Genomic DNA, 89,724 nt, shown 5'->3' with positions numbered 1-89,724 from the left:
CCAGTCGCCACCCGCGTATTCGTAGATACGGCGGAAGCTGACGTCCGGGGTTAAGTTCTTGTAATCTTTACAGGCCAGTTCACAGGTTTTACAACCGGTGCAGCGGGCGGAATCGATGAAAAATCCGTATTGCGTGCTCATGGGTTAGTCCTTATACCTTCGCGATCTCGACCAAGTTGGTGTGCTGTGGATTGCCTTTTGCCAGCGGCGATGGGCGATGAGTGGTCAGCGTGTTGATACAAGAACCGTGGTCAATGCGGTCTCCGTCCATTTTGGCGTCGTGCCATGCGCCTTGGCCCATTGCGGAGACACCCGGCATAATGCGTGGTGTCACCTTCGCGGCAATACGCAGTTCGCCGCGTTCGTTGAACACGCGCACCATATCGCCGTTTTTGATGCCGCGTTTTTGCGCATCGATAGGATTCAGCCACACTTCTTGGCGGCAGGCAGCTTGCAGGACGTCGATGTTGCCATAGCTGGAATGGGTGCGCGCTTTGTAGTGGAAACCGAACAGTTGCAGCGGGAATTTCTCGCTTAATGGGTCGTCCCAACCCTCAAAGGTTGAGGCATAAACCGGCAGCGGGCTGATCGTTTCGTCTTTCTCAAGCTGCCAGTTGGCGGCAATATCAGCCAGACGTGCGGAGTAGATTTCAATCTTGCCTGACGGGGTTTTCAGCGGATTGGTTTCGGGATCGTTGCGGAAATCGCGGTAGGCCACAAAGTGCCCGTTCGGATCTTTACGCTTATAAATCCCCATTTTCTTCAGCGCATCGTAGCTTGGCAGGGCTGCGTCTTTGGCCTGCATTTTGGCGTACAAATACTGCAACCACTGCTCCTGCGTACGGCCTTCGGTAAACTTCTGGTGAACATCGTCGCCCAGTCGTTTCGCTATCTCACTTAAGATCCAGTAAATCGGCTTACGCTCAAATTTTGGTGCAGTGACGGGCTGGATAAAGATCAAATAGCCCATATTGCCAGCGTAATCGTTGGGGATGATATCTTCTTGCTCAACGGTCATCAGGTCGGGCAGCAGAATATCGGCGTACTTTGCCGAGGCGGTCATAAAGTTTTCAATCACCACGATCATTTCGCATTTGCTTTCATCCTGCAAAATTTCGTGGGTTTTGTTGATGTCCGAGTGCTGATTAATGATGGTGTTGCCGGCGTAGTTCCAAAAGAACTTGATAGGCACATCGAGCTTATCTTTGCCGCGCACGCCGTCACGGGTGGCGGTCATTTCCGCACCGTGGTCAATGGCGTCGGTCCAGGTAAAGCAGGAGATAGCGGTTTTTACCGGGTTAGTCAGCACCGGGAAGCGCTCGATGGTAATGGTATACGTCGACTCACGCGCGCCGCTGTTGCCGCCGTTAATGCCGACGTTGCCGGTGAGGATCGGCAGCATAGCGATAGCGCGGGCCGCCAGTTCACCGTTAGCTTGGCGCTGTGGCCCCCAGCCTTGGCAGATATAAGCCGGTTTAGCGCTACCAATCTCGCGGGCCAGCTTGATAATGCGGTCGGCAGGAATACCGGTGATGCGAGAAGCCCACTGTGGGGTTTTGGCAATTCCATCGTCGCCCTGACCTTGAATATAGGCCTTGTAGTGGCCGTTCGCCGGCGCGCCCTCGGGCAGAGTTTTCTCGTCATAACCGACGCAGTATTTGTCGAGGAACGGTTGGTCGACCATATTCTCGTCAATCAATACCCAAGCGATACCGGCGACCAGCGCCGCGTCGGTGCCGGGACGAATAGGGATCCATTCATCCTCACGCCCGGCGGCGGTATCGGTATAGCGCGGATCAATAACGATCATGCGCGCATTTGAGCGTTCGCGAGCCTGTTCAAGAAAATAGGTGATTCCGCCGCCGCTCATCCGCGTTTCCGCAGGGTTGTTGCCAAACATCACCACCAGTTTGCTATTTTCAATATCGGAGGTGCTGTTTCCGTCGTTGGTGCCGTAGGTATAAGGCATGGCGCAGGCGATTTGCGCGGTACTATAGGTGCCGTATTGGTTGAGTGAACCGCCATAACAGTTCATCAGGCGCATCAGCGCAGACGCGGAAGGTGAGGAGCGGGTGATGTTACCGCCGACAATGCCGGAGGCGTAGTTGATATATACCGCTTCGTTACCGTAATCCTTCACCACCCGTTGCAGGTTGCCAGCGATGGTGTCCAGCGCCTCTTGCCAACTGATACGTTCAAACTTGCCTTCACCGCGCTTGCCGACGCGTTTCATCGGGTAGTTCAAACGGTCAGGATGGTTGATACGACGGCGAATGGAGCGGCCGCGTAGACAGGCGCGAACCTGATGATCGCCATAGACATCGTGTCCGGTATTGTCGGTTTCTACCCAATAAACTTCATCATCCTTCACGTGCAGACGTAGGGCGCAGCGGCTGCCGCAGTTCACGGAGCACGCACCCCATACCACTTTATCATCCGGGCGCCCGGCCTGCTTAACGGCAGCAGCGGTGGCTCGTAAAGAGAAGGGCAGTGATAACCCGCCCGCCGCTAATGCTAAAGAACCGATGGCTGATGATTTAATCAGGCTGCGCCGGCTCAGCCCTCCAGGCTTTTCCAGATAGGACATTACTCACTCCATTATTGTATTAATGATTGCGGATAGGGACTCAAAAAAGACGAATAATGGAAAGATCATACCCGCTAAGTGGTATACAAGTATTATTCTTGGTCAAAGATAAACTTTGCTAATGTAGGAATTTTCTGAAGGGGATTTGCTAGGTTGTTAACTGCTGTGCATAATTGTTTTACAACAAAAAAATATTATTTCACGGTTGATGTTTTTCTCTGCAAAGAGCGCATTAGCTGTCCCCTACAGGAATAGATATATGCTGGATAGTGCTTCGCAGGTGATCCCGATGCCCGCCGTCGATGCGATCACGGTTCCCTATAAAGGGGTAAATTTTTTGCGCCCCGAAGTTTTGCTCGATTTTAGCCGCGTGACGAATGGGCAGGTGGTGGCTATCACGCCGTTGGCTGTTCTCTATTCTACCGTCGGAGTATCGCAAGTCACTGAGTTGCGTAAGATCCCCGTATTGGTTTCCGGGCGAGTGGTTTATCCCATCGGCTCGCAGACTCTACCGTGCTTGCGCGCGAAGCTGACCATTAACACTGCCGCTCAACAGCTGCGTTTTCATGGCAATCTTGATGCGTTATCGGACGATCGGTCGTTAAATGACGGCGTGTTAATTGGTATTGCGCTGGAATTTACGGTCGTTCAGGAGAGTTGATACGGCACCGTCTCCGCAGAGACGGTATCGCGTTACTGAGTGCTATCGGTGCGGGTGTAGATAATTTTAAAGGTATCGTTGGCGCAGTGGCCAACGACCTGAGCCCCCGGCTGATCTGCCTGATCGTTTGGCACAATATCAAGCGTAAAGGCGCTTTCAGCGACCCCATTGCCGATGATTTTTTGCTGTATGTCGCTTCTGACACGCTCGCACGAATCAGGAACGGCCGCCAGTGCAGGGAGTGCGCCGACGAGCAGGAGCGCCGGTAACCAACGCGAAATTTTCATGGATGGCTCCTTTTCTGTAGGTTCGGAAAAAGTATAGCATCGGTAGTGTAAACAATTGTATTTCCTAATATCATTGGGAAAACTCCCGAAACAGGACTGTGGTGTGAAGAGACGTATTTTACTGGCATCTGTCATGGTGGTTCTTAGCGGCTGTGACAATGATGAAACGCCTGCGGCATTGACGCCGGAAATGGCCAGTTTTTCTAATGAGTTTGATTTCGATCCGCTGCGCGGTCCGGTGAAAGATTTCAGCCAGACGTTGTTGAATGAAAAAGGTGAGGTGGCAAAACGGGTGAGCGCCCAGCTTTCTCCAGAAGGCTGCTTCGATTTACTCGAATTCCATAACATAGAAGAAGATACCGGCGCGCTGCTGGTGCTTGATGCTAACTACTATCTCGATGGCGTGACTCGCGAAAAGCGGGTTCGTTTACAGGGGAAATGTCAGTTGGCCGAATTCCCATCAGCGGGAGTCGCTTGGGAGACCGATGATGACGGCTTTGTGGTTAAAGCGCTCGGTAAAGATAGCCAGGTGGATTACCGTTATGATGCAGAAGGGTTCCCGCTAGGTAAAACCTCAACGGCAAAAGATAAGACGCTCTCAGTGGTCTCGACGCTTTCAACGGATGCCCATAAAAAGCTCGACTACACCGCCGTGAGTTTACTGAACAAACAGCCGATTACCCACGTAACGCAAAACTGCGATTACGACCGGCACGATAACCCAGTGAGCTGTGAGCTTAAGATTGTCGATCAGAGTGCGAAACCGCCGGTGACCCAGCTTTACTCGATTAAAAACACCATTGAGTACTACTGAGTGAAAATGAAAAGGGCGCCAACGGCGCCCTTGATACACTATGGGTTGATAGAACGACCGGTTGAACGGTCGAGACAACGCAGTGTGTTCGGTTCCCAGTAAGCATTAACGTTCGGGCTTTGCTGGCATTTATCGCGGGCGTCAAAAGCAACATCGGCTTTATCCCACTCTTTCTCTGCGCGTTTGTTGACCTTTTGGCGCAGTTGGCGAGTGTCGTTCCACTGCTCTTTGTCCATCGCTGCGTTCTGGCGGCTTTGAGCGCTATCGCCAGATTCGATAACCAGTTTGTTGGTTTCAGCAGAGGCAGATGCGGTGTACACGATGGCTCCCAGCGCGAGCATTGCCGTCAGGCACAGGCGTTTGCCAAGTGTAATTTTCATTTGCGTGTTCCTTCGAGATAGTGAATACGATAACTCCTGATTCCAGTTTACTACATCTCTTACTGTGGGCAAACCTGCGAAAAACAGGGTCGAATCGCCTGAACTTTTACGTATGATAGCCAGACCTACCAATGTTTGATGAAACATGATGTTAAAGACGTCTTTACTGTTTTTTGCCACCGCGCTGTGTGAAATTATCGGCTGCTATCTCCCTTGGCTATGGCTCAAGCGGGGCGCAACGCCACTGTTGCTGCTGCCGGCAGGGTTAGCGCTCGCCATGTTTGTCTGGTTGCTGACTCTGCATCCTGCTGCCAGTGGGCGAGTGTATGCGGCTTATGGCGGTGTCTATATCTTTACCGCGTTGCTGTGGTTACGCGTGGTTGAGGGCGAAAAGCTGACGGTCTACGACTGGACCGGCGCGGCAGTCGCGCTGTGCGGTATGCTGATTATCGTTGCTGGCTGGGGCCGAGGGTAGACTCGACCGTGTTATTGATAACGGGATGTTGGCGTGACTTTATGCGCTTAACATCCGTCGTTCGTATGATTCCTCATGCATTCATTCTAATTAATCCCCTTATTTTGTGATCCTTCTCGGCATTTTTTGATCTCTATACTTGTATGGTAGTAGCTCAGGGCGTAAGTTTTGCTCACTAACCGATGAGATGTAAGGATTGAAGATGAAAATTGTGGGTGCTGAGGTTTTTGTAACCTGTCCGGGTCGTAACTTTGTCACGTTGAAAATTACCACCGATAGCGGATTGGTTGGCTACGGCGATGCCACGCTAAACGGCCGCGAACTGTCTGTGGCGTCTTATCTGAAGGATCATCTGTGCCCGCAGTTGGTGGGGCGTGATGCGCACCGCATCGAAGATATCTGGCAATTTTTCTACAAAGGCGCGTACTGGCGTCGCGGCCCGGTCACCATGTCGGCGATTTCTGCCATCGATATGGCGCTGTGGGATATTAAAGCGAAAGCCGCCAATATGCCGCTATACCAACTGCTGGGCGGCGCATCCCGCGAAGGGGTGATGGTTTACTGCCACACCACCGGGCGCACGATTGATGAAGTGCTGGAAGATTATGCTCGCCATAAGGAGATGGGCTTTAAGGCGATTCGCGTCCAATGCGGCGTACCGGGAATGAAAACGACATACGGTATGTCGAAAGGCAAAGGCCTGGCGTATGAACCAGCAACCAAAGGCCAATGGCCGGAAGAACAGCTGTGGTCGACGGAAAAATATCTCGATTTCACGCCGAAACTGTTCGATGCAGTGCGTAACCAATTTGGTTTCAACGAACATCTTCTGCACGACATGCACCATCGCCTGACGCCAATTGAAGCGGCGCGCTTTGGTAAAAGCGTTGAACAATATCGCCTGTTCTGGATGGAAGACCCAACGCCTGCCGAGAACCAAGAATGCTTCCGCCTGATCCGTCAGCATACCGTCACGCCAATTGCGGTGGGGGAAGTGTTCAACAGTATTTGGGATTGCAAACAGCTCATCGAAGAGCAGCTGATTGACTATATCCGCACCACCATTACCCACGCCGGTGGTATTACCGGGATGCGTCGGATCGCTGATTTTGCCTCGCTCTACCAGGTACGCACCGGCTCGCACGGCCCGTCGGATCTCTCTCCTGTCTGCATGGCCGCCGCGCTGCACTTCGACCTGTGGGTACCGAACTTCGGCGTCCAAGAATATATGGGCTATTCCGAACAGATGCTGGAAGTCTTCCCGCACAACTGGACCTTCGACAACGGTTATATGCATCCGGGTGATAAACCAGGGTTAGGCATTGAGTTTGATGAAAAGCTGGCCGCCAAATATCCGTACGATCCTGCGTATCTGCCGGTCGCACGTCTGGAAGATGGCACGCTGTGGAACTGGTAAGTCACACCTATTTTTAATTTATTTATTATTGGCAAAGAGAAATAACATGGACTTCATTAACGATCGTTTCATGATCGGGAGTGAAGTCGGTGCTCGGTTATATAAAGATGTTGCAGCGCAATTACCGATCATCGACTATCACTGTCATCTCGACGCAAAAGAAATATACGAAAACAAAAAAATAGAAAATATTACCCAGCTATGGTTAGCGGGGGATCATTATAAATGGCGGGCAATGCGCGCTAATGGTATTGCCGAACGTTTTATTACCGGTGATGCAACGGCGGAAGAGAAATTTAAAGCGTGGGCAGAAACGGTGGAGGCCTCATTAGGCAATCCGCTGTATCACTGGACGCATTTAGAATTAAATAAATACTTTTCCTGTAATGAGATGTTGAGCAGTGAAAACTGGCAGCAAATTATGCAGCACTGCAATCAACAAATGGCGAGTGATGATTTTAAACCCCGCAGTTTGATTTCGCGCTCCAACGTTGAAGTGATTTGCACGACCGATGCGCCGCTGGATTCTTTGGAATATCACCGTCTGCTGCAGCAGGATCCAACCTTTAAAACCAAGGTATTGCCGACGTTTCGGCCCGACGATCTGTTTGTGCAAGACGGCGATGAGTTTGCCCGTTTTGTCGACAAATTGTCGGCGATTAGCGGCGTTGAAATCGGTTCATTCGCTGATTTTGCCTCAGCGTTGGCGCAGCGTATTGACTGGTTCCATGAAGCGGGATGCCGTATTTCCGATCATGGTCCGGTAACGATTGAGTATCAGGGCGCAGATGATGCAAGCGTGGATGCGCTTTTCTGTCAAAAACGCAGCGGTAAAGCGTTAACTGCACACCAGAGCGCGCAGTTGACCAGCGCCATGTTTGTCATGCTGGCCAAAGAATATAAGCAGCGCGGCTGGGCGATGCAGATTCACTTTGGTGCGATTCGCAGCAACAACAGCAAAATGCACCAGCAGTTGGGGGTGAATACCGGTTTTGACTCGATTGCCGATCAAAGCAATCTCGCAGCCGGACTTAACCAGCTCCTGAATGCGATGGCGCAGGTTGATGCACTGCCAAAAACGATTCTCTACAACCTTAACGGTAGCTATAACGATATTGTTGCTACCACCATTGCCAATTTCCAGTCTGGCGACGAGGGCGTGAAATCGCCGATGCAGTTTGGTTCCGGCTGGTGGTTTAACGATACCCGTCGCGGCATGGAAAATCAGCTCAATAGCCTCGCTGACCAAGGGTTATTAATGCACTTTGTGGGCATGTTGACCGATTCGCGCAGTCTGGTTTCTTATCCTCGCCATGATTATTTCCGCCGTATTCTGTGCAATTTAATCGGTGGTTGGGTAGACCGTGGGGAAATTCCTAATGACGACAGGCTTTTAACACGGATGGTTAGAAATATTTGTCACGACAATGCCGTTAATTATTTTAGATTCTAACGTCCTTCCTTAAATGAGGGTAGAACATGTCTCGTACCAATAGAAAAATAACAATCCCCGTCAGTATTGGCTATGGCTTAACAGATATTATGGGCGGCGGTGCATTTACCGTTATCGGCGCCTGGCTTTTATTCTTTTACACAACGTTTGTCGGATTATCACCGGTAGAAGCGGCCTCTATTGTGGCCATTGCGCGTATTGTTGATGCGATAGTCAGCCTATTTATGGGCAGCTTTACCGACCACTTCTATAAAAATGCATTAGGGAAAAGATTTGGCCGTCGGCGCTTTTTCTTGCTGCTGGGCGCGCCATTAATGTTGGTCTACATGCTGCTGTGGGTAACCGGAATGAGCTTCTGGTTTTATCTGGCAGTCTATCTGGCCTTTGAAATTATTGCCGCCATGGTGCTTATCCCATGGGAAACCCTGCCGTCAGAAATGACCAAGGACTTCAACTCACGTACCAAGCTCTCGACCTGCCGTATGTTCCTGTCGGCATCCGGGACGTTCCTCGCCACCTTTATTCCGGGGCTGCTCATCAGCCACTTTGGTGAGCACGATCCGCATGCTTACTTTATTAACGGTGTGGTCTTCTCGGTCATCTTTATGTTCTGCGTATTCATCTCTTGGAAAGTGACTTGGGAGCGTGAATTGACGCCAGAAATGCAGGCCGAGCTGGAAAGCCATCGTCAACCGACCTCCTTTACGCAGAAAGTTGCGGCGGTGGGGAATTTGTTTAAGGAGTACTTCTCAACCCTGAAGGTGCGCGCATTCCGCAAACATCTGGCCATTTATCTGTTCTCCTTTACGGCGAAAGATATCTACAACACGGTGTTTGTGTTCTTTTGCGTGTACTGCCTTAATGTCTCGTCTTCGCTGTCGGGTACGTTGCTGTCGATGAGCATTGTTGGCCTGCCGGTGACGCTGTTGGCAGGGGTGGCAATCATCAAATACGGTCCATCGCGCCTGTATGTCTTCGCCTACACGTTGATGATGCTATGTCTGGCCGGGCTGTTTATGGTTTACCAGTTCCCGACCGATAATAAAGTGACAATTCTGCTGGTGTTGGCGGCGCTGTATCAGGTAGGTCGTTGTGTCTTGGAATTCACACCGTGGAACGTCTTCCCATTCATCCCAGATATTGACGAGATGATCACCCGCCAGCGTCGCGAAGGTTTGTTCGCGGCAGTCATGACCTTCTCGCGTAAAACGACGGTTGCCATCGCTACCTTTGCCGTTGGCGTGATGCTGCAGGAGGGCGGTTTTGTGAAGGGGAGTCAGGTTCAGCCGGAAAGTGCAGTTAACACCATCGCCATGATGCTGTTTATCGGTACCGCAGGGTTATTGCTGATAGCACTATGGCAAGCGCTGACGTTCCACCTTAACAAACAGACCCACAAGATTTTTGTTGATGAAGTCGAGCGTCTGAAGGCCAATGGTTCGAAACAAGATGTCACGCCACAGGCCCGGCATATCGTAGAAGACCTGACCGGCTATTCATATGACGATTTGTGGAACTCGCCGCAGGAGGCTGAAAGTCAGTCAACTCGCCCGGTGCGGGTACACTAAAAATCATGTAAACAGCATAGGTGTCGTTTTGCCTATGCTGTCACACAACTTAAAAATCATGTCATACCAATCACCAATATATTAATGCAAATCAAAATCTCTCGTGATGAACTCGTTAATCTAGTATGGCAATCAACGTTCTCTACAGTGAGTCAAAAAGATGCAGAATAAGCTATTAACCGCTAAGGCAACTCTCCCAACCTACGATCGCAGCAAGCTGGTGTCACGCATTGTGCACTTGGGCTTTGGTGCATTCCATCGCGCTCATCAGGCAGTTTATGCCGATATTCTTGCCGCCGACCACGGCAGCGATTGGGGTTATACCGAAGTTAACCTGATTGGCGGTGAGCAGCAGATTGCTGACCTGAACCATCAGGACAATTTATACACCGTGGCAGAAATGTCGGCTGATGCCTGGACTGCGCGCGTTGTTGGTGTCGTTAAAGAAGCGCTACACGCCCAGGTTGATGGGTTGGAAACCGTACTGGCAAAAATGTGCGAACCCCAAGTGGCTATCGTTTCTTTGACCATTACCGAAAAAGGTTACTGCCACTCTCCGGCGACCGGCCAATTGATGCTCGATCATCCATTAATCGTTGCTGACCTGCAAAACCCGCACCAGCCGAAATCGGCACCGGGCGTGGTGGTTGAAGCGCTGGCACGGCGTAAAGCCGCAGGTCTGCCTGCATTCAGCGTGATGTCTTGTGACAACATGCCGGAAAACGGCCACGTGATGCGTAACGTGGTGTGCGCCTATGCCAGCGCCGTTGATGCCGGTCTGGGCGACTGGATTGCTTCTCACGTGACGTTCCCCTCCACCATGGTTGACCGTATCGTTCCTGCCGTCACGCCAGAAACGATGGATAAAATTGAACAGCTGACCGGCGTTCGCGATCCAGCGGGCGTAGCCTGTGAGCCATTCCGCCAGTGGGTTATCGAAGATAACTTCGTTGCGGGTCGTCCGGCGTGGGAAAAAGCGGGGGCAGAGCTGGTTAGCGACGTTATCCCATTTGAAGAAATGAAGCTGCGTATGCTGAACGGCAGCCATTCTTTCCTCGCGTATCTGGGCTATCTGGCGGGCTATCAGCACATTAATGATTGCATGGGCGATGAAAACTACCGTCGCGCCGCGCATGATTTAATGCTGAAAGAGCAGGCGCCAACTCTGAAAGTGCAGAATGTTGATCTGGCGCGCTATGCCGATTTGCTGATTGCGCGTTATACCAACCCTGCGCTGCGTCACCGGACTTGGCAGATAGCGATGGACGGTAGCCAGAAGCTGCCACAGCGTATGCTGGACTCCGTCCGCTGGCATCTGGCTGACAACAGCAGTTTCACTCTGCTGGCGCTCGGTGTTGCCGGTTGGATGCGCTACGTAGGCGGTGTAGATGAGCAGGGCAACGCGATTGAAGTTTGCGATCCGTTGCTGCCGGTGATTCAAGCGGCGGTGGCGAAAAGCGAAGAGGGCGAATCTCGCGTTCAAGCGCTGCTGGCTATTGATGCAATCTTTGGTCAGGATTTGCCGCAAAACAGTCAGTTTGTCACCCAAGTGACCTCCGCGTATCTTTCTTTGCTGAGCAAAGGCGCGAAAGCCACCGTTGCGGCTTATATCTAATCCGTGAGCGTATAATGCCGCCATTTCTGGCGGCATTTTTTTAGCTATAAATCCTACACGTTAATTAAACGAAATTCCCATTCGACACTTCTTTAAATTCCTTTAATCTAATTGAAATAATGGACGATTATTTTCGCAGATCATCTAGCATTATGAGTAATCAGTGCTATATCCAATGGCCTAACTATGGCATGGTTATAGCCGAAGAAAATGGAACACTTGGAATAAGGAAATTGTGCCATGTACAAAAAAATTCTCATGCCTGTAGATGTATTTGAAATGGACCTAAGCGATAAGGCTATTCGTCATGCGGTTTATCTGGCTGGCGAAACGGGTGAAATTATGTTGCTTAATGTTCTGCCTAATAGCTCGCGTTCAATTTTACGCGGTTTCGCTTCAGACATTAAAAAGTTTGAAGATTATATGCTGGCAGAATCCACCAAGAAAATGATCAATCTGCAACGCTTATTTGATATGGACCCGGAGCGTCTGCACACGGAAGTTCGCTTTGGTAATATTCGCGATGAAATCCTCGCCGCGAGCAAAACCGGTGAATACGACGTTATCGTGATTGGATCACGGCAGCGCGGAATGAGCACCCATCTGTTGGGTTCGAACGCGGAGTCGATTTTGCGCTATGCCAACATCCCAACCATGGTTGTTCGTTAAAAAAAAGGGCCTTCAATGATGAAGGCCCTTTTTACTATTCTTCGCTAAACCACTCACGATTTTCTTGGCGGATAAGCAGAACCGATTCGCTAATTTCCTGTAGATGCAGAGTCATCGCTTTATCCACCGCATCAACATCACGCTTTTCCAGCGCGGAGAATATCTCGTGATGCTGTTGTAACAACATTTCTGGCGAGGAGACATGATCGAGACTCATATAACGCACGCGGTCAATCGCAGCTTTAATATTTTCGATGGTATCCCATGCCAGCTGGCAATCGGCAATATTAGAAAGTAATTGATGGAATTCATCATCGAGCAGGAAAAAATCATTTAGCTGCTGCCTATCAATAGCAATACGCTGCTGATGCAGATTTTGCTCAAGCTGGTAGCTTTGCTCGTCGGTGATCATTGTTGCGGCCCGCCGCGCCACGGCGCATTCAATCGCCTGACGCACAAAACACCCGTTACGAACCTGAGAGAGGGATATTTTATTGACGTAACTGCCGCGCTGCGGGCGAATTTGAATAAGGCCGTTCTCCGCAAGCTTAATAAACGCTTCGCGCACCGGTTGGCGGGAAACGTCAAACCGCAAAGAGACCTCTTTTTCAGACAGCGGAGTCCCAGGCGCAATAAGACAGTGCACTATATCGCGGCGCAGAATGCGATAAATTTGTTGGTTGACGGGCTGTGTAGGGTTCAGTTGGGTTTCGGCGGCCATTGAATCGTTCTTATCAGCTGATTAAGCTGTTATTTTACGCTTTTTTTGCCTTCTCGCCCAGCCCGACCGACGGTCGGGCTGGGAATTAATGTTAACTTTGGCGGTGGACGCTAAGACCGGCAAAAGATTGACTGACCGGCATCATTTCAACGGTATTAATGTTGACGTGTTTCGGCAGCGTTGAAACCCACCAGACGGCCTCGGTCACATCTTCAGGGGTCAACGCGCTGGTGTTTTCATAGGTTTTCCCAGCTTTCGCATCGTCACCTTTAAAGCGCACGTTCGAAAACTCAGTGCCACCGACGAGACCCGGCTCAACGTCGGTCACGCGAATAGCGGTGCCGTGCAGGTCGGTACGCAGGTTCAGACTGAACTGACGGACAAAGGCTTTGGTTGCACCATAAACGTTGCCGCCGGCATAAGGCCAGCTACCGGCAGTGGAGCCGATATTAATAATGTGTCCACGATTACGCTCGACCATACCCGGCAGCACCGCGCGGGTCATATACACTAGGCCTTTATTATTGGTATCAATCATATCTTCCCAGTCTTCGACACTGGCTTTGTGTGCAGGCTCAAGGCCCAGAGCCAGGCCGGCGTTGTTGACCAGAATATCGATATCACGCCAGTCGGCGGGAAGGTTGGCGATAGTTTCCTCGATCGCCGCGCGGTTGCGCACGTCCAACTGAACCGTCAGTACGTTCTCGCCCAACTCATCTTTCAGCGCTTTTAAACGTTCGTTGCGACGGCCAGTGGCAATCACTTTATGCCCGTTGGCAATAAAACGACGCGTGATGCTGTCACCAAAACCCGCCGTTGCCCCGGTTACCAGTACGATCATCTGTTAAGTTCCTTCAATGCGTTAGTGTGTCATCACGATAGCACGCTATCTTTATCTGGGGGAAGATACTGCGCTCGCCCGAGAAATCATTGCGGTCTATCAACGACTTGTTACTCTATGACAAAGTCCCAATCAGGAGCACACGATGTCGGCCACGAATCCATTTTTTGCCAGCAGTACGTTGCCTTACCAGGCACCGCCGTTTAACGAGATTAATGACAGCCACTACCGTCCCGCATTTGATGAAGGCCTAAAGCGCAAACGCCAGGAGATTGCCGATATCGCGCAAAATCCCGCCGCGCCGGACTTTGACAATACTTTTGTGGCCTTGGAGAAAAGCGGTGAGCTGCTGTCCCGCGTCACATCGGTCTTTTTTGCCATGGCCGCATCGCACAGTAATGATGAGATCCAGCGTCTTGACGAACAGTTTTCGGCGGAGCTTGCCGGTTTAGCCAACGATATTTACCTTAACGACGCGCTGTTCCAGCGGATCCAGCGCGTCTGGCAGCAACGTCATGAATTGGCTCTTGATGCGGAATCTCTGCGCCTAGTTGACGTCATTTACCAGCGCTTCATTCAGGCAGGCGCCACGCTCGCTGACGCGCAAAAAAACGAATTAAAAACGCTGAATACCCAAGCGGCAACCTTAAGCAGCCAATTTCATCAATGCCTGCTTGGGGCCGCTAAAGCCGGAGGATTAGTCCTTGAAAGCGCGGCACAGCTTGCCGGACTGAGCGAGGATGAAATCACCGCCGCGGCAGCGGCAGCCGCCGAGAAAGGGCTGGCCGATCGTTGGCTGATTCCGCTGGTGAATACGACCCAGCAGCCGGTATTGGCATCACTTCGCCACCGCGAGACGCGGGAGAAATTGTTTAAAGCCGGTTGGCTGCGTAATCAGCAGGGGGATAGCAACGATACCCGCGAACGTCTGCTGCAACTGGTAGCCATTCGTGCGAAACAGGCCGCGCTCCTTGGCTTTGCAGATTACGCCAGTTGGAGTATGGCCGATCAGATGGCGAAAACGCCAAAGGCCGCGTTTGACTTTATGCGTGAAATCACCCCAGCGTCACGTGCGCGTGCGCAAAGCGAACTGGCAGATATTCAGGCTCTTATTGATAGCGGTGACACGCATTTTACTGCCGAAGCTTGGGACTGGTTGTTTTACTCAGAACAGGTGCGTCGTGAGAAATATGCTATCGACGAGGCACAAATTAAACCGTGGTTTGCCCTCGAAAATGTGCTGATTGACGGGGTGTTTTGGTCCGCAAGCCAGCTATTTGGCATCCGCTTTGTTGAGCGTTTCGATCTGCCGGTATATCACCCTGATGTTCGCGTGTGGGAGATTTTCGATGCGGACGGCGAGGGCATGGCGCTGTTCTACGGTGACTTCTTCGCGCGTGACAGCAAAAGCGGCGGCGCGTGGATGGATAACTTTGTCCCGCAATCCACGCTGCTGGGCACGCGCCCGGTTATCTACAACGTCTGCAATTACCTAAAACCGGCGGCGGGTAAAAGTGCGCTTATCTCTTGGGATGATGTTGTCACACTGTTCCATGAATTTGGCCATGCGTTGCACGGGCTGTTCGCCAACCAGCGCTATGTTACCCTGTCGGGCACCAGTACTCCCCGCGATTTTGTCGAGTTCCCATCGCAGATCAATGAGCATTGGGCCAGCCATCCGCAGGTATTCGCCCACTATGCACGGCATCATGAAACCGGCGAGCCAATGCCGGTCGCGCTGCGTGACAGCCTGTTCCGGGCGGCAAACTTCAACAAAGGTTACGATATGACCGAACTGCTGGGCGCCGCGCTGCTGGATATGAACTGGCATAGCGTAACGGCAGCAGAATTGCCTCAGGATGTAGAAGCGTTTGAAGCGCAGGCGTTACGTCATGAGAATATCGATCTTGCTGCCGTACCGCCTCGCTATCGCAGCAGCTATTTCTCGCATATTTTCGGTGGTGGCTATGCGGCGGGCTATTACGCTTATTTGTGGACGCAGATGCTGGCGGATGATGGCTACCAATGGTTTGTTGAACACGGTGGCTTAAATCGTGAAAACGGCCAGCGTTTCCGCGAGGCTATTTTATCGCGCGGCAACAGCAGCGATCTTGAGCAGCTTTATCGCGATTGGCGGGGACACGATCCGTTAATTGCGCCGATGTTAAAAAATCGCGGCTTAAGCGACTAGCTTTTATTCCCGGCCTTGCATGGCGACGCCGGGAAATAGAAAAAAACCCGCACACAGGGCTGGCGGGTTAAATCGAACAATGGGTAGATCATTTATGCTGTCTCCCCTGGAGTGAAGACATCCGCGTCAGTTTCACGCAATGGTAACAATTGCGCAACCTGACATATTCGGTAGGGGGACTCAAGTGGGGAATCAGCGGCAGGCTTATGTGCGGCTCTTTACAAATTCGTGCAGTTATTGAAAAAACTCGGCATTCGGCTTGTTACTATGGACGCGTAAACTGTTGAGTTAATGGATTTAATATCGACATCTGCCCGGAGGCATAAATGAAAACATCCCAACGTAAAACACTTCGCGAGTCTATCTGGTCTACCCGTCCTGAACGTCAGGACTTGCAGGAATCGCGTTCCGGCAGATTGTGGGCAGGGCGTAAAGCCAGCTGCCAGAGTAAAAAAGCATGGAAGAATATCGGATTAATGAATGCGCTTGTCGTTTAACGTTAGTTGAATATTGCAGTGCTACGATTGCCATCAGTAACGGTTATCCAATCAAGGAGAGAGGGTAACTGTAAAAGAAAATCTATCCATGCAAGCATTTATACCGCCAGTTTTGCTGGCGGTTTTTTTTGCCCATTAATCATTCCACTTTCCGCTCAAATAGGCCGTCAGAAAACCGGAAAACAGAATGAGCCCCATCGCAATAACAAAAACCTGCATATTATCCGGCATGATGACCTCCGCTTTAACGACTGTTGACACACATCCTCTAGCGTACTCTTTTAAACGTAGACCAATGCCTTAGTTGCTTAAATTAATTATTTGTTGCAGTAAATTTCTTTCGATATGCCAGCGGGCTGATGTCTAAATGTTGCTGAAAACGCAAACGCAGATTTTTCGCATTACCAAAACCGCTTATCTCCGCCACTTTTTCCATGTTCTCGCGACCGTTGGCTAGATGCTGTTGCGCAAGCTGTAGCCGTTCATCCAGCAACCAGCGGGCAGGGGTCTTGCCGGTGGCAACTTGAAAACGTCGCAGGAAGGTGCGCTCGCTCATGCCGACCCGCTCAGCCAGTTGGCGAACGCTGTGGCTTTCTGCGAGATGTTGATAGAGGAAATCATAAAGCATGCCTAGCCGCTGGCTCTCGCGGGAACGTGCGACAGGTTGTTCTATATGCTGCTTTTGCGCGCCGTCGCGATGGGGCTGGATAACCAAGCGGCGGGCCACTAAATTCGCGGCTTCAAGTCCATAATCAAGGCGCACCACGTGCAGACACAAATCAATCCCCGCGGCGCTGCCGGCTGAGGTTAACACCGTGTCGTCGGCGACGTAGAGCACATCCTCCACAACGCGAATGTTCGGAAATCGCTGTTGAAGCGCTTCGGTGTACCGCCAGTGGGTGGTGGCGCGTTTTTCAGCAAGCAGGCCGGCGGCTGCCAGCACAAACACGCCAGAGCAGATCGACAGCACCCGACAACCGCGCTGATGCGCGCGTTGCAGCGCCTCACAGAGTGTCGATGGCACCGGGCTGTCAATACCACGCCAGCCGGGGACGATTATCATATCGGCCTGCTCTAAAAGCGCCAGACTGCCATCAGTCATGATCCTAACGCCGCCGGTGGCACGGAGTTCGCCATCATCAACCGCCGCCACAGCAAACTGGTACCAGTTGTCGCCCATTTCCGGTCGCGGCAGGCCGAAGATTTCAACCGCCACGCCAAATTCAAAGGTGCATAAGCCGTCGTACGCCAATACCACTACCCGAGGGGCTAACTTTGTCATTTTATGGCTGTTTTCTGTCATCTCTGTGGGCAGTCCTCGTGCGGGTGGTCTGGATATACTCAAGCGGTTGTTGCCATAGAGGTAACATATAACCGGAGAATAAACGATGAGTTATGTCACTGACTACCCCGCTGCAACGGCGCTACAGGCGGCCGCCCATTTTCGTCAACGCCTTGCTCTTGAAACCGACTGTGCGGATGTGCACGCGGCGATGCAGCAGTCTGAAATGGATTTTGTGTTGCTACATGTCGTGGGCAGCCCAGAGACCTTTGCCCGCCGACATATTCCTGGCGCGATTCATCTGCGGCATGCGGAAATCACCCCTGAAAGAATGCAGGAGTGGTCGGAGGATACGTTGTTCGTCGTCTATTGCGCGGGCCCGCACTGCAACGGTGCCGATCGCGCCGCGCTGAAGCTTGCTGAGCTGGGCCGCCCGGTGAAACTGATGATTGGCGGGATCACCGGTTGGCAGGATGAGGGTTTTGCTTTTAGCAGCGGATCGTGAATTTAATTCATGTGTGGTGAATTTTTCTCGTTTGCCAGCCAGGGTCACGGATGACACTATTTGGACATGCAGCCATCCAGATGGCTAAATAATTCAAATAACATATTATCACTTAGGGCAATCAATATGCCTGAGTGAATAAGGAGACACCATGCCACATCAACACGCACCGTATCGCGCCGATATCGTCGGCAGTTTTTTACGCCCATTGGCCATTAAGCAGGCGCGCCAGCAGTTTGCCGCTGGTGAAATTGACTCGCTGCAGTTACGCGCCGTTGAAGATGCTGAAATCCGCCGCGTGGTGCAACATCAGTGTGATTGTGGCCTACATGTGGTGACCGACGGCGAGTTTCGCCGTGCTTGGTGGCATTTTGACTTCTTTGATGGCTTGCAGGGCGTTGAACGCTACGATTCCGATAAAGGCATTCAGTTTAACGGTGTTCAGACCCGCGCTCACGGTATTCGTGTCACTGGCAAATTGGCCTTTGGGGAGCATCCGATGCTGGAAGATTTTCGCTTCCTGAAAAGCATCAGCGGTGACGCGACGCCGAAGATGACCATCCCAAGCCCAAGCGTGCTGCACTTCCGCGGTGGCCGTAAAGATATCGATGAGACGGTTTATCCGGATCTCAAAGATTATTTTAATGATTTAGCCAACACTTGGCGCGACGCGATTCGCGCTTTCTATGACGCCGGCTGTCGCTATCTGCAGCTTGATGACACCGTTTGGGCCTATCTGTGCTCTGATGAACAGCGTCGTCAGGTTCGTGAGCGCGGTGATTGCCCGGACGAACTAGCCGCCATTTATGCCGACGTGCTGAACCGGGCGCTGGAAGGCAAACCTGACGATCTCATTATCGGCCTGCATGTGTGTCGCGGAAACTTCCGCTCCACGTGGATATCGGAAGGCGGCTATGAGCCGGTGGCGGAAATCTTGTTTGGCCGCGTGAAGGTTGATGCGTTTTTCTTGGAATATGATAACGACCGCTCCGGTGATTTCGCGCCACTGCGCTTTGTCCCTCAAGGCGACCAGAAAGTGGTGCTCGGGCTTATTACCACCAAGAACGGTGAGCTGGAAAATCCACAGGGAATAAAAGCACGCGTTGAAGAAGCGGCGAACTATGTCTCCTTGGCGCAAATTTGCCTCAGCCCGCAGTGTGGCTTTGCTTCTACGGAAGAGGGAAATAGCCTGTCTGAGCAGCAGCAGTGGGATAAAGTCCGTCTGGTGACAGGGATCGCCGCGCAGGTTTGGTCCTAGTCGACTCGACGAATAACGCCATCCAGTACCTGCAAACGAGAACTGGATGGCGCACAAATACGGCTTAAATCGCGTTCAATTCCTGGCGCCAGCTGCTAGCTTTGATTCCACGGAAGATAAGCACCCACGCCAGCACGATGGCCACCATCATAATCGGGAACAGAGTGATTGGCGGGAAGTGAGTGAGGATCTGTCCAGTAAACAGCGGATTCAGCGCCGCACCCAGCCAGCCTAACGCCTGGGCAGAAAAGTAGCTGGCTTTCATCCCCGGCGGCGCAATATTGTCGATCAGCATATATTCACCAGGCGCATAGATAATCTCACCAATGGTAAACACCGCCGTCGCCAGCCCCCAGTAGAGTAAGTTGCTGTCTGACATCATAAAACCGGCCAAACCTAGAACATAACAGATTGTTCCAAGCGTCATCAGCGGGCGCAGGTTGTTGGCCGTCAGCTTACGGCCTATCGCGTACTGCAAGGTGACCACAATTGCCGCATTAACCGGCAGGATCACCGCGACAACCTTTTCGGCAAACTCGCTATCACCCACGGCCAACACGTACTGCGATAGGCAGGAGGAGAAAGAGCCGCCAACGAACGAGGCCAGCAGTCCGGAGAGCGTAAACCACAGCAATGCCCGGTCGTGCAGCAGTACCGACGGAGACCAAGCAACAGGCTTCTCGTTTATCTCGGCAGGCGTCAGGCGCTCGACGTATTTTTGAATAAACAGCAGCGGGAACGCCGCGCAAATTGCCGCTAGCCAGAATGGCAGGTTGATGCTGTACATCACCAGCAGCGTGCCCAGCGGAGGGCCAATGGTCCAGCCGATATTCAAAAACGAGTAGTTAAGCGAAAACACCCGCGCTTTGGTACTGGCGGCCAGGGTATCGGAGAAGTAGGCCTTGAGGACGGTTGAGAAAACCGAGTACGAACAGTTGATCAGCGAGAAAAAGAACACCACCAACGGGATGCTATTGACCAGCGGAATGGCAATAAAGCCGCTGATAAAGAACGCAATGGCAATCAGCATATAGCGTTTTTTATCAAACTTATCCGCCAAGATACCAAAACCTAGGCTGAAGATGACGCCGACAACCAGCGCGATAGACATGGCGTAGCCGATAGTGTCTACCGTCATCGCGTATTGCCGCGTGAGGTAGATGGTCATGAAAGGAAGGGTGGCACCGCGGCCGATGGTTAACAGTAACGACGATGCCAACAGCGCAATCGTGGATCGTCTGGTCGTTGGTTTCATTTTCTTGCCCAATATTTGTCGTGATGATGTTTTTTTGTTATGGCTTTCACAAGTATCACGCCATAAGAAGCTTGTATAGCCACACGCTTGTTGGGACGTGCGATTTTCCCCTGCCAGAAATAATGATCTATTCCTGGGGGCAAATTTTCGTTACTTTGAATGTGTTTACATAAATTTAATAAATATTGGGGCGGATATGACGCGGAAAGATGGACTGCTGGCGCTGCTGGTGGTGGTAATTTGGGGACTGAACTTTGTGGTTATCAAAGTAGGGCTACATGGCATGCCACCGTTGCTGCTAGCGGGTTTACGCTTTCTGTTCGTGGCTTTCCCCGCGCTATTCTTTGTGCCGCGTCCTCGCATTCCGTTTTCGCTGCTGCTGGGCTATGCGCTGACAATCAGCTTCGGTCAATTTGCTTTCCTGTTCTGCGCCATCAAATTCGGCATGCCTGCCGGCTTGGCATCATTGGTTTTGCAGGCGCAGGCCTTCTTTACCATTATTCTTGGCGCCTTCGTGTTTGGTGAAAGACTTCAGCGTAAACAGCTGATCGGCATTTCACTGGCGGTGTTTGGCGTCTTGGTGTTGGTCGAAACCAGTATGAGCGGGCAGAACGTTAAAATGCTGGGCTTTATGCTGACCCTGGGAGCCGCGCTGTGCTGGGCATGCGGGAATATCTTCAACAAAAAAATTATGCTTCATCCGGCGAAAACCGGTGTGATGTCGCTGGTGGTATGGAGCGCATTAATTCCGATTATTCCCTTTATGCTCAGCTCATGGATTTTCGAAGGGCCGCAGGTAATGGTTCAGAGCCTGATTCACATCGACATGACGACGGTATTATCACTGGCGTATCTTTCGTTTATGGCCAGCATTGTGGGTTATGGCATTTGGGGCTCGCTGCTGGGACGCTACGAAACCTGGCGCGTCGCGCCGCTGTCGTTATTAGTGCCGGTTGTCGGGTTGGCGAGTGCCGCGCTGTTGCTAGGTGAACAGCTCTCGCTGATGCAATTTGCCGGGGCGGTGCTGATTATGGCGGGGCTGTTGATTAACGTCTTTGGCTTTCGTCTGCCGGGTTTGCGTCGCGCGGTGAAGGGATAAAAAAGCCCCGCGTTGGCGGGGCAATCATATTTATCACTTATTGTCGTTGTAGTACGGTACGCCCAGCTCATCTGACTTATCGCTTCCGGCGGCCATATGATTAAAATCAAACGGCGACTGGTTGCTGGCAGACGGCATCAACATGGTGTGATGCTCCGTATGTTGTGCTGGAAGTTGCTCCGCATGTACCGGAATGGCGGATACCGCCAACAGGGCGAAGGCAACACTGGCGAACAGTTTCATTATTTCCTCGATACGTCTTTTGGCAGGCGATTAACAAACACAGTGATCAATGGGGTGGAGGTAGCGAGACTCTCCGTGCATATTGGTGACGCGGTACTTGTGCGGTGGCACATCGAAGTAGTTCTTAAACGTGCGCGTCAGCGTTTGCTGCGATTCAAAACCGTAACGCTCCGCCAGATAGAGAATCGGCTCGTTACTTTCTTTTAATTTCTGGGCAATTTCCGTCAACTTACGGGTTCGGATGTACTGACCTAATGAATGACCGGTCTCTTTTTTGAACATCCGTTGCAGGTGCCACTTGGAATAACCGGAACGCTCGGACACTTTTTCAAGTGATAACGGCGATTCCAAGTTATCTTCGATCCAGCCCAAAATGCTATGAATAGTAATAGCGTCGGTGTTGCGTCTGGACATCGTCTTACCTCTTCTTCTGTTTACGGCAATATTTTTTTAAGGAGAAGCTCAAGTGTTGCAACTTCATTTGCCGTTAAGTTTTTTGTTAATTCTTGGTGCAGGTTTTGCCCAACGAGCTGATGACACTGCTCACAGATAGCCGCGCCTTCTGACGTTAGCTGAATCAATACGCCGCGTTTATCGTTTGGATTGGGTAACCGGGCTATCCAGCCCCGACACAACAAACGATCCAGCATGCGGGTGAGTGCGCCTAAGTCCACGGAGAGGGTCTTTTTCAATTCCACTGGCGTGATACTGCCCTGACAGCGGATAGAGCACAGAACCCTGAACTGTGAAGCGGTAATGTCCTCTGGCGATAAATGCTCGTTGAGTAAGCGATCTTTTTTCTGGTTAACCATGTGAATCAAATGCCCAAGTGGAATCATTTCATTGAAGAGATTGCTTGTGCTGTTCACAATGGTTGCCCTGGCAAGTACTTTAGTTGCGGTGGATATTATTTCTCATGCAACCATAAGTCAACTGAATGGGTTGAGCGATGCCACGAATTGCTAAAATGGCTCAGGGCATGAGCAATAGGATGTTCTGTGTTCTCCATCACATTCACGTTAAACTAACTGTACTAAAGGCTTAACGCCCGAAGTTCAGTCTATTTTTTTCGGTAAAACAGATAGGGTTTTGGACGATTATGAAGGAACTTTTTCAGGCAATAGGGCTTGGGCTGGTGGTTTTACTGCCGCTGGCTAACCCGTTAACCACCGTCGCATTGTTCCTCGGGCTCTCGGGGAATATGAATAATGCAGAGCGTAATCGTCAGTCGTTGATGGCGTCGGTTTACGTCTTTGCCATTATGATGGTGGCCTATTACGCGGGCCAAGTGGTGATGAATACATTCGGTATATCAATACCTGGGCTGCGTATCGCCGGTGGCTTGATTGTAGCCTTTATCGGTTTCCGCATGCTGTTCCCGCAGCAAAAAGCGCATGACTCCCCGGAAGCACGGAGTAAATCTGAGGAACTGGAGGACGAGCCAACGGCCAATATTGCATTCGTACCGCTGGCGATGCCAAGCACCGCGGGCCCGGGAACGATTGCGATGATCATCAGTTCGGCCTCAACGGTCAAACACGGCGTCAACTTCCCCGACTGGGTGGTGCTGGTAGCGCCACCGATTATCTTTGCGCTGGTGGGGATAATCCTGTGGGGCTGCTTACGTAGCTCTGGCGCCATTATGCGGCTGGTGGGGAAAGGCGGCATCGAGGCGATTTCTCGTCTGATGGGGTTCCTGCTGGTCTGTATGGGCGTGCAGTTTATTATTAACGGCGTGCTAGAAATTATTACCACTTACCACGCATAACCTGCGTAGGCCCGATAAGGCAAAGCCGCCATCGGGCAACCTGCACAAGTGCCTGATGGCGGCTTTGCCATCAGGCCAACCGTCACTTAATGCTGATGCGCCTGTTCTTCTAACGATGCCGCGGGCCAGCGGCGGAAAATCACAACCGACCAGATAAACGCCGCGAGCGCCGGCACCGCGCCGACGTAGCCAATGGACGACATCGATAGATGGGTGCTGATTTGGCTACCCAGTAAAGCACCTGCGCCAATCCCGATATTAAAAATCCCTGAGAACAACGACATGGCGACATCGGTGGCATCTGGCGCCAGTGCCAGTACTTTGACCTGCATGCCCAGACCAATCACCATTATCGCAATGCCCCAGAAGATGCTGAGCACCGCAAGGTGGCTGACATCTTGTGCCGCAGGCAGCAGCAACAGCAGGCACGCCAGTAGCAAGCCAATTGCGCTACTGATAAGGCCTGACGCATGTTTGTTGCCCAACTTACCAAACAGTACGCTGCCGATAATTCCCGCACCGCCAAGCACCAGCAGCAAAATGGTGGCAAAGTTACCGCTGAGTCCTGCGACGGTTTGCACGAAAGGCTCAATGTAGCTGTAGGCGGTGTAATGGGCGGTGACCACTACAACGGTCAACAGATAGATACTGACCAGCGCGGGACGACGAAACAGCACCGGTAGACTTTTCAACGAGCCGGAATGTTCACTTGGCAGACGCGGTAGCAGCTTCACCAGCGCCAGCAGGGTTATCAGCGCACCCACGCCAATGGCGAAGAAGGTGGTGCGCCAACCAAAGTATTGACCGACGACGCGACCAATCGGAATACCGAAGACCATCGCCAGCGCGGTACCGGTCGCCAACAGGCTTAGCGCCTGGGCACGCTTACCTGCGGGAGCCATGCGGATAGCCAGCGACGCGGTTATCGACCAGAACACCGCGTGAGCAAAGGCAATACCGATGCGGCTTATCACCAGCACAGTAAAGTTCCACGCCAGGAACGACAGCACGTGACTGGCGATGAACAGCGTAAACAACCCAATCAGCAGCTTGCGCCGCTCCATTTGGCTGGTGAGCAACATAAACGGCAGCGACATCAGCGCGACGACCCAAGCATAAATCGTCAGCATGATCCCGACTTCAGCTGTCTGCATGTCGAAGCTGTTGGCAATATCGGAGAGGAGACCAACCGGAACGAATTCAGTGGTATTAAAAATAAAGGCGGCAATAGCCAACGTGACGACCCGAAGCCACGCTGTCCGCCGGGAAACCGTGTTTGTTGTCATAAGATGTACCGGGGCGTTAAGAAAGTGAGGAGATGGTCGATCTTAAAGCGATTGTTGCGGTAAATACAAACTTTTTGTGATTAATGTCTCGTTTTTGCGCGTTTGTGACGTTGTCACATTTAATAGGGTGCAAGAAGCTTGTCGCTATTCATTTTCTGTGTCAGTTTGCTACAACGCGTAAAACAAGTGGAAAAGAAGATGCACGAGATTGATTTCTATATGGTTGATGCTTTTAGTCACCGTGCTTTTGGCGGAAATGCCGCGGCGGTCTGCGTGCTTAACGACTGGCTACCGGATGAGGTCATGCAGCAGATGGCGCAGCAGCATAACCAGTCGGAAACCGCCTTTGTCGTTAAACAGCAAAGCGGTTTTGCGTTGCGTTGGTTTACCACTCGCAATGAAGTGAATCTCTGCGGGCATGCCACGCTTGCCAGCGCCCACGTAATCTTTAGTCATCTGGATTATCCTGATGAGCGTATCCACTTTGAAACGCTTTCCGGGCGCCTAACCGTGACGCGCGACGGCGAGTGGCTAACCTTGGATTTCCCAGCTTGCCCAACACAGGCGGCAACGCCGCCTGCGGAAATGCTCAGGGCATTAGGCATTGAGCACTTTCTTAGCGCGCGCAAGGGACGCGCTTGGCTTATCGAGTTGGAAAACCGCCAGCAGATTGAAGCGCTAAAACCAGATATTACGTCAATGACGCCGGTTGAACATAAAGTGACGGTTACCGCAGCTGGTGACGGTGAATATGATTTTGTTAGCCGCTTTTTCTCCCCAGGCGAAGCGGTTTGGGAAGACCCGGTTACCGGTTCGGCGCACACAATGCTTATCCCATATTGGGGTGAAAAGCTTGGCAAAACACAGATGCTAGCGCGACAGGTATCGGCTCGCGGCGGTGATATTCGCTGTGATTGGGTTGGTGAACGGGTGCTAATGAGCGGAACGGCGAGAACCTATTTGCAGGGGACGGTGCTGTTGGATTAACCCGGCGTAGACGAATTGACGACGCCGGGGAGTACTTCCTACGGCAACAGCGCAATATTCGCTTTAATCACGTCAACCGAATGGGCGAATTTCGCCTGTTCATCCGGCGCGAGTTGCAGTTCAATCACTTGTTGAACGCCGCTTTGCGCCAGTACGGCAGGCACGCCAATAGCCACGCCTTCAACGCCGTATTCCCCATCTACAATGCAAGAGATAGCCAGCGCGCGGTGGCTGCCGGTGAAGACATTACGGCAGATTTCTGCAATGGTCCCGGCGATGCCGTATTCGGTACAGCCTTTACCCGCATAGATTTCAAAGCCCAGCTTACGGACGCTGTCGGCCATTGCCTGACGATCGAGATCTTTTCCGGTACGACGTTTATAAACCTGCTCGATAGGGGAACCGTAAACCGAGGAATGCGACCACACCGGGAACTGACTGTCGCCGTGCTCGCCGAGAATAAAGGCGTCGATACTTTGCGCGCCGATATCCAGATCCTGCGCCAGCTTACGACGTAGGCGGGTGGTATCGAGCCAAACGCCGGTGCCGATAACCTGGCTACGCGGCAAGCCGGAAAGCTGCCACACCTGCCAGGTAATGATGTCGCACGGGTTGGTGGCAATCAGGAAGATGCCGTTAAAACCGCCGGCCATCATCTGTGGCACGATGCTGTGCACGATATTTGCGGTACCTTTCAACTCATCAAGCCGCGTCTGCCCGGGTTTTAATGCGCCGCCGGAGACGGTTATCACCGCGATATCGACGTCCGAGCAGTCGCTGGCATCGCGGCATGAAATGGTCATCATGCCGGGCATGTAGGCGGCAGCATCGCTGAGGTCCTGGGCGTGCGCTTCGGCACGGTTCTTATTCAGATCGACCAGAATCAGCTCTTCACAAATATTCTGATTGAGCAACGCATAGGCTGCTGACGCACCGACGTTTCCGGCACCGATTATCATGACCTTACGGGCTTTGGTGTTCATGGATATTCCAATGGATGGGCAAACGATAGTGAATAAAACTACTCGTTAACAATCGGTTAGCGCAAGAGCCTCGACGAATTATAAGTTAACGATCTGAGTGGCGCTAACGGCGAGTGCTACATTAACCGCATAACAATCACCCGGAGCTTTCCATGTATACCATCGCCATGACTTCACCTTCCGCCGCAGCTATTGGGCCACTGATTGCGGCACTGGACCGCTATCAAACAGAGCTCTATCCGCAAGAGAGCAACCATTTGGTTGATTTGACTCAGTTGCCTGAAGAGCGGTTAGTCGTGATGCTTATCCGTCACGGTCAAGAGGCCATCGGCTGTGGCGCCGTCGTCTTGGGTGATGATGGACGCGCGGAAATGAAACGGGTGTATATCGACACAACGCACCGGGGCCAGCGGTTGGGGGAGAAACTGTTAGCAGAGCTGGAAACAGCTGCCAGTCTGCGTGGTTGCCACACTTTGCAGTTGGAAACCGGGATCCATCAGCATGCGGCAATTCGGTTGTATGAACGGAGCGGCTATGCGATTTGTGAGGCGTTTTCGCCATATCAACCTGACCCGTTAAGCGTATTTATGACAAAGCCGCTGGCTCATCAAGCAGCGCAATAAACGCTTCCAACTGACGGCTCATCGCGCCGCGTCGCCACACCAGCCAGGTGGTGAGCCAACGCCATTTCTCAGCCAACGGCCAAGCAGAAACTTGGTGGTGACCAGGCATACTTTCCAGCATGCTACGCGGTATGAGCGCCAGACCCGCACCGGCGATGACGCAGGCCAGCATGCCATGGTACGACTCCATCTCATGAATACGCCCCGGCGTGGCTTTATCGGCATGAAACCAGCTCTCAAAATGCCGGCGGTACGAACAGTTGGCGCGAAAGGCGTAAATGTTCGCGCCATTAACATCGCTCGCCCGGGTAATCGGCGAGTGGCCCTGCGGTGCAACAATCATCATTTCTTCCGGGTACACCGGCATGCCGTCAAGCCCGGGATGCATTACCGGACCATCAACAAAAGCAGCACTTAAGCGACCTTCGAGCACACCATCGGTCATGGTGCCGGAAGGGCCGGTCGCCAGATCAAACTGAATGCGCGGGTAGCGCTGGTTGTAGTGCGCCAGCGTCTGTGGGATGCGCACGGCGGCTGTGCTCTCCAACGCGCCGAGGGAAAAGAGTCCCTGCGGTTCGTCGCCCGCCACCACCATTCTGGCTTCATCAACCAGTGCCAGAATCTGCTGGCTGTAGCGGAGAAAACTGTGCCCGGCTGGAGACAGGCGTAACCGTTGGTTTTCACGAATGAACAGCTCAACGCCGAGGTCGGCTTCCAATTGGCGAATACGGGTGGTCAGATTTGACGGCACCCGATGCACCTTTTGTGCCGCTTGAGTAATACTGCCGGTCTGGGCGACGGCGTTGAACATTTCCAACTGGGTGAGGTCCATGGCGTTCTCGTATCGTGAATGGTTTGGTTAATATTATTCAGTTTTCAGAAATAGAAGAATAGGCGACGATGTCATCATCGCGCAATTCATTAAGAGAGAAAAAAATGAACTCACCTGCAACCCATGCTATCTCCATTAACCCAGCTAACGGCGAAACCGTTTCTTCACTCCCGTGGGCAACGACGCAAGAGGTAGACACCACCATTACGCTTGCCGATAACGCATTTCGTCAGTGGCGTAAGACCGCTGTGGCACAGCGTGCGGATGCGCTGCGTGCGGTCGGACACGTGTTGCGTGAACGCGCTGAAGAGATGGCGCAGTGTATTACCCGTGAAATGGGTAAGCCGATTAATCAGGCCCGGGGCGAGGTCGCTAAGTCGGCGAATCTCTGCGACTGGTATGCGGAGCACGGCCCGGCAATGTTAGCGACCGAAGCCACGCTGGTTGAGAATAATCAAGCGGTGATTGAGTACCGTCCGCTGGGGCCGGTGTTAGCCATTATGCCGTGGAACTTCCCGCTGTGGCAGGTGCTGCGTGGCGCCGTGCCGATTATGCTGGCGGGTAATAGCTATATTCTTAAGCATGCGCCGAATGTGATGGGCTCAGCCGCGCTGATTGGCGAAATCATCGCCGAGGCGGGCGTGCCAGCCGGTGTCTTTGGCTGGGTAAATGCGACCAACGACGGCGTTTCTCAGATGATTAACGATCCGCGCGTGGCGGCGGTGACGCTCACCGGCAGCATGCGCGCGGGCAAAGCCATTGGTGCACAGGCCGGTGCGGCGCTGAAGAAATGTGTGTTGGAACTGGGCGGCTCCGATCCGTTTATCGTCCTCAATGATGCCGATCTTGATGTCGCCGTGCAGGCGGCGGTTATCGGGCGCTATCAAAATACCGGACAGGTGTGCGCCGCGGCGAAGCGCTTTATTGTTGAAGCCGGGATTGCCGACAGCTTTACCCAGAAGTTTGTCGCGGCGGCGAAGGCTTTAAAAATGGGCGATCCGCGCGAAGAAGAGAACTACATGGGGCCGATGGCGCGTTTCGATCTGCGTGATGAACTTCATGATCAGGTGATGGCAACCGTTAAAGAGGGCGCGACGCTGCTGCTGGGCGGCGAAAAACTCAACGGCAACGGCAACTATTATCCGGCCACCGTGTTGGCAAACGTTTTGCCAACCATGACCGCGTTTCGTCAGGAGATGTTTGGCCCGGTGGCGGCAATTACCGTTGCCCGCGATGCCGACCATGCGCTGGCATTAGCAAACGACAGTGATTTTGGCCTCTCTGCTACCGTCTTTACTGCCGATCCGCAGCAGGCGAAGCGTTTTGCCGATGAGCTTGAATGCGGTGGCGTCTTTATCAATGGTTACAGTGCCAGCGACGCGCGTGTGGCGTTTGGTGGCGTGAAAAAGAGCGGCTTTGGTCGCGAGCTGTCTCATTTTGGCCTACGTGAATTCTGCAACGTGCAGACCGTGTGGAAGGAACGGCGCTAAGCCAAACGACGTAGCCGCTGCACTCTGCTATACTCCCAGGCCGAAAATAGCCTGTGGGCAAGGAGCGTAAGTGGCTACGGTTATCAATAATGCCATGCTGACGTCGATTCTTAACGACGTTCGACCGCTGATTGGGCAGGGCAAAGTCGCGGACTACATTCCGGCATTGGCCTGCGTCAGCGGTAATAAACTGGGGATTGCGATCAGCACCGTCGATGGACAGCATTTTTGTGCAGGCGACGCCAATGAGCGCTTTTCTATTCAGTCGATTTCTAAAGTCCTGAGTCTGGTTGTGGCGATGAACCATTACCAGGCTGAGGAGATCTGGTCGCGGGTCGGGAAAGATCCTTCAGGCCAACCGTTTAACTCCCTGTTGCAGCTCGAGATCGAGCAAGGCATACCGCGCAACCCGTTTATTAACGCCGGAGCGTTGGTGGTCTGCGATATGCTGCAGGGCCGGTTAAGCGCGCCGCGTCAACGAATGCTCGAAATCGTGCGTAAACTGAGTGCCGTGGATGATGTGGGTTACGATCTGCAGGTTGCCCGCTCCGAGTTTGAACATTCGGCCCGCAATGCGGCGATTGCTTGGTTGATGAAATCCTTTGGCAACTTCCACCACGATGTCGCCACGGTTTTGCAAAACTACTTTCATTACTGCGCGCTGAAGATGAGTTGCGTGGAGCTGGCGCAGACTTTTTTGTTCCTTGCGAATCAAGGACAGGCGGCGCATCTTGAAAGACCGGTTATCTCGCCGATGCAAACGCGGCAAATAAATGCGCTGATGGCAACCAGCGGGATGTATCAAAACGCTGGGGAATTTGCTTGGCGCGTTGGCCTTCCGGCAAAATCCGGGGTAGGCGGCGGGGTGGTCGCCATTGTGCCTCACGAAATGGCCATTGCTGTTTGGAGCCCGGAACTCGATGAAACCGGCAACTCGTTAGCGGGTGTGGCTGTGCTGGAACAACTCACACAGCAAATAGGACGTTCGGTTTACTGATGGAAACGCTGGAATTAGTCTTCTCCCGACTGCAACGATCGCCGTTTCGCAGTCGTTTTCACCTTGGGGTGAAGGAGAGACAGTACTGTCTTGATAAGGGCGCGGCAGTGATTGATAGCCACGCGGCTGACTTTGTTGCAGGTCGCTTGGCGCCCGCGCTGCCCAAAAATGACGGAAAACAGACGCCGATGCGCGGACATCCGGTGTTTATTGCTCAACATGCGACGGCGACCTGCTGTCGTGGTTGTCTGGCGAAGTGGCACCATATCCCGCAGGGACAGGCGCTGAACGTTGCGCAGCAGCAGTATATTGTCCGTGTTATTCATCATTGGTTGGTTAATGAGATGAATAAAACCGTGAAGTAAAGCAAATAAGTTTAATCTGAAAAGCTATCTTTTTTGATAGCTTGCTCAGACGAACGTTGCCCAATATGATAAGCCGGGCGACGTATCGGAATAAATTGTGTTATGAATGGTTTTGGCAAACTAATTGCGAAAGATAGGGTAACAGGAACCCGGTTTGTCAGACGAATGTATCTGATGCGGATCCTCGGCACCTTTCTCTGCTTTCTCCCCATCCTTTCTGTACTTATTGAACGTCAGCAGCCGCTGTTCTTACAGATGCTGTTGGGTGTTAACGCCTTTATCTGGCCAACGGTCGCCTTTTTACGCGCGCGCCGAGCGCCTATGCCTCGAGAGGCAGAACAACAAAACTTGTTGGTTGATGCGGCGGTGGGCGGCTTCTGGATTGCAATGATGGCCTGTAACCCGCTGCCGTCGATTACCATCGCCACGATCCTGATGACCGACCGGCTTTCGGCGGGCGGGGTTGCGCTGATGCGTAAAGCTGCGGGTGTGATGCTGGCGGGATTTGCCGTAAGTTGGGCGCTGACGGGGATGCCGTTTAACGGCTATGTTTCTCAACGCACGATGCTGGCAACGCTGCCGCTGATCTCGCTCTACGTGTTGGCGCTTAGTCTGCTCACAGACAGCATTGCGGTGAAGTTGCGCCTGAAAAGCCAGGAGTTGGAGCGTATTGCCATGCTCGATCCGCTGTTGGATATCGCGAATCGGCGCTTGTTGGAGCAGCGTATCTCTTGGGAGTTGGTTCGTCTTAAGCAGCATTGCGGGCATTCGCTGCTGATGTTTATCGACCTGGACAACTTTAAAGAAGTGAACGACAGGTTTGGGCATAAGGTGGGCGATGTGATGCTCAAAACGATTTCGCAAATTTTACAGATGGCGACGCGTCCGACGGACACTCCAGCGCGGTTGGGTGGCGATGAATTTGTTATCCTGCTTCCGGATACCTCGCTTGAAGAAGGAAAGGCGATTGCCCAGCGTATTATGGATGCCACGTCGGTGGTGACCGAACGTCCGGACCATCAGCAATCATTAACGCTCAGCATTGGGATTGCCGATGCGCTACCGGATATGTTTGAAGTGGCGGATTGGCTACAGGCGGCAGACAGCGCGCTCTATGAAGCCAAACGTCGCGGCAAAAACCAGATCTTTGCCCATTGATGCATACGAAAATACGATGACGACGCTGATTGTGTTATCAACTCGTTAAAGTGATAGTGGTCCCTTTATTATCAGGGGCCCATCATGCACACATCGTTTACGCTTCATACCTTTTCTGAAACCGATATTATGACCCATCTCGATGCGCTGGCCGACGTATTAGCTAACTGCGTTAATGGCGGCGCGTCGGTAAGTTTTATGTTGCCGTTTTCGACTGACAGCGCACGGGATTTTTGGCAGCGCACGGCAGCAAGTGTGACTCGAGGCGAGCGGATTGTGCTGGTAGCAAAAGATGGCGAACAGCGGGTGGTGGGTACGGTACAGCTCATTATCGATCAGCCAGAAAACCAGCCTCACCGCGCTGATGTGGCTAAACTGCTGGTGCATGAGTGTGCACGCCGTGGCGGCGTTGCTCGTGCATTGATGCAAAGGCTAGAAGAGGTGGCAGCCGATGTGCAAAAAACAGTGCTGGTGTTAGATTCGGCTACCGGAAGCGGCGCCGAGCATTTTTATCAACGATGCGGCTGGCAGAAGGTCGGGGAAGTCCCGCGCTACGCGCTGATGCCGGACGGTAAGCTGACGGCGACATCGATTTTTTACAAATTTTTATAGACTCACTATTTTTTGTCTCACTATTGATCAAAACACGGTTTCATAAGCGGAAAATCTGATAAGTTATTACACCAATTGAGCAGGCTGTATGACTAATCCAGAAAGGAACCCATTGTGAAAACACTGAACCGCCATGATTTCCCCGGTGCCCAATACCCTGAACGTATTATCCAGTTTGGCGAAGGAAACTTCCTGCGCGCGTTTGTTGACTGGCAGATCGATCTGCTGAACGAGAAAACCGACCTGAACGCCGGTGTGGTTATCGTTCGCCCTATCGATAGCAATTTTCCGCCGTCGCTCAGCACCCAGGATGGTTTGTACACCACAATTATTCGTGGCTTGAATGAGAAGGGTGAAGCGGTCAGCGAAGCTCGTCTGATCCGTTCCGTAAACCGTGAAATCAGCGCCTACAGTGATTACGCCGAGTTTCTCAAATTGGCACACAACCCTGACATGCGTTTTGTCTTCTCTAACACTACAGAAGCGGGCATTAGCTACCATGCAGGCGATAAGTTCGACGATGCGCCTGCAGTAAGCTATCCGGCGAAGCTGACCCGTTTGCTGTTCGAACGTTTCAGTCACTTCAATGGTGCGGCAGATAAGGGTTGGGTCATCATTCCCTGCGAGCTTATTGACTATAACGGTGAAGCGCTGCAGGAGCTGGTTATTCGCTACGCGCAGGAGTGGGCATTGCCGGCTGAATTCATGACCTGGCTCCATGAATCTAATGCGTTTTGTTCAACGCTGGTGGACCGGATTGTGACCGGTTATCCGCGTGATGAAGCGGCTCAATTGGAAAGCGAACTGGGTTACAAAGACGGTTTCCTCGACACCGCCGAACATTTCTATCTGTTCGTTATCCAAGGGCCTAAGTCATTGGCGAGCGAACTGCGCCTAGACAAACTGGCGCTGAACGTGCTGATCGTTGATGACATCAAGCCGTATAAAGAACGTAAAGTGGCTATTTTGAACGGTGCGCATACCGCACTGGTGCCGGTTGCGTTCCAGTCCGGCATTGATACCGTTGGTGAGGCGATGAACGATGCTGAAATCTGTGCCTTCGTCGAGAAAGCCATTCACCAGGAAATCATTCCGGTTTTAGATCTGCCAAAAGATGAGCTGGAATCCTTTGCTAGCGCGGTAACGGGACGTTTTTGCAACCCGTACATTAAGCACCAGCTGCTGTCGATTTCACTCAACGGCATGACCAAGTTCCGTACCCGTATTCTCCCGCAGCTGCTAGCAGGGCAAAAATCGAGCGGTAAACTGCCTGCGCGTCTGACCTTTGCACTGGCTGCGCTGATTGCATTCTATCGCGGTGAACGTAACGGTGAAGCTTATCCGGTACAGGATGATGCGCACTGGATTGATCGCTATCAGAAGATGTGGTCTCAGCATCGTGACTTGCAAATCACCACCACCGATTTGGTGACAGCGGTACTGTCGGTAAGTGAGCACTGGGAGCAGGATCTTACACAAATTCCTAAATTGGTAGAACAGGTTTCAGCAGATCTTGATGCCATTCTGACCAAAGGCATGCGTGAGGCCGTTCAGCCACTGTGCTAATGGCGGCTGAACGGTAATTAACCCGGCTTCGGCCGGGTTTTTTGTTTTAAGTGGTAGGCCGGATAAGCGAAGCGTCATCCGGCAATCGGTGCCCAGCGTCATTAGCCAATTAAAGCAAAATCATTAGTTACAACATACATTATAAAGATGTTGTTTATCCCACTGAAACACCGTGCAAATGGTTCTGGTCTAGCAGGATAAAGGGGCCTTTAGGATAACATCCGTACGGGTTTCAGGCTTGAATACATGACGGAGATCACGTTTAATATACAAATTATTAACCTGATTGAAAAAAACATGATCGTCCGTCCTCACCAGCATTGGCTGGCTCGAATCTTCGTTTGGCACGGCTCAGTGCTGCCGAAAATCTATTCTCGTCTGCTGCTCAATTTCCTGCTCTCTATTGTGGTGATTCTGATTCTGCCATGGTACTCATCGCTTGGATTCAAACTGACCGTAGCGCCGTTTAGCATTCTCGGCGTGGCAATAGCTATTTTCCTCGGTTTTCGTAACAACGCCTGCTACGCGCGCTATGTTGAGGCAAGACAGCTCTGGGGGCAGCTAATGATTGCGTCACGTTCTTTATTACGCGAGGTGAAAAACACGCTGCATAACGATCCGCAGCTTGGCGAGTTTGTCGGGCTGCAAATTGCGTTTGCCCACTGTCTGCGCCTGACGCTGCGTCGGCAGCCAACTCGCGCTGTGCTGGCGAAGTATCTTTCTGAGGAACATCTGGCACAGGTCATGGTTGCGCAATCACCAGCGAACCGTCTGCTGCTGATAATGGGAGACTGGCTCGCGCTGCGACGTCGGGAAGGGGAACTGTCAGATATTTTGTATCACAGTCTTAATATTCGACTGAATGATATGTCTATCGTGCTGGCCGGCTGTGAGCGCATTGCCAATACGCCGGTGCCGTTTGCTTATTCGCTTATCTTGCATCGTACCGTGTATATGTTCTGCATCATGCTGCCGTTCGCTCTGGTGGTGGATTTACACTACATGACGCCCTTCATATCAGTACTGATTTCGTACACCTTTATCTCATTAGATACGCTTGCAGAAGAGCTTGAAGAACCGTTCGGTATGGAAAATAATGACTTACCGCTGGACGCTATCTGTAACGCCATTGAGATTGATCTACTGCAAATGAATGATACACCGCAGATACCCCCCCGGATTACCGTCGATAAGTACTACCAATTAACTTAAGAAGGTGACGTCGTGGCCGTAGTATTTCGTTCTGTTCAAACTGAGGATAAAGCACGTTGGTTGGCTCTGTGGCAGGGGTATACCGCCTTTTATGAAAGCCAAATCCCAGATGAGGTAACCGAGTACACCTGGAAAAGAATACAGGATTCATCCTCATCAATGTTTTGCCGCGTCGCGGTGGTTGATGGGGTCGTGGCAGGTTTTGCCGTGTGCGTGCTTCATGAGGGGACTTGGGTCACTGCGCCGATTTGCTATCTGGAAGACCTGTTTGTTGACCCTGAATATCGTGGGCGAGGCGTTGCTCGTCAGCTCATGCAATTCGTGCTAAATGAGGCAAAAGAGCAGGGATGGTCGCGTTTCTACTGGCATACTCGTATTCATAACCCCGCGCGTAAGCTTTATGATGAATTTGTCGCAGCCGATGATTTCGTCCGATACAGCGTGACGCCTTAACCGCAATGTGTAAAATAAATCATTAAGGTTTTCCGTGTTTAATGGTGGTACCGACATAGGGAGAATCAAAATGGAAAAGAGAATCGAAACAGCCGTTAACATTATTGTCTTCATTTCGCTGTTTGCGACCGCTTGGGATTTATCATTGGTGCGCTCCTTTAGCTGGTAAGCGTAACCAACACATCCTATCGGGCGCGGCACCTTGCTGCGCCCTTGACCAATACCTCAAACATCGAGTAATCAACGGCTTTTCGGCTAATTACCCACAAGGTTGTGCACCGTTTCTGTGGATAACATTTTCACGCGCTAGCCGTTGCTTGTTTTCCCTGAAATGTTCTACGCCACTCAACCGGGCTGACGCCTATTTTTTCGCGGAAAATCTGTCGAAAAGTGACTGAAGACTGAAATCCTGACCGTTCTGCCACGTGCTCAATGGGCAGCGCGGTGGTTTCGAGTAGCAGCAAGCTGCGCCGCAGACGTTCGCCGGTCATCCATTCGCCCAGCGTCATGCCGGTTGCTTTCTGAAAATGACGGGTTAACGTACGACGACTCATGGCTATTTGGTCGGCGAGAGAATCGATACTGTGCGGCTGTTCGAGGTTGGTCTGTAAATACGTCAGCAGTTGATTGATGCGATTATCGCCAGTCTGGTGCGGGACTACCTGCGCAATATACTGTGACTGGCCGCCCTCACGATAAGGTGGCGTCACCATACGACGGGCAATTTGATTGGCGACGCTTGCGCCAAAACGCTGGCGGATCACATACAGGCAACAGTCCAGCGCGGCGGCGCTACCGGCGGAGGTCACCAGCCCGTCATCATCGGTATACAGTACGTTAACGTCCAGATTAACCCGGGGGAATAGGCGCTGGAAGGTCTTTTCGAATTCCCAATGCGTGGCGGCCCGGCGGTTATCGAGTACGCCGGCGTAGGCTAATGCAAATGTCCCTAGGCACAGTCCAACCAGCGTCGCGCCGTTGGCTCGCGCTTTAAGCAGCGCATCCAGCAGAGCCATTGACGGTTTTTCATCCACATTGCGCCAAAACGGTACAATGACAATTTCACATTCTGCTAGAGTCGTGAAATCGTGGGTTGCCTGAACGGCGGTGCCTTCCTGTGACCAAACCAGCCCCGGCTCTTCGGCGCAGATATAGCGGGTGAAACGCTGTTGCCCGCCAGCTTTGTCGCCAAATAGAATCAGCGGTACCGAAAAGTGAAAGGTGCTAAATCCTTCGCTTGCGACGATCGCGACGGTGGTGGGCATACCGCTATTCTCCGCTAAAAGGTGACGCTGTCACCATCGTAAGGGGCGCTAACAAACGCCTGTAATTGATTATCCTGAGCATACTGCAGCAGGGATTGTCGGGTAACCAAGCAGTGGTTAACCGCCTCCATATGGGTGGCAACAATCTGTGCCTGCGGCAAAATATTGTGAGCTTTCAATAGGTCTTCTAAACCAAAGATAATCGGCCCAAAACGCAACAGATGTGCCCATCCGGTATTCATGATAACCACGCCTGGCTGGTATTGACGCATATTATCCGCAATGCCATCAATCCAGATGGAGTCACCGACAAGGTAGAGCGTTTTCTCTGTTGGATGCTTAAATACAATCCCACAAGCATCGCCGAGGCGTTCGGCCAGTTCCGCTATGGCATAGGCCTCATCAGAACCATGCTGCCCCTCGGTTTTAATGAGCGCAATGTCATCAAAGAAACTGGTGGCTGAAAGCTGGCGTAGCTGCGTAAATCCCTGTGACCGCAGCAGCTCTTCATCACGCGCATTTTGGACATAGATCAGCTGCGATTTTGGGATGAGTTCCACCGCCGCATCATCCCAGTGGTCGAGATGGGTATGGGTGACGATGATGGCATCAACATCCAGCAGTGCGTCGATGCTCATCGGCAGTTCAACCATCGGATTGCGAATTTTTGCACGCGCGCTGCCGTCAAAGCCTGGGTAGGCGTCTTTTTTCGCCAACATCGGATCGATGAGAAAGCGCTTCCCCGCATAGGTAATGAGCTGTGTTGCGTTGCGGACTTGGGTGATTTTCATGGCAGGCATCCTGTATATCGTCATTTGATGATCACAGTATGTGGGATCGGTAAGTTTCTGCCGCTGGCTTAAAGCCAACTTTCGATGCTATTGGGCCAACCTGTCGTTATCTCATCGAATCCGCGAAAGCTAATAGCTGGAAGGCGGGACACCAAAGGCCTGGCGAAAAGCGTAGCTAAAGGCTGCGGTGCTGGAATAACCTACCTCTAGCGCAACGGCGGTGACGTTCTTATTTTTTTTCAAAATCATCACCGACTCGAGGATCCGCATTTTCTGTTTCCACGCGCTAAACGGCATTCCGGTCTCTTTTTTGAAATGGCGAGAAAACGTCCGGGCCGACATGCCGAGATGACTTGCCCAAACTTCCATCGAATGCTCAAGGCCAGGAGATTCCTGTATCGTTCGGCACACTTTCATTAGTGCGCTATTTTGCGGCCACGGTAGCATCAGCTCGACTTCTGGCAACTGCAAAATCACGTCAAGCAAGACCCTTACCAGCTGTCCGGATTTACCGGTGATGTCGTAACGTTCTGGCGTATTTGTCGTGGCGTAGTGAATAAATTCGCGCACAAAATCGCTGATGGCGACTACCTTACATTCATCAATTGGGAAGGGTAGAAAGTCGGGTTCGATATCCAGATTTTCCAGATAGACATCATCCAATGCCCAAACTGCATGTTCGGTGTTATGCGGGATCCAAATACCATAATGAGCAGGAATCACCCAACATTTCCCAGCAACATCAATACGCATACTTCCTTTACGCGCAAAGTGAAACTGAGCGAACGCATGGCTGTGTTGGTCGACATGGTTATTGGCTGACAGCACGTAGGAGCGGAAATAGACCGACTGCGGTAGCGCCTTCATTGAGTCATCCGGCGAGGAGATCCAACGTTTTACCGGCGTGGCGGGGAAAGAAGGGCTGTCTTCTATCATTATGACGTCTATTCGATAAATATTGTCCTCACATCATAATACATACCATCGTGTTATCACTAATAATCCTACACAGAAAATACTGACTCAAATATGGATAGGATCATGGCCACGGTTTGCTCAGACGTAATAAGTGTTAATGAATTAAATGATAACTGGTCTCGGATGGGTAACGAATTACTCCATCAGGCGGATATTGAGATTAACGGGTCGCGGTCATGGGATATTCAGGTGCATCACGCTGATTTTTTTAAACGCGTGTTCCGTCAGGGGTCGCTAGGCTTGGGTGAAAGCTATATGGAGGGTTGGTGGGATTGTGAACGTCTCGATATTCTCTTTTATAAAATTCTCAAAGCCAATCTTGATAAAAAAATGCCGGGCAACCTGAAAGATATTTTACGCGTGGCCGGCGCTCGCTTGTTTAATTTGCAATCACGCAGCCGGTCTTGGATTGTCGGCAAAGAGCATTACGATATTGGCAACGATCTGTTTACCCTGATGCTCGATCCCCATATGCAATATTCCTGCGGCTATTGGAAAAACGCGCAATCCTTAGAAGACGCGCAGAATGCCAAACTCCAGATGATCTGCGAAAAGCTGCAGTTAAAACCGGGTATGCAGCTGTTGGATATTGGTTGTGGCTGGGGCGGTCTTGCGGCCTACGCTGCGCGAAATTATGGTGTGAGTGTTGATGGCGTCACCATTTCCCGCGAACAGCAAAAACTGGCGCAGCAGCATTGTGAAGGGCTCGACGTATCGATTTTGCTTCAGGACTATCGCGACTTGGATAAGCAGTACGATCGCATTGTTTCCGTGGGGATGTTTGAGCATGTGGGGCCGAAAAACTACGACACTTATTTCAGCGTCGTCGACCGCTGCCTAAAACCCGACGGCACTTTTTTGCTGCATACGATTGGTAGCAACGCCTCCGGGGTCAATGTTGACCCGTGGATTAACAAATATATCTTCCCTAACGGCTGCCTGCCGTCCATCCGCCAGATTGCTCGTGTCAGCGAGTCGCGTTTGGTTATGGAGGACTGGCATAACTTTGGTAGCGACTATGATAAAACGTTAATGGCATGGCATCAGCGCTTTAACGCCGCTTGGCCGGAGCTTGCGCCACAGTACACAGCCCGATTCCGCCGGATGTTTAACTACTATTTGTGTGCCTGCGCAGGTGCGTTCCGCGCGCGCGATATTGAGCTTTGGCAGGTATTGTTCAGCCGAGGTGCTGAAGGTGGGATGTACGTTTATCGCTAGCCAAAATGACTCATGCTGGGGATTTCCCAGCATGAGTCATTACTTAAAACATCGAATACAGCAATGCCGAAACGGTCAGAATGCCGCTAATCATCACCAATATTGAAATAGGGCCTCGCAGCGGTTGCAGCGCCGGGCGAGTCATGATTAACCACGTTGGGATAATAAACAGGAAAATCGCAATCAGCGGCCCGCAGACGGTTTCAATCATATTGAGGACATCCGGATTTAAATAAACCACGAGGGATGTGACAATAAACATTAATACTGAAATGGTGGATTTTACCCACCGCATCTGACCGGCGCGCTTGATTTTAAAGAGGTCTGCGGCCAACACGTTAAAGGTTTCGGCAACCGGCATCGAAATGCCTAAAAACGATTTAGTCATGCCAAGAATAGCGATAAATGGCGCCAGATAAAGAATCGCACTCATCCCACCGTGACCACCAATCACCGACAGCACGTTCAGATTCTGCGTCTTAGCCAGCTCAAAAGTCTCGCGTGGCGTACTCAAAATGCAGCTTAAGACGAAGAAGATAATACTGAACAAAATCAGCGCGTAGGCACGACGAATAACTCGTACGGACTGTGTCTCACCGCCGTTTCCTGGCTCACGATACCAAGAGGCTAATGCCGGAATAAGCGGCGCGGAGCACAGTGAGAACGCAATAAGCGGCAGCGTTAACCACATATCTTTCAAGGAGCTACTGACCGACGAGGATTGCGTCTGCAGCCAGGCACTAGAAATATTGCTGATGTCCCACGCAGGAATTTGCGAAGCGGCGATGACGATGATGGCAATGGCGAACGGCAAGGCCAGTGCGCCCAGCGTTTTTACTACTTTGTCACGGCCTTTGCTCAGGACGATGTGCAAAATCAGCAGCACAACGACGGTCAGGCCTCCCCGATGAATGCCCGTTACGTGCAGTCGTTCACTGAGAAAATGGCTCAAGGCGTTAATCAGTGAAACGGCATAAACCAGCGTAACCGGGTAATGCGCGACACAGAAAAACAGTTTCATTGCCTGGCGACCTTTCGCGCCAAAAAAAGATCCAAACAGCGGCAGCGTTTGATCGGCCTGTTTGTGCCCCTGTTGGTCGCGCATAAAGACGCGACAAATCAGCACGTGTGGTACAAGCGCGAGCGGAATGGCTAGCAGGAGTAGTAGAACAAAGACCAGCGGACCGCGCGTGCCAATTTCGACCGGTAGGAATAGGGTGCCTGCTCCCACCGTTGCGCCATAAACACCCATCATCCAGATGGTATCCTTTGGTGTCCATTGAGGACGGTGCATCGCTGTTTCTTTAGTCATAGTACTCATAAATATCGAAAAATAACGCGAACGTTAACGGTGAATTATCAGGGGGTAGCTTGATAGGGAAAGAGGAAATTAACGGAAGTCGGACTATTATTATTGGCGGCAAAAAAGCCTTTTTTCGATACTACTGGCTATTCTGCGCAGGCGGCAAGCATTTTTTGGAAATATCCGGAAATTAATATAAATCCATAATAATGTTTCACATCATTGTAACGTATAACCGCCAATGGAAAAGAATCGGTGACTATTCACCGATTCTTCCTGTCAATTAATTACCCCAACGGTCTTTGAGATAATTGACCGCGTCCCGCGTTTGAGGCTGTTCGAGATACCCCTCACGGAACAGAATCGTGCCGTTAATGTTCGAGGCTGATTCATTGAGATCAATCTGTTTTTTCAATTCCGGTACGCCGCCTTCAATGGTCCAGTCAGGCTCATTTTTTGACGGCTCGCCGACTTTGTACAGCGCAATACCAATATAGAGGCGGGTGTTGGTCGGTTTCACAACATCAGCCCACCATTTTGCCAGAACGTCATAGCGAGCGGCATCGCGGGCAAAAGGCCAATAAAGCTGCGGGGCGATGTAATCCAGCAAGCCCATCTGTACCCACTGGCGAGTATCTGCATAGGATTCATCATAAGCTGCGGCTCCGCGCGTATCTGAACCCGCAGGATCGTGTGAGCGATTGCGCCAAACGCCTGCTGGACTCACGCCAAATTCCACGTTGGGATTAAGCTGCTTAATGGTGCGCGATACTTGGGATATCAACAGCTGGGTATTGTTGCGACGCCAATCTGCTTTTGAGGCATAGCCTTGGCCATACTGACGGAATGTCGCATTGTCGTTTAGAGCCGAACTGCGTGTTTCAGTATAGAAATAGTCATCAAACTGAACGCCGTCGACAGGATAACGAGACACCACTTCAGCCACGATGCTGGTTATCCAGTCGCGTGCTTCCGGAATTCCAGGGTCGACGACAAAGCGATCGCCAGAGGTGCGGATCCAGTCACGATGAAGAACGTATACGCTCGGCGGTGATTGCGTCAGGGTGGCGTTGAGAGCGGCAATGGTCGAGGGCTTGATGTTCACCGAAACCCGGTATGGGTTGAACCAAGCATGGACCTTCATGCCGCGTTTATGCGCTTCATCAAGAACGAACTGCAGCGGATCATAGCCCGGATATTCCCCAATGTTGCCGGTCATCATATCCGACCACGGAAGAATATTGGATTGCCACAGCGCCGTGCCATCGGGTTTGACCTGGAAGAAGATGGTGTTGATGCCAAGGCTTTTAAGGTTATCGAGCTTTGCTCGCATCGCGGCCTGCTGCTGGTTGACTCGCAGGGTGCTGCTGCCAGCATTAATTGAACTTATCGGCGGCCAGTCCAGGCGAGACACGGTGGTCAGCCAAACGCCGCGCATAGGCTCATTGCTGTGCTGGGTTTTGCCGGGCGTCGAAGTGGATGGTGATTTTACCGGCGTCTTTGAGTCACAGCTGACCAATAAGAGCGCGGCAATCATCAGCGCGCTGGCCTTTTTCATTTTCGAGGTACGGGCAAAACTAAAAGAACTGAGATTCATAAGTGCCGTTGTTCGGGTTGTCACGAGTGAGGAACATTTTCTTACTATTGGCGACGAAGTCAATCGCTTAGCCAGCAGGGAATAGTGTCTTTACCCATCTAGAACAATAAATCTGCGGTTAGGATGCGGCCACACGGTTATATTTGATAAAAACGAGGGTTAACGCCTCAATGCTGCGGAATATCTCACCATGTGATGAGCCTCTTTTCGCCGCTAGCGTCGCAATCTATAAGGCGGCGACAGCGAAAAGAGGTGAGTTAAAAGTAGAAAATAAAATCAAAACGGCTAGATAGCGCAAGGCTGAAAGCCGCTTGCACCACAGGAAGGCTCATCAGAAACAGTACAATAGCTGAGAGGATGATTCGGATTAGCATGCTGGCTCCTACCATTTATGAGCAATACAGTGAGCAGCGTCGGGAAAGGTCTCCCGACGCTTGAGGTCATTACTCATCATGTTGTTCTTGTTTTTTCACTTTTCGCATTAACAAAAACATGCGCATTGTTCGCGGTTGACGCTGTGGTACGTGGGTGTCGGGAACGAGACCGGTATGTTTGTTGTAACCGTTAAAGAATAGATTCAGCGTCACGGCGCTGAATGTCGCAAGCATGATCCCGCTGTGTAGCAGCGGTTGCATTACCGTCGGAAATTTCGAGAAAAACTCAGTTGAAAGCGTGGGCGTTAGCCCCACGCCGAGGCTTATGGCCACGATGTAGAGGTTATAGCGGTTCGTTGAATAGTTGATACGTGCAAGGATTCGAATACCCGTGGCGAGCACCATTCCAAACATCACCAGTCCGGCACCGCCCAGCACGAACTGTGGAATAGATGCCACCAGCACAGCCATTTTGGGCACCATACCAAAGGTAATTAAAATGCCGCCGGAAGCTACGCAAACCCAGCGGCTATGCACTCCGGTGACGCCCACTAGTCCAATATTTTGCGAGAATGATGTATGTGGAAAACTGTTGAAAATCCCGCCGAAAAGCGTACCCACGCCGTCAACGCGTAAACCACGCACAATATCCTGCGGCGTAAGTTTACGGCCAACGATCTCTCCAAGTGCTAAGAACATCCCCATCGACTCGATAAAGACGATGATCACCACGGCGGTCATGGTGAGAATGGAAATAGGATCAAATACCGGTGTACCCAATGCAAATGGGGTCACAATGGCGAACCACTTTGCATTATATAAACCGGAAAGATTGACTTCATTCATCATCATCGAGAGGACAAAACCGAAAACAATACCCAAAAGCACCGCGACGTTTGACATAAAACCTTTTGCGAAGCGGGTCACAACGAGAATAAACAGCAGCACAGCAAATGAAATACCGAGATAAACAGGGCTGCCATATTCGGGATTACCTTTGCCACCAGCCGCCCAATCAATGCCTACCTGAATAATGCTCAGTCCGATGGAGGTAATAACAACCCCGGTGACCAATGGGGGAAATAGTGGCATCAGTTTACCAATCAGCGGTGCGATAAGCGTTGTAATGATCCCCGCACCAATCGTCGCGCCGAAAATACCCATAAGGCCAATATCGGGATTAACGCCGATGGCGATCATTGGCGTCACGGCTGCAAAGGTAACAGACATGATAACCGGCAGGCGGATCCCCAGCACCCGACCCACGCCGATGCACTGCAACAGCGTGACCACGCCACAACAAAACAAGTCTGAGCTTATCAACAGGGCAACGGTATCTTTACTTAGCCCCAGACGGTTACCAATCATTAAAGGAACGGCAACGGCCCCTGCATACATAACCAGAACGTGTTGCAAACCGAGAATAATCAGCTTTCCTGGCGGGAGTACGCGATCCACCTCATCTACCGCATGATGGCTACCAGTGACCGATGGTGGTTGAGAATCAATGGCACTCATATTTTGTTTCTCCTGAAAAATTCAAGTCGGCCGTGCATGGCCAGAATAAACAACATGATGAACACTCCTTTTCGTCATGCTTAGTTGATGCCAATTTTTATATCTAAGCCGACTAAGGTATTGAATTGAGCAAGCCATCACATAAAAAGCGTTAATAAGCGATGAGGAATGGCTGAGTCTCGTGAAATTTCAGCGCGTGGTGTCTCACAATGAGATTCTGATAATCAAGTTAATCGCAATTTGATTCAGTGAATTTGTTTTTGATGACTCAACATGTCCGCTTGTTTTCTGCTTTTTTAGACATTGATCCCAAAAAGAAGAAAGGCGCCGCATAAAACATAAAATGTGTCTGAATATTGCATCGCGACCCTTGACCAGATAACTAAATAATAAAAGGGAAGCAGATGAATAGATTTATTGTGGCCGATGCCACTCGCTGTGTTGGCTGCGCTGCCTGTGAAATCGCCTGCGTGACTTCTCACAACAATGACGGTTGGCCGCTGCCGCGGGATTTTAAACCCCGGCTTCACGTCATTTCCCACCGTCATCAGAGCAGCGTCGCAACTTGCCATCATTGCAATGATGCGCCATGCGTTACCTCATGCCCAACCCAGGCGCTCTTCTTGGCGGATAACAGTATTCAGCTTAATAAAGCTCGATGCATTGGCTGTAAAAACTGCGCCGTGGCGTGCCCATTTGGGGCGATCGAGATGGTGGCGGCCAACGATAATTCGGCGGCGCTGGCGCAAAAATGCGACTTATGCAGTGACCAAGCCAACGCCGAACCAGCCTGCGTAAATGTTTGTCCGACTCAGGCGCTACGGCTGATGGACGGTGCGGGAATACGCGCCTTACGCCGCGAGCGGCAAGATCTATCGGTACAAGGTCTGCCGGTACAGCGACCGTCTCTCAGCGGACGTGAGGCTTTTTTGACTAAGCCGCCGCGTATTGGCGCGAGAAAACTCGATGCCGCGCTGCGTAAAACCCATTTTGGCGAGATCTACTATGGGCTGAGCAGCGCAGAGGCTCAATATGAAAGCAACCGCTGCCTACACTGTGCCAGCAAAGCTCGGTGCAACTGGACGTGTCCGCTGCACAACTCCATCCCGGATTACATCCATTTGGTACGGCAGGGAAAGATCATTGAAGCAGCGGAACTCTGCCATCAAAGCAGTTCTTTGCCGGAAATCTGCGGTCGGGTCTGCCCGCAGGATCGGTTGTGTGAGGGAGCCTGTACGCTTAAGAATGAAAGCGGGTCGGTTACGGTTGGCAACCTCGAGCGCTATATCACCGATACCGCGCTGGCGATGGGCTGGCGCCCACAGGTGATTGGGGTAGCACCGCGAAAAGAGCGGGTGGCTATTGTGGGCGCCGGGCCCGCGGGGCTTGGCTGCGCGGATATTCTGGCTCGAGCCGGTGTTGAAGTGGCCGTTTTTGATAAACATCCTGAGATTGGCGGGTTGCTGACTTTTGGTATTCCGCCGTTCAAATTGGACAAAAATATCCTGAGCGTCAGACGTACATTGTTTAGCGAAATGGGTATTACATTCCATCTCAACCACGAAGTGGGACGCGATGTTGCATTTGGTGAGCTGGTAGACCGTTATGATGCCGTATTTCTTGGCGTGGGCACATATGGTCTGATGTCGGCGGGAATGGAAGGGGAAGACGCAACCGGCGTTATCCAAGCGCTGCCGTTCCTGATTGCCAGCACCCGGGAGGTTATGGGGTTGGAGGACTGCGCGGAATATCCACTTGTCGAACTTAAAGGCAAACATGTGGTAGTGCTGGGCGGCGGTGACACGGCGATGGATTGTTTGCGTACCGCTATTCGCCGCGGTGCCCAGAGCGTGACCTGCGCCTACCGCCGCGATGAGTTGAGCATGCCGGGGTCAAAGAAAGAGGTGGTGAATGCACGGGAAGAAGGTGTTGAGTTTCTTTTTAACGTCCAACCGCAGTATATCCAACGCCATCGCAAGGGCCACGTTAGCGCCATCGGCATGATCCGTACCGACATGGGTGAACCGGGGCCGGATGGTCGCCGTCGCCCTCGTCCCGTTGCGGGCTCTGACTTTGAACTTAAGGCCGATGTTTTGATTATGGCGTTTGGTTTCCAACCGCACGATATGCCATGGCTACGAGGGCACGGCGTTCAGCTTGACCGTTGGGGGCAAATTCAGACCGGCGGAATAGGGCGAAGCGCCACGCAGACGGACAACGATAAGATTTTTGCCGGAGGCGACGCGGTGCATGGTGCCGACCTGGTGGTAACGGCAATGGTCGCCGGACGACAGGCCGCTTGCGATATGCTGGCGATGTTTGACAGCAAGAAGGAGGACGTATGACCAGTTTTATTCTCGCTGATTCAGGATCTTGCATCGGCTGCCGTACCTGTGAAGTGGCCTGCGCGCTTGAGCATATGACGGAGAACGTGGCTTTTACACCGCGCTTAACCGTGCTGCGCCTAGACACGCTAAGCGTGCCGGCAGTGTGTCACCAGTGCGAAAATGCGCCCTGTGTATCCGTCTGCCCGATGGCGGCATTAAGTGCGGGGCCGGAGCGAATCGAAGCCGATTCGTCGCGCTGTATCGGTTGTCAGCGCTGCGTGGTCGCCTGTCCCTTCGGCGCCATCTCCATTAATGCAGCGTCACAAATCGTTAAATGCGATCTCTGCAGCAACCGCAAAGGCGGCCCAGCCTGTGTCGATGTTTGTCCGACCTCAGCATTGCAAATAATGACATCTGACGGACTCCGCGCTATTCAGCAGCAGCGTAAGCGCGCCACGGTATTCTAAATAAAAAAGGCCGCAGAATTTACCCTGCGGCCTTATCTTCACTTCGAGAATGATTAATTCAGCGCGTCCATTCGTTTCCACATTTTAGCCGCGACTTTGCTGGCTTCAGCGAAAATAGGCTCACAATCGAAGGTGAACTGCCTGTCTTCATACACCATAATGCCGTTCACCATCACGCTGTGTACGTTGTTTGACCCCATACCAAAGGCGATATGTCCGGCGATGTTTTCAGCCAGCAGAGGGGTCGGTGACAAATAGTCGCTGATGGTCAAATCCGCCTTGTAACCCGCCTCAATACGACCAAACTTGGCGTTGAAGTTCCGACCAAGCAGGATATTGCCGTTGCTGAGTGCGCGGGCAAAATTGTCTGGCCACCATGCGCCACCGGCATCGCGGTGTTTGAAGAAAGCAAACTTCAGCTCCTCAAACATATCAGAGCCAATGCCGTCGGTACCCAAGGCCAGATTCCGGTATTCCGGCAGGCGATGGTTATAGCCGACATGATTGTTCATGTTGGAACGGGCGTTATGTACCAAAAAGCCATCACGATCGTTCAATATCTGGATATCGGCGTCGGAAAGATATAGCCCGTGGGCAACGAGCGTTTTGCTATCAATGAGGTCATATTCTGCCAGTCGAACCAGCAAATCTTTCCCGTAGTGATGGTGGCTATGGGAAACATCATAGCTGTCCTCGGCGGCATGGATATGCAAACCGCGACCGGTGGCTTTTAGCGCCTCTCCAAGCATCGATAAACCGTCATCGGTCACGGTGAACGGCGCATGCGCGCCGATATGCGCCTCCACCAAATAGGCTTCGCGTCCGGATTTGCGCGCTTGGTCAATTTCATGCGCAAAACGAATGTTCTCCTCGACGCCCGCCTGCATTTCTCTTTGTCCGCCGTTGCGGTCGGTTGTTTCGAAGCAGGTCATGCCCCGTAGACCAACTTTTAGAAACGCATGGCGCAGCTGGCTCAGCGAGCCGCTGATATAGCTGGGTGAGGCATGATGATCAATTACCGCCGTACATCCGCTGCGGATAGCTTCGAGCGAGCAAATTAACCCGCTGTAATACAGTGATTCTTCGTCCAGCGCGCGGTCGAGACGCCACCAGAGATTTTTCAGCGTTGAGATAAAATCAGGACTTGGCGCAATATTGGCTTGAATGCCGCGCGACAACCCTGAGTAGAAGTGGTTGTGCGAACAGACGTTGCCTGGCATGACCAGCCTGCCGTGCATCTCTTTGACGGTGGCCTGCGGATACTGGCTAGCAAGCCCGCTTCCTACAGCAAGAATCCCATCATTTTCAATGACGATATCGATATTCTTCTCCACTTTTGCCGGGTAAAGCTGGACGGCAGTGGCATTCTTCAGGATCAGGATACTCATGCGGCAACGGCTCCCAGAAGATAGTGATGATGATGGTAAACATGGCTGATGATGCGGCACATGGCGTCTAATTCCGCCGGGATCTGGGTAAATTGACCCTCGTTATCTAGCGTCATTCGCCACACTTTATTGTCTTGGCGGATGTGCACGTTTTGGTCATCCACAAGGAAGCCCGGGTTGTTGCTGTTGCTGAAATCCTGAGGCAGGCTAAAGACGGTAATTTTGTCTTTGTATGGTTTACCATCCCACGGGCAGAACTGGGCGCAGTTGCCGCATTCGTTGCAGAAGGCATCAAGGTGGAGGGTTTGATAGCGATTTTCGAAACCCGGTACGGCGATAGAGATATTGGCACGGTTTGGACAGACATCCACGCATTTGCTGCACACGTAGTTGCATTCAAGGCAACGAGCGGCTTCCTGCGTAACGAACGCTTCACGATCGTCTTTATCGACCTGCGCAATCGCAATCGTCCCTTTACGGCTGTAAATTTCTGAAGGGTCGACGTTATTCCAATGTTTATCGCTATGGTGACTGCGGATATTTTCCCGAGCCAGAATCACATCGGTAGCGCGGCGGGCGTTACTTATCGCAGAAACGATGGAAGACGGGCCACGCTGCACGTCGCCAATTAAGAAGACGCCAGAATGACGCGTTTCGCCATTTGCATTGACTTCCGGCCAGCCGTGTTCGTCCAATGGGATACCCATTGCCGCCAGCGCATCGCCATCTTGCTGTTCGCCGATAGCGGTGATCAGTGTATCGACCTGTAGAGTGCAGGTTTCATCGGTTTCTATTGGACGACGGCGGCCTTTTTCATCAGCATCTCCCAGCGCCATTACGCGAACGGTGAGGGTGCCGTCAGCGTCGAATTGCTCAGGGTTATTCAGAAAACGGAAATCGACGCCATCGTGAACCGCCTCTTCATACTCTTCGCGCCAAGCCGGCATTTCCTGCTGTGAACGGCGGTAGATGACCGTCGCTTTCTCAACGCCTGGCACACGTAGGGCGGCGCGAGCACAGTCCATGGCGGTGTTGCCCGCGCCAACGATGGCAACATGTTTGCCCAACTGTAGATTCTCACCCCGGTTGTATTCGCGTAGGAATTGCAGTGATTTACGCACGTTTTGGTTATCGCCGCGCAGTTTTACGCCGCTGTTCTTGTCGGTTCCGGTACCGACCAGTACATAACGGAAACCTTCCTGCTGCAGTTTGTCCACCGTCAGATGTGGGTCGCAGCCGTAGACAATATCGACGCCGTGGCTAACGACGAAATCAATATCCTGCTGGATAAGTTCACCCGGGATACGGAACTGAGGGATGATGTTACGGACTACGCCACCGGCGTTGGCTTCACGTTCAAATAAAGTGACGCTGTAACCTGATCGTGCCAAAAAGTAACCCGCAGCAAGGCCGGCAGGGCCTGCACCTATGACGGCGACCGGATGCAACGCACCGGACCCTGCTGGTTTATGCCAGCGGCGTTGGTATTCATCCCAGCCTTTTTCTAGGGCGATTTTTTTGAGTTCACGGATATTCAACGCACTGTCGTAATCAAGACGCGTACAGTTGTACTGACATTGGTGATCGCAAATATGCCCGGTGATGGCCGGCAACGCATTGCGCTGATAAATAAGTTCCAGCGCATCGGCATAGCGTTTTTCGCCCAGTAGGCGAATGTACTCTGGAATGTCCTGTTTGATGGCGCAAGCCGTGACGCAGGGCGCGACGTAGCAGTCGGTCACCGGCAGTTTTTCTGCAACACTGATGCGGTCGTTAGGCTTCCACTGCTTCTGGGTGTACTCCATGCTAACGGCTTTTTCCGCCAGCGCGTTGAGGCGTTTAACATCGACCTGAGTCATCTCCCAGCCGTCGGATTGTTCCAACTCGCGCATGCACTCGCTTAAGCGCAAATACCCGCCCGGCTTGAGTAGGTCGGTTGCCATGGTTATCGGGTGAATACCGGTCTCGAATATTTCGCGAATATTGAGCTGGCTAGCGCCACCGGAATAAGATATCGGTAATTTGCCGTCAAATTTGCGCGATAGCAGGGCGGCAACGTTAATGGAGAGTGGGAACAGCGCGCGCCCGGACATATACATTTCATCGCCAGGCAAAGCCCCTTTATGGTTTACGGTACCCAGCGTATTGGTAAGCTTGACGCCAAAACCAAGGCTTTTTTCCTTTGCCAGCGCCATCAGTCGTTGCAACATTTCCAGCGCTTGGCCGATTTTCAGATCGTGGTCGAAAGACTCTTCATTTAGGCCAATGTAGTCAAATCCGCAGGTATCGAGAATTTCGCGTACCCGAGGATAGCCCAGCAGCGTCGGATTGAGCTTAACAAACGTGTTAATCCCTTTTACTTCCAGCATGTAGCGGCAAATGGCTTCGATTTCATCCGGCGGACAACCGTGCATCGTTGACAGCGTGACCCCTTGAACCAGCTGCGCTGGAATGCGATTGACCAGCGTTTTCAGGCCCGGCGTCCCGTGGTTGGCTAGGAATGTGTCGTTATGCAGCCAGCGGCTTAGCGTTTCTTGGTACTCGGTGAATTTTGGATTTTTGCCAGCATTCATCATGTTATCGATGAACTGCTGCATTGGAGGCTGCTTGATGCCGTCGAGGTTGTAACCGACGCTCATATTGAAAATAAAGGATTTACCGGATTTCGTCGGGGTCAGCGGGAGAATTTCTTCGAGTAAATGCAGAATAAACCAAGCTTTAAGATATTCATCCGCAGCTTTCACCAGTGTGAACTCGGTTGACCATTCGGTGTTAAAGCATTCGTCTTCAGCATCAATACAGGGTTTTTCCAGCTCTAGGCGGTCAAGAATTTGTACCGTCTTCAGCTCGATAAACCGTCCACCGGTAAGCCACGAGGTAATAATATTCTGCGCCAACTGGGTGTGCGGGCCTGCGGCAGGCCCGACCGGCGTTGCGCAGTTTTCACCAAAGACGCTAAGCTGGCGGTGAACGACGGGCGAGTAGAACTGTTGTTCTGGAATACCAAAGATTGAACGGTGCTGCTGGTATTCATCAAAAATACGCGTCAAAAGCTCCTCAAATGGAACAGGACGCATGATATCTCCCATAACCCTCTCCTTAGACTTTCTTGTTAAATCACATAAGCCGACATTGTGGTAATTCCGGCGATTAAGAGAGGAGGAGCAACAATCACACCAGTTATTATCCAGCCGGATATGGAATTAAATATTTGTGAGTGGGATCTAAAGTTAATACATCTTTGTGAAATGACTCACAATCGCTTAATGCGAATTAAAATCAATCCATAAAACCATCCTCCGCTATTTATCAATAACGCTATCGGCTTATCAATTTGAGAATTTCATTGCTGTAGCGCGATTATTTAATCGGTCCTGTAGTCGCTTGAAATCAGCCGGGGTATCGATATCAAAGATGATTTCGGGATGATTAAGACTAATTCGGCGATGTTGGTCGGCTAGCAACCGCTGGCGTACCGTATTGCCTAGTCCCTGCTGCAAACTTCGGCGTAACGTTTGGCATTCAACCAAAATAGGGTGGCCTGGTATGCCTTGATATTCTGGCAGCAATGCACCATTAACGCGTTGTAACCAAAGAAAATGAAAGATTTGGGTGGCAAGGAAAGGTAAATCACCGTGGGTGATAAAACAGTAGTCATGGAGAAGCGCCTGGGCCCCAGTTTGCACTGAGGAAAGCAGCCCGCGCTCATAATCTGGATTATACACCACCGTAATTTCTGACTGATCGGAATAACGTTCGGCAAGTTCCTGATGGCGAAATCCTGTCACCAAAATAATATGCGAGCAAAACGATCTGGCGTTTTTAATGCTTGCATCAAGTATTGTGCCGCTTTCGCAAGGTAACATCATTTTCCATTGCCCCATGCGGGTAGATAATCCAGCGGCGGTAATAATACAGTCAACTTGTTTCATTTTCCCTCAGGGTAACGGATTGAAAAGGAATATATGGAAAATATACCGTGCGTTGCCGAGATTTTTTGTGATTTAAATGCCGATGTCAGCCCTTTGCTTATATCTGCCGTCGGTGCCGGCGGCAAAACCAGCACACTGTTGTGGTTGGCGGAGCTTTTTGCACAGGCGGGTAGACGGGTGCTACTAACCACCACCACCCATATGTGGTTACCGGAATCGCTGCCGACGCTAATTTGTCGGGATCCTTTAGCGCTGCCTTCAACGGTATGGCAGCGGCCAATGCAGGCCTGTTTCTCTGCATGGAGAGCAGATGTCGGCAAGGTCAGAGGCTTCTCACCGCAGGTGATCGATGCCCTAGTGGCGCAGGGTGACATTGACGTTGTGCTGGTTGAAGCTGACGGCGCTCACGGTTTTGCATTAAAAGCACCAAATGAGCATGAACCTTGCATCCCTCAATCCAGTTGTTGCGTAGTTGCTGTCATGGGGGCAAGGATGCTCGGAGAAATGCTTGGGCCAGCTAACGTACATCGCTGGCCACTTTTTTCCCAGATTACAGGTGCAGTGCAGGGAGACAGGCTGACTTGGCCTATGTTGTACCGCCTGATGAATCACCCGCTAGGGGCGTTTAAGGGCGCGCCCCAAGGATGCCGACGGATAGCGTTGTTAAATCAACTTTCTCAAAATGAGAATTTACCGTTGGGTGAGTTGATAACGCAGAACGCAGTGGACGTCATCTGGTCAGGAGCCGTTCAGCAAAGGCCGGCAATTACGCGCAGACGAGTGAGATAGTGGCTCCATTCCGGGGTGGTGAAAGGATATCCATTTGAGGTTGTTATGAATATTTTCTCAGAAGCGGCAAGACTCGAAGAACAAAATCGTCCGTTTGCGTTGGCTCAAATCGTAGATAGTCGTGGCTCAACGCCCCGGCATTGCGCTCAAATGCTGGTGCGTGATGACGGCAGCATCGTTGGCACCATTGGCGGTGGGATGGTGGAGCGGCGGGTAATCGATGAAGCTCTCAATGCGCTGCGTGATAAAACCTCGCGAATGTTTCATGGTCGAATGGCACGAACCGGAACTGATGCTGTCGGTTCAGACTGCGGGGGCGCAATGTCGGTGTATATCAGCGTCCATGGTTTACGCCCAAGGCTAGTACTGATTGGCGCCGGGCATGTAAACCGAGCGGTTGCCCAGTGCGCGACGTTGCTCGGTTTTGACATTGTGGTCGCCGATATTTACCCGGAAAGCCTTAATCCGGCACATTTCCCTGCTTTAACCCAACTTGTGCATGCTGACAGCTTCAGTGCCGCCGTGGATATGCTGGCCGTTCAGCCGGATAACTTTGTTTTGATCGCCACCAATAACCAAGATCGTGAAGCGCTGGATAAACTGGTTTCCATGCCAACTGCTTGGTTAGGTCTATTAGCCAGCCGCCGTAAGGTGCAGGTTTTTTTACGTCAGTTACGCGAGAACGGCGTGGCGGAAGAACACATTTCCCGTCTGCATGCGCCGGTGGGCTACAATATCGGTGCCGAAACGCCTAATGAGATCGCCATCAGCGTGCTGGCAGAAATTGTCCAAGTCAAAAACCAAGCCCCCGGTGGACTCATGATGGGCACTGAGTCGCCAACCCAGCCTATGCGGGTTGTTATTCGTGGGGCCGGTGATATCGCGACCGGCGTGGCGATGCGTCTTTGGCATGCGGGGTTCAAAGTCATCATGCTGGAAGTCGAGAAGCCGACGGTGATCCGTTGTACCGTAGCATTCGCACAGGCAGTATTTGATGGACAAATGACGGTGGAAGGGGTAACCGCTAGGCGAACCGCTTCGGTGAGTGAAGCCCTAAGGGTCGCCGATAACGGCGAGATCCCGGTCCTAGTCGACCCATTATGTGAAAGCTTGCGCGAACTGCAGCCCGGCTGCGTGGTCGATGCCATTCTGGCGAAAGAGAATTTAGGCACCCATTGTGAACTAGCGCCTTCGGTTATTGCGCTTGGCCCCGGTTTTTGCGCCGGAAAAGACTGCCATGCCGTTATCGAAACCAATCGTGGCCACTGGCTCGGACAGGTTATTTACCAGGGCTGTGCTCAGGAAAATACCGGTGTACCGGGAAATATTATGGGGCATACGTCAAAAAGGGTGATTCGTGCACCTGGGCCTGGCGTGATGCGTTCACAGGTAAAGCTGGGTGATATCGTAAATGAAGGCGATATCATTGCCCACGTCGGAGAACACGAAATCATCGCACCGCTTAGCGGCATGGTGCGTGGATTGTTGAACGACGGATTGGTTGTGGACAGTGGATTTAAAATCAGCGATATCGATCCCCGTGGGATTGATGCGGATTACACCAGCGTATCGGATAAGGCGAGAGCCATTGGTGGCGGGGTGCTCGAAGCTCTGATGACGCTAACGAATCAACGAGTTAAACAACAGAAGAAGCCGCTGGCGGTGGTTTAGGTTTCTTTAATTTACCCGGATTTAGCGTAGCAGCTTCATCCGGGTCATCACGTTATCCCTCAATGACGGTTCCCGTTTTACCTTCAATACCTTCTTTGGCTTTGCTGAGAACCGTGATCAGTGCTTTACGGCCCGGGCGGGAGCGTGCAAACGATGCTGCTGCTTCCACTTTTGGCAGCATCGAACCTTTAGCAAAGTGACCTTCCGCGATAAACCGCTCTGCATCGCCTAGCGTCAGCTTGTCCAGCCACAGCTCGTTCGGTTTGCCAAAATTGATTGCCACTTTTTCAACGGCCGTAAGAATAATCAACATATCGGCGTCAATCATGGCCGCCAACTTGGCGCTCGCCCAGTCTTTATCAATGACCGCGCTGGCACCACGCAGATGATTTCCTTCACGAACCACGGGGATGCCACCGCCACCGGCGGTGATCACCACATGGTGAGCATCCATCAGAGCTTTTACCGTCTCTTTTTCAATAATATCTACCGGCATCGGCGAGGCGACGACACGACGATAGCCGCGTCCGGCATCTTCTTTCATGACATAGCCTTGCCGTGTTAGCTGTTCGGCTTCTTCTTCGCTAAAGAAAGAGCCAATTGGTTTGGTTGGATTGCTGAATGCCGGATCGTTGGCATCAACCTCAACCTGCGTAATCAGCGTTGCTACCGGGATATTCATATTGCGTGAAAGCAGTTCTTCGCGCAGAGCATTTTGCAGGTCATAACCGATATAGCCTTGGCTCAGCGCCACGCATACCGACATGGGCAGCATTGGCGTATGGGCCTCAGTTCTGGCGGCCGCTTCAAAGGCGAGGTTTATCATCCCCACCTGCGGGCCATTCCCGTGGGTGACGACGACTTGGTGTCCTTGGGCAATCAGATCAACGATAGCCTGTGATGTCTGTTTTACGGCCTGCATTTGCCCAGCGAGATCATCGCCCAACGCATTGCCGCCAAGGGCAAGCACGATTTTTTTACTCATTGATTCCTCTCTTTATGATGCAATCCCGCCCGGCGGAAGCTGGGTGGGAGAAAAGGGTGCCCGGCGCAAGAAGCGCCCCTGACCGGCGATACCGCAAAACTTCCCGTTGCTGAAAATGACGCGACCGTGAGAAAGGGTATGGCGAATTGCGCCCTGGCAAATAAAGCCTTCCCACGGTGAATAATCCGCGTTGTCGTGCAGCATTTCATGACGAATGGTTGTGGTGCAGCGTGGGTCAATGATCACCACGTCGCCGTCGGCGCCTGGGGTGAGGGTCCCTTTTTGCGGCCAAAGACCAAACAGTTTCGCCGGATTGGCGCTGGTTAACGCCACGAATTTTTCAGGTGATATACGCCCGCTCATCACACCGTGGGAGAACATCAGTAAGAGCCTGTTTTCTACCCCGGGTAGGCCATTCGGGCAGCGGCTGAAATCGCCATGAGAGAGCTGCTGGCGCTGGGCCATGGAGAATGTGCAGTGATCGGTTGCCAGCACATCAATTGCGCCGTCGGCCACACCGCACCACAGTGCGTCATTATTGCTGGCATTACGCAGCGGCGGACTGAGCAAATATTTCAGCGCATCTTCACGCTCATAGCAGCGATCGTCCAACAGCAGATACTGCGGGCAGGTTTCCACCCACACCGGCTGGTGACGTGCGCGTGCCAGTCGGAGGTAATCAAGCCCTAACCCGTTTGATAGGTGGACGATATAAAGCGGCGCGTTACCAGCCAACTGGGCAAGATTTATCATCCGCGCAATAGCTTCTGCCTCGCACTCAAGTGGGCGACTAAGCGCGTGATAGCGCGGCGCAGTTTTGCCGGCAGCAAGAAATTCAGAACGCTTACGAGCGATAGCCGCATCGTTTTCTGGATGGACCGTGGTCAACGCGCCGGCTTGATGCAAATGGCGCATTGCCTGTAACACTTCATCGTCAGTGAGCTTGTATTGATAAGTGAGATAGAGTTTAAAACTGCTGATACCCGCTTCGACCATCATCGGGATCTCGTCTAAGATCGCATGATTGATATGCTGTATCACGCCGTGGAAACTGTAGTCGATAACCGCTTTATAGGCGGCGTAGCCGTGATAGGCCTCAAGTTGATGGCGCAGTCGACATCCTGCTGGCCCAAATCCCATATGGTCGACAACGGTTGTGGTTCCCCCGCAGGCGGCGGCGCGGGTGCCGGTAAAGAAATCATCGCAGCTGCGGGCAAGTCCGGTATCAATATTAAAGTGGGTATGGACGTCAACCCCGCCGGGCATAACATAGCAGCCATCGGCATCGATAATTTCGCAGGGTTGTTCGACGGTTATGTTATCGGCGAGCTGGCTGATTAGCCCATTTTCAATCAACAGGTCCTGCTTTGCCTGACCGTCGGCGTTGACGATCGTGCCGTTTTTAATCAGTACACGCATAGAATGCTCCAGACTCCCGTCGCGAACGACGGGAGGAAACGGCAGGATTTACTCGGTTGCCAGCCAGCTCAATGGAATTGCGGCATACATGGCAGCGCAGGTGACCAGATGCGACTTCCATGTTTTCTCGTTTGGCGCATGAGCTTCAGGTTCTTTACCCGGACCAAAACCGATGACTGGAATACCGTGGCGGCCCATAATGGAAACGCCGTTGGTGGAGAAGGTCCACTTATCGACGACCGGGGCTTTACCAAACAACCCCTCGTAAGCATTGCTTAATGCGCGTACGGTGAAGTGGCTTTCTTCGACCTTCCAAGTTGGGAAATAGCACTCAGTCGGATACACTAAGCCAGTCCATGACGGACGATCATAGTTATACATCGAGACCACTGCGTTGGCGTTCTTCACCGCCGGCAGGGCGCGGATTTCATCCAGTGCGCCTTCCCATGTTTCACCCCATGTCAGGCGACGGTCGATGGAAACGGCGCAGCTATCGGCAACCGCACAGCGGCTTGGGGAAGTGAAGAAGATTTCCGAGACGGTCAGGGTGCCTTTGCCGAGGAATTCATCGTTGCCGAGATTATGGGAAAGGCCCTGCAGTTCATTGAGGATCGGGCCCATTTTAAAGATGGCGTTATCACCACGCTCTGGAGCTGAGCCGTGACAGCTCACGCCGGAGACATCGACGCGAATTTCCATACGTCCACGTTGCCCGCGGTAGATTTGGCAGTCGGTCGGTTCCGTACTGACCACAAATTCCGGACGAATGCCAGACTGCTCAATGATGTACTGCCAGCATAGTCCGTCGCAGTCTTCTTCCTGTACGGTTCCGGTTACCAGCAGGGTGTATTCATCCTCTAAACCGAGATCTTTGATGATTTTGCCCGCATAGACCATTGATGCCATGCCGCCTTCTTGGTCAGAAGCGCCACGGCCACCGATCAGTTCATCAGTTTCCATACCTTCGTACGGGTCAAAGCTCCAGTTCTTAATGTTACCGATGCCGACGGTATCGATGTGTGCATCCATCGCGACGAGTCTTGGGCCGTGGCCAATATAGCCCAGCACGTTACCCATTGGGTCAATCTCAACTTTGTCAAAGCCGACTTTTTCCATCTCTTCTTTAATACGGTGCACAACGCGCTTTTCGTCGCAGCTTTCGCTCGGAATTGCAATCATGTCGCGCAGGAAACGGGTCATGTCCTGCTGGTAGTGGTTGGCTTTTTCAACGATCAGTTTAAAAGGAATATGTTTAGCCATGAGGATGTTCTCCAGTTCTAAATTTGTAGGAATTTACAGTGCTGCCGGATGCTTGCCTTCCCAGACGACTTCCCGGTAGTGTTTGACGTCGGTGTCGCCTTCAGTGCTGATGACCAGCACGATGGAGTTGCTATCCAACTGCAGTTTGTTCATGAGCGCATCGCGCTGTGGGTGATAATGGACTGCCGCCAATATGCCAAGGCCGACGGCGCCAGATTCGCCGGAAATCACGCGAGGATCGCTACCTAGCGGGTTGCCCAATACACGCATGCCGAGAGCGGCGACAGCGTCCTGGCAGGAGATAAACTGCGTTGCACAGTTGCGTAAAACCTCCCAACCGAGTGGGTTTGGCTCACCGCAGGCGAGACCCGCCATGATGGTCGCCATATCGCCACCGACGTTGACTATCTGGCCTTTAACGCCAGAACGGTAGAGACAATCGGCCTGTTCAGGTTCGACGATAATTGAGTGCAGATGCTCGGCGCCGTAGACGTCGACGAGATAACCCAATACTCCACCCGCCAAAGCCCCAACGCCCCCCTGCAGGAAAACGTGAGTAGGGCGCGTACCCATAGCGGTCATCTGCTCAACGGCTTCATCGGCAAGCGTGGCATAGCCTTGCATGATCCATGTTGGGATCTTGGTGTAACCGTCCCAGGCGGTATCTTGTACCACTTCCCAGCCGTTCTTCTTGGCGGTTTGCATGGTAAAACGGACGGTATCGTCGTAGTTCATATCCGTCACGATACATTCGGAACCTAAGCGTAATATGGCATCAACGCGCTCTTGCGCAGAGCCTTTCGGCATATAAACCACCGCGTTCTGCCCAAGCTGTTGTGCCGCCCACGCTACGCCACGCCCGTGGTTTCCATCGGTTGTCGTGGCAAAAGTCATTTTCTCGGTAATGCGTGTCTTCAGTTCGTCGAGGGAGAGTTCATCGATGGCCAACTGGTATTTTTCGCATAGCAGTCGGGCAATGGCGTAGGAACCGCCAAGCATTTTGAAGGCGTTCAGGCCAAAACGTTGCGACTCATCCTTGACGAGGATCTTTTGTACGCCAATGAGTGCCGCAAGTTCGTTAAGGGCATACAGCGGGGTTGGCTTATAACCCGCAATTTTTTGATGGAAAAAACGCGCTTGCTGCGCTTGTTGGCGAGAAAATAGCGGGGAGGTTTCGCCGCTAAAAAAGCGGTTATCTGCAACATCCATTTTCAGCGAGAAAGCAGACATACTCTGTCCTTATTCATCATGATGAGATTAGCGGGCTGGCCAGAAGGCCAGCCATGTGGGTTATTTGATCCGTTTTTCGGCGTCTTTGAGCAGTTGTTCAAGCAGTACGCCAGGTTTGGCGTATTTACGGCAGAGGATCATCGCGGCGATGATATAGGGCTTCCAGCTCGCTTCTTTGTAGGTTGCGATACGGTACTTCTCAAATACCGCTTCGGTGACTTCACCTTCTTTACAGGAGACGCCGCTAATATCAGCGGGCAGGCAGTGCATATACAGCGCTTCGCCGTTATGGGTTTTCGCCATCATTTCTTCGGTGCAGTGCCAGTCTTTGTGCTGGGCATTTTGTGCGAGGCAGGCTTTTTCTAACGCTTTAAGACCATCGTGGTCGTTAGCGCGCAGCAGCTCGGTACGCTGCTCCATAACCTGATACGGTGCCCATGATTTTGGATAAACGATATCCGCATCTTTGAAAGCCTCAGCCATGTCGGTCACCTGGCGGAAGCTGCCGCCAGAGGTTTTAGCATTCCGTTTAGCGACTTCAATAACGTCCGGAATAAGGTCATAACCTTCTGGATGCGCTAAGGTCACGTCCATACCAAAGCGGGTCATCAGCCCGATAATGCCCTGTGGCACAGAAAGTGGCTTGCCGTAGCTTGGGGAATAGGCCCACGTCATGGCGATTTTTTTGCCTTTCAGGTTTTCCAGCGAGCCAAAGTGTTCACGTAGCCAAGCCAGATCCGCCATCGCCTGTGTTGGATGGTCAATATCGCACTGGAGGTTGATGAGCGCCGGACGCTGCGGCAGTACCCCTTGTTTGTGGCCGTCATCCAGCGCTTCACCGACTTCACGCATATAGGCGTTACCAGCGCCGAGATACATATCGTCGCGAATACCAATGGCATCAGCACAGAATGAAATCATGTTGGCGGTTTCACGCACCGTTTCGCCGTGCGCGATTTGCGATTTACCTTCGTCCAGATCCTGCTGCGCCAGCCCTAACAGATTGAGTGCTGAAGCATAAGAGAAGCGGGTGCGCGTGGAGTTATCACGGAATACTGAGATGCCCAAACCACTGTTGAAAACTTTCGTCGCAATGTTTTCAGCACGCAGCGCTTTTAATGTTTCAGCAACATCTAGAACCTGTTTTAATTCGTCGGGAGACTGCTCCCACGTCAGTAAAAAGTCCTTCTCGTGAAGATTAGAGTTAAGTTTGTTGATATCCTTTATCAGGTCGTTAACTGTTTTCATTATGCAATCCTGGGAGTGAATGACGGGCTTATTGATTGCTGGTTGCCACCTCAGTAGACATCAGCACTGTATTTCTACTAACAATAAACGTGCCAATTTCCATGAGGCAGATTGAATTCCTGAAAAATGGTATTTTTATGCGAGAGATATCACAAAACAAAACCTATTATACGATAACCGTCAGAATAGAATGATTCATCAGTTCGTTATATCTATATATATATAGCGAATTGGTGTCAGACGCGGCGGTATAAATATCGTCAAATTGATAAAAGCAGCGGAGTAATTATCATATTGATATAAAAGTGTGATACCAATTACATATTTTGCGCAAGATGATAAAAACAGGGGGTGTCTTCATCAATTAATTCTGATGGCTGGGGTAGTATCTTGAAAGGAATACAAGCGTAGTCGTTCACCCAGCATAGCTTTCAGCGAGTGATATTATGATACCTTCAACGACGACATCTATCTTGATGCAAATTCAGCCAACAATTCAACGATTTGCAAGAATGCTCTCCAGCGTTCTGCAACTGGAAGTTGAAATTGTCGATAATTCACTGTGCCGTGTGGCAGGAACAGGCATCTACGGGAAATTTCTCGGAAGAAAATTAAATACAGATTCGCGACTTCTCCGTTACATTATTGAAACAAAGAAAGAGAAGGTGGTTTCCCACTCGCGTTTCGATCCTCTATGTAAAGACTGTGAAAATAAGGAAACCTGTAAAGAAAAAGCGTTCCTAGGAACCCCGGTGATTTATCAAAATCAGTGTGTTGGAGTTATTAGCCTCGTCGCGCTGACGCGTGAGCAGCAGGAGCGAATTAACGATAATATCACTGAGTTTTCCGATTATGTTCGTCACGTCTCATCCATTTTTGTTTCACGTCTTCTGGAAGAACAAAGCGGCAGTGATAATATTCAGAAAATGTTTTTAACCATGCTTGAAAATATGGATCAAGGTGTATTGGTGGTTAGCCATGAACAAAAGGTCACGTTTGTTAATCAGGCTGCATTAAAAATACTCGGCGCAACCCAAGGTAATATGGTAGGAAAATCGATTAATTTTCGTCCGTTGACGTTTGCGCAGAATTTTATCCGTGGTCATGTTCAGCACGTTATTTCTGTCGATGGTAAGAAAGAGCTTATTATCGGGCAGTTACACGCCATTCAGGATCAGTGGCTTTTTCTAATGGCATTTCATCAGTCACACTCATCGGCTGATATTTCCACGGCACAGGAAGGGCCTCAGATAGAACAATTGGTCGGGGAATGCCGTCCTATGCGACAACTAAAAAAGCTTATCAGCCGCGTTGCGCCCAGCCCTTCCAGCGTGATGATCGCAGGAGAGAGTGGCACAGGGAAAGAGGTGGTTGCTCGCGCAATCCATCAGTTGAGCGACAGGAAAGATAATCCCTTTATTGCCATCAATTGCGCCGCCATACCTGAGCAATTACTGGAAAGCGAACTGTTTGGCTACGTAAAAGGGGCGTTTACCGGCGCATCGACTAACGGTAAGGTGGGCCTCATCCAAGCCGCAAACGAAGGAACCTTGTTTCTCGATGAGATTGGCGATATGCCACTGACCTTGCAGGCCAAGCTGCTGCGCGCCATCGAATCTCGGGAGATCCAACCGGTTGGCGCCAGTAATCCAGTTCCTGTGAATATTCGCATTATCTCGGCCACTAATCAGAATCTCGAGCAGTTCATCGCTGACGGCAAGTTTCGCGAGGACCTGTACTACCGTCTAAACGTCATTCCGCTCAGGCTGCCGCCGCTTAGAGAGCGGCAAGATGATATCGAATTGCTGATCCACTATTTCCTGCATTTGCATACCCGCCGTTTAGAGCTGGTTTATCCCGGCGTCGATCCAGAAGTCATTAGCCTACTGAAGAATTACCGCTGGCCAGGCAACATTCGTGAATTGAGCAATTTAATGGAGTACTTGGTCAACGTGGTGCCGTCAGGTGAAGTTGTTGATATCTCATTGCTGCCGCCCAATTTGGTTAACAGCGGTAAGATGGCGGAAAGAGGGGAAGCGCTGATTTCAGCCGGTACGCGTGTAGCGAAAGAAGAAGAGAGTGTCACGGGTCTTGAAGAAATGGAGCGACAGATGATTCGCGATGCCTTAAGTCGTTCAAGCAATAAAAAGCAGGCCGCTGACGAACTGGGGATTGGGATCGCAACGTTGTATCGAAAGATCAAAAAGTACGATCTGATCGTTGCTTAGATCTTCTGGCAGGCAAGGGGATAAGCCGTTGCCTGCAATAATAATTGCGTCAGAGATAATAACGTATAGTAAGCGCTTACTTCTTATTTCGGCTGTTGGCCCATGGGTCAATGGCCGTTTCATCTGTTGAATCTGTGGCCATATCTTCCAGTGAATCCAAATAAAGTGCTTCAACTTCGGCGCGTGCCCACGGCGTGCGGCGTAAAAACTTTAGGCTGGATTTCACGCTTGGGTCTTTCTTAAAACAGTTAATGCTGATAATCCGCCCTAACTTTTCCCAACCATAGTGCGCTACCAGTGCGTTTACCTGCATTTCAAGGGTTACGCCGTGTAGAGGGTCTTTGGAGTTGTGCGCTGTCATGTTGAGTCCGTGGTTGCAGATTTTTGGCTGCTGAAGGTTACAAGAAAGTAGGGACGCCAGCAATAATAACGTTTATTTTAAGCCGCACTGCCTCAGATTGATGGCGCTCGTCAGAGGCGACAAACACCGTTCATCATTGTTGTTTTGTATTTTCGCCCATAGACAGTTTTACGGAAATTCTAATATTTCAAGCTGACATCTTCATGAATTAACTTCATTAAGAATATCAAATATCTTTCTGGTTTTTTGAATAAAAGCATTTTAGCACCTAATGGACAGTATTATTAATTACTGAAAGGTTGATTTTACTATGCGTTAAAATAGTTTAAGATAACCCATGGTCAATATAATTAATCCTTTAAAAACATAATCATATTGTGTTTTATTAATGCATTTTTCTTATTTAAGAACGTTCTTTTTATTATTTGAGAAAACAAAGGTTTTATTTTTTTAGAATAATCTTAAACTAGCATTCATCGTAGGGTTACTCCTATGTCATCACGAGTTCTAACTGGCATTATTATTTTTTAAATTTATATTCCGTTTTTACGGAAGGTGCGATTACGTAGTGTAGTCAGCATCTGGTGTATTTTCCATTAAGGACAGAAAATATGAAAATCAATACTTCACAGATTAACGTTTTATTTATCCCGCTCAGCCTCGGCCTGTTAATGGCGCCATCGGTACAAGCCGATTCGGCCAATACCATCACCTTTAAAGGTGAAGTGACTGAACAAACCTGTGAGGTCACCGTAAACGGCGTCAATGCGCGACCGGTTGTATTGCTGCCTTCGGTATCGAAAAGTGAACTGGCGACGGCGGGTGCCTCGGCGGGGCTGACATCCTTCACGATGGGAGTGAGCGGTTGTACCACTGATGCTGATGCGTTGGATATTAAAACGGTATTTATCGCTAATAACATGACTGAACGCGGCAACTTGGCCAACACCGGAACCGCGCAGAACGTAGAGCTGCAGCTGCTGACCGACAGCGCAGGAACCACGCCAATAGATCTGCGTAGCGCCGCTGGCGTTGCCGGGATTTCCGTCGCAGCCGGCAATACTTCCGGCGAACACGACTTTGCCGTCCAGTATTTCAGCCCAGCCGGGAGTGCAACGGCAGGCACGGTCGTAGGTACCGTGCAGTACGCACTCTCATACCTGTAAGCGAGCCTATTGTGATGAAAGGATGGGCAATAGCGCTGGTCGGGATGGTGTGGGGCGCCTGCGCACAAGCTAGCGTTGTCATGACTGGCAACCGGGTTATTTATCCGGCAGATGTACGGGAAATCAGCGTGCAGTTAACTAACCGCGACAGTTTTCCCAGCGTGGTTCAGGTTTGGCTGGATGACGGCGACGTGCAATCCACTCCGCAGAGCGCTAATGCACCTTTTGTCACAACGCCGCCGGTCTTTAGACTGGCGGCGCAGGCGGGCCAAACCGTGCGGTTACGCTATGTTGGCAAACCGGTCGCTCAGGACAGGGAATCGCTGTGGTGGTTTAACTTTGTGCAGATCCCACCTACGAATAAGGCCTCAAATGCGGATAACCAACTGCTGGTGCTCGTGCGCAGCCGTGTAAAGGTGCTGGTCAGACCCAAAGGGCTGGTGGGCTCGCCGCTGGAAATGGCTAGCAGCAGCCGGGTTTGGCTCAGCGACGGCAAATTATTTTTGCACAACAACAGAGGTTATTACCTGGCACTTTCCTCCCTTGAGGTCAGCGGTGCGGGCAAAAAGCAGCGTATTCAGAGCGAAACGGTCGCACCTTGGGCAACCGTGTCATGGCCGGCAAAAATATCGCAACTGAACGAGGCGCAGATGCGTTGGATTAACGATCAGGGCGCAACTCTAACCGGGCGCGTGACGGGACATGAACGCCATTAATCTGCGCTGGTGGTGGTTGCTGTTACCCGGCACAGCGCCGGTTTTCGCAAGCGATTACACCTTTGATGAGACGCTACTCCTTGGCAGCGGCTATGAGAAAGGGCTGGCGCAGTTCAACGCTCAGAATGCGGTTGCTGCCGGGCGTTTCAGTGTCGACCTCTGGCTTAACGGGCAGTACATCGGACGCGATGACGTGCTGTTTCGTCAAAATAGTGACGGGGAAGTTGCACCTTGTCTCCCCGTGACATTCTGGAACGAGCAAGGCGTTAGCGCGGCGCAGGAAACGGGCCCGGAAGCGTGTATCGAGCCGAAAAACCGCGTCAGCGGTGGGCTGTGGGATTTCGATCAAAGCCAACTGCGTCTGAATTTACATGTGCCTCAGGCTTCGCTTAAGCGTACGCCGCTGGATTACGTGCCGCCTGAACAGTGGCAAAGCGGCGAAAATGTGCTGTTTAGCAACTACAACCTCAACGTCTATCACAATAAAAATGGCGGCAAGCAAAGTGATTACGCTTGGTTGGGGTTAAGCAGTGGTTTCAACATGGGCAGCTGGCAGTTTCGCCAGCAATCATCTGCCAACTGGCGGCGTGATGGTGAGCGTGAAAGCCAACGCTGGGACGCGCTACAAACCTGGCTTCAGCGTCCAGTGGCGCAGTTAGAAAGCCTGTTAACCGTCGGTGAAAGCTACACGCCGGGTAATTTACTGGGCAGCATGGCGTTTACCGGGATTAAGTTAGAAACCGATCAGAGAATGTGGCCGCAGTCTCGACAGGGGTACGCACCGGAGATCCGCGGGACGGCTTCTACGCCTTCACGCGTTGAGGTCAAACAGAACGGACGTACGTTATATGAAACCAGCGTGCCACAGGGGCCTTTCGTACTGGATGATTTGCCGAATACATCCTGGGATGGCGATTTGCAGGTTGAAATTACCGGCGCCGACGGCAAAAAAAGTGGCTATACGGTGCCGTATGCCAGCGTGCCGTTATCCCTGCGTCCCGGTGTCTGGCGCTATGGCCTGGTGGCGGGGAAAACACGTGACTACAGCGCTGCCGATAGCCCCTTTGCTGATTTCACGCTAGAGCGCGGAATGAGTAATTTGGTTACCGCCAATAGCGCATTACGTATTGGTGATAATTATCAGGCATTCCTTATGGGGGGGGTGTTGGCGACTGCATTGGGCGCTTTCGGTTCGGATGTGACAATGTCACGTTCTCGTTTGACCTCGCAGTCCCTGAGCGGCTGGCGTTTACAGACCAACTGGAGCAAAACGTTCACGCCAACGGGGACGCACATCGCGCTAGCGGGCTATCGCTATTCAACGCAAGGCTATCGTGACTATGGCGACGTATTGGGTGAGCGCAATGCCTTGAGTCGGCGCGATACCGAGTGGCGTTCAGATACGCTACGCCAGCGCAATCAGTTTACCGTAACCGTCAACCAGACCTTGGGCGATTACGGCAACCTGTGGGTTTCCGGGTCGATGATGGATTACTACGGCAATCGTGGAAACAGCGCCCAGTTGCAGACGGGGTACAACACCAGCGTAGGGCGCGTCAGCCTAGGCATCGCTTTTAGTCGGCAGGACACTTGGTGGCGCAACGGAAACTCATCGCAGGCGCAAAAGGAGAATGTGGCCACGTTCACACTGTCAATGCCGCTTGGCATTGGCGAACGGGAACATACGTTGTCGTTATCCGCTAGCCGCGCGCAGCAGGCTGGACACAGTGCGCAGGTGGCGCTCTCTGGCGCACTTGATAGTGCGGAAACGCTTAATTACGCGCTATCCACCAACTGGCAACAAGGCCAGGGGGACGCAAGCGATGTAACCGACTGGAGCGGTTCATTACAGAAAAATACCGCCTTTGGCACCCTCAACGGCAGCGTTTCGCAGGCGCAGAATTATCAGCAAGTTGCAGCAGGGGTTCGTGGTGCGGTGGTCGTCCATCGGCATGGCGTTGTCGCCGGGCCGTGGGTTGGTAACACCTTTGCGCTGGTTGAAGCTCCGGGGGCAGCGGGAGCCAAAATAGGTGGCGGCCAGGGGGCAACGGTGAATAGTCGCGGATACGCACTGGTGCCGTCATTAACGCCTTACCGCTATAACAACATCACGCTTGATGGAAGCGGTATGGATACTCAGGCAGAGCTTCAGGAAAGCCAACGGCGCGTCGCGCCGATGGCAGGGGCCGCAGTAAAACTGCGCTTTGCAACGCTGTCCGGGTATCCGCTACTGATTACGATAAGTGACAATGTCTCGCTTCCATTAGGCGCATCTGTTACTGACGCTCGAGGACGTGTTGTCGGTATGGTCGCTCAGGGCAACCAAATCTATGCCCGGGTGGAAAGCGAACAGGGTCAATTGACGCTTGAGGGCAGTGACTGCACGGTTGCGTGGCAAGTTACCCCAGAACAGCGTGCGGAACCGTTGATTGCATCCACACAGGCTTGTGTAGTGAAGGGACGATGATGAGATATTTTATCCTGTTTATAGCGCTGTTGGCGCCAGGTGTTCAGGCCGCGTGTGAGTACATTATTTATCCGTACAAGGCCGGAATCAGCGGTGCCCAGGGCTCGCATCGGCTGAGCGCCGAAACGGACGGCATCGCCAATGATTGGCGATCCGGCGGCGGTAACGATGCGTGGAACGGTCTGCTGCCGGGTTTGAGTAAATCGATTGATATCACCAGCAATAGCAGTTTTCAGCCTGCGGGAACGATCCTGACTTCCAGCGGCGGCATTCCTTTTACCACTTATGCACATAAAGGGGGTGGCTACGATCCGGAACAGGTATTTTTCCGCTGCACGCCGGATAGTGCCGGTCAGCTTTATGAAGCCTGGTCAACCAATGGTGATGATGCCTACGCAGGCTGGTACGAAGCAAACGATGTGCCGGGCGCTCGCTTAACGGTGATGAAAAATGTGGCGCTGCGTCTGACACACAATGCCACCGGCAATGTGTTTACTGACAGCTGGCAGCAGCGTCCACTGGAAAACTTGGATCTCGATACCAATGGTAATTTCCTGATTAAAGCCAAAAATTTTTCAACGATTAGCGTGGAGCTTATTAAAACCCTAGATACACGCTATTACGCGAACCAGGCCCAGTCTGCGACCTATAACAGCTACGTGAATCCCAACGCTTACGTCGTATTTCGTGGACCGGGAACCTCATCCTGGAACATTAATATCGGCCAGCCTCATCGTGGCGGCAACTGGGCTGGCTGGGCAAACGACTGGCCGTCGGTGATCAGTTTGTATAACAACGGAATCACGGTAAAACGTGCGGCGATGTGCCAAGTGACGGATTTCGATCCGGTTGTTCATTTGCCGCCCATCTCCGTGGGGCAGTTACAGCGTGGGGAATATTCATCGGCACCGTTCCAGATAGGTTTTGCCTGTGAATCAACGGTGATATCCGGTGTGGCCACAGGTAAAAGCAATGTCGCGATGGGAATGCTGGCGCCGGACAGCAGTATCGCTAGCGCTAAAGGGTTCAATTTGACAAGCGGATCTGCGGTCACCTGGCTCCTTGATACTCAGTACGGCACTTCTGGCCGTGCGCGGGGCGTTGGCGTACAAATTTATCGTGCCGGCAATCCGGTGAACTTTCTTACCGCATCCACCGCCGGCGGCGGGACGGCTGGCGGTTGGATGCCGGTTATTGGCGGCAATACGCAGCAAACTGGCAGCCAAGATGGAGTAAATCACTACAGTGAAACTTTCGAAGCGCGCCTAGCCAGTTTTGGTGCCGACACATTAACAGCGGGGAGCTACCAGTCACATGTACAAGTTCTGGTGCGTATTCAGTAGCTTCTACTTAACCGCGTTTAGCTCTCAGGCGGCAGTCAATATCAATATGACGCGCGTTATTTTTAACCATGGCGAGACTCAACGTACCGTGATGCTGGTGAACGATGGCGACTATCCCGTGGTGATACAAAGTTGGATAGATGATGGATTGCCGGAAAGGGTGCCATCGCAGGCCAGCGCCCCCTTTGTGGTGCTGCCGCCAGTTTTAAAAATTCAGCCAGGTGAACAGCGCGAACTCCGGGTTATGACCACCGGCTCGGGGCTGGCTAACGATCGTGAATCACTGTTTTGGCTTAACGTTTATCAAATTCCACCAGAGCAGAAACAGGCACGGAATGGTGAAAAAGTTCTTTTAGCGCTTAGAAACCAGATTAAAGTGCTTTGGAGGCCGAGAAAAATAGGCGCACTAACTAAAGAAAGTCTTAATCTTCTGAGGTTTTCTTATGCCGATGGTGGAATTTACGCAATGAATGACGGCCCGTGGAATATAACACTGGATAATGTTTCTATAGGAGAGTATTCCACAAGTGGAATAGTGGTTTCACCGTATTCCCGCCAGATGATTTTCAGGTCGGTTACTCCAGAACGACGGAATAATAAGATAAACTTTACAGTCATTAATGATGAAGGAAACCGTTGGGGAACGTCAGGAGTCGTCGATTAGCTCAGGATGAACTAATTTTTTAACTAAGTTTTCAATAAACCAAATTCAGGGAACATGATGGCAAGAGTTTTTTTGCTTAACGGCAGCGTTGTATTCTGGCCCGAGCGAAATGTTTTACATTTGCATTCAGATGAGGCCAAGCGTATTACATTAAGTAACCCGGCAACGCGTTGTTTATTATTATTAATTCAACAACATGGCCAGGTTATCGAACGTGATTATTTCTTTGAGCACGTGTGGATTAAGAATGGCGCGCAGGTCACAAATAATACGTTCTATCAGAACATTTCATTGTTACGCCGTGCGTTTAAAGAGCTAGGGCTCAACGAAGAGCTGATCGTTACCGTGCCAAAAGTCGGGATTCGTCTTGAATCTCAATTGGAAGTACAGGAACTGGAAATGGACGAACCGCTGGAAGACAGGCCAGCGGCGGCGACTGAGACATTGGCCGAATCTTCCGTGCAACTGCAACCGAAAAAGCGCGCCCTCTGGTGGCTGCTGGCGGGAATTGCCAGCTGTATTGTGGCTTCAGTGATCACCTGGCAGATGCAATTCGACGCTAGGCTAAGTCACTATTTACCGTTGAGTGAAGGGCAGGGATGTCACTGGTATGCAAATCAGGATGTGCTGAAATTTGACAAGCATCAGCAATTTATTCAGACCAGCGCGCTCGATTGTCATAGCTATCCTTGGATTTATCTTACGTTGTATCCAAATTTTCCACGGATCTCTGCATTAACCTGCCGTCAGCAATACAGCCGCTGGAGCGATAACGACTGCATTACCTACTATTATTTCACGGAGCCGAGACATGCAGGTTCGTAATATAAAATGGATCCTTTTGATCGCTTTGGCCGTCTTGCTGACGATCGTCGCAACGTTGTTGTTTCAAAACTGGCAGCGCTCCCATTTTGACTGTTCAGGGGAGTTATTGATGGAGTATCCCGATATCCGTGGCGATGTTTCCATCAAGTACGTTTTTGATGGTTCGAAAGGTGTGGCTATTTTGCGCGGGCAAATTTTTGATAATAACGGTGATACGCTTGAAGTGAATCACAATGTTTGGTTTTCCTTTACCCGTAAGGGTAATGATTATTTCTTGGCATCGGAAAACGTGTCCTCAAGTACCGGAGGCTCTAACTTGAACCCGATGCTCAAAAGGACGCTGCCTGATTTTTATCTCAAAGCGAAAGAACCTTTTTACTTGAGCATTCTGCGGCTCAATAGCAGCACGTGGCAGTTCTACACCAGTCGTTCACCGTCAGTGTTTTGCCGCCGCTAGCTGATATTATTGTTTTTTATAGCGATTATCGTGAAGGGTGATTTGCCTTATTTCGGCGTATTTCTTATCTTTGTTGGATAATGTCCTGAAACAATAAGGAAGTCCTATGTCTGACATTTTACCCGTCACGGATACGCATCTGGCCTGGACTTGGCACGGCAGCGCCGAACCGGAAGATCTAAAACTTGAACGTATCGCTATTCCTCAGCTTAACGCGGGAGATGTGCTTGTTCGTAACGCCGTTGTGGGCCTTAACCCGGTTGACTGGAAGGTGCTGGGCCCCGGTCTAATTGACTGGGAGAAAGGGCACATACCTGGGGTGGACGGGGCTGGAACCGTTGTCGCACTGGGTGATGGGGTAGATAAGCAGTGGCTGGGCAAGAGGGTGGCTTACCATCAAAGTCTGGCAAAACCGGGTAGCTATGCTGAACACACGCCGGTTGCTGCCCGGGCACTGTTGCCCCTTCCTGATAAACTGAGTTTTGAGGTTGCCGCAAGTATACCGTGCCCGGCGCTCACCGCTTGGCTTGCGATTGAAAAATTGCCGATTAAACCCGGAGCTTCGCTGTTGATCAGCGGCGCCGGCGGCGCTGTGGGGCATTACTTGGTGCAATTTGCTGCCGCGCGCGGATTTGCGCTTACCGCAATGTGTAATCCGCGGCATTGGTCGCGTCTGCAAACAATGGGGGCTGAGGTTTGTATCGAAGGCCCGCTGCAGCCAACGCAGTCTTGGCCTAAAGAACAAAATTCAACGTTCTTCGCCGTTATTGACAGTGTTAATGAAGATCACGCTGCGCGACTGACGCCAGCGTTAAAAGCAAACGGCCATATTATCAGTATTCAGGGGCGTTTGAGCGAGTGGCCATGTGCGCCATTTGGTCGCACATTATCGATGCATGAAGTCGCGTTGGGTGCGCTGCACTGGTACGGCGATGATGATGACTGGAAAAATCTGACAGCAGCGGGCGCACAAATTTTACAAGATTTGGCCGAGAACCGTCTCAAAGCGGAAGAGACCGTAGCCGTTGATTTTAAACAACTGCCGCAGTTGCTTAATAAACTGCGCCATCGTCAGTTTAGCGGTAAGCCGGTGGTCGTTATCGGCGCATAAAGTTTTTTGAATTGGGGCAAACGGAGACGCTCTGGAGCCCCATCGCAATAAAAGGTTTCTTTAGCCCAAAAATCGTCTTTCTCCCTGAGTTCTTCATGAACTAGCAATGGGAATCTGAGCCTATCCTAAATTTTTACTTTCACCGCACCATATTTTATTCAGTGGCCACCGCGTTTGATTATACCGCTAATGCTAATAATTATTATCGTGGAGCCACAAGTTCAGAGGTGGGGACCGCTATCCAGACCCAAGGCGACCTCACCTTATCGGCAGGCCAGGATCTCGTAGCGAAAGCAGCCTCCGTTGAAAGTGGCGGCAAGCTTGCAGTCAGCGCTGGCCGGGATGTCTCCATCACCGCAGGTGTGGAAACCGAAGATTATATTAAACACACGAAACATACCGACAAAGGTCTGTTATCGAGCAAAACGAAAGAAACGCACGATGAAAACCATGCCCGTACCGCACTTAGCACCACCTTCAGCGGGGATTCACTAGACCTGACGGCCGGCCATGACGTTAATCTCAGCGGTAGCAATGTGTTAGGCACAAATGCGGTGAACGTGACGGCCGGTAATAATCTGAACGTCGGGACGGTCGATGAGGCTTCACATGAGTCACACATGTCGAAAACGTCCAAATCAGGCCTGATGAGTAGCGGTGGGATTGGGTTTAGCGTGGGCAAGCAGTCCATCAAGCAGACCAATGACAGCGAAAGCAATCAGAAAAAAGGCAGCGTGGTAGGAAGTTCGGCAGACAATGTGACGTTAACGGCGGGTAACACCGTCGCGGTTAACGGTAGCGATGTCATCGCCGCCAAGGATATTACCGTCACAGGGAAGGAGATTCATGTCACTGCGGCTGAAAATACCCGTACCGATATCAGCACCACCGAAACGAAACAAAGTGGTTTGACGTTATCACTGAGTGGTGCAGTTGGCAGCGCGTTAAATACCGCTTATCAAACCGCAAGGACGGCGCGTGACACCGATGACGGACAATTAAAGACTCTGCAGGGTATTAAGGCCGGGCTTAATCTCGAACAGGCTAACCAAGCTCGCGAACTGGCTGCGGCGAAAAATCCGGGTTCGGATATGAGCAATAACGATTCGTTCGGGATTAACCTCTCGTACGGCAGCAATTCATCAAAATCCGTAACCAAAACTCAGCAGAAAACAGCATCAGGTAGTGCGCTGACCGCGGGTGATAACCTCACCCTGAAAGCCACAGGGCAGGGCGAACAAGGTAACATCGTGGTTCAGGGAAGCCAGCTGCAGGCCGGCAAGGATCTGACGCTTGATGCGGCCCACAATCTGCTGCTGACTTCGGCCAACAATAGCCAAACCGTAGACGGTAAAAACAGCAGTAAAGGCAGCGCTGTTGGAGTCGGGATCACCGCGGGATCTGGTGGCTTTGGCTGGAACGTCAATGCCAGCGCCAGTAAAGGAAGTGGCTTTGAGAAAGGTAACAGCCAGTACTACACGGATACGCAAGTTAATGCGGGCAAAACGCTCACCATCAACAGCGGTAAAGACACCACGTTAGCTGGGGCTCAGGCAAGCGGTGAAACCGTTAAGGCAACCGTGGGGGGGAACCTGACGCTCAGCAGCCAACAGGCCACGGATGCGTATGACTCAAAACAGAAAGACGTCAGCGTTAGCGGCAGTGCCGGCATGGGCAATGGCTCTTTCTCGGCCAATGCCAGCAAGACGGCGATGCACAGTGATTACCAGTCGGTCGATAAGCAGACAGGAATTAACGCGGGACAAGGTGGTTTTGATATCACCGTAGGTGAGCATACCCAGCTTAATGGAGCTGTTATCAGCAGTCAGGCGGATAAAGATAAGAACCGTCTTGATACGGGCACTTTAGGCTTTAATGACATCCGCAACCACGCGGACTACAAGGTTGAGCAGCAAAGCGTTGGCATCAGTTCGGGCGGTCCGATTGCCGGTCAGCTTATTTCCAACAGTGCCAGCACGTTACTGAGTGGGGTGAACAACAGCGGGCAGAGCAGCAATACCACGCATGCAGCGGTATCGGACGGCCAGATTATTGTGCGTGACACCGCGAATCAAACGCAGGATGTCAACGACCTGAGCCGCGACACGGCTAACGCACATGAAAAGCTGGAGACGATATTTGATAAGGATGCGGAGCAAAAACGCATCGACCGCAATCAGCTGATAGGTGAGGTTGGCCAGCAGATCACCGATATTGCGGTAACGCAGGCGGAGATAGCTGCCACCGAGAAGGTGACTAAAGACTGGAAGACACCATCAGCGACAGAGCGCGATGCGGCGAGAAAAGCGCTGACGGAACAGGGCAAGGAAGTGAAAAATGATGCCGACATCGACAGTTACCTGAAAACCCAGGCGATACAGGCGGAAATCAACCAGTCGCAGTGGGGAGTGGGCGGCAGCAACCGGCGTATTGTTGAGGCAGGGACGGCGCTAATACAGGGGCTGGCGAACGGCGACGTCAGCCGCGCGGTGGCAAATGCGAGTGCGCCGTATCTGGCGAATGAGATAGCTAAAACCATTCCAGAAAGCAATAAGTCGGGACGACTTGCCGCGCATGCAATAGCAAACGTTGCGCTGGCGCTGGTGAAAGGTGAGAATGCCCTGTCTCAGGCGGCGGGTGCAGTGACGGCGGAAGCGGTGGGTATGCTGTCGCAGGAAATGTACAATAAGAGCGTCAGTGAGCTGACGGAAGATGAGAAAACGACGTTGAGTGCGTTTGCGAGTCTGGCGGCGGGGATAGCCGGAGGTCTGGCAGGCGGGAGTACACAGGATGCGCTGAATGCGGGGCAGGCGGGTAAGACTACGGTTGAGAATAACTATCTTAGCGTGTCTGAAAAGACAGAGCTTGAGCTGGCGAAGCAGAAACTCCAGAACAGCAAAGATCCGGCAGAGCGCGAAAAAGCACAGCAGAAATATGCTGCATTACTTGAGAAAGATATCGCCAGTGATAAGGAAGTTATTGATGCCTGCGGTAATGGTAATGCAGGGAGTTCAGCGTGTGCTGGTGCAAGACTGAAAGTCATTGCGACAAAAGAGGGGTATGAAGATGGCCCTTATAACTCGAAATATAGCCAACAGTACGCTGATGCGTATGGTCAGATAGTCAATCTACTCGATATCACTAGTGTTGATGCACAGAATCAGCAGCAGGTGAAAAACGCCATGATTAACTATTTCATGGTCACCAAAGGGGTGGATCGTCAGACCGCAGAAAGCTACACCGAAACAAAGCAAGGCCTGGAGATTATTGCGGCTTCAATAACACCAATTTTGGGTTCTGCTGCAGCAAAACAATTAAGTAAAATCGTTGATGCTAGTCTTAAGGTCGTGGCGAAAGGTAATGTTGATGGAGCTAAGTTTACTGATACTAATCAGGGGGCAAGGCCTTCCAACTTAGCAGATGTGAATAAGCCAACACTCATTGATGGACGAATCCAAGCTAAAATAGATAAGCAAAACAAGCCTCTTCCTAATGGCAATATGGCTACAGCTCACGCTGAAGTAGGTGTTATACAGCAAGCTTTTGAAAAGGGTATGACTCAAGGGCGTGAGATGACAATGAGTGTATCTAAAGAGTCTGTATGTGGTTATTGCCGCGGTGATATAGCAGCTATGGCTGATAAAGCGGGGCTAAAATATTTAACAATTTATGAAGAGGCTACAGGTTCCGTCCTCTACTGGCATCCTGGCATGAAATCTCTCAAGGTTAGGGATTAAAATGAATTTTAAAATGAGTTGGACACTGAACGAAACAGGTGGCAATAAACAGATCTCAAATTGGGATATGGTACTAAATCAGTTCAAGCAAATTCAGGGGAAAAAAGGAACCCTTACTCTTGATATACTGAACAGTGGCGATGATAGCGCTGAAATGCTTCAGGTCAGAACGGAGAATGGTTATTACTTGATAACATTAGGTGAGATTGTCGAAGATGAATACCAAGTAAGAACGTACTGGGATTCATCTAAACCTGATATAGGAATAGTGATTCTTGGAGATTACTGGCCGAAATCTCAGCTTACAAAAGACAGTGAGCTTATTGTAAGGATCTTAAAAGAGTTTTTTGATACTGGCAACGTATCAAAAGAACTTCTTAATTGAAATATAAATCCAAGACTTCTGCATCTTAAGTGGTGCTGTAGTTTGCTTATATGATGGTGGTACGGTAGACCTAGTGTCACGGCCGGGGGGTAGCGTCTGCGGGGCCAAAAACATTTAACATTTAACAACGCACAAAGTTGCCGCGCCGGAAGTAGAGCAGGGGAAATCGGTTGTAACTCACGGAAAGTACATGGAAAATCCGTTAAATAGCTAATCTGATCAGGAAAGAATTTGGGAAAGAAAATGTGATAGTACTTCTCAATGGAGAGGACCCGATATAAAAGAGGTTTCGGCTCCTTAAAATCCGGGATCTTGAAAGGGAGAGGTTAACTCTCCCTCCACTGCCTTACATGGCAGTCAGATTGAAGGTCAGGCCAGTACTGTATCTGTAGTGGGTAGATGGCTTTATAGTGAGGATTCAAGTTTATTAAGCCAATTATTCAATTCAACTTATGTTTAGCGAGATTCCAGTTCATAAACTACAGACGCCATATCTCTTTGCTTTAAATGAATATTTTTAATAGAAGGAAGGGTTGTTTTCCAGATAACTTCATGAACTAATACGGTTAGACCTGTTTTTGAGATTTTAGGACGATTTGTCATAGTTAGCTGAGCAAAAGCATGATGCAAATACTGAGCCTAGATTCCAGTGCTGACTGTCGTCTCTGTGCTTGGTTTGCCCAGACCGGAACGGTCGGGACGTATACAAATGCAGGTAGACCAGCAAGATGGGTTGCCTGGGAAGAGCGAGAGGGTGTTAGAGTTCGTGTGGTATACGAGCCAGCTAGTGGGAAAATAGTAACAGCGTTCCCGGATAATAATCCGACTCCTCCATCTTTAAAGTTAATTAAGAAATAGTGTGGGCACAATGGATATTAATGACAAAATTAGATCTTTAGGTGAAGAGTTAAAGGATCGGTTGGATCCTTCGCTAGTTGACTTTGCCTTTGATTATATTGGGTTCTCAGAGAACGTATTAGCATTCGAAACGCTATGTGATCACATCGCTGATTATGATGTTGTGATTAGCAAAGATGAATACACACAAGTGCTTAAAATAGCTAATGATCTTGGACTAGAAATAGATAGTAGATATACATATATCAATCCAGAGAAATAACATCCTGATAGCTATGACTAATCCCGGCCTCAGTCCGGGATCTTCTTCTTAACCGTCAGCAGAGCGTCGGCATCAGTTCGGGTGACCCGATTGACGACCAGCGCATTACTGAGCGGGGTGAACAACAGTGTGACCTGCTTCCCATTGATTAATACACCGCGATGTTAGTAATGTCTTCATAAGCCACATGTATAGTTGAGTCTACCTCCAGATAATCAACTTTAGGAAGGTAATAAGTATGGGTAAGGCTATCGATATCTTACTTTACGTGGCTCTAAGCGAGGAGTTTGATGTCGTTATAGATATGCTAGGATCAGATTTTAAATCACAAGGTTACATCCATCAGAATCCAGTACCTTCGGCCGTTTGAACTTACAATCTGGGTAAGCGAGTACATAGAAACACCCAACAATCAGCATGAGGTGAAGTAAATGTACGACAGACCTAATGCAATAAAAGGGAGGTATCTCAAAATTCACAACATGCTGATTTCTGTGGCCGCACGAGTAAAGCATGAAGTAATAGACTCATAGAGATTATTTAACATAATATACATTATGCGCACTAACATTGTAATAGCAAAGTTGTAATGTCCGCTCTGGGCTAAGTTAAGATGTCCGGCGTGTATAATCAAGTAAGGATTACCATGACGGCTCTCGCAGCGGAGTTTTTTACATTGGATGAAGTTAACCGACTCAAGATAATTCAGGACGTCATCGACCGGCGTCTGACAACACAGATGGCAGCTCACCGGCTTGGTATCTCCGACCGTCAGTGCCGCCGTCTGCTTGCGCGTTATCGTGAAGATGGTCCGCTTGGCATGACCAGCCGTCGCCGTGGTAAATCCAGTAACAACCAGTTGCCTCAGGGACTGGCCGCATACGCGCTGAATATTATTCGCGAGCGCTATAACGATTTCGGGCCGACGCTGGCATGTGAAAAACTGTCTGAGGTTCACGGCGTTCATCTTTCTAAAGAAACCGTCCGTAAGCTGATGACGCAGGCCAGTCTTTGGGTGCCACGTAAGCAACGTGCGCCAAAAATTCAGCAGCCACGTTACCGCCGAGCCTGTGCCGGTGAACTCATACAAATCGATGGCTGCGACCACCACTGGTTTGAAAACCGGGGACCTAAGTGTACGGCACTGGTTTACGTCGATGACGCCACCAGTCGTTTAATGCAGCTTCGTTTCGTGAAATCTGAGTCTACTTTCACCTATTTTGAAGCAACCCGGGGCTATATTGAAAAACACGGCAAACCGCTGGCGCTGTATAGCGACAAAGCCAGTGTTTTCAGGATCAACAATAAAAACGCAACCGGCGGCGACGGCGATACCCAGTTTGGCCGTGCGATGCATGAACTGAACATTCAGACCATTTGTGCAGAAACCAGCGCTGCAAAAGGCCGTGTTGAACGGGCGCACCTGACGCTTCAGGACCGACTGGTCAAGGAACTCAGGCTCCAGGGCATCAGCTCCATGGAAGCTGCGAACGCATTTGCCGAAGAGTTCATGAACGATTACAACCGGCGTTTCGCAAAAGCGCCTCGCCAGGCGTTTGATGTTCATCGGGAACTGGATGTCGATGATGACCTTGATATGGTCTTTAACTGGCGTGAAGCTCGTAAAGTGTCGAAATCACTCACAGTGCAGTACGACAAAGTCCTTTATCTGATTGAAGATAGCGAATTCAGTCGTCGGGCGATTGGTAAATACATCGATGTCTGGCATTACCCTGACGGACATAAAGAGCTTCGGCTTAATGGCGTATCACTTCCCTACTCCACCTATGACAAGCTTTCTGAAATCGATCAGGGGGCCATTGTAGACAACAAACGCCTGGGGCGGGCACTGGAAATGGCGCAACTGGTCCAGGCCGAACGGGATAATAACCGGTCACAATCAGTGCCATCCGGAGACGGCCCTTCACGCAGGCGTAAAGCCCCCACGACGAAGAAATCTCAGCGTTCCCTGGAACAGGACGATATGTTCAATGCACTGATGAAACTTCAGTCACGCTCTGAAGAGATATTTGGGAAGAAACAAACGTAACCCAACATTATTTGCCAGGCATTAATAATGGACAAAGTGCCTTTATTCGCATTATTTTGTTAATGCCTCTAATGATGCCTCACATAGAAATTGGTTTAATAAATGCGCCGTAAAAATATTAACGATTATCAAGCTTTTATCGCAGTAGCCCGGGAAAAAAGCTTCACAAAAGCGGCCGCTCAGTTAGGTGTCTCGCAGTCGGCGTTGAGCTACACGGTGAGGACTCTTGAAGCAGACCTTGGTCTTCGTCTTCTTACACGCACCACTCGTAGCGTTTCTGTTACGGAAGCTGGCGAGCGGCTACTTTCCCGTATAGGACCCCATTTTGACGAAATTGAAAATGAGATAGCTGCGCTGAGCGGATTGCGAGAAAAACCAGCCGGTACTGTGCGCATTACTGCCGTTGAACATGCCGCTGATACGATTCTCTGGCCTAAACTCGCTCCTGTGATGCTCGAATATCCCGATATCAACATTGAAATTATCAGCGAGTACGGACTCAAGGATATTGTCGCTGAGCGTTATGATGCCGGAGTTCGGTTGGGCGAACAGGTGGATATGGATATGGTATCCCTGCCGCTTGCCAGGGACTTCCGTTTTGCAGTGGTCGGAGCTCCCTCTTATTTCAAGCGAAAAAACCATCCGGTAACGCCTCGTGATTTAAACGATCATAGCTGTATCAGATTACGCCTGCCCACTCATGGCGGATTCTATACCTGGGAGTTTCGCAAGGAAGAGACGGAAATTAAGGTCCGTATTGATGGACGAGCGACTTTCAGCACAATAAATATGATGAGGCAGGCCGCCCTGGATGGGCTGGGACTTGCTTATCTGCCGCTGGATACCGTGGAGAATTATCTTGAAAACGGGATGTTAGTCCAGGTGCTTACTGACTGGTGTCCACCGCGCCCTCCCTATCATCTTTACTACCCCAGCCGTCTACAACATTCTCCGGCATTTGCACTGGTGCTCGAAGCACTCCGTGCCCCATAACCTTTGAGCACTGTTTTTCCTGGTCCATATCGAACTCAGTTACTTATAACCCTATTAATAAAACCTCCTTCTAAGCCCATGCGAAATTAAGCATCTAATTTCTCAATACTAAAGAGATTAAGATGGCCGCTGAAACAATCCATGTTCTTTCAGCGGCCAGGGCCGCCATCATGTATATGAAGGAGTCTTGCAATGAGTAAAAAAACAGGTGGGTTAAGTCGTCGTAATTTTATCCTGACGAGTTCAGTGGCCTCAGCAGGATTACTGATGGCGGGTCATGCTTCAGCCCTGCTCTCACCTACCCCTCGTACATCTGGCACCACGACACACGTAGATGGCGTCACAGTCAGCAGCGTCCTGTTCCGCAACAATGAGATAATGATGTCCGGAAACGTCTACGTCCCCCCGGATTTCAGCGAAAACCGTCAATACGCTGCTATTGTCGTTGTCCACCCAGGTGGTGGCGTTAAGGAACAGACAGCAGGCCTTTATGCCCTGAAACTGGCTAAAGAAGGATTTGTCACTCTGGCGTTTGATGCCTCCCATCAGGGGGCCAGTGGCGGATTACCGCGCTTTGTCGATGATCCCATGAAACGTGTTGTCGATTTCTATAGCGCAGTCGATTACCTGACGACTCTCCCTTATGTCGATAATAATCGCATTGGCGCATTAGGCGTTTGTGCAGGTAGTGGTATCACGGTTAAAGCGTCGATGACGGAACGCCGAATCAAAGCGCTGGCAACAGTCAGTGCCGTGGATGTCGGAGCGGCAACCCGTAAAGGCTGGGATGGAACAACATCTGAATCTGAACTCATTGCGACTCTGGATGCTGTTGCTAAACAGCGTACAGCAGAAGCAGCGGGTGGCGCACCGGTTTATGTCAACTATGTACCCAAATTGGGTGATACCAGTGCCCCAAAAGATCTTCAGGAAGCTGCGGACTACTATCTGACCGAACGCGGAAAATATTCGACTTCCACGAATCAAATGCTGATGACAAGTATCAGTACGCTGGCGTCTTTCACTGGGTTTGAAGAGGCGGATGTCTATTTAACACAGCCGCTTCTGATTGTAGCCGGTAGCAAAGCAGGTTCGCTCTGGCACAGCCAGGAATTACACAAAACTGCTGCTTCTGTTCAAAAAACGCTGCATATCATCCCGGGTGCGACGCACATGGATCTATATGATGGTCAGGGTGCAACGGTTGCCGCGAGTAAGCTGGCTCCTTTCTTCAAAAAGAATCTCATTTAGGTATAACTATCCATGAAAAAAAATCCACTTCTTGAAAAATTTACACTCGGTAAAGGTGTGACTCTGCGCAACCGTATTGTTATGGCACCCATGACGACGTGGGCGGGTAATGATGACGGCACAGTATCGCTTGATGAAGAAGCTTATTATCGTCGACGTGTTCAGGATATTGGGTTGGTGATTACCGGTTGTACTCATGTTCAGGAAAATGGCATCGGATTTTCGGGGGAATTTGCTGCATATGACGACAAATTTATTCCCGGTTTAAAGCGTCTTGCGGCGGCGGCAAAAAGCGGTGGAGCACCGGCAATCTTACAAATTTTCCATGCAGGTATGAAAACCAGTCCTGAACTGGTTTCAGATATCGTAGCTGCAAGCGCTGTTCCCGGTGATGCAGGGCCTTTCGCACCTTCCGTGACCCCTCGCGAACTTACATGCACTGAAGTCGAAACGGTTATTCAGGCTTTCGGTGAAGCAACTCGCCGTGCCATAGAAGCAGGGTTTAATGGCGTTGAGTTACATGGTGCTCATGGTTTTTTACTTCAGAACTTTTTCTCACCTCATTCCAACCGAAGAGACGACCAATGGGGCGGCTCTCTTGAAAACCGTATGCGTTTCCCACTCAGCGTCATCGAGAGTGTGCGTAAAACGATTGCTGAACATGCAGCCAGTCCCTTCCTGATGGGATACCGCATTTCACTGGATGAGCATTACGAAGATGGGTTGCGCATTGATGAGTCACTTCAGCTGGTTGACCGCCTGGTCGAGGAGGGTATTGATTATCTTCATGTATCACTCGGTAATGCACTTGAAGCCAGACCCGTTGATGCACCGAATGGCCCGAAAGTCATCGAAATCGTGCGCGATCATCTGACCGGACGTATACCTCTGATTGTTGCCGGGCAGCTGCGAACAGCAGAGCAAGCGGAGGATGCTGTTAAAGCAGGTGTGTCTTTGGTGGCCATAGGCCAGGGAATGATTATGAACCCAGACTGGGTTAAGTTTGCAGAGGGTAAAGCTGAAGGAAAAATTGCTCTCAATATTGCTGCATCTGACGCAGATCAACTAGCTATACCACAGAAACTTTGGCGCGTAATTGAAGAAACGACTGGCTGGTTCAACATCCGTTAAATGTTACTACGCATATTGGCTACAGAGCTGGGTTGAATAACTCACCACCGATGACTTTTATGGTGCAGCTGTAATTGATGCTGAACTAAGGAAACAAAGATGACAAACAATATTAAAGATAAAGTAATTATAATAACCGGTGCTTCAAGCGGTATGGGTGAAGCGGCGGCTCGCCACCTGGCTACAAAGGGTGCCAAAGTAGTACTTGCAGCCCGCCGTTCAAGTCGTATTGATGCGCTTGCGAAAGAAATTAACGAGCAAGGTGGGACCGCTATGGCCATCGCAACAGATGTCACCCGCGAAGACGATGTTAAAAAGCTCGTTGAAACTACCGTTAGCCAATGGGGACGTATTGATGTACTGATTAATAATGCCGGTGTGATGCCACTGTCACCGCTTGACCAGGTAAAGGTCAGCGAGTGGAATCAGATGATTGATGTTAATCTCCGTGGTGTTCTGCACGGCATTGCTGCTGCACTGCCTTACATGAAAGCCCAGAAATCGGGGCACATCATCAATACGGCATCCATTGCAGGCCACCTAGTTTTTCCCGCATCTGCCGTTTACTCTGCCACAAAATATGCGGTACGAGCACTCACTGAAGGGCTAAGAAAGGAGACCTGTGCTTATAACGTCCGTGCAACCATTATATCCCCTGGCGCCGTCTCGACAGAGTTACTTGAGCATATTAGCGATAAAGATGTTCAGGCTGTAAACCAGGAGTATGTCGGTAAAGTCGGTGTTCCGCCGGAAACCTATGCCCGCATGGTAGCTTTTGCAATCAGTGAACCAGAAAATGTGGGGATTAACGAAATTATTTTCAGACCAACAGCCCAGGATCTATAGTTCTGGACAACAAAATGGGGAGAGTCTGCCTGTTCACTCTCCCTCATTCAAATAAATACCGTGCGTGCAGGAGAATGGACCGGCGTATTTTCAGTTACTTGACGTGACGGATCTACTCCTACCGAAAAATACAATTTCATATAAACAGACCTTAATGTTTACCGTAAGGTATCAGGACTTCGATGCTCGGCGGCATGAAATTTCACGTTAAGACAATGTGACTGCTTAATATAGTCTTCGCCTCTTCGAGAATTTTATAAACCGTGGAGCGAGCAATATTAAGCTGCCGGGCGATATTTGTTGCAGCAGTATCTTTCCGGTGGAGGGCCAGCATACATTTTCTATCAGTAGCGCGCCTACGGCCAAACCGTTTTCTTCACCAGAATGACGCCACCTGTTACTTCCAAAGGACATTTCAACTTTGCCCTGCCCCGGACATTTCTACTTAGCCTTGACAAACATAGAGTTATCAGAAATCCAGAGAAACACAGCCATAGTTGTCCAGCTCAATCCAAGCGCTCCATACGCCGATTTACCGGATTTTATGCCACTATTTCCATTCTGTACTCATCAAGCCCTAATCGGTGGCTGCATTATCAAAGCCATATCAAAGCCATCTGCACTGATCCGCATTGACTGCTCCTGCTGCCAGCTTCCCGTTAAGCACCATCACCAACGTTTTCCAACTCTTTGCGAAATTGTTTGGCCACTTATTTCTTTTCCTGAAATCCAGACATCCACTGCAAACCAATTCCTACAAAGTCCGTTGAGAATAATGCGCTGAGTTCCGTGCTGGCACCAAACGTTGAAAAACAACCTCCGGATTTCACAAGTACCAATGATGTCAACATCACGGGCTTGTCCATCCAGTCTTATTCTTAATCGCACTTCAACCGCCAACATTTCCCCATAGCCCTAAAACCACATCGTTAACCGGTTCACCCCAACGCCTAAAACCTCATGACACTTTTACGACAATTCAAGCCAAATACTGGTAGGCAAATGACATTAAATCTCAATTGCAAATGATAGCCATTATCAATAACATCTGTTTTTGTAAAAAATTGCAAAGGAAACTTACATGTCTACAAATAATGTAAAGAAAAAGGTTTTTCGCGCCCTCACCCTTTCTTTATCAATTCACGCCTGCTTTGCTAGCGCCGCAGCGTTTACGGATAAAGACTTCCAGTCTCAGTCCTTGGGTCATGGCGTTTATGAATTAGCCTATGATAAAGGGCAAAATGCGCTTTATGCTGCGTCCGCACCATCGTTTGATAAAGAGAAAACCGCTGGGCTGGTTTTCCAACTTGATGCAAACTCGCTGAAAATTAATAAAAAAATCGCCACTGAACGCCGCACTTTTGCCGTCGCTTTAGATGAAGCCAATCATATCCTCTACCTTGGTAACGCGTTAGAAGGGTCAATTGCCCTGCTGGATACGCGCACCAACAACGTGATTAATACCATCCAGTTAAGCGATAACGCGAATCCGAAAAAGAGCGCCCACGTTCGTGAAGTGGTTCTCGATAAGAAACATCAGCGTCTTTATATCTCCGGGATTGGTGGCAAAGACAGTGGCTTACTGTGGGTTGTTGATACGCAAAAGCAGCAGTTGATCGAAACAATTGAAAACTATGACCCGGTTGGCTTTGCGGTCGATGAAGCAGCCGATAAAGTGTACGCCGTTACCGGCAAAGGTGAACTGCTGACTCTTGATGGCAAAACATCAAAAGTCATTTCTCGCGTCACGGTTGATCCTAAAGAACCAAAGCATTACTTCCTTAACATTGCGCTGAACAGTGCCAAAAAAGTGGGCTATATCGCCGATACCAACACACGAGACATTCTTGTGGTTGACCTTGATTCGGGGAAACTTCTCCACCGGATCCCAACGCCTAACTCCATTGCGGTGATGTATAACGCTGCTCGAAATGAAATTTATGTGACCCACCGTAACGACCATCAGATCAGCGTGATTGATGCGGATACCTACAGCGTGAAACACCGCATCACTACGGCGGCCATGCCAAATAGCCTCGTGCTCTCTCCCGATGCAAACACGCTTTACATCAGCGTCAAGCAAGACGAAAAAAGCGAACAGGCTGACTACGTCGTAAAAATCGATCTGACTAAATTCTAAGGAAGTACTCGTGATTACCCAAACACGTATTGCCGTGGCTATTTCGCTCGCCTTTGCTAACCTGCCAACGGCGGTATATGCCAACGACAACGAAGACCAAATGGTGGTCACCGCCACCGGCTTTAGCCAAGAACGCCGGGAAGCGCCGGCGACAATCTCCGTGGTGGATGAAAAAGAGTTAAACACGCGCTCAAATCAAAACGTTACTGAAGCATTGCGTGAAATGCCGGGCGTCCTAGTGGGCAACGGTCACGGCACGCTGGCCAGTGGTGATGTGCAGATGCGCGGGATGGATTCTTCCTATACGTCCTATATGGTCAACGGAATCAAACAGGCGACTCGAGAATCACGCCCTTACGGTCACCATATCGGTACCGAAGCCTCCTTTCTGCCACCACTGGCCGCCATTGAACGCGTCGAGGTTATTCGTGGGCCGATGTCCTCTCTTTATGGTTCCGACTCCATAGGTGGCGTGGTCAACGTGATCACCAAAAAAGGCTACAACCTAGAGAACTGGACCGGGGTGCTGGAGGATAACTATTTCCTGCAAGAACAAAGCAAATACGGCAACACCAACCAGACTAACGCCTTCCTGATGGGACCAGTTATCCCAGGCAAATTAGGCGTCAGCGTTGCGGCTGATTATCTGGATCGTCGTGATGATGACAGCCCGAAGAAGCCTCGTTTCGTGAAGCATGAAGCGGGCAACCTGGATGCCACCGTCTCGATGTCGCCGACGGATACTCAACTGTGGGATCTTAATGCTACCCGAGGGCATCAAGAAAAGAGCCATAACCCCGGCAACAGCCCGTGGTACTGGGGTTTTGACCGCGATGCGGCCTCACTTTCACAACATGCTTGGTACGGTGATGACCTGCTGGAAGTGAAGAATTTCATCAGCTACGAAAAAGCGCGCACCGAGTATCGCGTGCAGGAAATGTCGCCACAGTTTATCGAACAACGTAATTTTGAAGCGAACAGCGCCAACACTTTCACCCTGGGCGATCACAAACTGACGCTGGGCGCCAACTACACGCGTAATGAACTCAACGACACCTTTGACGTTGAGGATAAAGCCGTTGCTGGGGTGACTCCGGTGAGCAAAATTACCCGCTACGGTTGGGCCGTATTCGCCGAAGACGCTTGGATGATTGTGCCAGACTTTACGCTGACCACCTCGGCCCGCTTGGATCACGATAGCTATTTTGGTTATCACGTGACGCCAAAACTCTACGGCAACTGGACTATCGATCAGAACTGGGCGCTTAAAGGCGGCGTATCAACCGGTTATAAAAAGCCCGATCTGCGTGAAAATAACTCCGGCTTTACCAGCGTGTATGGCGCGTATCCCTACTCCTATATTGGGATTGGCAACGACGACCTGAAGCCGGAAGAAAGTATCAACACTGAGTTAGGGCTATACTGGCAGCAGGATACGCTGGCGGCAGATGCCACAATCTTCCACACTCGCTTTAAGAACAAAATCAGCGATTACACGATTTGTACTGAAACGGCGACGCAAAAATGTGTCTACAACGGATACACTGCGGAAAGCGTCTCCCAGTATTTCAACGTCAGCGATGCGGAAGTTTACGGTCTGGAGCTGAACGGTGACTGGCAAGTTACGCCGTCGCTGAAGGCAAACGCCAACTATACCTATACGCACAGCGAGCAAAAAAGTGGTGAGTATAAAGGCTACGCGTTGAGCGACTTCCCAACCAGCATGGCGAACATTTCACTGACCTGGAATGCGACCAATGACGTGGATCTGTGGACTAAGGCCAGTTGGCGCAGCAATTCGCCGGATATCGGGAAATCGACCAAAACGGAAGCTTACGCGCTGGTTGATTTAGGCGTTCGCTATCGTGCGACGAAAAATATCACGCTGATGGCCGGGGTTTATAACCTGTTTGACGTGAATCCAATCTACACCACGACCTATAACGAAACCTCGATGCTTGAAGGACGTCGCTATAATATGGGCGCGCGCTACGAGTTCTAAATAAAACGCCGGGGCGGATTTGCTCCGGCATTTTTACAAGCGTTTCTGTAATGACCCTATTACCAATGCTACAGTTCTACTTTAAAAAAACGGCGCAGCGCCCTTTTCCCTTCATCGGTAAATTTAACCTCACGATATCCCTGAATACGGATTAACCAGCCGTTGCGTTCAAATGCCGATAATAAAGCCGCTCCTGCACTGCCGCCAAGATGCGGGCGACGTTCACTCCAGTCGAGGCAACTGCAGGCAATCTTGCGTTTCGCCGGCAAATGCATCTCGGCTCCGAATTCCTTCAATCTCAGCAGCCCTTCTGCCGTCAGGTCGTCACCCGCCGGGGTCAACCAGCATTCCTGTTCCATAAATGCATAAAGGCTCACCGCGACTTCGCCCGCCAGATGGTCATAACAGGTGCGCGCTTTGCGCAAGCTAACGGGCGTTGTGCATTTATAAGGAGGGCTTAATCTCATGGATACCCCCATCAATGTTTCGATGAGTGTGGCAATCTCGCTGCCGGCAAGCCGATAGTAGCGATGCCGACCTTGTGATAAACAGCTGATAAGATTGCCATCCAGGAGTTTGCGCAAATGGGCGCTGGCGGTGGAAGGTGCAATGCCTGCCGCCGCACTCAATTCGGTGGCGGTCCAGGCCCGGCCATCCATCAATGCGCACAGCATACTGAGCCGCGAAGGGTCAGCCATCGCCGTGGCGACATCCGCCATGGCGTATTCAAGCGCTTCTCCGTCGTCAGTCGTTGGTGAAGTGGCGGCAAGCGGTTTTATCACGATTCAACGCTCCATTTATCTGTGATCTCATCTGCTAAT

The 89,724-nt window shown here is 51.1% G+C and carries 80 protein-coding genes and 1 pseudogene (1 of these 81 running past the window's edge); 48 read left to right on the top strand and 33 right to left on the bottom strand.

The features are described from left to right. Together AB4K05_RS09430 and ynfE are read right to left on the bottom strand one after the other, a co-directional pair. Positions 1 to 141 (bottom strand): 4Fe-4S binding protein (locus tag AB4K05_RS09430; protein ID WP_368479744.1); only part of this gene is annotated, 141 nt, incomplete at its 3' end. Positions 142 to 151: 10 nt separating this feature from the next. Further along, positions 152 to 2,587: a selenate/tellurate reductase subunit YnfE gene (ynfE, locus tag AB4K05_RS09425; protein WP_368479706.1), complete on the bottom strand. Its 2,436-nt coding sequence runs from the start codon at positions 2,585 to 2,587 to the stop codon at positions 152 to 154. Positions 2,588 to 2,846: 259 nt separating this feature from the next. On the opposite strand from ynfE, the gene AB4K05_RS09420 reads away from it, so the two are divergent. Continuing rightward, positions 2,847 to 3,248 carry a dTDP-glucose pyrophosphorylase gene (locus AB4K05_RS09420; protein ID WP_368479705.1) on the top strand — a complete coding sequence of 134 codons (402 nt, stop codon included), beginning with the start codon at positions 2,847 to 2,849 and terminating at the stop codon, positions 3,246 to 3,248. A gap of 32 nt (positions 3,249 to 3,280) precedes the next feature. On the opposite strand, the gene AB4K05_RS09415 is transcribed toward AB4K05_RS09420, so the two are convergent. Continuing rightward, the gene (locus AB4K05_RS09415; protein WP_368479704.1) at positions 3,281 to 3,535 is read right to left on the bottom strand and encodes a DUF1161 domain-containing protein; all 255 of its coding nucleotides are present in this window, start codon (positions 3,533 to 3,535) and stop codon (positions 3,281 to 3,283) included. A gap of 103 nt (positions 3,536 to 3,638) precedes the next feature. On the opposite strand from AB4K05_RS09415, the gene AB4K05_RS09410 reads away from it, so the two are divergent. Further along, the gene (locus AB4K05_RS09410) at positions 3,639 to 4,349 is read left to right on the top strand and encodes a YnfC family lipoprotein (RefSeq protein WP_368479703.1); all 711 of its coding nucleotides are present in this window, start codon (positions 3,639 to 3,641) and stop codon (positions 4,347 to 4,349) included. Positions 4,350 to 4,387: 38 nt separating this feature from the next. Here the strand turns inward: AB4K05_RS09410 and AB4K05_RS09405 are convergent, their stop codons facing one another. Further along, the gene (locus tag AB4K05_RS09405) at positions 4,388 to 4,729 is read right to left on the bottom strand and encodes a DUF1283 family protein (protein ID WP_368479702.1); all 342 of its coding nucleotides are present in this window, start codon (positions 4,727 to 4,729) and stop codon (positions 4,388 to 4,390) included. 148 nt (positions 4,730 to 4,877) lie between these two features. On the opposite strand from AB4K05_RS09405, the gene AB4K05_RS09400 reads away from it, so the two are divergent. The 6 genes from AB4K05_RS09400 to AB4K05_RS09375 all read left to right on the top strand — a co-directional run bounded on the left by AB4K05_RS09400 (position 4,878) and on the right by AB4K05_RS09375 (position 11,926). After that, on the top strand, positions 4,878 to 5,204 hold the full coding sequence (locus AB4K05_RS09400; RefSeq protein WP_368479743.1) for a YnfA family protein: 327 nt from the start codon (positions 4,878 to 4,880) through the stop codon (positions 5,202 to 5,204). Positions 5,205 to 5,406: 202 nt separating this feature from the next. Next, positions 5,407 to 6,621, top strand: a complete 1,215-nt coding sequence (gene rspA, locus AB4K05_RS09395; protein WP_368479701.1) for a starvation-sensing protein RspA — start codon at positions 5,407 to 5,409, stop codon at positions 6,619 to 6,621. 46 nt (positions 6,622 to 6,667) lie between these two features. Further along, on the top strand, positions 6,668 to 8,074 hold the full coding sequence (gene uxaC, locus AB4K05_RS09390; RefSeq protein ID WP_368479700.1) for a glucuronate isomerase: 1,407 nt from the start codon (positions 6,668 to 6,670) through the stop codon (positions 8,072 to 8,074). 26 nt (positions 8,075 to 8,100) lie between these two features. Beyond that, positions 8,101 to 9,642, top strand: coding sequence for an MFS transporter (locus AB4K05_RS09385; protein WP_368479699.1), 1,542 nt, complete (start codon positions 8,101 to 8,103; stop codon positions 9,640 to 9,642). Positions 9,643 to 9,802: 160 nt separating this feature from the next. Then, complete coding sequence (locus tag AB4K05_RS09380) at positions 9,803 to 11,257, top strand: mannitol dehydrogenase family protein (protein WP_368479698.1); 1,455 nt, start codon at positions 9,803 to 9,805, stop codon at positions 11,255 to 11,257. Positions 11,258 to 11,497: 240 nt separating this feature from the next. After that, positions 11,498 to 11,926: a universal stress protein gene (locus tag AB4K05_RS09375; RefSeq protein WP_368479697.1), complete on the top strand. Its 429-nt coding sequence runs from the start codon at positions 11,498 to 11,500 to the stop codon at positions 11,924 to 11,926. Positions 11,927 to 11,960: 34 nt separating this feature from the next. Here AB4K05_RS09375 and AB4K05_RS09370 read toward each other — a convergent pair whose 3' ends face one another. Together AB4K05_RS09370 and ydfG are read right to left on the bottom strand one after the other, a co-directional pair. Further along, a complete protein-coding gene (locus AB4K05_RS09370) occupies positions 11,961 to 12,647 on the bottom strand; it encodes a GntR family transcriptional regulator (RefSeq protein WP_368479696.1) in 687 nt (228 codons plus the stop codon). Between the two features lie 91 nt (positions 12,648 to 12,738). Then, a complete protein-coding gene (gene ydfG, locus AB4K05_RS09365) occupies positions 12,739 to 13,488 on the bottom strand; it encodes a bifunctional NADP-dependent 3-hydroxy acid dehydrogenase/3-hydroxypropionate dehydrogenase YdfG (protein ID WP_368479695.1) in 750 nt (249 codons plus the stop codon). A gap of 145 nt (positions 13,489 to 13,633) precedes the next feature. Between ydfG and dcp the strand changes: the two genes are divergently transcribed. Both dcp and AB4K05_RS09355 read left to right on the top strand, forming a co-directional pair. Further along, complete coding sequence (gene dcp, locus AB4K05_RS09360) at positions 13,634 to 15,679, top strand: peptidyl-dipeptidase Dcp (RefSeq protein ID WP_368479694.1); 2,046 nt, start codon at positions 13,634 to 13,636, stop codon at positions 15,677 to 15,679. Between the two features lie 326 nt (positions 15,680 to 16,005). After that, the gene (locus AB4K05_RS09355) at positions 16,006 to 16,176 is read left to right on the top strand and encodes a hypothetical protein (protein WP_368479693.1); all 171 of its coding nucleotides are present in this window, start codon (positions 16,006 to 16,008) and stop codon (positions 16,174 to 16,176) included. A gap of 135 nt (positions 16,177 to 16,311) precedes the next feature. Here the strand turns inward: AB4K05_RS09355 and mgtS are convergent, their stop codons facing one another. Together mgtS and ftrA are read right to left on the bottom strand one after the other, a co-directional pair. Further along, the gene (mgtS, locus tag AB4K05_RS09350) at positions 16,312 to 16,407 is read right to left on the bottom strand and encodes a protein MgtS (protein WP_156315592.1); all 96 of its coding nucleotides are present in this window, start codon (positions 16,405 to 16,407) and stop codon (positions 16,312 to 16,314) included. A gap of 82 nt (positions 16,408 to 16,489) precedes the next feature. Further along, on the bottom strand, positions 16,490 to 17,479 hold the full coding sequence (gene ftrA, locus AB4K05_RS09345) for a transcriptional regulator FtrA (RefSeq protein ID WP_368479692.1): 990 nt from the start codon (positions 17,477 to 17,479) through the stop codon (positions 16,490 to 16,492). 85 nt (positions 17,480 to 17,564) lie between these two features. Here ftrA and AB4K05_RS09340 point away from each other — a divergent pair, with 85 nt between their 5' ends. Together AB4K05_RS09340 and AB4K05_RS09335 are read left to right on the top strand one after the other, a co-directional pair. After that, a complete protein-coding gene (locus AB4K05_RS09340) occupies positions 17,565 to 17,963 on the top strand; it encodes a rhodanese-like domain-containing protein (protein WP_368479691.1) in 399 nt (132 codons plus the stop codon). Between the two features lie 151 nt (positions 17,964 to 18,114). Beyond that, positions 18,115 to 19,221 carry a cobalamin-independent methionine synthase II family protein gene (locus AB4K05_RS09335; protein WP_368479690.1) on the top strand — a complete coding sequence of 369 codons (1,107 nt, stop codon included), beginning with the start codon at positions 18,115 to 18,117 and terminating at the stop codon, positions 19,219 to 19,221. A 64-nt stretch (positions 19,222 to 19,285) separates the two neighbouring features. Here AB4K05_RS09335 and ydeE read toward each other — a convergent pair whose 3' ends face one another. Continuing rightward, positions 19,286 to 20,476, bottom strand: a complete 1,191-nt coding sequence (ydeE, locus tag AB4K05_RS09330) for an efflux MFS transporter YdeE (RefSeq protein WP_368479689.1) — start codon at positions 20,474 to 20,476, stop codon at positions 19,286 to 19,288. A gap of 196 nt (positions 20,477 to 20,672) precedes the next feature. Here ydeE and eamA point away from each other — a divergent pair, with 196 nt between their 5' ends. Beyond that, positions 20,673 to 21,575, top strand: coding sequence for an O-acetylserine/cysteine exporter (gene eamA, locus AB4K05_RS09325; RefSeq protein WP_368479688.1), 903 nt, complete (start codon positions 20,673 to 20,675; stop codon positions 21,573 to 21,575). 33 nt (positions 21,576 to 21,608) lie between these two features. Here the strand turns inward: eamA and marB are convergent, their stop codons facing one another. The 3 genes from marB to marR are packed head-to-tail and all read right to left on the bottom strand — an operon-like array spanning position 21,609 to position 22,687. Further along, on the bottom strand, positions 21,609 to 21,818 hold the full coding sequence (marB, locus tag AB4K05_RS09320) for a multiple antibiotic resistance regulatory protein MarB (protein ID WP_368479687.1): 210 nt from the start codon (positions 21,816 to 21,818) through the stop codon (positions 21,609 to 21,611). Between the two features lie 30 nt (positions 21,819 to 21,848). Beyond that, complete coding sequence (marA, locus tag AB4K05_RS09315) at positions 21,849 to 22,232, bottom strand: MDR efflux pump AcrAB transcriptional activator MarA (RefSeq protein ID WP_052282559.1); 384 nt, start codon at positions 22,230 to 22,232, stop codon at positions 21,849 to 21,851. A 20-nt stretch (positions 22,233 to 22,252) separates the two neighbouring features. Next, positions 22,253 to 22,687 (bottom strand): multiple antibiotic resistance transcriptional regulator MarR, encoded by a 435-nt coding sequence (gene marR / locus AB4K05_RS09310; RefSeq protein WP_368479686.1) that lies wholly within the window; start codon positions 22,685 to 22,687, stop codon positions 22,253 to 22,255. Positions 22,688 to 22,917: 230 nt separating this feature from the next. On the opposite strand from marR, the gene AB4K05_RS09305 reads away from it, so the two are divergent. Beyond that, positions 22,918 to 23,586, top strand: coding sequence for a MarC family NAAT transporter (locus AB4K05_RS09305; RefSeq protein ID WP_368479685.1), 669 nt, complete (start codon positions 22,918 to 22,920; stop codon positions 23,584 to 23,586). Positions 23,587 to 23,672: 86 nt separating this feature from the next. Here AB4K05_RS09305 and AB4K05_RS09300 read toward each other — a convergent pair whose 3' ends face one another. Further along, positions 23,673 to 24,872 carry a sugar transporter gene (locus AB4K05_RS09300; RefSeq protein ID WP_368479684.1) on the bottom strand — a complete coding sequence of 400 codons (1,200 nt, stop codon included), beginning with the start codon at positions 24,870 to 24,872 and terminating at the stop codon, positions 23,673 to 23,675. Positions 24,873 to 25,070: 198 nt separating this feature from the next. Here AB4K05_RS09300 and AB4K05_RS09295 point away from each other — a divergent pair, with 198 nt between their 5' ends. After that, positions 25,071 to 25,859 carry a PhzF family phenazine biosynthesis protein gene (locus AB4K05_RS09295; RefSeq protein WP_368479683.1) on the top strand — a complete coding sequence of 263 codons (789 nt, stop codon included), beginning with the start codon at positions 25,071 to 25,073 and terminating at the stop codon, positions 25,857 to 25,859. A gap of 38 nt (positions 25,860 to 25,897) precedes the next feature. On the opposite strand, the gene AB4K05_RS09290 is transcribed toward AB4K05_RS09295, so the two are convergent. After that, on the bottom strand, positions 25,898 to 26,842 hold the full coding sequence (locus AB4K05_RS09290) for an L-lactate dehydrogenase (RefSeq protein WP_368479682.1): 945 nt from the start codon (positions 26,840 to 26,842) through the stop codon (positions 25,898 to 25,900). Positions 26,843 to 26,994: 152 nt separating this feature from the next. Between AB4K05_RS09290 and AB4K05_RS09285 the strand changes: the two genes are divergently transcribed. Then, positions 26,995 to 27,465, top strand: coding sequence for a GNAT family N-acetyltransferase (locus tag AB4K05_RS09285; protein WP_368479681.1), 471 nt, complete (start codon positions 26,995 to 26,997; stop codon positions 27,463 to 27,465). On the opposite strand, the gene AB4K05_RS09280 is transcribed toward AB4K05_RS09285, so the two are convergent. Then, positions 27,428 to 28,297 carry a LysR family transcriptional regulator gene (locus tag AB4K05_RS09280; protein WP_368479680.1) on the bottom strand — a complete coding sequence of 290 codons (870 nt, stop codon included), beginning with the start codon at positions 28,295 to 28,297 and terminating at the stop codon, positions 27,428 to 27,430. The two genes, AB4K05_RS09285 and AB4K05_RS09280, sit on opposite strands and share 38 nt — an antisense overlap. Before the next feature lie 104 nt (positions 28,298 to 28,401). On the opposite strand from AB4K05_RS09280, the gene sad reads away from it, so the two are divergent. The 8 genes from sad (at position 28,402) to AB4K05_RS09240 (ending at position 36,150) form a co-directional block, all read left to right on the top strand. Further along, complete coding sequence (gene sad, locus AB4K05_RS09275) at positions 28,402 to 29,787, top strand: succinate-semialdehyde dehydrogenase (RefSeq protein WP_368479679.1); 1,386 nt, start codon at positions 28,402 to 28,404, stop codon at positions 29,785 to 29,787. A gap of 70 nt (positions 29,788 to 29,857) precedes the next feature. Further along, positions 29,858 to 30,784: a glutaminase B gene (glsB, locus tag AB4K05_RS09270; protein WP_368479678.1), complete on the top strand. Its 927-nt coding sequence runs from the start codon at positions 29,858 to 29,860 to the stop codon at positions 30,782 to 30,784. After that, positions 30,784 to 31,149 carry a DUF4186 domain-containing protein gene (locus tag AB4K05_RS09265; protein WP_368479677.1) on the top strand — a complete coding sequence of 122 codons (366 nt, stop codon included), beginning with the start codon at positions 30,784 to 30,786 and terminating at the stop codon, positions 31,147 to 31,149. Before glsB ends, AB4K05_RS09265 begins: the two co-directional genes overlap by 1 nt. Before the next feature lie 165 nt (positions 31,150 to 31,314). Then, a complete protein-coding gene (locus AB4K05_RS09260; RefSeq protein ID WP_368479676.1) occupies positions 31,315 to 32,307 on the top strand; it encodes a diguanylate cyclase in 993 nt (330 codons plus the stop codon). Positions 32,308 to 32,391: 84 nt separating this feature from the next. Continuing rightward, positions 32,392 to 32,919: an N-acetyltransferase family protein gene (locus tag AB4K05_RS09255; RefSeq protein ID WP_368479675.1), complete on the top strand. Its 528-nt coding sequence runs from the start codon at positions 32,392 to 32,394 to the stop codon at positions 32,917 to 32,919. Positions 32,920 to 33,033: 114 nt separating this feature from the next. Then, on the top strand, positions 33,034 to 34,485 hold the full coding sequence (locus AB4K05_RS09250; RefSeq protein ID WP_368479674.1) for a tagaturonate reductase: 1,452 nt from the start codon (positions 33,034 to 33,036) through the stop codon (positions 34,483 to 34,485). 297 nt (positions 34,486 to 34,782) lie between these two features. Continuing rightward, positions 34,783 to 35,697, top strand: a complete 915-nt coding sequence (locus tag AB4K05_RS09245) for a bestrophin family protein (protein WP_368479742.1) — start codon at positions 34,783 to 34,785, stop codon at positions 35,695 to 35,697. A 12-nt stretch (positions 35,698 to 35,709) separates the two neighbouring features. After that, the gene (locus tag AB4K05_RS09240; RefSeq protein ID WP_368479673.1) at positions 35,710 to 36,150 is read left to right on the top strand and encodes a GNAT family N-acetyltransferase; all 441 of its coding nucleotides are present in this window, start codon (positions 35,710 to 35,712) and stop codon (positions 36,148 to 36,150) included. A 299-nt stretch (positions 36,151 to 36,449) separates the two neighbouring features. Here AB4K05_RS09240 and AB4K05_RS09235 read toward each other — a convergent pair whose 3' ends face one another. From AB4K05_RS09235 to AB4K05_RS09225, 3 genes are all read right to left on the bottom strand, one after another. Then, a complete protein-coding gene (locus AB4K05_RS09235; protein ID WP_368479672.1) occupies positions 36,450 to 37,415 on the bottom strand; it encodes a GlxA family transcriptional regulator in 966 nt (321 codons plus the stop codon). Positions 37,416 to 37,429: 14 nt separating this feature from the next. Further along, positions 37,430 to 38,206, bottom strand: coding sequence for an MBL fold metallo-hydrolase (locus AB4K05_RS09230; RefSeq protein WP_368479671.1), 777 nt, complete (start codon positions 38,204 to 38,206; stop codon positions 37,430 to 37,432). Positions 38,207 to 38,335: 129 nt separating this feature from the next. Next, the gene (locus AB4K05_RS09225) at positions 38,336 to 39,142 is read right to left on the bottom strand and encodes a helix-turn-helix domain-containing protein (RefSeq protein ID WP_368479670.1); all 807 of its coding nucleotides are present in this window, start codon (positions 39,140 to 39,142) and stop codon (positions 38,336 to 38,338) included. 105 nt (positions 39,143 to 39,247) lie between these two features. Here AB4K05_RS09225 and cfa point away from each other — a divergent pair, with 105 nt between their 5' ends. Beyond that, positions 39,248 to 40,402, top strand: coding sequence for a cyclopropane fatty acyl phospholipid synthase (cfa, locus tag AB4K05_RS09220; protein ID WP_368479669.1), 1,155 nt, complete (start codon positions 39,248 to 39,250; stop codon positions 40,400 to 40,402). A gap of 43 nt (positions 40,403 to 40,445) precedes the next feature. Here the strand turns inward: cfa and AB4K05_RS09215 are convergent, their stop codons facing one another. From AB4K05_RS09215 to AB4K05_RS09205, 3 genes are all read right to left on the bottom strand, one after another. Further along, positions 40,446 to 41,657, bottom strand: a complete 1,212-nt coding sequence (locus AB4K05_RS09215) for an amino acid permease (RefSeq protein ID WP_368479741.1) — start codon at positions 41,655 to 41,657, stop codon at positions 40,446 to 40,448. Between the two features lie 331 nt (positions 41,658 to 41,988). Continuing rightward, a complete protein-coding gene (locus AB4K05_RS09210) occupies positions 41,989 to 43,263 on the bottom strand; it encodes a glycoside hydrolase family 10 protein (protein WP_368479740.1) in 1,275 nt (424 codons plus the stop codon). Positions 43,264 to 43,745: 482 nt separating this feature from the next. After that, a complete protein-coding gene (locus AB4K05_RS09205) occupies positions 43,746 to 45,194 on the bottom strand; it encodes a nucleobase:cation symporter-2 family protein (RefSeq protein ID WP_368479668.1) in 1,449 nt (482 codons plus the stop codon). Positions 45,195 to 45,598: 404 nt separating this feature from the next. Between AB4K05_RS09205 and AB4K05_RS09200 the strand changes: the two genes are divergently transcribed. Together AB4K05_RS09200 and AB4K05_RS09195 are read left to right on the top strand one after the other, a co-directional pair. Next, a complete protein-coding gene (locus tag AB4K05_RS09200) occupies positions 45,599 to 47,539 on the top strand; it encodes an FAD-dependent oxidoreductase (RefSeq protein WP_368479667.1) in 1,941 nt (646 codons plus the stop codon). Beyond that, positions 47,536 to 47,988 (top strand): 4Fe-4S dicluster domain-containing protein, encoded by a 453-nt coding sequence (locus AB4K05_RS09195; protein WP_368479666.1) that lies wholly within the window; start codon positions 47,536 to 47,538, stop codon positions 47,986 to 47,988. The genes AB4K05_RS09200 and AB4K05_RS09195 overlap by 4 nt, the downstream gene beginning before the upstream one ends. Positions 47,989 to 48,041: 53 nt before the next feature. On the opposite strand, the gene ssnA is transcribed toward AB4K05_RS09195, so the two are convergent. The 3 genes from ssnA to AB4K05_RS09180 form a co-directional block, all read right to left on the bottom strand. After that, positions 48,042 to 49,376 carry a putative aminohydrolase SsnA gene (gene ssnA / locus AB4K05_RS09190; protein WP_368479665.1) on the bottom strand — a complete coding sequence of 445 codons (1,335 nt, stop codon included), beginning with the start codon at positions 49,374 to 49,376 and terminating at the stop codon, positions 48,042 to 48,044. Continuing rightward, entirely contained in the window at positions 49,373 to 52,465 is a 3,093-nt protein-coding gene (gene ygfK, locus AB4K05_RS09185) for a putative selenate reductase subunit YgfK (RefSeq protein WP_368479664.1), read from the bottom strand. Before ygfK ends, ssnA begins: the two co-directional genes overlap by 4 nt. 240 nt (positions 52,466 to 52,705) lie before the next feature. Next, positions 52,706 to 53,308, bottom strand: a complete 603-nt coding sequence (locus AB4K05_RS09180; RefSeq protein ID WP_368479663.1) for an NTP transferase domain-containing protein — start codon at positions 53,306 to 53,308, stop codon at positions 52,706 to 52,708. Between the two features lie 33 nt (positions 53,309 to 53,341). On the opposite strand from AB4K05_RS09180, the gene yqeC reads away from it, so the two are divergent. Next, entirely contained in the window at positions 53,342 to 54,097 is a 756-nt protein-coding gene (yqeC, locus tag AB4K05_RS09175; RefSeq protein WP_368479662.1) for a selenium cofactor biosynthesis protein YqeC, read from the top strand. A gap of 45 nt (positions 54,098 to 54,142) precedes the next feature. Next, the gene (gene yqeB / locus AB4K05_RS09170; RefSeq protein WP_368479661.1) at positions 54,143 to 55,768 is read left to right on the top strand and encodes a selenium-dependent molybdenum cofactor biosynthesis protein YqeB; all 1,626 of its coding nucleotides are present in this window, start codon (positions 54,143 to 54,145) and stop codon (positions 55,766 to 55,768) included. 52 nt (positions 55,769 to 55,820) lie between these two features. Here yqeB and arcC read toward each other — a convergent pair whose 3' ends face one another. The 5 genes from arcC to ygeW are packed head-to-tail and all read right to left on the bottom strand — an operon-like array spanning position 55,821 to position 61,910. Further along, positions 55,821 to 56,753: a carbamate kinase gene (gene arcC / locus AB4K05_RS09165; protein ID WP_368479660.1), complete on the bottom strand. Its 933-nt coding sequence runs from the start codon at positions 56,751 to 56,753 to the stop codon at positions 55,821 to 55,823. Between the two features lie 12 nt (positions 56,754 to 56,765). Next, a complete protein-coding gene (gene hydA, locus AB4K05_RS09160) occupies positions 56,766 to 58,172 on the bottom strand; it encodes a dihydropyrimidinase (protein WP_368479659.1) in 1,407 nt (468 codons plus the stop codon). Positions 58,173 to 58,220: 48 nt separating this feature from the next. After that, a complete protein-coding gene (locus tag AB4K05_RS09155; protein WP_368479658.1) occupies positions 58,221 to 59,432 on the bottom strand; it encodes a YgeY family selenium metabolism-linked hydrolase in 1,212 nt (403 codons plus the stop codon). A 33-nt stretch (positions 59,433 to 59,465) separates the two neighbouring features. Beyond that, positions 59,466 to 60,662, bottom strand: coding sequence for a diaminopropionate ammonia-lyase (gene dpaL / locus AB4K05_RS09150; protein ID WP_368479657.1), 1,197 nt, complete (start codon positions 60,660 to 60,662; stop codon positions 59,466 to 59,468). Between the two features lie 60 nt (positions 60,663 to 60,722). Beyond that, positions 60,723 to 61,910 carry a knotted carbamoyltransferase YgeW gene (gene ygeW, locus AB4K05_RS09145; protein ID WP_368479656.1) on the bottom strand — a complete coding sequence of 396 codons (1,188 nt, stop codon included), beginning with the start codon at positions 61,908 to 61,910 and terminating at the stop codon, positions 60,723 to 60,725. 446 nt (positions 61,911 to 62,356) lie between these two features. Here ygeW and AB4K05_RS09140 point away from each other — a divergent pair, with 446 nt between their 5' ends. Next, a complete protein-coding gene (locus tag AB4K05_RS09140) occupies positions 62,357 to 64,138 on the top strand; it encodes a sigma 54-interacting transcriptional regulator (protein WP_368479655.1) in 1,782 nt (593 codons plus the stop codon). Between the two features lie 76 nt (positions 64,139 to 64,214). Here AB4K05_RS09140 and AB4K05_RS09135 read toward each other — a convergent pair whose 3' ends face one another. Next, a complete protein-coding gene (locus AB4K05_RS09135) occupies positions 64,215 to 64,499 on the bottom strand; it encodes a VF530 family DNA-binding protein (protein ID WP_368479654.1) in 285 nt (94 codons plus the stop codon). A 671-nt stretch (positions 64,500 to 65,170) separates the two neighbouring features. Between AB4K05_RS09135 and AB4K05_RS09130 the strand changes: the two genes are divergently transcribed. From AB4K05_RS09130 to AB4K05_RS09055, 16 genes are all read left to right on the top strand, one after another. Further along, positions 65,171 to 65,665, top strand: a complete 495-nt coding sequence (locus tag AB4K05_RS09130) for a fimbrial protein (protein ID WP_368479739.1) — start codon at positions 65,171 to 65,173, stop codon at positions 65,663 to 65,665. Positions 65,666 to 65,679: 14 nt separating this feature from the next. Next, positions 65,680 to 66,381, top strand: coding sequence for a molecular chaperone (locus AB4K05_RS09125; RefSeq protein ID WP_368479738.1), 702 nt, complete (start codon positions 65,680 to 65,682; stop codon positions 66,379 to 66,381). After that, positions 66,368 to 68,848 (top strand): fimbria/pilus outer membrane usher protein, encoded by a 2,481-nt coding sequence (locus AB4K05_RS09120; RefSeq protein WP_368479653.1) that lies wholly within the window; start codon positions 66,368 to 66,370, stop codon positions 68,846 to 68,848. Before AB4K05_RS09125 ends, AB4K05_RS09120 begins: the two co-directional genes overlap by 14 nt. Continuing rightward, entirely contained in the window at positions 68,848 to 70,191 is a 1,344-nt protein-coding gene (locus AB4K05_RS09115) for a fimbrial protein (protein WP_368479737.1), read from the top strand. The genes AB4K05_RS09120 and AB4K05_RS09115 overlap by 1 nt, the downstream gene beginning before the upstream one ends. After that, the gene (locus AB4K05_RS09110) at positions 70,163 to 70,855 is read left to right on the top strand and encodes a molecular chaperone (protein WP_368479652.1); all 693 of its coding nucleotides are present in this window, start codon (positions 70,163 to 70,165) and stop codon (positions 70,853 to 70,855) included. Before AB4K05_RS09115 ends, AB4K05_RS09110 begins: the two co-directional genes overlap by 29 nt. Positions 70,856 to 70,912: 57 nt before the next feature. Next, positions 70,913 to 71,680 carry a transcriptional regulator gene (locus AB4K05_RS09105; protein ID WP_368479736.1) on the top strand — a complete coding sequence of 256 codons (768 nt, stop codon included), beginning with the start codon at positions 70,913 to 70,915 and terminating at the stop codon, positions 71,678 to 71,680. After that, on the top strand, positions 71,667 to 72,137 hold the full coding sequence (locus AB4K05_RS09100) for a hypothetical protein (protein ID WP_368479651.1): 471 nt from the start codon (positions 71,667 to 71,669) through the stop codon (positions 72,135 to 72,137). Before AB4K05_RS09105 ends, AB4K05_RS09100 begins: the two co-directional genes overlap by 14 nt. 106 nt (positions 72,138 to 72,243) lie before the next feature. Beyond that, entirely contained in the window at positions 72,244 to 73,248 is a 1,005-nt protein-coding gene (locus AB4K05_RS09095; RefSeq protein ID WP_368479650.1) for a zinc-binding dehydrogenase, read from the top strand. 227 nt (positions 73,249 to 73,475) lie between these two features. Further along, on the top strand, positions 73,476 to 76,985 hold the full coding sequence (locus AB4K05_RS09090; RefSeq protein ID WP_368479649.1) for a hemagglutinin repeat-containing protein: 3,510 nt from the start codon (positions 73,476 to 73,478) through the stop codon (positions 76,983 to 76,985). 13 nt (positions 76,986 to 76,998) lie between these two features. After that, positions 76,999 to 77,370, top strand: a complete 372-nt coding sequence (locus AB4K05_RS09085; protein WP_368479648.1) for a hypothetical protein — start codon at positions 76,999 to 77,001, stop codon at positions 77,368 to 77,370. 868 nt (positions 77,371 to 78,238) lie between these two features. Continuing rightward, on the top strand, positions 78,239 to 78,490 hold the full coding sequence (locus AB4K05_RS09080) for a MafI family immunity protein (RefSeq protein WP_368479647.1): 252 nt from the start codon (positions 78,239 to 78,241) through the stop codon (positions 78,488 to 78,490). 646 nt (positions 78,491 to 79,136) lie between these two features. Then, positions 79,137 to 80,540, top strand: coding sequence for an ISNCY family transposase (locus AB4K05_RS09075; protein WP_368479646.1), 1,404 nt, complete (start codon positions 79,137 to 79,139; stop codon positions 80,538 to 80,540). A 102-nt stretch (positions 80,541 to 80,642) separates the two neighbouring features. Then, a complete protein-coding gene (locus AB4K05_RS09070) occupies positions 80,643 to 81,533 on the top strand; it encodes a LysR family transcriptional regulator (RefSeq protein WP_368479645.1) in 891 nt (296 codons plus the stop codon). 192 nt (positions 81,534 to 81,725) lie between these two features. Next, entirely contained in the window at positions 81,726 to 82,784 is a 1,059-nt protein-coding gene (locus AB4K05_RS09065; protein ID WP_368479644.1) for an alpha/beta hydrolase, read from the top strand. 12 nt (positions 82,785 to 82,796) lie between these two features. Further along, positions 82,797 to 83,915, top strand: coding sequence for an NADH-dependent flavin oxidoreductase (locus AB4K05_RS09060; RefSeq protein ID WP_368479643.1), 1,119 nt, complete (start codon positions 82,797 to 82,799; stop codon positions 83,913 to 83,915). A gap of 99 nt (positions 83,916 to 84,014) precedes the next feature. Next, positions 84,015 to 84,761 (top strand): SDR family oxidoreductase, encoded by a 747-nt coding sequence (locus AB4K05_RS09055; protein ID WP_368479642.1) that lies wholly within the window; start codon positions 84,015 to 84,017, stop codon positions 84,759 to 84,761. Positions 84,762 to 84,963: 202 nt separating this feature from the next. Here AB4K05_RS09055 and AB4K05_RS09050 read toward each other — a convergent pair. Continuing rightward, a pseudogene (locus AB4K05_RS09050) lies at positions 84,964 to 85,131 on the bottom strand (helix-turn-helix domain-containing protein); the annotation flags it as partial. A 711-nt stretch (positions 85,132 to 85,842) separates the two neighbouring features. Here AB4K05_RS09050 and AB4K05_RS09045 point away from each other — a divergent pair. Beyond that, entirely contained in the window at positions 85,843 to 86,901 is a 1,059-nt protein-coding gene (locus AB4K05_RS09045; RefSeq protein ID WP_368479641.1) for a YncE family protein, read from the top strand. A gap of 10 nt (positions 86,902 to 86,911) precedes the next feature. Beyond that, positions 86,912 to 88,903, top strand: coding sequence for a TonB-dependent receptor (locus AB4K05_RS09040; RefSeq protein ID WP_368479640.1), 1,992 nt, complete (start codon positions 86,912 to 86,914; stop codon positions 88,901 to 88,903). 68 nt (positions 88,904 to 88,971) lie between these two features. On the opposite strand, the gene AB4K05_RS09035 is transcribed toward AB4K05_RS09040, so the two are convergent. Further along, positions 88,972 to 89,622 carry an ArsR/SmtB family transcription factor gene (locus tag AB4K05_RS09035; protein WP_368479735.1) on the bottom strand — a complete coding sequence of 217 codons (651 nt, stop codon included), beginning with the start codon at positions 89,620 to 89,622 and terminating at the stop codon, positions 88,972 to 88,974. Positions 89,623 to 89,681: 59 nt separating this feature from the next. Next, positions 89,682 to 89,724: the 3' end of an amino acid-binding protein gene (locus AB4K05_RS09030; RefSeq protein WP_368479639.1), read on the bottom strand. 347 nt of this gene lie beyond the right edge of the window; only the last 43 of its 390 coding nucleotides appear in the window; its start codon lies beyond the right edge, outside the window; the stop codon is at positions 89,682 to 89,684.

It is taken from the genome of Kluyvera sp. STS39-E, from assembly GCF_040932435.1.
In the GTDB taxonomy this organism is placed as follows: Bacteria; Pseudomonadota; Gammaproteobacteria; order Enterobacterales; family Enterobacteriaceae; genus Kluyvera.
Note: the sequence above shows the minus strand (reverse complement) of the source record. Positions and strands in the feature narration are given on the sequence as shown.

Coding starts and splice junctions, on each gene's coding strand:
- sad (WP_368479679.1), top strand. CDS start 28,402: ATGAACTCACCTGCAACCCATGCTATCTCCATTAACCCAGCTAACGGC.
- AB4K05_RS09055 (WP_368479642.1), top strand. CDS start 84,015: ATGACAAACAATATTAAAGATAAAGTAATTATAATAACCGGTGCTTCA.
- dpaL (WP_368479657.1), bottom strand. CDS start 60,662: ATGTCTGCTTTCTCGCTGAAAATGGATGTTGCAGATAACCGCTTTTTT.
- AB4K05_RS09385 (WP_368479699.1), top strand. CDS start 8,101: ATGTCTCGTACCAATAGAAAAATAACAATCCCCGTCAGTATTGGCTAT.
- AB4K05_RS09260 (WP_368479676.1), top strand. CDS start 31,315: ATGTATCTGATGCGGATCCTCGGCACCTTTCTCTGCTTTCTCCCCATC.
- ygeW (WP_368479656.1), bottom strand. CDS start 61,910: ATGAAAACAGTTAACGACCTGATAAAGGATATCAACAAACTTAACTCT.
- AB4K05_RS09280 (WP_368479680.1), bottom strand. CDS start 28,297: ATGGACCTCACCCAGTTGGAAATGTTCAACGCCGTCGCCCAGACCGGC.
- arcC (WP_368479660.1), bottom strand. CDS start 56,753: ATGAGTAAAAAAATCGTGCTTGCCCTTGGCGGCAATGCGTTGGGCGAT.
- eamA (WP_368479688.1), top strand. CDS start 20,673: ATGACGCGGAAAGATGGACTGCTGGCGCTGCTGGTGGTGGTAATTTGG.
- cfa (WP_368479669.1), top strand. CDS start 39,248: ATGGCCACGGTTTGCTCAGACGTAATAAGTGTTAATGAATTAAATGAT.
- AB4K05_RS09295 (WP_368479683.1), top strand. CDS start 25,071: ATGCACGAGATTGATTTCTATATGGTTGATGCTTTTAGTCACCGTGCT.
- AB4K05_RS09200 (WP_368479667.1), top strand. CDS start 45,599: ATGAATAGATTTATTGTGGCCGATGCCACTCGCTGTGTTGGCTGCGCT.
- marA (WP_052282559.1), bottom strand. CDS start 22,232: ATGTCCAGACGCAACACCGACGCTATTACTATTCATAGCATTTTGGGC.
- hydA (WP_368479659.1), bottom strand. CDS start 58,172: ATGCGTGTACTGATTAAAAACGGCACGATCGTCAACGCCGACGGTCAG.
- AB4K05_RS09355 (WP_368479693.1), top strand. CDS start 16,006: ATGAAAACATCCCAACGTAAAACACTTCGCGAGTCTATCTGGTCTACC.
- AB4K05_RS09095 (WP_368479650.1), top strand. CDS start 72,244: ATGTCTGACATTTTACCCGTCACGGATACGCATCTGGCCTGGACTTGG.
- AB4K05_RS09305 (WP_368479685.1), top strand. CDS start 22,918: ATGAAGGAACTTTTTCAGGCAATAGGGCTTGGGCTGGTGGTTTTACTG.
- AB4K05_RS09140 (WP_368479655.1), top strand. CDS start 62,357: ATGATACCTTCAACGACGACATCTATCTTGATGCAAATTCAGCCAACA.
- AB4K05_RS09075 (WP_368479646.1), top strand. CDS start 79,137: ATGACGGCTCTCGCAGCGGAGTTTTTTACATTGGATGAAGTTAACCGA.
- AB4K05_RS09080 (WP_368479647.1), top strand. CDS start 78,239: ATGGATATTAATGACAAAATTAGATCTTTAGGTGAAGAGTTAAAGGAT.
- AB4K05_RS09225 (WP_368479670.1), bottom strand. CDS start 39,142: ATGATAGAAGACAGCCCTTCTTTCCCCGCCACGCCGGTAAAACGTTGG.
- AB4K05_RS09290 (WP_368479682.1), bottom strand. CDS start 26,842: ATGAACACCAAAGCCCGTAAGGTCATGATAATCGGTGCCGGAAACGTC.
- mgtS (WP_156315592.1), bottom strand. CDS start 16,407: ATGCCGGATAATATGCAGGTTTTTGTTATTGCGATGGGGCTCATTCTG.
- AB4K05_RS09420 (WP_368479705.1), top strand. CDS start 2,847: ATGCTGGATAGTGCTTCGCAGGTGATCCCGATGCCCGCCGTCGATGCG.
- AB4K05_RS09230 (WP_368479671.1), bottom strand. CDS start 38,206: ATGAAAATCACCCAAGTCCGCAACGCAACACAGCTCATTACCTATGCG.
- ssnA (WP_368479665.1), bottom strand. CDS start 49,376: ATGAGTATCCTGATCCTGAAGAATGCCACTGCCGTCCAGCTTTACCCG.
- AB4K05_RS09120 (WP_368479653.1), top strand. CDS start 66,368: ATGAACGCCATTAATCTGCGCTGGTGGTGGTTGCTGTTACCCGGCACA.
- ydeE (WP_368479689.1), bottom strand. CDS start 20,476: ATGAAACCAACGACCAGACGATCCACGATTGCGCTGTTGGCATCGTCG.
- AB4K05_RS09210 (WP_368479740.1), bottom strand. CDS start 43,263: ATGAAAAAGGCCAGCGCGCTGATGATTGCCGCGCTCTTATTGGTCAGC.
- AB4K05_RS09255 (WP_368479675.1), top strand. CDS start 32,392: ATGCACACATCGTTTACGCTTCATACCTTTTCTGAAACCGATATTATG.
- AB4K05_RS09110 (WP_368479652.1), top strand. CDS start 70,163: ATGTACAAGTTCTGGTGCGTATTCAGTAGCTTCTACTTAACCGCGTTT.
- AB4K05_RS09155 (WP_368479658.1), bottom strand. CDS start 59,432: ATGGCTAAACATATTCCTTTTAAACTGATCGTTGAAAAAGCCAACCAC.
- AB4K05_RS09300 (WP_368479684.1), bottom strand. CDS start 24,872: ATGACAACAAACACGGTTTCCCGGCGGACAGCGTGGCTTCGGGTCGTC.
- AB4K05_RS09045 (WP_368479641.1), top strand. CDS start 85,843: ATGTCTACAAATAATGTAAAGAAAAAGGTTTTTCGCGCCCTCACCCTT.
- AB4K05_RS09115 (WP_368479737.1), top strand. CDS start 68,848: ATGAGATATTTTATCCTGTTTATAGCGCTGTTGGCGCCAGGTGTTCAG.
- AB4K05_RS09100 (WP_368479651.1), top strand. CDS start 71,667: ATGCAGGTTCGTAATATAAAATGGATCCTTTTGATCGCTTTGGCCGTC.
- ynfE (WP_368479706.1), bottom strand. CDS start 2,587: ATGTCCTATCTGGAAAAGCCTGGAGGGCTGAGCCGGCGCAGCCTGATT.
- ygfK (WP_368479664.1), bottom strand. CDS start 52,465: ATGGGAGATATCATGCGTCCTGTTCCATTTGAGGAGCTTTTGACGCGT.
- AB4K05_RS09405 (WP_368479702.1), bottom strand. CDS start 4,729: ATGAAAATTACACTTGGCAAACGCCTGTGCCTGACGGCAATGCTCGCG.
- AB4K05_RS09105 (WP_368479736.1), top strand. CDS start 70,913: ATGGCAAGAGTTTTTTTGCTTAACGGCAGCGTTGTATTCTGGCCCGAG.
- AB4K05_RS09065 (WP_368479644.1), top strand. CDS start 81,726: ATGAGTAAAAAAACAGGTGGGTTAAGTCGTCGTAATTTTATCCTGACG.
- uxaC (WP_368479700.1), top strand. CDS start 6,668: ATGGACTTCATTAACGATCGTTTCATGATCGGGAGTGAAGTCGGTGCT.
- AB4K05_RS09415 (WP_368479704.1), bottom strand. CDS start 3,535: ATGAAAATTTCGCGTTGGTTACCGGCGCTCCTGCTCGTCGGCGCACTC.
- AB4K05_RS09245 (WP_368479742.1), top strand. CDS start 34,783: ATGATCGTCCGTCCTCACCAGCATTGGCTGGCTCGAATCTTCGTTTGG.
- marB (WP_368479687.1), bottom strand. CDS start 21,818: ATGAAACTGTTCGCCAGTGTTGCCTTCGCCCTGTTGGCGGTATCCGCC.
- AB4K05_RS09340 (WP_368479691.1), top strand. CDS start 17,565: ATGAGTTATGTCACTGACTACCCCGCTGCAACGGCGCTACAGGCGGCC.
- dcp (WP_368479694.1), top strand. CDS start 13,634: ATGTCGGCCACGAATCCATTTTTTGCCAGCAGTACGTTGCCTTACCAG.
- AB4K05_RS09180 (WP_368479663.1), bottom strand. CDS start 53,308: ATGAAACAAGTTGACTGTATTATTACCGCCGCTGGATTATCTACCCGC.
- AB4K05_RS09070 (WP_368479645.1), top strand. CDS start 80,643: ATGCGCCGTAAAAATATTAACGATTATCAAGCTTTTATCGCAGTAGCC.
- AB4K05_RS09205 (WP_368479668.1), bottom strand. CDS start 45,194: ATGAGTGCCATTGATTCTCAACCACCATCGGTCACTGGTAGCCATCAT.
- AB4K05_RS09195 (WP_368479666.1), top strand. CDS start 47,536: ATGACCAGTTTTATTCTCGCTGATTCAGGATCTTGCATCGGCTGCCGT.
- AB4K05_RS09375 (WP_368479697.1), top strand. CDS start 11,498: ATGTACAAAAAAATTCTCATGCCTGTAGATGTATTTGAAATGGACCTA.
- AB4K05_RS09035 (WP_368479735.1), bottom strand. CDS start 89,622: ATGGCGGATGTCGCCACGGCGATGGCTGACCCTTCGCGGCTCAGTATG.
- AB4K05_RS09130 (WP_368479739.1), top strand. CDS start 65,171: ATGGCGCCATCGGTACAAGCCGATTCGGCCAATACCATCACCTTTAAA.
- ftrA (WP_368479692.1), bottom strand. CDS start 17,479: ATGACAGAAAACAGCCATAAAATGACAAAGTTAGCCCCTCGGGTAGTG.
- AB4K05_RS09235 (WP_368479672.1), bottom strand. CDS start 37,415: ATGCCCACCACCGTCGCGATCGTCGCAAGCGAAGGATTTAGCACCTTT.
- AB4K05_RS09335 (WP_368479690.1), top strand. CDS start 18,115: ATGCCACATCAACACGCACCGTATCGCGCCGATATCGTCGGCAGTTTT.
- AB4K05_RS09215 (WP_368479741.1), bottom strand. CDS start 41,657: ATGATGGGTGTTTATGGCGCAACGGTGGGAGCAGGCACCCTATTCCTA.
- yqeC (WP_368479662.1), top strand. CDS start 53,342: ATGGAAAATATACCGTGCGTTGCCGAGATTTTTTGTGATTTAAATGCC.
- AB4K05_RS09085 (WP_368479648.1), top strand. CDS start 76,999: ATGAGTTGGACACTGAACGAAACAGGTGGCAATAAACAGATCTCAAAT.
- AB4K05_RS09125 (WP_368479738.1), top strand. CDS start 65,680: ATGAAAGGATGGGCAATAGCGCTGGTCGGGATGGTGTGGGGCGCCTGC.
- ydfG (WP_368479695.1), bottom strand. CDS start 13,488: ATGATCGTACTGGTAACCGGGGCAACGGCGGGTTTTGGTGACAGCATC.
- AB4K05_RS09370 (WP_368479696.1), bottom strand. CDS start 12,647: ATGGCCGCCGAAACCCAACTGAACCCTACACAGCCCGTCAACCAACAA.
- yqeB (WP_368479661.1), top strand. CDS start 54,143: ATGAATATTTTCTCAGAAGCGGCAAGACTCGAAGAACAAAATCGTCCG.
- AB4K05_RS09380 (WP_368479698.1), top strand. CDS start 9,803: ATGCAGAATAAGCTATTAACCGCTAAGGCAACTCTCCCAACCTACGAT.
- rspA (WP_368479701.1), top strand. CDS start 5,407: ATGAAAATTGTGGGTGCTGAGGTTTTTGTAACCTGTCCGGGTCGTAAC.
- AB4K05_RS09285 (WP_368479681.1), top strand. CDS start 26,995: ATGTATACCATCGCCATGACTTCACCTTCCGCCGCAGCTATTGGGCCA.
- AB4K05_RS09265 (WP_368479677.1), top strand. CDS start 30,784: ATGGAAACGCTGGAATTAGTCTTCTCCCGACTGCAACGATCGCCGTTT.
- AB4K05_RS09060 (WP_368479643.1), top strand. CDS start 82,797: ATGAAAAAAAATCCACTTCTTGAAAAATTTACACTCGGTAAAGGTGTG.
- AB4K05_RS09135 (WP_368479654.1), bottom strand. CDS start 64,499: ATGACAGCGCACAACTCCAAAGACCCTCTACACGGCGTAACCCTTGAA.
- AB4K05_RS09400 (WP_368479743.1), top strand. CDS start 4,878: ATGTTAAAGACGTCTTTACTGTTTTTTGCCACCGCGCTGTGTGAAATT.